General features: G+C 45.8%; 99 protein-coding genes (2 of these 99 only partly in view). 27 read left to right on the top strand and 72 right to left on the bottom strand.

Translation table 11 applies throughout. The features are described from left to right. On the top strand, positions 1-101 hold the 3' end of the coding sequence (locus tag MARGE09_RS02205; protein WP_236985732.1) for a hypothetical protein. The gene continues 235 nt to the left of window position 1, outside the view; 101 of the gene's 336 nt are visible here — the last part of the coding sequence; its start codon lies off the left edge, out of view; the stop codon is at positions 99-101. Positions 102-335: 234 nt separating this feature from the next. Here MARGE09_RS02205 and MARGE09_RS02200 read toward each other — a convergent pair whose 3' ends face one another. Further along, positions 336-1,745, bottom strand: coding sequence for a hypothetical protein (locus tag MARGE09_RS02200; RefSeq protein ID WP_236985731.1), 1,410 nt, complete (start codon positions 1,743-1,745; stop codon positions 336-338). Positions 1,746-1,930: 185 nt separating this feature from the next. On the opposite strand from MARGE09_RS02200, the gene MARGE09_RS02195 reads away from it, so the two are divergent. After that, a complete protein-coding gene (locus MARGE09_RS02195; RefSeq protein ID WP_236981837.1) occupies positions 1,931-3,163 on the top strand; it encodes an ISL3 family transposase in 1,233 nt (410 codons plus the stop codon). 375 nt (positions 3,164-3,538) lie between these two features. Here the strand turns inward: MARGE09_RS02195 and MARGE09_RS02190 are convergent, their stop codons facing one another. The 4 genes from MARGE09_RS02190 to MARGE09_RS02175 form a co-directional block, all read right to left on the bottom strand. Next, positions 3,539-5,188, bottom strand: coding sequence for a cation acetate symporter (locus MARGE09_RS02190; RefSeq protein ID WP_236985730.1), 1,650 nt, complete (start codon positions 5,186-5,188; stop codon positions 3,539-3,541). Further along, positions 5,185-5,532: a DUF485 domain-containing protein gene (locus MARGE09_RS02185; RefSeq protein WP_236985729.1), complete on the bottom strand. Its 348-nt coding sequence runs from the start codon at positions 5,530-5,532 to the stop codon at positions 5,185-5,187. Before MARGE09_RS02185 ends, MARGE09_RS02190 begins: the two co-directional genes overlap by 4 nt. A gap of 248 nt (positions 5,533-5,780) precedes the next feature. Beyond that, complete coding sequence (locus MARGE09_RS02180) at positions 5,781-7,070, bottom strand: S41 family peptidase (protein WP_236985728.1); 1,290 nt, start codon at positions 7,068-7,070, stop codon at positions 5,781-5,783. Then, on the bottom strand, positions 7,060-8,322 hold the full coding sequence (locus MARGE09_RS02175) for a succinylglutamate desuccinylase/aspartoacylase family protein (RefSeq protein WP_236985727.1): 1,263 nt from the start codon (positions 8,320-8,322) through the stop codon (positions 7,060-7,062). Before MARGE09_RS02175 ends, MARGE09_RS02180 begins: the two co-directional genes overlap by 11 nt. Before the next feature lie 185 nt (positions 8,323-8,507). Between MARGE09_RS02175 and MARGE09_RS02170 the strand changes: the two genes are divergently transcribed. Next, a complete protein-coding gene (locus MARGE09_RS02170; RefSeq protein WP_236985726.1) occupies positions 8,508-9,473 on the top strand; it encodes an endonuclease/exonuclease/phosphatase family protein in 966 nt (321 codons plus the stop codon). Between the two features lie 94 nt (positions 9,474-9,567). On the opposite strand, the gene MARGE09_RS02165 is transcribed toward MARGE09_RS02170, so the two are convergent. From MARGE09_RS02165 to MARGE09_RS02145, 5 genes are all read right to left on the bottom strand, one after another. Further along, the gene (locus tag MARGE09_RS02165) at positions 9,568-10,356 is read right to left on the bottom strand and encodes an LVIVD repeat-containing protein (protein ID WP_236985725.1); all 789 of its coding nucleotides are present in this window, start codon (positions 10,354-10,356) and stop codon (positions 9,568-9,570) included. Beyond that, positions 10,353-10,937, bottom strand: coding sequence for an LVIVD repeat-containing protein (locus MARGE09_RS02160; RefSeq protein WP_236985724.1), 585 nt, complete (start codon positions 10,935-10,937; stop codon positions 10,353-10,355). The genes MARGE09_RS02165 and MARGE09_RS02160 overlap by 4 nt, the downstream gene beginning before the upstream one ends. 392 nt (positions 10,938-11,329) lie before the next feature. Beyond that, positions 11,330-12,208 carry a class I SAM-dependent methyltransferase gene (locus MARGE09_RS02155; protein ID WP_236985723.1) on the bottom strand — a complete coding sequence of 293 codons (879 nt, stop codon included), beginning with the start codon at positions 12,206-12,208 and terminating at the stop codon, positions 11,330-11,332. Further along, positions 12,201-13,037: a patatin-like phospholipase family protein gene (locus tag MARGE09_RS02150; RefSeq protein WP_236985722.1), complete on the bottom strand. Its 837-nt coding sequence runs from the start codon at positions 13,035-13,037 to the stop codon at positions 12,201-12,203. The genes MARGE09_RS02155 and MARGE09_RS02150 overlap by 8 nt, the downstream gene beginning before the upstream one ends. A 229-nt stretch (positions 13,038-13,266) precedes the next feature. Next, positions 13,267-14,148, bottom strand: a complete 882-nt coding sequence (locus tag MARGE09_RS02145) for a class I SAM-dependent methyltransferase (RefSeq protein ID WP_236985721.1) — start codon at positions 14,146-14,148, stop codon at positions 13,267-13,269. Positions 14,149-14,501: 353 nt separating this feature from the next. Here MARGE09_RS02145 and MARGE09_RS02140 point away from each other — a divergent pair, with 353 nt between their 5' ends. Continuing rightward, the gene (locus MARGE09_RS02140) at positions 14,502-16,274 is read left to right on the top strand and encodes a GGDEF domain-containing protein (protein ID WP_236985720.1); all 1,773 of its coding nucleotides are present in this window, start codon (positions 14,502-14,504) and stop codon (positions 16,272-16,274) included. Between the two features lie 57 nt (positions 16,275-16,331). Here MARGE09_RS02140 and MARGE09_RS02135 read toward each other — a convergent pair whose 3' ends face one another. Further along, the gene (locus MARGE09_RS02135) at positions 16,332-18,698 is read right to left on the bottom strand and encodes a DUF1631 family protein (RefSeq protein ID WP_236985719.1); all 2,367 of its coding nucleotides are present in this window, start codon (positions 18,696-18,698) and stop codon (positions 16,332-16,334) included. Positions 18,699-19,441: 743 nt separating this feature from the next. Between MARGE09_RS02135 and MARGE09_RS02130 the strand changes: the two genes are divergently transcribed. Both MARGE09_RS02130 and glmS read left to right on the top strand, forming a co-directional pair. Next, positions 19,442-20,218, top strand: coding sequence for a DeoR/GlpR family DNA-binding transcription regulator (locus MARGE09_RS02130; RefSeq protein WP_236985718.1), 777 nt, complete (start codon positions 19,442-19,444; stop codon positions 20,216-20,218). A gap of 17 nt (positions 20,219-20,235) precedes the next feature. After that, positions 20,236-22,065, top strand: a complete 1,830-nt coding sequence (gene glmS / locus MARGE09_RS02125) for a glutamine--fructose-6-phosphate transaminase (isomerizing) (protein ID WP_236985717.1) — start codon at positions 20,236-20,238, stop codon at positions 22,063-22,065. 450 nt (positions 22,066-22,515) lie between these two features. Here the strand turns inward: glmS and MARGE09_RS02120 are convergent, their stop codons facing one another. Further along, positions 22,516-22,668: a hypothetical protein gene (locus MARGE09_RS02120; RefSeq protein WP_236985716.1), complete on the bottom strand. Its 153-nt coding sequence runs from the start codon at positions 22,666-22,668 to the stop codon at positions 22,516-22,518. A 255-nt stretch (positions 22,669-22,923) separates the two neighbouring features. Here MARGE09_RS02120 and MARGE09_RS02115 point away from each other — a divergent pair, with 255 nt between their 5' ends. Together MARGE09_RS02115 and MARGE09_RS02110 are read left to right on the top strand one after the other, a co-directional pair. Beyond that, the gene (locus MARGE09_RS02115) at positions 22,924-24,102 is read left to right on the top strand and encodes a helix-turn-helix domain-containing protein (protein ID WP_236985715.1); all 1,179 of its coding nucleotides are present in this window, start codon (positions 22,924-22,926) and stop codon (positions 24,100-24,102) included. Positions 24,103-24,369: 267 nt separating this feature from the next. After that, positions 24,370-25,407, top strand: a complete 1,038-nt coding sequence (locus tag MARGE09_RS02110) for a family 16 glycosylhydrolase (RefSeq protein WP_236985714.1) — start codon at positions 24,370-24,372, stop codon at positions 25,405-25,407. Positions 25,408-25,531: 124 nt separating this feature from the next. Here MARGE09_RS02110 and MARGE09_RS02105 read toward each other — a convergent pair whose 3' ends face one another. Beyond that, positions 25,532-26,302, bottom strand: a complete 771-nt coding sequence (locus MARGE09_RS02105; RefSeq protein ID WP_236985713.1) for an SDR family NAD(P)-dependent oxidoreductase — start codon at positions 26,300-26,302, stop codon at positions 25,532-25,534. A 136-nt stretch (positions 26,303-26,438) separates the two neighbouring features. Here MARGE09_RS02105 and MARGE09_RS02100 point away from each other — a divergent pair, with 136 nt between their 5' ends. Next, the gene (locus MARGE09_RS02100) at positions 26,439-27,140 is read left to right on the top strand and encodes a FadR/GntR family transcriptional regulator (RefSeq protein ID WP_236985712.1); all 702 of its coding nucleotides are present in this window, start codon (positions 26,439-26,441) and stop codon (positions 27,138-27,140) included. A 505-nt stretch (positions 27,141-27,645) separates the two neighbouring features. On the opposite strand, the gene MARGE09_RS02095 is transcribed toward MARGE09_RS02100, so the two are convergent. Then, positions 27,646-29,184: a malectin domain-containing carbohydrate-binding protein gene (locus MARGE09_RS02095; protein ID WP_236985711.1), complete on the bottom strand. Its 1,539-nt coding sequence runs from the start codon at positions 29,182-29,184 to the stop codon at positions 27,646-27,648. A 404-nt stretch (positions 29,185-29,588) separates the two neighbouring features. Between MARGE09_RS02095 and uxuA the strand changes: the two genes are divergently transcribed. After that, complete coding sequence (gene uxuA, locus MARGE09_RS02090; RefSeq protein WP_236985710.1) at positions 29,589-30,785, top strand: mannonate dehydratase; 1,197 nt, start codon at positions 29,589-29,591, stop codon at positions 30,783-30,785. 82 nt (positions 30,786-30,867) lie between these two features. Here the strand turns inward: uxuA and MARGE09_RS02085 are convergent, their stop codons facing one another. Then, positions 30,868-31,794: a type 2 periplasmic-binding domain-containing protein gene (locus MARGE09_RS02085; RefSeq protein WP_236985709.1), complete on the bottom strand. Its 927-nt coding sequence runs from the start codon at positions 31,792-31,794 to the stop codon at positions 30,868-30,870. Between the two features lie 1,036 nt (positions 31,795-32,830). Here MARGE09_RS02085 and MARGE09_RS02080 point away from each other — a divergent pair. After that, complete coding sequence (locus tag MARGE09_RS02080) at positions 32,831-33,241, top strand: DUF805 domain-containing protein (protein ID WP_236985708.1); 411 nt, start codon at positions 32,831-32,833, stop codon at positions 33,239-33,241. Between the two features lie 79 nt (positions 33,242-33,320). Here MARGE09_RS02080 and MARGE09_RS02075 read toward each other — a convergent pair whose 3' ends face one another. Next, positions 33,321-34,220 carry an NAD(P)-dependent oxidoreductase gene (locus MARGE09_RS02075; protein ID WP_236985707.1) on the bottom strand — a complete coding sequence of 300 codons (900 nt, stop codon included), beginning with the start codon at positions 34,218-34,220 and terminating at the stop codon, positions 33,321-33,323. A gap of 101 nt (positions 34,221-34,321) precedes the next feature. Here MARGE09_RS02075 and MARGE09_RS02070 point away from each other — a divergent pair, with 101 nt between their 5' ends. Beyond that, positions 34,322-35,272: a LysR family transcriptional regulator gene (locus MARGE09_RS02070; RefSeq protein WP_236985706.1), complete on the top strand. Its 951-nt coding sequence runs from the start codon at positions 34,322-34,324 to the stop codon at positions 35,270-35,272. Positions 35,273-35,308: 36 nt separating this feature from the next. On the opposite strand, the gene MARGE09_RS02065 is transcribed toward MARGE09_RS02070, so the two are convergent. Continuing rightward, positions 35,309-36,502 (bottom strand): transposase, encoded by a 1,194-nt coding sequence (locus MARGE09_RS02065; protein ID WP_236985705.1) that lies wholly within the window; start codon positions 36,500-36,502, stop codon positions 35,309-35,311. Positions 36,503-36,695: 193 nt separating this feature from the next. On the opposite strand from MARGE09_RS02065, the gene MARGE09_RS02060 reads away from it, so the two are divergent. From MARGE09_RS02060 to MARGE09_RS02050, 3 genes are all read left to right on the top strand, one after another. Continuing rightward, on the top strand, positions 36,696-37,445 hold the full coding sequence (locus MARGE09_RS02060) for a TSUP family transporter (RefSeq protein ID WP_236985704.1): 750 nt from the start codon (positions 36,696-36,698) through the stop codon (positions 37,443-37,445). 132 nt (positions 37,446-37,577) lie between these two features. Further along, positions 37,578-38,774 carry an AraC family transcriptional regulator gene (locus MARGE09_RS02055; protein WP_236985703.1) on the top strand — a complete coding sequence of 399 codons (1,197 nt, stop codon included), beginning with the start codon at positions 37,578-37,580 and terminating at the stop codon, positions 38,772-38,774. 332 nt (positions 38,775-39,106) lie between these two features. Next, positions 39,107-40,762 (top strand): glycoside hydrolase family 16 protein, encoded by a 1,656-nt coding sequence (locus MARGE09_RS02050; protein ID WP_236985702.1) that lies wholly within the window; start codon positions 39,107-39,109, stop codon positions 40,760-40,762. 62 nt (positions 40,763-40,824) lie between these two features. Here MARGE09_RS02050 and MARGE09_RS02045 read toward each other — a convergent pair whose 3' ends face one another. The 3 genes from MARGE09_RS02045 to MARGE09_RS02035 all read right to left on the bottom strand — a co-directional run bounded on the left by MARGE09_RS02045 (position 40,825) and on the right by MARGE09_RS02035 (position 45,005). Continuing rightward, entirely contained in the window at positions 40,825-41,943 is a 1,119-nt protein-coding gene (locus MARGE09_RS02045; RefSeq protein WP_236985701.1) for an HD domain-containing phosphohydrolase, read from the bottom strand. Between the two features lie 397 nt (positions 41,944-42,340). Continuing rightward, positions 42,341-44,074, bottom strand: a complete 1,734-nt coding sequence (locus MARGE09_RS02040) for a DUF5666 domain-containing protein (protein ID WP_236985700.1) — start codon at positions 44,072-44,074, stop codon at positions 42,341-42,343. After that, positions 44,064-45,005, bottom strand: coding sequence for a DUF6502 family protein (locus MARGE09_RS02035; protein ID WP_236985699.1), 942 nt, complete (start codon positions 45,003-45,005; stop codon positions 44,064-44,066). Before MARGE09_RS02035 ends, MARGE09_RS02040 begins: the two co-directional genes overlap by 11 nt. A 510-nt stretch (positions 45,006-45,515) precedes the next feature. Here MARGE09_RS02035 and MARGE09_RS02030 point away from each other — a divergent pair. Next, a complete protein-coding gene (locus MARGE09_RS02030; RefSeq protein ID WP_236985698.1) occupies positions 45,516-46,928 on the top strand; it encodes a conjugal transfer protein TraF in 1,413 nt (470 codons plus the stop codon). Positions 46,929-47,017: 89 nt separating this feature from the next. Then, on the top strand, positions 47,018-48,781 hold the full coding sequence (locus MARGE09_RS02025; RefSeq protein ID WP_236985697.1) for a hypothetical protein: 1,764 nt from the start codon (positions 47,018-47,020) through the stop codon (positions 48,779-48,781). 87 nt (positions 48,782-48,868) lie between these two features. Here the strand turns inward: MARGE09_RS02025 and MARGE09_RS02020 are convergent, their stop codons facing one another. Together MARGE09_RS02020 and MARGE09_RS02015 are read right to left on the bottom strand one after the other, a co-directional pair. Beyond that, on the bottom strand, positions 48,869-50,404 hold the full coding sequence (locus MARGE09_RS02020) for a DUF1631 domain-containing protein (RefSeq protein WP_236985696.1): 1,536 nt from the start codon (positions 50,402-50,404) through the stop codon (positions 48,869-48,871). A 759-nt stretch (positions 50,405-51,163) separates the two neighbouring features. After that, positions 51,164-52,336 carry a DUF418 domain-containing protein gene (locus MARGE09_RS02015; RefSeq protein WP_236985695.1) on the bottom strand — a complete coding sequence of 391 codons (1,173 nt, stop codon included), beginning with the start codon at positions 52,334-52,336 and terminating at the stop codon, positions 51,164-51,166. Between the two features lie 340 nt (positions 52,337-52,676). Between MARGE09_RS02015 and ilvD the strand changes: the two genes are divergently transcribed. The 6 genes from ilvD (at position 52,677) to MARGE09_RS01985 (ending at position 59,650) form a co-directional block, all read left to right on the top strand. Further along, positions 52,677-54,512 (top strand): dihydroxy-acid dehydratase, encoded by a 1,836-nt coding sequence (ilvD, locus tag MARGE09_RS02010; RefSeq protein ID WP_236985694.1) that lies wholly within the window; start codon positions 52,677-52,679, stop codon positions 54,510-54,512. Positions 54,513-54,687: 175 nt separating this feature from the next. Next, a complete protein-coding gene (locus MARGE09_RS02005) occupies positions 54,688-54,942 on the top strand; it encodes a hypothetical protein (protein WP_236985693.1) in 255 nt (84 codons plus the stop codon). A gap of 208 nt (positions 54,943-55,150) precedes the next feature. Further along, the gene (locus MARGE09_RS02000; protein ID WP_236985692.1) at positions 55,151-56,047 is read left to right on the top strand and encodes a DUF4238 domain-containing protein; all 897 of its coding nucleotides are present in this window, start codon (positions 55,151-55,153) and stop codon (positions 56,045-56,047) included. A gap of 103 nt (positions 56,048-56,150) precedes the next feature. Further along, positions 56,151-56,756 (top strand): protein adenylyltransferase Fic, encoded by a 606-nt coding sequence (gene fic, locus MARGE09_RS01995; protein WP_236985691.1) that lies wholly within the window; start codon positions 56,151-56,153, stop codon positions 56,754-56,756. 118 nt (positions 56,757-56,874) lie between these two features. Beyond that, positions 56,875-57,861 carry a hypothetical protein gene (locus MARGE09_RS01990; RefSeq protein ID WP_236985690.1) on the top strand — a complete coding sequence of 329 codons (987 nt, stop codon included), beginning with the start codon at positions 56,875-56,877 and terminating at the stop codon, positions 57,859-57,861. Positions 57,862-58,186: 325 nt separating this feature from the next. Further along, entirely contained in the window at positions 58,187-59,650 is a 1,464-nt protein-coding gene (locus MARGE09_RS01985; RefSeq protein WP_236985689.1) for a hypothetical protein, read from the top strand. Between the two features lie 455 nt (positions 59,651-60,105). Here the strand turns inward: MARGE09_RS01985 and MARGE09_RS01980 are convergent, their stop codons facing one another. After that, entirely contained in the window at positions 60,106-61,392 is a 1,287-nt protein-coding gene (locus MARGE09_RS01980; protein ID WP_236985688.1) for a vWA domain-containing protein, read from the bottom strand. 834 nt (positions 61,393-62,226) lie between these two features. On the opposite strand from MARGE09_RS01980, the gene MARGE09_RS01975 reads away from it, so the two are divergent. Both MARGE09_RS01975 and MARGE09_RS01970 read left to right on the top strand, forming a co-directional pair. Then, entirely contained in the window at positions 62,227-62,703 is a 477-nt protein-coding gene (locus MARGE09_RS01975; RefSeq protein WP_236985687.1) for a DUF4124 domain-containing protein, read from the top strand. Between the two features lie 137 nt (positions 62,704-62,840). After that, positions 62,841-63,797, top strand: coding sequence for a DUF4862 family protein (locus MARGE09_RS01970; protein ID WP_236985686.1), 957 nt, complete (start codon positions 62,841-62,843; stop codon positions 63,795-63,797). Positions 63,798-63,859: 62 nt separating this feature from the next. On the opposite strand, the gene MARGE09_RS01965 is transcribed toward MARGE09_RS01970, so the two are convergent. From MARGE09_RS01965 to MARGE09_RS01905, 13 genes are all read right to left on the bottom strand, one after another. Continuing rightward, positions 63,860-64,645: an LVIVD repeat-containing protein gene (locus tag MARGE09_RS01965; RefSeq protein ID WP_236985685.1), complete on the bottom strand. Its 786-nt coding sequence runs from the start codon at positions 64,643-64,645 to the stop codon at positions 63,860-63,862. Then, positions 64,638-65,165, bottom strand: a complete 528-nt coding sequence (locus MARGE09_RS01960; RefSeq protein ID WP_236985684.1) for a hypothetical protein — start codon at positions 65,163-65,165, stop codon at positions 64,638-64,640. The genes MARGE09_RS01965 and MARGE09_RS01960 overlap by 8 nt, the downstream gene beginning before the upstream one ends. A 175-nt stretch (positions 65,166-65,340) precedes the next feature. Then, positions 65,341-67,374, bottom strand: a complete 2,034-nt coding sequence (locus MARGE09_RS01955; RefSeq protein ID WP_236985683.1) for a di-heme-cytochrome C peroxidase — start codon at positions 67,372-67,374, stop codon at positions 65,341-65,343. Between the two features lie 214 nt (positions 67,375-67,588). Continuing rightward, complete coding sequence (locus tag MARGE09_RS01950; protein WP_236985682.1) at positions 67,589-69,634, bottom strand: catalase family protein; 2,046 nt, start codon at positions 69,632-69,634, stop codon at positions 67,589-67,591. Between the two features lie 98 nt (positions 69,635-69,732). Then, positions 69,733-71,676 (bottom strand): c-type cytochrome, encoded by a 1,944-nt coding sequence (locus MARGE09_RS01945; protein WP_236987457.1) that lies wholly within the window; start codon positions 71,674-71,676, stop codon positions 69,733-69,735. 105 nt (positions 71,677-71,781) lie between these two features. Next, the gene (locus MARGE09_RS01940) at positions 71,782-74,262 is read right to left on the bottom strand and encodes a patatin-like phospholipase domain-containing protein (RefSeq protein ID WP_236985681.1); all 2,481 of its coding nucleotides are present in this window, start codon (positions 74,260-74,262) and stop codon (positions 71,782-71,784) included. A 300-nt stretch (positions 74,263-74,562) separates the two neighbouring features. Further along, complete coding sequence (locus MARGE09_RS01935) at positions 74,563-76,701, bottom strand: cache domain-containing protein (RefSeq protein ID WP_236985680.1); 2,139 nt, start codon at positions 76,699-76,701, stop codon at positions 74,563-74,565. Continuing rightward, positions 76,694-77,911, bottom strand: coding sequence for an ABC transporter substrate-binding protein (locus MARGE09_RS01930; protein WP_255711811.1), 1,218 nt, complete (start codon positions 77,909-77,911; stop codon positions 76,694-76,696). Before MARGE09_RS01930 ends, MARGE09_RS01935 begins: the two co-directional genes overlap by 8 nt. Before the next feature lie 486 nt (positions 77,912-78,397). Next, entirely contained in the window at positions 78,398-79,789 is a 1,392-nt protein-coding gene (locus MARGE09_RS01925) for a type 1 periplasmic-binding domain-containing protein (protein WP_236985678.1), read from the bottom strand. Between the two features lie 63 nt (positions 79,790-79,852). Continuing rightward, entirely contained in the window at positions 79,853-81,682 is a 1,830-nt protein-coding gene (locus tag MARGE09_RS01920; protein WP_236985677.1) for an ABC transporter ATP-binding protein, read from the bottom strand. 58 nt (positions 81,683-81,740) lie between these two features. Further along, positions 81,741-82,178: a D-aminoacyl-tRNA deacylase gene (gene dtd / locus MARGE09_RS01915; protein ID WP_236985676.1), complete on the bottom strand. Its 438-nt coding sequence runs from the start codon at positions 82,176-82,178 to the stop codon at positions 81,741-81,743. 21 nt (positions 82,179-82,199) lie between these two features. Then, a complete protein-coding gene (locus MARGE09_RS01910) occupies positions 82,200-83,522 on the bottom strand; it encodes a transcriptional repressor TCF25 family protein (protein WP_236985675.1) in 1,323 nt (440 codons plus the stop codon). Between the two features lie 5 nt (positions 83,523-83,527). Beyond that, positions 83,528-85,093 (bottom strand): glycogen synthase, encoded by a 1,566-nt coding sequence (locus MARGE09_RS01905; RefSeq protein WP_236985674.1) that lies wholly within the window; start codon positions 85,091-85,093, stop codon positions 83,528-83,530. Between the two features lie 178 nt (positions 85,094-85,271). On the opposite strand from MARGE09_RS01905, the gene MARGE09_RS01900 reads away from it, so the two are divergent. Further along, complete coding sequence (locus MARGE09_RS01900) at positions 85,272-86,375, top strand: phosphoribosylaminoimidazolesuccinocarboxamide synthase (protein WP_236985673.1); 1,104 nt, start codon at positions 85,272-85,274, stop codon at positions 86,373-86,375. Between the two features lie 80 nt (positions 86,376-86,455). On the opposite strand, the gene glgC is transcribed toward MARGE09_RS01900, so the two are convergent. Then, positions 86,456-87,730 carry a glucose-1-phosphate adenylyltransferase gene (gene glgC / locus MARGE09_RS01895; RefSeq protein WP_236985672.1) on the bottom strand — a complete coding sequence of 425 codons (1,275 nt, stop codon included), beginning with the start codon at positions 87,728-87,730 and terminating at the stop codon, positions 86,456-86,458. Between the two features lie 49 nt (positions 87,731-87,779). Beyond that, positions 87,780-89,537: a glycogen/starch/alpha-glucan phosphorylase gene (locus MARGE09_RS01890; RefSeq protein WP_236985671.1), complete on the bottom strand. Its 1,758-nt coding sequence runs from the start codon at positions 89,535-89,537 to the stop codon at positions 87,780-87,782. 47 nt (positions 89,538-89,584) lie between these two features. On the opposite strand from MARGE09_RS01890, the gene MARGE09_RS01885 reads away from it, so the two are divergent. Beyond that, a complete protein-coding gene (locus tag MARGE09_RS01885; protein WP_236981837.1) occupies positions 89,585-90,817 on the top strand; it encodes an ISL3 family transposase in 1,233 nt (410 codons plus the stop codon). 9 nt (positions 90,818-90,826) lie between these two features. Here MARGE09_RS01885 and MARGE09_RS01880 read toward each other — a convergent pair whose 3' ends face one another. The 34 genes from MARGE09_RS01880 to fusA form a co-directional block, all read right to left on the bottom strand. Then, positions 90,827-91,591, bottom strand: coding sequence for a glycogen/starch/alpha-glucan phosphorylase (locus MARGE09_RS01880; protein WP_236985670.1), 765 nt, complete (start codon positions 91,589-91,591; stop codon positions 90,827-90,829). Between the two features lie 85 nt (positions 91,592-91,676). After that, entirely contained in the window at positions 91,677-93,776 is a 2,100-nt protein-coding gene (gene glgX / locus MARGE09_RS01875; RefSeq protein WP_236985669.1) for a glycogen debranching protein GlgX, read from the bottom strand. 14 nt (positions 93,777-93,790) lie between these two features. Next, on the bottom strand, positions 93,791-95,980 hold the full coding sequence (gene glgB, locus MARGE09_RS01870) for a 1,4-alpha-glucan branching protein GlgB (protein WP_236987435.1): 2,190 nt from the start codon (positions 95,978-95,980) through the stop codon (positions 93,791-93,793). A gap of 57 nt (positions 95,981-96,037) precedes the next feature. Then, positions 96,038-98,140: a 4-alpha-glucanotransferase gene (gene malQ / locus MARGE09_RS01865; RefSeq protein WP_236985668.1), complete on the bottom strand. Its 2,103-nt coding sequence runs from the start codon at positions 98,138-98,140 to the stop codon at positions 96,038-96,040. A gap of 225 nt (positions 98,141-98,365) precedes the next feature. Next, positions 98,366-98,761, bottom strand: coding sequence for a 50S ribosomal protein L17 (gene rplQ / locus MARGE09_RS01860; RefSeq protein ID WP_236985667.1), 396 nt, complete (start codon positions 98,759-98,761; stop codon positions 98,366-98,368). A 66-nt stretch (positions 98,762-98,827) separates the two neighbouring features. Then, positions 98,828-99,817 carry a DNA-directed RNA polymerase subunit alpha gene (locus MARGE09_RS01855; protein ID WP_236985666.1) on the bottom strand — a complete coding sequence of 330 codons (990 nt, stop codon included), beginning with the start codon at positions 99,815-99,817 and terminating at the stop codon, positions 98,828-98,830. 31 nt (positions 99,818-99,848) lie between these two features. Further along, positions 99,849-100,469 carry a 30S ribosomal protein S4 gene (rpsD, locus tag MARGE09_RS01850; RefSeq protein WP_236985665.1) on the bottom strand — a complete coding sequence of 207 codons (621 nt, stop codon included), beginning with the start codon at positions 100,467-100,469 and terminating at the stop codon, positions 99,849-99,851. 14 nt (positions 100,470-100,483) lie between these two features. After that, a complete protein-coding gene (rpsK, locus tag MARGE09_RS01845; RefSeq protein WP_236985664.1) occupies positions 100,484-100,879 on the bottom strand; it encodes a 30S ribosomal protein S11 in 396 nt (131 codons plus the stop codon). A gap of 28 nt (positions 100,880-100,907) precedes the next feature. Next, complete coding sequence (rpsM, locus tag MARGE09_RS01840) at positions 100,908-101,264, bottom strand: 30S ribosomal protein S13 (RefSeq protein WP_236985663.1); 357 nt, start codon at positions 101,262-101,264, stop codon at positions 100,908-100,910. A 214-nt stretch (positions 101,265-101,478) separates the two neighbouring features. Next, complete coding sequence (gene rpmJ, locus MARGE09_RS01835; RefSeq protein WP_236985662.1) at positions 101,479-101,595, bottom strand: 50S ribosomal protein L36; 117 nt, start codon at positions 101,593-101,595, stop codon at positions 101,479-101,481. Between the two features lie 31 nt (positions 101,596-101,626). After that, the gene (secY, locus tag MARGE09_RS01830) at positions 101,627-102,961 is read right to left on the bottom strand and encodes a preprotein translocase subunit SecY (protein ID WP_236985661.1); all 1,335 of its coding nucleotides are present in this window, start codon (positions 102,959-102,961) and stop codon (positions 101,627-101,629) included. An 11-nt stretch (positions 102,962-102,972) separates the two neighbouring features. Continuing rightward, positions 102,973-103,407 (bottom strand): 50S ribosomal protein L15, encoded by a 435-nt coding sequence (gene rplO / locus MARGE09_RS01825; protein WP_236985660.1) that lies wholly within the window; start codon positions 103,405-103,407, stop codon positions 102,973-102,975. Positions 103,408-103,411: 4 nt separating this feature from the next. Further along, positions 103,412-103,594, bottom strand: coding sequence for a 50S ribosomal protein L30 (gene rpmD, locus MARGE09_RS01820; protein ID WP_236985659.1), 183 nt, complete (start codon positions 103,592-103,594; stop codon positions 103,412-103,414). Positions 103,595-103,639: 45 nt separating this feature from the next. Further along, positions 103,640-104,149, bottom strand: coding sequence for a 30S ribosomal protein S5 (rpsE, locus tag MARGE09_RS01815; RefSeq protein ID WP_236985658.1), 510 nt, complete (start codon positions 104,147-104,149; stop codon positions 103,640-103,642). 4 nt (positions 104,150-104,153) lie between these two features. Continuing rightward, a complete protein-coding gene (rplR, locus tag MARGE09_RS01810) occupies positions 104,154-104,504 on the bottom strand; it encodes a 50S ribosomal protein L18 (RefSeq protein WP_236985657.1) in 351 nt (116 codons plus the stop codon). A 9-nt stretch (positions 104,505-104,513) separates the two neighbouring features. Next, positions 104,514-105,047 carry a 50S ribosomal protein L6 gene (gene rplF, locus MARGE09_RS01805; RefSeq protein ID WP_236985656.1) on the bottom strand — a complete coding sequence of 178 codons (534 nt, stop codon included), beginning with the start codon at positions 105,045-105,047 and terminating at the stop codon, positions 104,514-104,516. A gap of 27 nt (positions 105,048-105,074) precedes the next feature. After that, the gene (gene rpsH / locus MARGE09_RS01800; protein WP_236985655.1) at positions 105,075-105,467 is read right to left on the bottom strand and encodes a 30S ribosomal protein S8; all 393 of its coding nucleotides are present in this window, start codon (positions 105,465-105,467) and stop codon (positions 105,075-105,077) included. Between the two features lie 25 nt (positions 105,468-105,492). Beyond that, the gene (gene rpsN, locus MARGE09_RS01795; protein WP_236985654.1) at positions 105,493-105,798 is read right to left on the bottom strand and encodes a 30S ribosomal protein S14; all 306 of its coding nucleotides are present in this window, start codon (positions 105,796-105,798) and stop codon (positions 105,493-105,495) included. Positions 105,799-105,816: 18 nt separating this feature from the next. Beyond that, entirely contained in the window at positions 105,817-106,356 is a 540-nt protein-coding gene (rplE, locus tag MARGE09_RS01790; RefSeq protein WP_236987434.1) for a 50S ribosomal protein L5, read from the bottom strand. Positions 106,357-106,372: 16 nt separating this feature from the next. After that, positions 106,373-106,690, bottom strand: a complete 318-nt coding sequence (gene rplX, locus MARGE09_RS01785) for a 50S ribosomal protein L24 (RefSeq protein ID WP_236985653.1) — start codon at positions 106,688-106,690, stop codon at positions 106,373-106,375. Positions 106,691-106,717: 27 nt separating this feature from the next. Next, entirely contained in the window at positions 106,718-107,086 is a 369-nt protein-coding gene (rplN, locus tag MARGE09_RS01780; protein ID WP_236985652.1) for a 50S ribosomal protein L14, read from the bottom strand. Positions 107,087-107,113: 27 nt separating this feature from the next. Continuing rightward, on the bottom strand, positions 107,114-107,377 hold the full coding sequence (gene rpsQ, locus MARGE09_RS01775) for a 30S ribosomal protein S17 (RefSeq protein ID WP_236985651.1): 264 nt from the start codon (positions 107,375-107,377) through the stop codon (positions 107,114-107,116). A gap of 1 nt (position 107,378) precedes the next feature. Beyond that, positions 107,379-107,570: a 50S ribosomal protein L29 gene (gene rpmC / locus MARGE09_RS01770; RefSeq protein ID WP_236985650.1), complete on the bottom strand. Its 192-nt coding sequence runs from the start codon at positions 107,568-107,570 to the stop codon at positions 107,379-107,381. Beyond that, positions 107,570-107,983, bottom strand: a complete 414-nt coding sequence (gene rplP / locus MARGE09_RS01765) for a 50S ribosomal protein L16 (RefSeq protein ID WP_236985649.1) — start codon at positions 107,981-107,983, stop codon at positions 107,570-107,572. Before rplP ends, rpmC begins: the two co-directional genes overlap by 1 nt. A gap of 12 nt (positions 107,984-107,995) precedes the next feature. After that, a complete protein-coding gene (rpsC, locus tag MARGE09_RS01760) occupies positions 107,996-108,670 on the bottom strand; it encodes a 30S ribosomal protein S3 (protein ID WP_236985648.1) in 675 nt (224 codons plus the stop codon). Positions 108,671-108,682: 12 nt separating this feature from the next. Further along, positions 108,683-109,015: a 50S ribosomal protein L22 gene (gene rplV / locus MARGE09_RS01755; RefSeq protein WP_236985647.1), complete on the bottom strand. Its 333-nt coding sequence runs from the start codon at positions 109,013-109,015 to the stop codon at positions 108,683-108,685. A 29-nt stretch (positions 109,016-109,044) separates the two neighbouring features. Beyond that, complete coding sequence (rpsS, locus tag MARGE09_RS01750) at positions 109,045-109,320, bottom strand: 30S ribosomal protein S19 (protein ID WP_236985646.1); 276 nt, start codon at positions 109,318-109,320, stop codon at positions 109,045-109,047. 33 nt (positions 109,321-109,353) lie between these two features. Then, positions 109,354-110,181: a 50S ribosomal protein L2 gene (gene rplB, locus MARGE09_RS01745; RefSeq protein ID WP_236985645.1), complete on the bottom strand. Its 828-nt coding sequence runs from the start codon at positions 110,179-110,181 to the stop codon at positions 109,354-109,356. Between the two features lie 3 nt (positions 110,182-110,184). Beyond that, entirely contained in the window at positions 110,185-110,490 is a 306-nt protein-coding gene (rplW, locus tag MARGE09_RS01740; protein ID WP_236985644.1) for a 50S ribosomal protein L23, read from the bottom strand. Next, the gene (rplD, locus tag MARGE09_RS01735; protein ID WP_236985643.1) at positions 110,487-111,101 is read right to left on the bottom strand and encodes a 50S ribosomal protein L4; all 615 of its coding nucleotides are present in this window, start codon (positions 111,099-111,101) and stop codon (positions 110,487-110,489) included. The genes rplW and rplD overlap by 4 nt, the downstream gene beginning before the upstream one ends. Positions 111,102-111,119: 18 nt before the next feature. After that, positions 111,120-111,764, bottom strand: coding sequence for a 50S ribosomal protein L3 (gene rplC / locus MARGE09_RS01730; protein WP_236985642.1), 645 nt, complete (start codon positions 111,762-111,764; stop codon positions 111,120-111,122). Between the two features lie 108 nt (positions 111,765-111,872). Then, positions 111,873-112,184: a 30S ribosomal protein S10 gene (gene rpsJ / locus MARGE09_RS01725; protein WP_236985641.1), complete on the bottom strand. Its 312-nt coding sequence runs from the start codon at positions 112,182-112,184 to the stop codon at positions 111,873-111,875. Between the two features lie 219 nt (positions 112,185-112,403). Next, positions 112,404-113,627: an elongation factor Tu gene (gene tuf / locus MARGE09_RS01720; RefSeq protein WP_236985640.1), complete on the bottom strand. Its 1,224-nt coding sequence runs from the start codon at positions 113,625-113,627 to the stop codon at positions 112,404-112,406. 88 nt (positions 113,628-113,715) lie between these two features. Beyond that, on the bottom strand, positions 113,716-115,343 hold the 3' portion of the coding sequence (fusA, locus tag MARGE09_RS01715) for an elongation factor G (protein WP_236985639.1). It continues 475 nt past the right edge of the window; the window shows 1,628 of its 2,103 coding nt (coding positions 476-2,103); its start codon lies beyond the right edge, outside the window — the gene reads right to left on this strand; its stop codon occupies positions 113,716-113,718.

Genomic DNA, 115,343 nt, shown 5'->3' with positions numbered 1-115,343 from the left:
TAGTAGCGTGCGAAGGCGAGCACGGCTGGAACGATGCCCTATTACTAGCCCATTACGACAGTAGCGAAACGCTAGATTCACTCGATACCGCGCCCGAATAAATATCTAGGGGCGAGACAATAATCGTTTGTCCAATTAGTCGAAGGGGCCTGTTTTCTCAGCAAGGCGCTCGAAGAGGCGCATGCCGGGGCCTGTAACGCTTTGAGCAACGCAGCTGAGGATGCAGGAAACAAGTATTATTGGATAAAGTATTTTTTCCTCGGCCCTTACCCCATAAAAAAAGCCATGCGGTAAATAACCGGCATGGCTTTTTTAGTTACGCAAATACTTTGCCCCTACTCGTAAGCATCCTTAACCAAGGTTCCATTTAAGGTAATGGACGATGTAGCGTCAGAAATTGACAGCGGGCCCAATGTCGTATTATTGAAAACAACCGTAATAACATCACCTACCTGCTCAAATGTAATACCGGTACAATCTGGGCGACTAGAAGCAATTAAGTCATCATTACTATCGCAATTATAACTGTAGCGTTTGTCATCGGTTTCTAAAGCTAAAGAGATTTTAGGTTTGTCTACCGAGGTTTCGGACAGACCTTGACCGTTAAAGCTGAAATAGCTGTAACCTTCAATATCGTCGTAATCAAGATATCTAAAGCCCGAAAAGAAATCGTCGGGGTCGCTATCTACAAACGTTATCGCAATATTGGGTGCTCCTAGCGATAACGTATCGGGAAGTAAATTATTGGTAACATCAGTGCCGGCTAAGCTTATTACCATTGCGTCATTAACATCACAAATTGGGGTAAGGTCCGAAGCGGTTAGATCAGACTCGCCATAAGTGTATGCACCTTCCGGCGCCGTAAAAACGAGATCTTCGCCAACAAACGAAAAGGTGCCGACTCTGGTAGTTCCATTCAAGCGGAATTGCCCATCGCCAAGATCCTCGATTGTTCCCTCTTCAGAGGTATAGCAATTCATTCCAACGGTATTAAAGTCACCGCGAAAATCATATTCGCCATATACCCCGTCCGCCTGAAATACGATGTATTTTTCGTCTTCGCCAGAGCTTGCATCCCAGACGCCCACAATGTCTGCCAAGGTCACATTTGAGCTTCCGGTGCCAACGCCGGGGTCAACACTCACTACCGCCGGTGCTGCAGGGTCCTCATCCTTTGCGGCCCACACAATTGTGCCATCTAACGTTAAAAGACCTGTAGCTTCACCCTCCCCGTCTAATGCTGGCTCGAGCGAAACGTTATTCAAACTTAAAGAACGATTGGCAGTATCAAATATAATCCCCGAGCAAGATTCAGGGGCACACGAAAGGCTGTAAAGGTAAGACACTCCGGCAAAATTTATACGCGCAGACAATCCAAGATCAGTAGCAATAAAAACAAAAGCATCCTGCACCTCGCTGATGAAGATTGTTGAGTCTAAATCTTCATTCTCGAGCTCCCCCATGCCTAGGCGTACAAAATTAAGAGCTGTGCCAGTGCTAGTCGCGGCTAAATAATGCTGTGAGCCAGCAAAATCTTCACGATAAGCATAGAAATTCACATCTAAATTGCTAGAAAATATATTGGTATCGACACCACTCGCAGTAATATTTGCTTGTACACCTGTAGAAGCACCGTCGCTATCAATGCTGTTACTATTGTTAGCGTCGCCTGCGCCACTACCACAAGCTGTAAGAATCGTTACGATGGATGCAAGCAAGAATATATAAATTGATTGATATACCATATGACTCCCCAAAATAAATAAGATAGGTAATTGTTCAGCTTAATTATCTTTAGCTTCGGCCGCTAGAGCTGCCCCCTGCTTACTTTGCTGGGTCTTCTCCGCTTTAGTGAGGTAAAAAGAGATGCTAAGACCCGCCATATCCGTTGAAATGTAAGGTTCTCACGCCACTACACTTAAACGAATATATGAGCCTTAACATCTCCAGCAAAATTTTGAGCCTTCCTGGTCAGCGTGTCAAACAAGTTCAGCATGACTTGGCCCTGCAAAGATTGACTATACACTGCAAGCGAGACCGTCGTTATAGAGCGATTGACCCGTCAAGTAATGAGGCGGCCAACATCAACCGATACTTGCGCAGAACGATCCGTGATGTCCCTTTGTGTGGCTTCGAGTGCTATTTGGAAGTTGAGCTCGCTCAAGTTGTGACGACTTGCGGTAGGCGTCTAATGGAGGCTTGCGAATTTGTCGATACAGGCAATCGCTATACTCAAAGATTTTGCCAGTTGGTGAGCGGATTGTGTCGCCATATGAGTATCAGCACGGTCAGTCGGCACCTAAAGCTACGATGGGAAACGGTGAAAAATATGGATAAATTTCACCTAGAGAAAACGTTGCCTGCACTTAATCCTGAAAAATTAATTGACTTAAAATATCTTGGGGTCGATGAAGTCGCTAGAGCCAAAGGCCATGATTATATGACGGTGATTTATGACATGGAATCCGGTCATTTAATTGGCGTTGAGACAGGCCGTAAAGCCGAGGTGTTGACAGCGTTTCTAAAGCGCTTACCAGCACAAACCGCTGAAAACATAGAGGCGGTAGCCATGGATATGGGGCCAGCCTATCAAAAATCGGTACGCGAATGCTTGCCTAATGCTGACATTGTTTTCGATCGGTTTCATGTGATGCAAAACTACAGTAAAGCCATGAGCAATCAGCGTAGGATCGAGTTCAGAAAGGCGGATCGCGCAGGCAAAGAGCAGCTTAAAGGTACCCACTACCTGTTGTTAAAAAATGCCGACAAGTTAAATGATAAACAAGCCAATAAACTCCAGACATTGCTCGAAAATAATTCCAATATCAATACACTTTATATACTCAAAGAGCAGCTCCAAGCTTTGTGGAATGCAGGGAATTATGACGCCATGATGAATGCATTGGAGCAGTGGTGCGACATCGCGGAACAGACGAATATGCTCTATCTCAAGAAATTTGCAAAGTCACTAAGGAAGCATAGCGTAGGCATTTGTAACTACGGAAAACACGGGCTGACTAGCGCCAGAATTGAAGCCGGCAATGTCAGCATTGGCATGATTCGCAAGCGAGCAAGAGGCATCAAGGATACCGAGTACTTCAAGCTAAAAATAAGGCAATCATCGATGCCTGACGAGCAATCCATGTTCTATGGAAGCCACTAGATCACCTCACTAAAGCGGAGAAGAGCCACTTTGCTATGAATAACTAAAGCAAAATCAACGACTTCTGTTTAAGGGTAGATAAAATTGATTGCGCGCAGATAATTTAACCGTGTAATAGCATAATTTTGACTCGCCACTTTAACGCCACCCATAAAACCCACAAAGGGACACTAAACTACCTTGTAACAAGATTATCAATATTACGCTGAAGCATAATACCGCACTAGCCCAGCAATTCACCAGACGCTTGGCCACACAATTATCCAGGTTAGGTGCCAGTGTAAGGGTGGTATTCAATGCCGGCATCACAAGCAAATACAAAAAAGGCCATGCAAGCTATACCTGCATGGCCTTTTTATACCGACAAAATAAAAATCAATGCTCCGAAGCAGCATCCGCACCTATACCAGTTTGCGAACGTACCAGCTGCTCTTCAAATGCTTCTCGCTCGGCTTGTGCCGATGGCGATTTATCGGTAACAGATACAAGCCAAATGGTAATAAACGCAGCTAATACCGAAAATAGCGCGGGGTATTTATACGGGAAAATCGGGCTGGTAAAACCAAACACATCAACCCATACGGTTGGCCCAAGTACAACCAGAATTAATGCGGTTAACAACCCTGTTGCCCCCCCAATTACCGCACCACGCGTGGTTAGGTTCTTCCAGTACATCGATAAAATTAGCACAGGGAAGTTAGCACTAGCGGCAACACAAAATGCTAAGCCCACCATAAACGCGACATTCTGCTTTTCAAAGACAATGCCCAACATTACCGCAATAATACCCAAGCACACAGTAGCAATTTGAGAAACGCGCACTTCTTTTTTCTCGTTGCGCTTACCTTTAAGAACAAGCGTCGCGTAAAGATCGTGCGATATAGCACTGGAGCCAGCCAAGGTTAAGCCTGAAACCACCGCTAAAATCGTGGCAAAGGCAACGGCTGAAATAAAGCCCATTAACGGGTCACCACCTAAGGCATGGGACAAATGAATGGCTGGCATATTCTTACCACCATTAAGTACACCATCCACAAAGTAGGTGTCGTTACCGGTTAACAAAACAATAGCGCCAAAACCAATAATGAAGGTAAGAATATAAAAATAGCCAATAAAGCCCGTAGCATAAAACACTGAACGTCGCGCCTGCACGGCATCTTTAACGGTAAAAAATCGCATAAGCACATGGGGCAAGCCGGCAGTACCAAACATTAATGCAATCCCTAGCGATAATGCCGAAATAGGGTCTTTTAATAAAGTACCCGGCGCCATAATATCGGAGCCTTTTTCATGAACATCAACAGCGGTGGCAAACATTGTTTCAAAACTAAAGCCTACCTGCACCATAACAAGCACAGCCATTAAGGTCGCGCCGCCTAACAGTAATACAGCTTTAATCAATTGCACCCACGTTGTTGCCAACATGCCACCCGCAGTAACATAAAAGGTCATTAACACGCCAATCACCAATACTGCCGATTCGTAGGGCAAATCGAACAATAATTCGATAAGCTTACCAGCGCCAACCATCTGCGCAATTAAATATAAAACAACGGTCAATAGCGAACCGCTAGCCGCCAAAATACGTACCGGCTTTTGCTGTAAGCGAAACGATGCCACATCGGCAAATGTATATTTACCCAAGTTTCGCAAAGGCTCAGCAATAAGCAGTAGCACCACAGGCCACCCCACCAAAAAGCCCACCGCATAAATTAAACCATCAAAGCCCGATGCATAAACTAAGCCTGCAATACCTAAGAACGATGCCGCAGACATATAGTCCCCAGCAATTGCTAAGCCGTTTTGAAACCCCGATATGCCGCCACCTGCAGCATAAAAATCATTCGCCGATTTAGTGCGCCTTGCCGCCCATACCGTTATACCCACGGTAAGCAATACAAAAGCGAAAAACATTAACAGTGCTTGGTCAGTTAAAACATCCATAATCAACTCGCCAGTAGTGGGCTCGCCTTGCGCAAAAGCAGAAGACGATAAGAACAAAAGTGTGAGTAGCAGAAGCCTCATAGCTCGCCCTTCGCTTTTTGCGTAATGGCTTTAACTAATGGTTCAATCTTACGGTTTGCATAGCTAACGTATACTCCCGTCACAGCAAAGCACAACAAAATTAAGCCGAAGCCTGCTGCAATACCAAAAGAGGTAACGCCGCCAATAAAAGACACACCTAAAGCCTTAGGAAAAAAGCCAATGGTTAAAATTAAAAAGAAATACGCCGATATAACAATGCCGGCCAAAGGCAGGATTATTTTTCGCCTGGCGGCTCTTAGCGCCTTATATTCAGGCATCGCTTGAATTTGCTGGGATGTAAGCATAATCATCCTATTGGTGAGTGCGTAAACAGAGTGGGACATACAACTAACCCATAACAAGGCTTGAGCTATGACCTAATAAAATAAGGGGGGAAAATAGCAAATTCACCGTCAAATTGACAGCACAGGTACGGCAATTTGTAGCTACCGGCGCATCGCTGTAGCATATGGCGCTAAATCAATTACTTTGGCGCCACGACTAAGCGAATCGGTTCACACCTGCGACAAAATAAGCCATCAAAATAAGGCAAGCTGTTGCGCAAAAAAAGTATCAGCGGGAGCTTACTGAATTATCTTGTTACCGGCTTTTCTCGGCGTTTGATATCTGACCAAACCCAATTTAACGAACGATCTTGCCCTTTACGGTAATCGTCGATTGTTAGCGGGACGGGCACATCAGGGAATACTGCAAGCGCAGTCGTTCTTTGAAAATGGTACAAACGTTTAGAGTAGGTCACCACCAAGCCTGAATTCGGCAAGGTAAACTGCCCCATATCCTGATACCCAGATGGCTTAGCGCCAGTGGCTTGCCCAACCAGCTTTGCATTTAGCAACTGCTGGAATTGCGCCGCATTGCTCATTGCCGCCGAAAATGTTTCGTTATCAATTAACGTGTAAACGCCATGCTTCCAATCAATGGAGTCTGCCAGCACTAGGCGATGCGCGAGTTTTAAGCCCACAAAAAAGTCGCCGCCGTAATTACCACGTAAATCTATAACTAAGTTTTTAGTTTTTTGTTTATTAATGTATTCAAGTAACTCGTCGGCAAAATCTTCCATATCGCCATAGCTTGGGTAGCGGTGAAACTTTACATACGCTGTGCGGCCTTTATCTGGTGAGCCAAACCAAAGGTTATCATTTTCTTTTTCTATCACTTTTATCGGCTGAAGCATATTCATCGTTAAACGATGCGAAAACCGAGGAGACTTAACAGCCACACTTTGCACATAAACTTTTTTGTTTTCGGTTTGAAACCCAAGCGTTAACTCCGAGCCACCAGCAATAACCCCCAACCCCATTAATACTTGTGCGTTCAATAAGTATTGCCCTGTGCGTACAGCATTTGAATAAACGTTTTCACTAAAAGGCACCAACGCCGAAACCGCTTTTATTACGGCTGCAACGTCTTCACCATTAATAGACAATAACTCGCTACCGAGCAGGCTTTTGTGTTCAGCAGTGGTTGCCGTAATGTACGCGCGATTTTGTAAAATTTTAACTTCAAATGGGAAGTTCTGTGTTTCTTGCTGCCATAAAGGCACAGATGTATGACCATCGCCAACGCGTTGCGTCAGCCGCATTAACTCGACCCAAAGTTGCTCTTGCGTAAGTACCAGCAACGAAGAACTGAGTTTGCCTAAGTAGGCATCCATTTCAGCTTTGGGCAACTGATGAAACAAATCAATATGCTTTTGCGCTAAAACAGTACGATAAACTTGTAAATCTTCCTGCCACCGTTTCGCCTTTTGGGGGCTAAGCGCTAAAGCCGAAACAGCAGAAAAGCTCAATGCGAGTGCTACAGCCCAAGGTAAGAATGCTTTTATGAATGGAAGCGCTTGGTTTTTATTATTAATCTTCAAAACCATCTCCATCGATGGGCGGCTGCGTTGGACTTTGTGATCGAGTGAGCAAACCAATATGGTACGAAGCAAAACCCGGTAATACAAATTGGTCCAGCGCCATCCCAAGAATAATGCCCGAATACGGCGAACGAATAGTCGTGCGCTCGCTGGTGACAGGGTTGGTCACCGTACCCAGTATTTCGCCCTTGGTTACTTTAGCCCCTAACTTTACCTGGCTAAACAAAATACCCGATGTTTGCGTACGCACCCAAGATGACTGATAAAAAGCCGGCTCGGGCTCCCGCCAAAATACCGAATGATCAATCATGTCGCGTTTTTTGAGTAATGTGCGCAAGGCTTCCACCCCTTCGCGCACAACATGCTTTTGCAAACGCAAAGGCTCGCCGGCCTCCACAGTAACAGCCGGAATTCCAGCAGCAACTGTTGCCGCGCGAAGTGAATTGGGGTTGCCTTGCGTATTTAAGGCAACAATTTTGCCAAAGTCGTTGGTAAGGGCTGCAACCTTTGGGTGGCTTAAATCGGCCCGCAGCTGCGTGACATTAGTCCGGTGAAAAGACCCCGTGTGCAAATCGATTAGCGCATCACAATGCCTAACGATGTCATTAAAAAAGGCATAGGCAAAACGCGATGCCAAACTACCGTAGGGCGTACCCGGGAAATAACGGTTTAAATCACGGCGATCCGGCAAGTAACGTGAGCTGCGACCAAACGCCATTAAGTTAACAATAGGAACCCCAATAACAGTGCCCCGCAATGCCTCGGGGTTCAAACCATACATCACTTGGCGCACCATCTCGATACCGTTTAACTCATCGCCGTGTATAGCCGCTGTTAAACAAAGGGTGTCGCCGGCTTGCTCACCATTAACCACCAAAACAGGTGTATTCACATCTAAGCCGCTAAAAGATTGCGATGGCACCCATGTCATGCGCGTAGCGGTGCCTGGCGGAACGCTGTAGCCCAACAGTACTTTTACCCGCCCTTGCGACTTCAGCTTTGGCAAAAGAGGCGATGTATTTGCCTGCTCTGGCAACAAAGGGTTATTGACTGGCGAATATGGCAGCAACGTCACTAAATCGTTGAGTGTGGATGGCATAGGATGATTGTGCGGCGCAAGCGGCAAGGAGGCCGCCGGTAACCAGTTTTCTGGCTCTAACGGCGTGAACTCTTCTTCCGCATAAAGCGGCCGGCCAACGCTAAACAAGGCGACTAAAATAGCAGCAATAAAAAACAGCAAGGTGTTGCGCATATCAACCTATAGAGCAAGCAAAACAAAACATCAGTATAGAGCACTGCCAAGCAGCGGAATACAAAGCAAGCCGCTAGCCACCCAAAAATTACAATAACATGCGCCACTGAATGCCCTCATGCCACAAAAACGTAATACCCAAAGCGTACAACAACAACACAACTCTGCATAAAATCGAGGCACATATGGCGTATTACATGGCATGGTGGAACCTAGAAAATCTATTTGATACAGAGCACAGTCCCGAACGGCCAAGGTGGCTACAAGACAAGTTGGCCAGTGAGTTACAAGGTTGGAGCGAAGCCGTGCTAGCCAAAAAGATCCGGCAACTTGCCCACGTTATTAGCGCAATGAATGACCAACAGGGGCCTGATATTCTAGGAGTGTGCGAAGTTGAATCTAAGAGTGTGGTGAATAAGCTTATCAATCAACTTAACCTCCCGCAGCGCAACTATGCTGTAGTACACGCAAATACACAGGACCAACGCGGCATTGATGTCGCCATTATTTACGATAAAAAACGCATTACGGTAGAGCGCGATACGGTTTTTAATCACGTAGTACTCAAGCGCAATGCCACCCGCGATATTCTGCAAGCAACATTCAAAACCCTACGGGGCAATGAATTTGTCGTAATGGCCAACCACTGGCCTTCGCGACGTGGCGGCAAGGAAAGTAGCGCGCCCTACCGGATGATGGCCGGTGAGACATTAGCCTATTGGCATCAGCGTACATTAGCCGTAAAAGGTGAAATTCCCATTTTTGTCATGGGTGACTTTAACGACGAACCCTTTGATATCTCTCTTGAAAATTACGCCCTTAGCACACGCACACTTAAACAAGTCACATCCACACGCGTGACCAACCCTTATTTATTCAATTTAATGTGGCCACTCTTAGGCCATAGCACAGCAACCCACAGCTTCAATAAAAGCTGGGGAATGCTAGATCAAATCTTAGTTAATCGTGCAGCATTAAAGCGTGAAGGTATTTACTGCTTACCTCAAGATATCACTATCTTTCATACAGAAGGGATGATCAAAAATAACGCGCCGGTGCGTTTTTCTCGACCGGCATCTAGAGGAGGGGTGAATGAAGAAGGATTCTCTGATCACTTACCGATTGCCGTAACACTACAAGAAAGCCTCTAACTTTTTACAGGGCAACAAAACTGCACTGTATTCATTTAGATTTAGCCCATCGAGTAATATCGCTAATCGACATTACTCAATGGGCTTGCAGAGTTTAATTCATTTCCTCAATAGCAGGCTCGACCGCATCGCCTACCGGTATCGCGCTTAGCAACTCAAGAAATTGCGAGGTTGCACTAAATTGATAGATGCCATCACTTGCAGTGGCAATTAAAACGCCATCGTTATAAATCAAATCAAAGCAATTAATATCAGAGTAAGACACCGTTTCAGATACCGCTAGAGGATCATCCACATTTAAAAGGGTCAAACCAAAAGCTTCTTCACATACAGCAAGGTGAGTATCTGTTTTAGCCAAACCGTAAGGGTTAGTCATGGTAAAAGTATTGATTAATTCAGGCAATTCCGGGTCAGACATATCCACAATTTCTAAACGATTGGGGCCTGCTAAACGGCAGCGATCACTAAAGCCGCTACGCAACGTAACATAGCCAATATCATCATCCACAATAATCGGATCACACGCCCGCATATGCTCATAAGTAGACGCTTTAACGGGGTTGACTGGATCTTCAAGGTTAAATATATCAACACCATTTTCACCGCCAATATATAAATAATCGTTGCTAATATACAAAGTTTCTGGTGCATCCAACGATATTGCCTGCTCGAGTACTGGCGGAACTGCCTCCAAATCAATTATTTTTAGCAAGTTATTATCCAGAACATAAGCAACATTACCATAAGGTAACATTGTTGCCGTGGAACCAGCATTGGACTGCCCGGCAGAGCCGTTAGGCGATTCACTGGCACCAGTACAGGCACCTAAAAATAAGGCTGTACACAAAGGAATAAAAGGCCTCAACGCTTTTAACTTTTTCATTGCTCCATCTCCTCGTCACAGCCTTCTTTTGGTTCAGTATAAAACTCAACTCCAACCACAACCGACTCTCTCGAATCGATATGATACTTATGCCTAGGGTACCAACCATGATGAAATAAATTGGCCGAGAAAATATCCTTACTTCGACCAACTTCTCGCACATTATTTAAATCGCTAATATCGATTTGGACCAAATCGATATAGGAGGTTGCATGAATAATGTCATCACGTACAAAAAAATCGATATTGCCCGGAACCTTTAACAAACCTAACGGCTGTGGTAATTCTGGCTGAATATTATCGTAAATATGAATGCCGATATTGGGCTCGTTAACAAGTAGGTAATCGTTGTAAACAACAATCTTTCCATTTTCTTTAATGGTTTCACTTTGCGTAAAAGCCACTTGCGAACGCAGCTCTTCTTTAGATATTACAATTGGTTTTTCCATCGGCCTAGGGCAGTGCGCCCTAGGGTCAATATCCACCGGTGGTGAACAGCCAGCCGCCAAGGCAGCACACAAAACACTGCCGCCAATAAGCTTAAGCTGCTGAATGACTGTATTATTCAATATTATCGCCATACGCCCTATTCCCATACTGAGTTAAACATAGAGCATTATGCGCAAGTGACTATAGAGGGTATATACGTATTTTTACGTATTTCAGCAATGAGGTGCAGACTAAACCCTCTCGAATCAAAACCCGAAACGCATCATTCAACTTGCTAAAAGAAAGAATCAGCGAAAGAATGACGCTAAATTTACGAAGACAAAAACGCAGGCGATAAATCAACAATTGGCACCTGCGAAACAAGTGCCAGACCGGGTCGAGCATCAGAATCCTGCATCCACCCCAAAGTGAAACACACGCCCCCAATTAATTACACCTTTGTATTGGGTGACGATTCAATCGAAAAACTCGTAGGTATTAATCACACCTAGCCTTTACCCCAGAATGCTCGCCCTAACACAATCTATACAGGATTCAAACTTAAACGCGCCAAACTAATGTACCCAGATAAGAAATGCTCTATGCACAAGTCAAAATAACGCATAAACAACTCGTATTGGTGGTGCGGAACACCCTCTTTATGCTGCATTAAATTTTGCTGCCATTCCATTATCGTGTATGCATATTCGTCGCCGCGCAATTCCAACTGCTCAATATCATAATACCCATTTACGGCCTGCTCGATATACGCCACAGTTGGAGTCAGCGCGTTAGGGAATATATGCTTTGCGATAAAATATTGAAACCGCATAGCTCGCATACGCGCCTCGCCCTTCAAACGGTTGGCAGGTTGAGCCGCAACAATCGTTTGCAATGCAAACTTACCCGCCACACAACGTCTTGCACCATTGAAAAATTGGCCATAGCGCTCGATGTGATTATTTTGCTTATAATGTTTTGGCGATGCAAAATGTTCAAATGCCCCCACAGAAATTGCCGCGTCATAACGTGGTGTTGGTTGCGCCGCAATATGCTCAAAAACGTCCACTTCATCTAAAGTAATTCGCCGCCCTAAACTACCGCGCATAACATTTTCACGAATATACGAAGCTTGTTCATAGCTGATGGTAATGCCAGTAATCCGCTTTAATGCTGGAAAATCCTCCGCCAACCACTTAAGATTTGTCCCCCAGCCACAACCAAAATCCACCACGGATTCTGTATGGGCATCAATACCGGCAAACTTCACCATTTTTTGATACTTTTGGTACTGAGCTAAACTCAAAGACCCACATTGCCGCCAATCGGCACACGAATAAGTCATTGATTCACCAAGTATTTTTTCAAAAAAATCACGTTCATTCAGATCGTAATGTTTTTCAATATCCATTTGTTCAGCCATCTATCAAAATCTCCTTGATTAATCGACGATGTAAATTGTTTACATAACGGTTGGAAAACCCTAAGTTGAAAGTTAGAAAATCGCAGCTCATAGAAAACTCTGGAAAGCGACGCTCTTCTGTTTTAATAAAATAAACCTTACCAGACAAACCACTGCGTTTATGATTCACATACAATTTGTACCCAGGCAACGAGAACATGCGCTTGCGAAATGGCCTGATGAGCGGACAAAATATAGGGTCCGATAAAGACATGCCTTGATAAGAAAACTCGCCATGCATAAACGGTACAGAAGCCGTCGCCATTGCGACTTCAGCCAGCGTCATATCCGGAAACGTTTTTGCCGAGAGTTCTATGACTTCACCTTTGTTAGAACAATAGGCATGAAAACAGTAGGAATAAGACAAAGCCGACAAGGGTGTTTGAACAAAATCACGGCCAAACAACATTTCAACCGTATCTCTTATACGTTCATTATCAAATAGCGTACGCGGATTTTTTCGCTTGCGAACAAAATGCTTAACTACATTGGTCATGGACGCCTGATGAATATTGCGCACTTCTTGATCGTAGTTTTCAAAATTATCTCGGTTAAGTGCACCTTCGCGGTGCGCCAAACAAGACATCAAAGAAAATACACTACCAGAAATTACATGTACACTTTGTAACTGTTCAATATAATCTAATGATAGGGCTGATATTGTAGATATATGCGCAGCGCCATTTGGACCAGTCCCTCCTAGTACAAGGGACGATTGATGAGGCTCTGCTTGGGACTTGAAGCAGTGAACATGAGAATTTAACTCATGCATTGACTCATCCTTGATCATGCGAACCACCTTTAAAGAAACACTTTATCTTTTTATTAAATTATCACTATTTAAAATCATGCGCAATAGCAAAAGAGGAAACTCGGCAACAGTAAAAAGCTAAGAAAAAATTCGGTGCCTTACTTCTTGATATTGCACAGTTCGGGCGAAGACTGCCTGTATTTTGCGTACCCAAACTACAATGAAAAACATCGCACGTTTCGAACGACGATAGCACTACCACTAAAAATTAACGCTTCCTAAACAATAATGTCACACGATTAGATTCGCCAATCGCCGTATTGGCGGTTTTTTGCGAATCGTCAGTATTGAGCGATGGCGGCAAGCGCCAAACTACATCGCCATCTTTAGGCTTATCCTTCGGATTTTTATTGATGTCAGATTCTGCTACAAGCTCAAAACCCGCTTTATCCATAGCTTCAATCAGAAAAGAACGTTTTAGGTAACCGCGATCCCCCTTTACCCATTCATCGGGAACGCTTTCATCCATGGCGTGCTGAACAATACCAACAATACCGTGGGGCTTGAGTACCCGATGCGTTTCGGCTAGCGCTTGGGTTAAATAGCCGCCGTTATCTTCAAAACGCGCAAGGTTATGTAGCGCCCGAATAAATAACACTGCATCGGCTTTGCCCTCTAGCTCCGCCGGCATGGAATTGAGCGTGTAAGCACTGGGTATTGCACCAACACTGGACCAACGTTTAGCATCAGCTACCCACTCACTGGGCCAATTTTTTCGGTTGGCCATAAACTCAGGCGTAGCAAAGCCACCAAAGTTTGGCCACATATCCATACTGTAATCCACACCAATTAAGCGGCCCTTTTCACCAAGGTAAGGCAGCAAAATTTTGGAATACCAACCACCGCCAGGAAGTGCCTCAACTACAGTACTGCCAGGCTTAATGCCAAAAAAGCTTAAGGTTTCTACCGGGTGGCGGTACGGGTAACGGGCCTTATGCTCACTCGATACGCCTTGCGCAGCCGCGACTAAACGCGCTTCATCTTTAGCGCTTAACTCCGGCGCCTTGTTGCCCCCCGCCATAGAGCTACACCCTTGCAGCACCACGCTACCTGCCACCACTAAGCTACCCAATATCCAACTGCGTTTCATATCTACTTCCGTTATTAAGTTTCCGCCTAAACCGCGGGCAATCAAAAGCCTAAATTATCTATACCCCAGCCAGACTATACACCCTAACGTTGCATTAACTTTTGGCCCAGGATCGCTTCGCTGCTTCTATAGCAGCATTTCTAACGTCGTACTCAATTTTTCTGGATCTCACCTAGAGTGACTAGTATCAATCCAAAAAAATCTCCGTTCAACGCTATAAATACCACTCTAAAAGCTCCTGAACTCAAAATCTAATGCAACGTTAGGGTACATTTAACCAAATAGTTCCTCAGACTATTTTCCTATTTAGCCAAGGCCTTCCTATACTAAAGCTATACAATAGGAGATAACCTGTGAGTACAGACTGGCGCGCAAAATACCTCTCGGCTTTGGCCGAGCAAGAAAAGCTCGAAAAACAGGTTGCCGCGCATGCGGACATGCTACGGCGCACCGTTGTGCACCTAAGCTCGGCCAGCGATGGGCTGAACAAAACACTCGACGCAGAGCTTAGCTTATTAAAAGAAAAGATACGCGGCGCCTCTGGCGCATCGGTACACGAGCAATTAGGCCGGGTGGAAAAAGCCGTCAAAACGTGGCACCACGAGCGAGCCAATCACACTAGGGCCACCTGCGATATTATTGGCCGCTTCACCGACGATTTCGAAACACTGCGCTTAGATAGCGAAACCCAGCAAAGCATAAAAGCCTTTAAGCGCAGCATTAGCCCAGAAACCCTTCAGCTGTACCAACAATCTGAGTGGCTAAAAGCCCTGCGGGAGCTACAACGCAAAGCCATTAAAGTTGCAGCTGCACCGGATAAAAACATGTGGCAACGGTTAAGCGGCGGTACACGCTTGCTGTCGCCTAGCCCGCAAGCCGAGCAGCCCGCTAATAAATCGCCAAGCACAAACCCAACACCACAAGACAACGCGCCCGAAAGAAACACAGCACAAACCGAAAGCCCAAATTCTGCAACCCATAGCCTGCATTCGCTCAACGAGGATGCCTCGTCTATTCCACAAACCACCTTCGAAATTGCAGAGCAACAAGACGATGCACCGCCAGCCCATGACAATGCCATTACCATCGAAAATAGCGGTGAATTAGAGTCTTTATTGCACGAAATTTTCTCTGCGATTGTGCCGACAGAAGACCTTGCCGCTTCAATTATTGCAGAGCGCAAAAAAATTGACCACGGCGTAACTGGCGATAATATTGCCAGCTTCCTGCGCGCCATCCGCGATATTTTACAAACCAGCTACATGAATTACGGGGCAGAATTTAGCAATTACCTGGTTCACATTGATGCCGAGCTAGCGCGCATTTGCCAAGTGATGGACCACCACCTAGAAGATGCCGCGCGACAAATGACGCACCGCGCCCTACAAAACAAAGCACTAGAAGAAAGCCAAGACAAGCTCGCCACAACCAATAAAACAACCAGTAACTTAGACGAATTAAAGTTTGCAGTAATGGAGCACATTACTGTTATTGAAAAAAGCCTTATCGATCGAAAACAAGAAAACACCCAAGACACACTACAAAATAAAAGCCTAAGGGAAGTTGCCGATCAATTACAACAAGTAGAGCTAGAAGCCAAAACCACAAAAACGTTGGTTGAAAAGGAACAGCACCAAGCCAACCGCGATGCCCTTACTGGGCTACCCAACCGCGCAGGTTGTAGCCAGCGGCTAGAACACGAATGCGAGCGCTTCCAACGCTACGCCCACCCCATCACATTAGCAATGTGCAATATCGATGGCCTTGCAAACTTTAATGAGTATGGCTACATAATTGGCGATAGAGTTTTAAAGCTGGTCGCCACCACACTGCGCGACAGGCTGCGCACAGTGGATTTTATTGGCCGCTATAATGGCGATAAATTTTTAATCGCACTGCCCGAAAGCGCCCCCGAAACAGGGCAAGAAACACTCGACAAATTACGCAATTTTATTACCCGCACACCACTTAATATTAAGGGTAAGCCGGTTAAAATTACACTATCGATTGCTTTAACAACATTTGCTAAAAGTGAGGATGGTGGCGATTGCTGCTCACGCTTAATGCAGGGGTTAGAAGCGCTGCACGAACAAGGCGGCAATAGCTCGTTGATTACCTTAAAATAACCGCTACGGTTTTAGAATATGCCGATAATAAACAAGCCGCCGTTGCCATAACGTGGATTATTTAGCGGCTTCTTCGCTTTTCCTTAAGCTGACGATAACGCGCTCCAATGCCTTATCGAATAAAAAGCTGCTATCAACGGTTGTAAGTTCATTGTTTTTAAAAGCAAACGCCAAAGCCAACAAGCTTTTTTCCATGACTTTTTGGCCGCTGCGGTTTACAAAAATATAGGTCGATGTTGACTCTATTACCGCAGCTAAGCGGCAACGCAGTACTGGTGCGTTGCGCTTTTTGTAATCCAACCAAGTGCCACGAGCTAACGCCTTAGCTTGTGCAAAAAATTGCTCGTCAATGGTTGCAGCAGCAGAGTTTTCGGCCACTACGCGCTGCCTTTTAGCTTTTAAAAACGCGCTAGCGTCATTTTTATCCGCTTGCTGCACAGGCGCCAAAGGTGCTGCCGCTGCTGAGGGTTGTTCTTGTTTTCCAGCGTTTTCGGCTTCAACAACGGGTTTTAAGCTTCTGAATAAATCGTCTAACTTTTTAAGTAGCTGCTCGCCCTCAAACGGGTCGAACGCGATTAGCTCAAACCCTTGCTGAATTTTAGCCGCTAATGCTGGGTATTCTAAACGCGATTTTTCGCACGCCACATAACTGTGTAGGTTTTGCGTGGCATCTACAAGTTGTGCCGCGGTTGTTACGGTATCGGCCCATAACTCGGAATCGGCGCCGTGCTTCACACACACAACAAACATGACCTGATGCCAAGCTTTGTGAATAAAGGTATGAATGGCGCTGCGTAAATCGCGGTTTTCACAGATGTCCACAATTGCCTGCGCCACCATTACTCGCGCAGTCTCGGCTTTTGCTCGGCCTTCCTCCGCATCGAGAATGCGTTTTTCTAGCACCTCTAAACGCTTTTGGTCGCGACGGGTAAAGGTTTCGAAATCGTTTAATAAATCGGTAAATACCTGGCTATCGGTATCGTAGTCTTTAACCGCACTATCAACCACCTCGGCCATCTTTTTATACAAAGGGTCTGCTTGCAATGCTTCGCTATCATCGGCATTTAATGCCATGCCCGCTTGCGCTAAGGCATTAACTAATTTGCGGGCGCTGTGGTCTGGGTGAAACAGTAAATCATTGTCCACCACCGCTGCCCGGGCAATAGGAATTTGCAATCGACACAACAATTCTTTTAGCGGGTTTGCAAGGCTATCTTCGGTGAGCATGGAGCTAAATAAGCCATCGACCACCTGCAATGTTTTACGCTGCGGCGATAGGCTTAATGCGCCAGCTAAACCGCCACTGGCTTGGGCTATGGCATTCATTAAACTGCCAGGGCGAGCATGCGCAGCTGGCGTGGTTGCCGCTTGCACTTGGCTTAGAATATCCAACAATTGCGGCGTATTTAAAGCCCCTGCCGGTGCCTGCACATGGCTAGCTGTAGCGGCCGTAACATTGCGCAGGCCAGCCTGTAGTTTATTCAGCTGCGCGGCAATATCGTCGAGCGCCTGTTGCCCAGAAGCATCAGCAGCGGCCTTTCCGGTACCCGTATCCGCACCTACTGGCGCGGTTACGGCAGCAGTAGAAGCCGTACTTGGCGATAACCCTGCCGAGTTAAGCTCTTGAGTATCATCCAGCGATACCGGTGCGCCCATTAAACCTTCATCAGCTGGTTTTGTTAAACGGCTGCCAGATTTTTTCGATTTTGTTTGTGTTGAGGCATCGGCAATATCGGGCAAAATCCCTCGCTCCGCTAAAACTCCATTTAGTTGGCGGTAGAATTCTGGCAGACGGGCGATTAGGTCTTGCTCTATAACCTTAAACAACACTAAGCGCGCATTCACATGCAACCGTAAAGACTCTGTAGCCTGCTTAAAAGCCGTACATATTTTACGAGGAGATAACGGCATAGTGTCGATAGAACCATCACTCAAGCACACCGCATCTAAGCGCCGAACTAAATGCTCTAGCGCGGTTTTATTTTGCATACTGCCTTTTTTAACGACCGCTTCAATGGCCAGTATTTCGTCCATGTCATCGTTCGCAATAACACTTAGCGTATCGACCTGAATGCTATCGTCTTCGTCCGGCTCCTCCACACACGCGCAAAAGCCTTGCGCTAGGGTTTCTTTGAATTGGTTTTTTACCGCTGCGTGGTTAGAGCGAATTTCCCGCATAGCAAAAAAATAGCTATCTTGCTCGCTCTGCTGAAAAGCATGGCTCGCCAGCTCAAATAAGGAATCGTCAACATGAGAAATAGCAATATCCAAACGCTCTAATAGCCACTCAATCGCTTGGTCTTTCATTGTTTGCACTGGCTTTGGCAACTTAGAAAGAATATAAGCCGTGTGCTTTTCGGCACTGCGGTTAATAACCGTAAGGTTAACCGGTTTTTCTGATGTGAGCGTAGACTTGCTAGACACTAAGTATTGCCTCCAGCTACACAATACGTAGCTTTGTATGGGGGCGACATTCCTAATCGCAGGTTCTTTATCCGAAGAAGTTTAATAAGTAGCAGCACCGCAAAATTGAGTGCTTAGTAAACAGTCTTATCGCTAACTTAGCTGCCGTCAAACTGCCGCCTTATGAAAAAGACGACTAAGTCACAAGCCAAAAAAGTCTAAAAAAATTTTATCTATAATTAAAAAAACTTATAGTCATTTCCACTTAGTCACAACAACTTTCTGCCCATACTTAAAATCGACCAGTTATCGCGCAAAGAATCGCTAATCTATTGATACATAAGTAAATACCGAACGAGCGCATCAATAACAAAACAACTAATAATTCGGAAAATTAATGCCTAACACGCATGTTTAATTCCCCCCCAAATAGATCGTTTTAATTTAAAAAATAGCCATTATTGAATTTTTTATTTTAAAAATAATGTCTTCTTTTTCATTATTTTGGCGGCGCTGCAAGAGCCAAATTCCCAAACCTTAAATTACCCTGCCAACAATGCCCAAGCTAACCGCCATCACTCAATGCATACACCCAGCCGCTGTATTCCATTTTTATTCAGTTAGGGCAACCCTGTAATTTTGCCAGCCACTGGGCCGGCAGCTTTGGCAAAACCACCAAACACTCGCAGACAGCGGCGAATTGCTTGTTTTTTGGTGAAATAACACTACAATTCTTTCGGTTCGAAACTTAATAAGCCAAACAGATGACAAAACGAAACACTCAACAGCGCCGGCGAGCGATTGTGGAGCGCCTAGAACACACTGGTGAAGTGAGTGTCGACGCCCTTGCTGCGAGCTTTTTGACCAGCGAAGTCACTATACGTAAAGACCTTAGCGCCTTAGAAGCCAGCGGTTTACTGATGCGCCGCTACGGTGGTGCGGTGGCGATTCCACAAGAGTTTATTAGCGACCCAACCGAACAGGAAGTTTCGGTTCAAAAGCAAGCCATTGCACATGCTGCGGCATCGCTTATTCGCGACCATAACCGCGTAATTATCGATAGCGGTACCACCACCACCGCACTATTGCCCAAACTGCTCAGCAAACAAGGCTTAGTGGTAATGACCAACTCCCTTAGCGTAGCCAACGCCCTGCGCGAGCTAGAAAACGAGCCCACGCTGTTAATGACGGGCGGCACTTGGGATGCACGCTCTGAGTCGTTTCAAGGGCAGTTGGCCGAACAAATGCTGCGCGCTTTCGATTTTGATCAACTATTTATTGGTGCCGATGGCCTAGACCCAGCCCGCGGGACCACCACGTTTAACGAGCTTTTCCACTTAAGCCGCGTAATGGCCGAAGTGGCCCGCGAAGTGATTGTAATGGCCGAATCCAGCAAAGTCGGGCGCAAAATCCATAATCTAGAACTGCCTTGGTCACAAATTACTACACTGGTTACAGATGTAGGTATAAAGCCAGAGCACCAGCAACTTATTGAATCCCATGGCGTTAAGGTAATACCGGCGCCGCTACCCAATACTTAACCTTAAGGACTTACCCCATGTGTGGCATTGTTGGCGCTGTAGCCCAGCGCGATGTAGCAGAAATACTTGTAGAAGGCCTTCGCCGTTTGGAATACCGCGGTTACGATTCCGCCGGTGTCGCAATTATTGAAGACCAACAGCTCGAGCGCGTGCGCCGCTTAGGTAAAGTGGCCGAGCTTGCCGATGCTATCGCCTTAAGCCCCGTACCCGGCGGTACCGGCATTGCCCACACGCGCTGGGCCACCCATGGCGAACCTAGTGAGCGCAATGCACACCCACACATTTCCGCCGAGCGCATTGCCGTGGTGCACAATGGCATCATTGAAAACCACATCGCTTTAAAAGCCGAGCTAACCGCTAAGGGTCACGTTTTTGCCTCCGATACAGACACCGAAGTGATCGCTCACTTAGTATTTGAGGAGCTAAAAACCGCCGCAACACTGTTAGAGGCCGTACAAAAAACCGTAGTTCAGCTCACCGGCGCCTACGGCACAGTGGTTATCGACCAACAAGACCCAGAGCGCATGGTAGTTGCCCGCAGCGGCAGCCCCTTAGTGGTGGGCTTAGGCATCGGCGAAAACTTTGTTGCCAGCGACCAGCTTGCACTATTACCCGTAACCCGCCGCTTTATGTATTTGGAAGAAGGCGACGTCGCTGAAATTACCCGCCGCAGTGTGGATATTTACACTAATACCGGCGAGAAAGTCGCCCGCGAGATTCACGAATCTAACGTAAGTTACGATGCCGCCGATAAAGGCCCATACCGCCATTTCATGCTGAAGGAAACCTACGAGCAACCGCAGGCCATCACCAACACATTAGAAGGCCGCCTTGGTAACGACAGCGTACTGGACGAAACCTTTGGCAATGGTGCATCCGATTTATTCAAAAAAGTACAACACGTACAAATTGTGGCTTGTGGTACCAGTTACCACGCCGGCATGGTGGCGCGTTACTGGCTAGAAACCTACGCCGGCATTTCGTGTAACGTCGAAATTGCTAGCGAATTTCGCTACCGCAAATCTTTTGTGCAACCCAACAGTTTATTAGTCAGCATTAGCCAATCAGGTGAAACCGCCGACACCCTTGCCGCATTGCGCTTAGCAAAAGAACTCGGTTATTTAGGCAGCCTTACCGTATGTAATGTGGCTGGCTCTTCCTTAGTACGCGAATCAGACCTAGCGTTTATGACCCGCGCTGGTGCCGAAATTGGCGTAGCCTCCACCAAAGCGTTCACCACCCAGCTAGTGGGCTTTGCCATGCTAACCCTAGCCATAGGCAAGCACCACGGCCTATCTACCGAGCAACAAAAAGAATTAGTCGATGCCCTTAAAACTCTGCCGCGCAAACTCGAAGAAACATTAGAGTTAGCCAAAAGCATCGAAGCGCTAGCCGAAGATTTTGCCGATAAAAACCACGCTCTCTTTTTAGGCCGCGGCGACCAATACCCCATAGCAATGGAAGGCGCACTTAAATTAAAAGAAATTTCCTACATTCACGCAGAAGCCTACGCCGCCGGCGAATTAAAACATGGCCCACTGGCGCTAATTGATGCCGAAATGCCCATTATTGTAGTCGCACCCAATAACGATTTATTGGAAAAATTAAAATCCAACGTAGAAGAAGTACGCGCACGCGGCGGCCAGCTTTATGTATTTGCCGATGCCGCCTCGCATTTTAAAAGCGACAACGGCATGCACGTAATCCAAGTACCCGCCGTACACCCGTGGCTGGCCCCCGTGGTATACACCCTGCCACTGCAATTGCTAAGTTATTACGTGGCAATTATTAAAGGTACCGATGTGGATCAGCCTAGGAACTTGGCGAAGTCGGTTACTGTGGAATAAAACTACCGCTGGACGGACGCTTTCGAGGCCCGAGCACCCCTTCAGTGCTTGAGCGCCTCGAAATACCTAATCAAGCCCTTTGAGCGCATTGAATAGAGATTCAGCCGCAATCGTCACCGAATAGGGCCACAGGTAATATTCAGTAGCAAATAAATATGACCAACGAAAACCAATAATTTGCTCCTCCAGCCAACTTGGCACCCTGTAATAAAGGCTGGCATTCAAAAAAACGACTTTAAGCGAGTTCCTTAAATGATTGCTCCAGAAGAGGGGAACGAAACCCTAAGTAAAGCTCTCTCAAATAGAAAATATTGGGATGAAACAGAGTTTAAATCGGGTATCCCCAGTAGCTTTCCAACTCTCGCACCCCACTATATCCAAGGTGCGGATCTGCACCCTAAAAGGGATATTCAAAGTTGATCTTTGCAGAAGGCGGCTCCCCACTGATAATTAATTTCTACCCACTCGGCCAGGTAATGAAATTAATCCCATATCGGTAAAGAAGTTATTGATCACTCCTGCGATATCAGAATAGCCACCATCCATAGCTGCTTTAATGGCCGCCGAGCTGTTAGACCTAGAAACCGCAGTTAAACCATGCACATAGAACACCTTTGCCAGCACACCCTTTTTATAACCAACTCAAGTCAAAAACTAAAATGTGACAAGCCTCAACGTAATTTCACGGCAAACATGACTTTGACGATTTTTAAAGCCTGCACCTGTAAAAACTGTGACTCGCTCTGAATTTTTTCCACCCACGGCAGCACGCTTAGATGGCTTAGTCGAATACACTAAGTTGTTAGCAGTTGCATTTTTAGCCCATTAAAGTTTATTGTTATGCAGGTGGTACGCCCCATGAAAATGATTATGTTCAACATTCATGACCTTATCCTTTTTGCTGTGCTGGCCACATGTGCGCTGCTTGCGGCGCTAACACTTAATAAAACTACCCCCTGCCATCGCTCCCGACATATGTTGGTGGCCTTTTTCGCCATGAATAGCCTTATTGCCATTGATACTTTATTTTTCTGGGGTGAAGGCGTGAAGCCCGTTGTGTTTAGTGTTTCCCCCTGGTTGACGACTATTTTCAGTGTTGCCGTATTTGCCTTTGGCCCAATACTGTTTGGTTTAATCCGCTACGAGCTATATGGGCGCCACACTGTTAACTGGTCCTTTGCACTGCATTTTATGCCCGCATTACTAACCCCACTCTATTTGTATTGGGTATGCCACCGCTTCCCTTTGGACATACAGCGGGAACTCATTTTGAACTTGAACATTTACAGCACGCCAGACTCGTACTTTGCGGTATTCACATCGCTAAAGAAGCTAGTGCCAGCCATTTACGGCTTTATGTGCCTGCACCTTGCATTCAAGGCTTATAGCGCATTCACCCCAACTACTGCAGCAAGCGCGGCTAATACTTCCCCACTTAAAACAGCAATAACAACACGCTCTGAGGTTATATTTTTACTGTATTTAACGGCAGGCTTTACCGCGATACGCTTATTTGTGTTGCTCACCCACTGGAGCGGCTTACATTTTTCTAGCGCGATTAGTGATGCGATGGGAATCGCTGGTAACTATTTAACGCTCGCGTTATTACTGGGCCTTGTGTGGCTAAGCTTAAAATTCAATGTAACAAACGACAAACCAGCCATAAGTACTGAGAAAAGTGACGCCGACGAAGCCCAAAAGCTAAGGGAATTGAAGCATGTAATAGAACAGTTTATTGAAAGTGAAAAACCATTCTTAAATAGCCAGCTAAGCTTGCATCGCTTTGCCCAGCATTTAGGCCTGCCAGAGCGTCAAGTTTCGCTGGCTATAAATAAAGGCTTTCAAAAAAACTTTCAGGAATATATTAATGACCTTCGTGTTCAGGAAGCCATGCGTCTACTGCGCAGCCCAGCAGACCACGATAAAACGGTTACTGAAGTGGCTACCCTGTCGGGCTTTAACAGTAAAGCCAGCTTTAATCGCTTATTTAAAAAATATACAGAACAAACCCCCACAGCCTTTAGGGCGCAAATATAGTGTTTGAATAAGTCTAAGGCTCTAACACAACCCAATTCCTGGCCCCTCCCCTGTGCGGTTCATACTTATGTGAACTTACGTACACCCATCACACACTTCGCCAACACGCTGCTTTACGTAAACAACCATTTATCAGCCCCAAGCCCCATGATTAGGGAGTCTCAATGTCGTCAAAACGGAATGTGAAGCTTTACGCCCGAGCAGAAACTCTCAAAAATAACGGTGCATTAACACTGTGATTAACATTATTAAAACGAGGGTTTACAAATGAGGCGAGGTGTTTTCAGCTTAAAATTATTCACACTACTAGCATCAATTATTGGGGCGGGCTGGCTCACGCCGGCGCAGGCAAAGCCTTATAAAGGGGCAGAGATATTTGTCGCCGATCCACAGCTCTACGGTAAATTCGTGATACGCATGCAAGCGGCGAAAGGTAGCGGTGTAATTTCCAATTTCTTTTTATGGAAAGACGGGTCCGAAATGGAGTCTATTTTTTGGGAGGAAGTAGATGTTGAAGTTTTTGGCAAAAACAATGCGACCAGCTGGCAAAGTAATATTATTACCGGGCTTGGCTCAAAAGACTATTCCGAAGACGTTCATGGCGATGGTAACTTCGCTGATCAATACCACACATTTACCATCGAGTGGACACCCAACCAAGTGCGCTGGTTAGTCGATGGCAAGGTTGCACGCACCACCGCCGGCGGCCAAGCGGGTGACTTGGTAAGCCCCGCGCAAGTAAGGCTTAACTTTTGGCCACCAGACAACACGGCCTGGGTAGGCCCGTGGAACGACAACATTTTACCCCTGCATATGTTTGTAAACTGGGTCGAGCTTTACAGTTATTCCAACGGGCAATTTGAATTGGAATGGCGCGACGATTTTGATTACTTTGACAATGGCCGTTGGGGCAAAGCGGATTGGACCTTTGCTGAAAACCGAGCCGATTTTTCCCCCAATAATGCTATCGTAAAAAACGGCTATCTTATTCTGGCCATGACACGGGAAGGGCAAGAGGGTTACAACGGTACACCGCCAACCGATAACGGCCCTATCGCCAGCTCTTCCACTGCGCGCTCTTCGTCTAGCTCTGCGGCTTCTAGTAACCAAACGCAATCATCAATTGCCGTAAGTTCTAGCAGCCAAGCGCAATCATCAAGCGTAACGGTGGCAAGTTCTTTACCTGCAAGTAGCAGCTCATCAGCAGATAGCGGGGTTAGCCTTGGTGCATTTAACCTATGGGGATTAACTTGGCTATTAATGCTTTGGGCGGTAGCAAAAGTAAGCAAAAGCCGTAAGCCATAGCAGCACTGACTACCTCGCTACACCCAACATGCTCCACTTACAGGTTGGGTGTAGCGAGGAACATTTGCCTGCGGATAATAAATTCACCCTACCGCGCGACCTAAGGCTTTTGAATAAACACCGGTTAGATCCAACCGCCATCCACAATAAAATTTTGCGCAGTGCACATACGGCTGTCATCGCTGGCTAAAAAAAGCGCCATTGCGCTAATATTTTCAGGCGTTAATGGGGAAGCCAAACACTGATTTCGCTTTATTGTGGTTAATGCTTCGTCATCTAGCCATTCTTTTTTTTGTCGTTCGGTCATAACCCAGCCCGGCGTAATGGTATTAATTCTAATATCATCTTTTGCAAGGTCGCGCGCCAAGCCGCGAGTTACGCCCTCAATACCTGCTTTGGATGTTGTATAGCCTGTCATACCGCCCTGACACGCATGCCAGCTCATAGAGCCCATATTGATAATAGATCCGCCCCCCCTAAGCTTCATACTTTCGTAAACCGCTTGAATAGCAAAAAAATAATGCCGAAGGTTTAAGTTAATTCGCTCGTCCCAGTATTGTTCATCAATATTTCGAAAATCATGCCGGGTATCGTTTGCGGCATTATTAATAAGAACATCAATGCCGCCAAAAGCATTTATCGCTCGCGCGACAGATTGCTTTAAATCATCAATATTAAGTAAATTGCACGAGTAATAACAAGGCAGTACCGCACCATCAATAGCTGACATGCGGCTAATCAACTCGGCGGCGGCCTTGTCCTGGATATCGATAAAGCACACTTTCGCCTGCTGCCGGCAAAAAGACTCAACGATGTTCGCACCTATTCCTGTTGCCCCACCAGTAATAAAAACGACTTTGCCAGAAAGGCTTGGATAACAGTTTGTTAAATTCATAAGGGTGTAACTGCGAGATATTCTTGGTCTTCCACATTTATAGTACGTGCGCTATTTACACAAAAAGAGCTGCTACCACATTTTTACGCTATCATATGACTATTTGCCAACAGCATCTTGACGAAGTAAGCATAGCATGAACTTAAAACCCAAAAACTTGAATGCACAAACTATTGACGCGCTTGGACAACGGATTATTGAAGGCCACTATAAAGAAGGGGAAAAGCTCCCCATCGAGCCTGAGCTATGCGATGAGTATGGCGTAAGCCGGCCAATCGTCAGGGAGGCTACCAAGGCATTAGTTGCAAAAGGGCTGCTGGTATCAAAGCCGAAAGTCGGCACCATTGTACAAGGCAAGAAGCGTTGGAATTTACTGGATAGCGACGTATTAAGCTGGGTGACCCAAGCATTACCAGAAGGTGAATTTCTCGACATGCTATTTGAGGCACGGTTAGCGATAGAACCAAGCGCAGCAGCGCTAGCTGTGGACAAAGCCTCGCAAGAGGATATAGAGAAAATTGGCAGCGCGTTTTTCGATATGAAATCTGCCGCTACAATAGCCGACTCCATTGAACCAGACATCCGATTCCATCAAGCCATTCTGGATGCTACTCATAACGATGTCATTCGTTACATCGGGCATACGCTGCACAATGCTCTGGCGGTATCTATCAGTTTAACCTCGTGGCACGAAGACATTCATAAAGCCGCGCTAAAAAGGCACGAAGAGGTATACAAAGCTATTGCCGCCAGAAAAAGAAGCGCTGCCGAAAAAGCCGTGCGGAATTTACTGCTCGATTCAAGGCAAGACTTCGACAAAAAATTTAATGACAATTAAATTGTAACTATTCAGGTGCGTGCGAAATAATGGCCATCCCAAAGGCGAATTGATTGTTTTCTGGGCATTCAAACGCCTGGAACACTTGCATAGCGATAAAGTATGGCTTGAGCGGCCCAGAAAATGGTCAGTTTGCCGATCTATTTGAGCATGACTGAATAATTACATTAAATTTTTATTGATACCCCTTTATTGAAAACTTGCCCTGCCGTTGCTTTGAAACAATATCAGCGAAGTAAAATCAAGATGCATCACAAGGCCATCGCAAAAAATATTGTAAAAGCAGAGGAATGGTAAGGCAGCTAATTATGGCGAGCGCGCTTTTACGGCTATATTAAAAAAGCCCGCCTCAAAAGAAGCGGGAAAATGACCCCAATTATCAGGGTCGATGGGACTGTAACTTAAGGGGAGCTACCATCCTAAAAATTGGCAAGCCAATCCATTGCAGGGCGATACATTAATTAACCGATCGCCTTGAGATCTAAAGCCAGAAAATTTTAACCTTCTAATCAAAGCCTTTATGCTTAGCATTCCATGGCCCGCGGCATAAGCGGCAATTGTCGCCGATAAACATACCTTTGCCAGAACTGGAGAGATCATCTTTTAGCATCCAGTTAAGCCAACCCACTGCAATAATGCCAAACTCACCACCGTTATCCTGAAAATACGCATCACCATGCCCAATGGGATAATTCGCGTGGTAAATGGGAACATTATCGACTTCGTCAAACTGTTGAAGACCGGGGTTGTAGGCAACATCGCTTTGATCGCCATTAAATATGGCTAGCGGCGAATGAAACCGAGGGTAGTAATCAAATCTATCACCAAAAATAGCGATGCCGCTATTTAAAGCAACTGCCGTATCAACACGAGGATCTACCGCTGCATAGTGAGCCATGCCACCACCACAAGACCACCCCATGGTTGCGATTTTCTCAACATCTAACTTTTGATAAAACTGACTACATTGGCGGTTGTTTTCTGCAATAGCCCAGTCGATGGCTTTAACAAGCTCGGTTTCATGCTGATCATTACTACCAGAACCAAAAGGCCCGCCGTTAGCAATAACAAGGTAGCCATGCGATGCTACTTCTAATAAAAAGTCAGCTTGCTCCGTACCTACGTTTGAACAAGCACCATTCCCCCAAGCAACAATTGGAATTTTTGTATTACCATCCAGTGCCGGCCTAAAAATTGTATGGTTAGGTAAAGTTTGCGTTGCATGCTCAATAGCGTAACCAAAGGCTCCGGAAGGTGGGTTCTTCTGAGCTTGATTTGTAATAGCTTGATCATAATTAACCACTGCAGGCTGCATTCTTTGCGCCTGTGTGCACTGTGGTTCTGGCGGCTCTTCATAAGCGCCACCATTACTAGAATAAATAGCAAACCCGCTCAGCGTGGCATTATCAATTCGTGAAATTAATTCAATGGTGAGGTTTCCATCTTCAACAACGATTCCCTCAACGCGGTGGTTATATGCGCCGTCATGCCCAGCCAGACTGAACAAATCAATTTCTAATAATTCTTGTCGACCTTCAACATTAACGTCAAACGAGCGTTCGCCGCTTGAGGTGTGGTAAAGCTCTGCAAAATGTAAAACGATAGTGTAATTCGCATTTGACACAGGAATATTGTAAGTATATTCGCCGTAACGCTCTGACTGGAAAAGAGTACTATCAGCGGCGCCCATTATTGAGTCCGTTACAGCTAACGTGGTACCACCAGATGCAAACCGATCAGGCTGATAGTCAATGCCACCCAAGCGAGCAGGTTGTTGACTCCCTGCATTTATCGCATAAACAAAAGATTCCTCTACCGTCGCCGATGAGGACTGCTCACTGCTAATTTCAGAGCTATGCTCTGCAGAGTGGCTAGATTCCTCACTGCTTTGTGCGCTGCTTAACGAACTAACAGGCATATTTACCGTAGAGCTTTGGCTATGCTCGGAAGAAGACTCTACACCTCCATCGCAACCGGCAACAATAATTGCGGCCATAAAAAATACTAGCCTAGGGTTAAAAAAGTGTTGCCCGTGTTGTTTCATGGCGCTATCTCACGACGATGTCAATATTTACCATATCATATGATGAATATGAAAATGGGAGTGTGACATATTTCATAGATTACGCCTTGCTCGTATTTAATATAGGGCAGCTCTAAAAATAGTAATTTTTTGTGAGAGCAAGGACAGAGGTAGGAAGCCTTTTATTGGAGCAAGTGCGGAATGTCGAGAAGCAGTTACCGAGGAACACGATGTCTCGCGGCTTTATGTCGGAAAAACGGATACCCCACAGCCTGTGCAAGCTTTGGAATAGCCCGTTATTGAGCAACTCGACACCCTAAAGGACTAATACCGCCAGTTTTATTGTTCGGTATTATTTCTGCCGCACATAGGTCATTCAGCTAAGGTAGAATAGCCCCACTTTCGACTTTACGAGGAACACCACCATGCAAGAAACTTGGCGCTGGTTCGGCCCTAGTGATTCCATCAGTTTACAAAAAATCGCACAAGCAGGCGCCACGGGTATTGTTAGCGCATTGCACCAAGTGCCCACAGGGGCGCTATGGCAAGCAGAAGATATTGCACAACAAAAAAAGCAAATTGAAGACGCTGGGCTTGAGTGGTCGGTTATAGAAAGCATTCCGGTGCACAACGATATAAAAACGCGAACCGGTAATTTCGAGGCTTATATCGAAAACTACAAACAGTCCGTTATTAATGCGGGTAACGCAGGTATTAAAACCATCTGCTATAACTTTATGCCGGTAGTGGACTGGACGCGCACTAACCTAAACTACACGCTAAAAAACGCCAGCCAAGCCTTGCGCTTTGAAATGACCGACTTCGCCGCCTACGATGTGTATTTACTGGAACGACCAAAAGCTGAGCAAGATTATTCTAGCGATGTATTGGCCCGCGCCAAATCTCGCTTTAGTGCTATGAGTAACGACGAAAAGATTTTATTAGAAAAAAATATTATTGCCGGTTTACCTGGCGGCGAAGGCTCTTACACCCGCGATACCATTCGCGCAGCCATTCAACAATTTATAGCATTAGGCACCGAACAATTCCGCAAGCACTTATTTTTATTTTTACAAGAGATTATTCCCGCCGCTGAAAGCGTTGGCGTAAAAATGTGCATTCACCCAGACGATCCACCGTTTTCGTTATTTGGCTTGCCGCGCATTGTATCTACCGCCGAAGATGCGAGAAAACTGCTTAATGCCGTGCCAAGCCCCTCCAACGGTTTAACCTTATGCGCAGGCTCTTACGGTGCCCGTGGTGATAATAATTTAACCGCCATGGCCAACGAATTTGGCAACCGCATTTATTTTGTTCACTTGCGAAATGTAAAACGCGAACAAGATGGCTCCTTTTACGAAGCTGATCATTTAGATGGCGACAACGATATGGTCGGGCTTATTAACGCCTTACTGTGCGAAGAGCGACGAAGGTCAAGTGCAGGCGAAAGCGATTGCTCTATTCCTATGCGTCCAGACCACGGCCACTTAATGGCGGACGAGCTCAATACCGAAGGCGTAAAACCCGGCTATTCCTATACTGGCCGCATGAAAGGTTTAGCCGAGCTGCGTGGCGTTATTCATACACTCGAGGTATTACACAAACATCAGCACGCGCTTTAGACGTTTGCAAGTAGCACGCACCGCTGCCATACAAAGCATTACGTCAATTTAAATATAATGGTGAGTAACCGCTACTTACCATTTATGGTTTTACGGTGCTTTTCTCTGGAATAAACCATAGATGTTTTTTATCCAAGGGCGTTAATGCTGGCAAGTTTGGGTTTTTAATTGAGATTAAAGTACGCTCTGTGAGCTTTGCTTTTTTAATAACTGCAGAAAAGTGTTTTTGAAAATGCTGCTCAAAGTCTCCGCTTTCGATTGCCCGCGTTAAGCCCTGCGCTAATAGGTCGCGTAGTTTTTTGTTGCCTTTAGCTACAAAAAAGTAATACGCCGTTGGGTAATGTAGGGTAACGTATGGATCAACCATTAAATCCAAGCCCGATTGATCATCAAGTTCCCCCCAAATTTCCACGATCGAACGCGGAAACATATCTGCTCGACCGTAGCGCAACATACGAAATAGGCTTCTAAAATCTACTGACGATTCAACTTCAAAACCACTGGCTTTCAAAATAGGCGTATCCGGCCAATCAAAACTTTGTAGTACTGGGAACTGCCTTAAGGCATCCACCGAAGCAATACCTTTAAGCAAATCGCGATCCTCTTGGCGAATAAGCATTAAGCGCCAGCCAATTAGGCCTTTATATAAAGGGATGCGAATAGGCAGAAGTTCCGACTCTAGATGTGCATTAGTATGTAACCAATGCACATCTAGCTCACCCTTTTCTACACTTAGCACAACGCGACTTTCGACTTGATTGGTCATCCTCGCAGGCACTAAAGAGATTTTGACGTCTGAATATTTAGCCGCCAAATTGAGTAAATCTATAAAATATTGATCTCTAACTTTAAAATAATCATCTTCTTGGTTATTAGCATACTTTACAAAAATAGCGCGCTTTTCTTGCCCTTGAGACGCAATAACAGGCTCTAGCCCCCATACCACATACACAGGCAGCAATAATGGCCAAAAAGCTTTGCAGTAAAAGCGATATAGAGGCTGTAACATTAAGGGAGGCGTCAGCGAAAACATTCCTTAATAATAGCCGAAAAGTAACTAGGAAAATACTCGTTGGGCTATCGAGACTAAACAGCATTATTAGGCGTGATCTAACTACATACATATTTCCGAAAGAAATAACAAAGCCATTCTTTAATACATTAGTTATGACAAGCCATAAGACCGATTACGGGCCTAAGAGCACCAAACGGCACAGGCGCCAAAATCAACATAGTTCAGCACCCCAAGGTATTAGTGCATACACTCTTGTGGCGTTAAAGCATATTTTTAGAGCCGCCCTTAATTTTAACTTAGCAGTACACCAAGCTACTGCAGTATTTGGCGACTAATTTCAGTAAAGGAATGTGAACGATGTTTAACTTTTGGATTCTCGAACAAGGCTATGTTATTTCAGAGCTGCCCAGTTGGTATGCCGCACCTTACCCTAACGCTGCATTTACCTTTGGCCCAGGATCACTTCACCGCTTCTATAGCACCATTTCTAGCGTTGCACTAAAATTTTCTGGATACCGGCCGCTTAACGTATACCTTATGTGCACTCTTTTTATTTCCACACTCACTCTACTGGTGGGGAAAATTCTGAGCTGTAATCCACTATACCTGCAATTAATCTACACATCTTGTGTACAGAATTAACAGAGCCAACCATAATGTAACCTTGAATAAACCATCTCGTGGTATACGCGAGGCTTATTCAAAAGAAAGCAGTGCATCACGCCTTTGTGCTTAAACCATACAGCAACAAGTTGATGCTCTGTGACACACAAATAAGGGATATCTAAAAATAGTAATTTTTTGTGAGGGCAAGGGCAGAAGTCGCTACTGGCAACTTTCTGCACTTCCTCCATCCGTGGCAATGTAATTAACTTAGCGGCAGCCGACAATTTTTCTGGACTCGCTCTAGCCAATCCATGGGCGTTCCCGGCGCGGGAACTCGCCGTCGAGGAGCAAAAAACTGTAAGCTGCTCTCGCGGGAAAAGTACATTTTTAGAGACACCCAATAACCAAAAGGAGTTAATAGGTAGTGACACAAAATATATACGAGACACCAAATTCAGATGTTAGCAGCGATTCAGGTGAGGCCGTATCACTAACGCCCAAGGAAATTTTACTTTCTTTTAAGGGCCGCATTAGACGCGCAACTTACTGGAAATACCTGCTGAGCATGTTTGTAGCCATATTCGTGCTCATGTTTCTCTTGGCCACACTAGGTATTAACGAAGATGCTATCGCAGGAGTATTTGTTATTTTATACATCCCGCTAATATGGGCATCACTGGCTATTCAGGCAAAACGCTGGCACGACCGCGACAAGTCGGCTTGGTTTATTCTAATTTCACTTATTCCTGTGATTGGCCCTATCTGGGCATTCGTTGAAAACGGCTGCCTAGCCGGAACCGATGGCGCTAACCGTTTTGGGCCGCCAGAAGCTTAGAATGCTGTAATCATAGCGGCACAGGCTTCTTTTTAGGGGTCGCCGCTATGATTAATAGCGCTGTATCGCTATTGCCTTTTTACATATAGCACTTATAAACACCTGTAATATTATCCCCGCCACCTTTTTCGCAGCACGCCGTAAATACCGCACCGGTACTTTTAGTCACCGGTAGCTTAATGGCTTGCCCTGCATCGGCTAATAATAATTTAAAATCTTTTGCCACTAAATCGATTGGAAAATTGGGCGCAAAGTTTTTTGCCAGCATGCCTTGCGCCGCCGATGCAAGCGCAGGGCTTACTACCGGTAATTGAGCGAGAATGTCCATGGCTTTTCTCGGGTTAACATCGAATTTTTCGCAAAAGCCTAACAACTCTGCTAATAACGAAACCTGCACACCCAACAAAGAATTTACCATTAGCTTTAGCACTACACCGCTGCTGCCCTCGCCAACATGATGAACAACTGCCCCCATAACATTAAGTAACGGCTGAATACGCATCAATTGCGCTTGGCTAGCACCAACCAAAAAGATGAGCTTTTTCTGCTCGGCTTGCGGCAGTGACCCAGCTACCGGCGCGCATATAATGTCTCGCCCGTACGCCTCAAACCTGTTAACCAATTTATCAAAGTGGCCTACAGAAACTGTAGAGCACTCCACGGCCAATGCTTCAGCTTTTAAAGCCATTAAAGCCCCTTGCTGCTTGTGTAACCACACCTCGCTAGAGGCCGCGTCATCGCGCAGCATTGAAAATACAACGTCGGCATTTGCCACTGCCAATTTTGGCGTTAGCGCCATGGTTGCCCCCAACGAAAGCAACGGTTTGGCTCTAGCCGCCGTGCGGTTCCAAACCACTACTTGATGCCCTGCATCTAGCAGGTGTTGGCACATTCTTACCCCCATATTTCCAAGGCCTAAAAAAGCAATATTACTCACGGTATTCTCCAACGAGTGAATGATCGATAGCGCCAGCGGCATAACAGCGCACCAACACAATGAGGGCGCACTATGATTCATTTGCCTACGGGCGATAAGTTGGTTACATTGCATAGCATTTATTCAATTTTCGAATATATTGAATGTCCGATTTAATATCCCAAATCAAAACCTTTGCGCGCGTTGTAGAAGCGGGCTCTTTCTCCAGCGTGGCGGCTGAGCAAAATAGTTCGCAGCCTACTATTTCTCGCCAAGTTGCAGCTCTGGAGGAACACCTCGGCTGTCGGCTTTTTCACCGCACCACCCGCTCGCTCTCGCTTACCGATGATGGCCATATTTTTTATCAGCACGCGCTACAAAGCCTAGAAAGCTTAAAGCTTGCCGAAGATGCTGTTGGCAAGCGCAAAGGTAAACCTAGCGGTACGCTGCGCATGTCTTGTGCGGTGGTTTTTGGCCGCTTACATATCATTCCTCGATTAGCGCAATTTATGGCCAACAACCCAAATGTTGCCGTTGATTTACGCATGAATGACCAATTCAGTGATTTAATCGAAGAGGGAATAGACTTGTCTATTCGAGTCGGGGAAGTTACCGACCCCAATATGGTCTCTCGCCAAATAGGCACCACACGCCGAATTGTTGTCGCTAGCAAAGCTTACCTAGCCAAGGCTGGCACACCTCAAACGCCCAACGACCTTCGCCGCCACCAATGCATTGTCTATAGCCGGTTAAATGCTGGCGCCAATTGGCGCTTCAATGCACCGCAAGGGCCCATTAACATTCCTATACAAGGCCGCTACACCGCAAACAATACAGAGGGTGTACGCACTGCAATTATTCAAGGGCTAGGTATTGGCTATGTTCCCACTTGGCACTTTGTGGATAGCGAATTAGAAAATGGTGATTTGGTCGCACTACTGCAAGACTGGCAACCACACCCCCAACCTATTAGCGCGGTTTATCCTTGCCGGCATTACTTAGCCCCTAAAGTACGCGAGATGATTGACTTCTTAGCCGCAGAGTTTGCAGCAGATCCTATGCTGCAACCAGCTAAATACACCACCACACCAAACCATAATGCGGGCGTTCGTTAACGCACAATACTTTAATTTTCAACACTGTAGACAGTTTTATGAAGCAATAAGCCCGTAATCACTCAGCTCCTCGTACACATTACAGACTTTAATCGATTTCAGGTTTACACCTAACCTCTCAAAAACTCTTGAGAGCAGATGCTGGTTGGACTTTCGTCGCTTCCAGCTCGCTATCGATATGACCGTTTTCTCAGCCGTTTGTTTTTTATCTCTATCCTCAATTTTTAATAGATTGAGAGCCGTTAATGACGCATTGACCTGATTATTGATGGCCTCCGAACGGCGTGATTGGCAATGTGTCAAGCCGGTGTATTGTTTAGCATCTCTGAATAAAAATTCTATTTGAAATCGAGCCCTGTAATACGACAATAATGTCAGTGCGTCTAAATTTTTATCTGTCGAGAACAATATCGCTCTTGTCGATACAGCTGAATCCGACGATCGAAGAAGCACTACACGTACCTCACGCTTCAATGAAACGCTATACGCGATGGCGCTGTATATTTCAGTGTTACTTTCATAGGATCCAATGTACTGAAAGCGCGATAGATCATTTTCAAAATTGATTTTCCCTTCGTATTGTTTGGGCCGCCCGCAGCCCGAGTATTCTCCCCGATAAAGCCATTTTAAATTTGCATCGACTCGTAGCTTGCCGACCATGTGCAGCCCTGCATTCACAACGCTGTTCACAAATTTATACTTGCTATAAAATGAATCAGCGGCTAGATACTGAATCTCTAAACGCTTCAATTCATCTGCCATATCGGCAGCATGATCAGCATAAAGATCAGTGCGTGTTTTACCTTCTGTATCGATGGTTTGCCGCGCATCAATCGAGTAAGCCGTATGGCTTTTAATATTCACTGCGCTAATGAGTGACGTTTCTAGTCCTCGTTCACTAGCCCCTTGAGCACCGTTATAAAACCAGCCTAGCCCCTCTGTCTTTTTACCTGACTTTTTCATGAAGCTAGCGTCAATGGCTGCAATATTTTCCTGCGACCGCCCCAATGAATGCAAGAGAAGCTCCGTGTTGAATTGCGCAAACGGAAATTCTCGTCGATACCAACGCGCGAATCGCTTCTCACTCATATCGCTATAGCGACTCATATTTCTGAAAGTCGCTCGACCGTGAAATACAACCAATGTGGCAAGCAGGCCAGTCATAAATACACGTTGAGGCTTATTGATGCTAGGCATTAAACTGAAAATAGTGTTTACTAGGTCTGTCATGGGTAAATCTTGTGGGTTGTTTGATGTCAGAAACCAAATTATCTCAAAATTTATCCATGACTCCTAATAACATAGCGAAACTCTATTCCCTTCCTGCCGACACGACATGACTACTTTGGGCCTATTGGGGTGCTTAAAACTGTCCGAAGTGTTGTAATTTTATAACCCACACTTAAATCACTAGTGAGTATTAATGGACGTTTTACAAAGCTTTAGCTTTTACCAATTAATGTGCATTGCCTTATTGTTTATATGGACCGGTTTTGTTCGCAGCGGGTTAGGCTTTGGTGGGGCAGCGTTGGGGCTGCCGCTATTATTATTTGTTTATGACCAAGCTATTTTTTGGATGCCGATTATTGGTTTGCACTTATTATTTTTTTCCGCTCTAACCTTGCGTACACGTATTAATAAGGTAGACACCGCATACCTTAAAAAATCGATGGTTATCATTTTACCTTTCACCCTAATTGGCATAGCCGGTTTAATTACACTACCAACACACTGGCTACTCAGTTTTATTTACGGCGTTGCATTGCTTTATTCACTGTTGTGGCTGTTTGATATTGCGGTGCAAAGCCATAGCCAATTTATTGATCATTGTTTATTGGCAGTAGGTGGTTATGTTGCAGGCACCTCATTAACCGGCGCACCGCTTATTGCCGCCGTATTTATACGCAATGTAAGTGCGCCGTTATTGCGTAATACCTTATTTGTCACATGGTTTGTGATTGTGAGCTTGAAGCTTTCGGTGTTTTGGGCTATTGGCGTTGCGTTACAATGGCAAACCGCCATTTTGCTATTACCCGTAGCCGCAGCTGGGCACTATTTAGGGCTAAAAGCACACGAATACATTTTGCGTAATACCATTTTATTTAAGCGTGTAATTGGTTTTATTCTTGCGTTTATCAGCCTGTTAGGTTTAATCAAAGTGTGGTGGCTTTAGCGCCACATCCGAAAAAACTGATCGCTGTAGCATTAAGCGCCATGCGACCCAGAACAATGTTTTGCCATAGACATTCCAGCTCAAACCGGTACCATTAACAGCCGCCCCTTCAGCCAAATATTCAATACGCGTATGACCACCCATCTCGTTTTATTTAATTTTAACGATATCGCCTTACTGCTCGTTATTTTTAACTGCTTGATATTCAGTTGTATTTTATTGGCCGTTAAACGCGGCAAAAGAAGCAGCAATAGCCTGCTGGCGTTATTCATATTGGTATTTGGCCTGGCCGCATTGGATACTTTAATTTACTGGTCTGCACCGTTAAAACAGGCCTTATTCAGCGATGCCAGCACGCTATTTTTTGTTTTTAAATTTGGCTTGTTGGCTCAGGGACCGCTGCTTTACCTTTATACGCGGTCAGTGATTTATACCGACTTTACCGTCAACACCAAAACCGCATGGCACTTCGCACCGCTAGCCATATTCCCCCTTTACCTGTGGGCCATACTTAGCACCCTTGGCGAAAGCGCTTTGCACGCTGGCATCAACAACTACAACATCTATTACGAAAATACGCTTTATCGGGGCCTGTTAATAGCCCAGCACTTATCCATACTAAGCTACGGGCTACTCAGCTACCGACTATTAACACGCTATAAAGTCGAAATTGTTCACAGCCACTCCAACCTCGATAAGGTTAGCCGGTCGTGGCTGCAAATATTGATTGGCGGCTTTTTGTTCTTATTTTTTTGGGAGCTAGGAGCACAACTGGCTCACCACCTAGCACTGGGAAATATCCCTAGTACGATGGGCCTTATGGGCAATTATTTTAAGTTTATTTTCGCCACGGTATTGGTGATATTCAGCCTAATACATTCCAACATTGTGCAAGGGATAAGCTCATCACAAGCCCCCAACCTACCCGAAAATAGCACCGCCGCGCCAGAAGCCGAACCTTTACCTAAGCGCACCGCTACCGAAGAACTCCAGCAGCATCATATTGACGCCGTCAGCCGCGCCATAGAGCAAGACGAAGTTTATCTAGACCCAGAAATCACACTCGACCAGCTAGCTAATAAACTGGCCTGTACACCAAGGCAGGTTTCACGCGTTATTAACCAACACTACCAACAAAACTTCTTTGAATTTATCAACTTCTACCGAGTAGAGCGCGCTAAAAAACTGCTGCTCGAGCAAACCACCCTACCGATGCTAGAAGTGATGGACCAAGCAGGCTTTAGTAGTAAGTCGGCGTTTAATCGGTTTTTCAAAAAATACACCCAAATGACCCCCACGCAATTTCGCAATCAAAACATTCACCAGTAACGCCAAGCTGCGTACTACTTTACGCAACGCGTAGTCATTTTCGCCGCGGCTAACACTCCGTTCACCAAAATGCGAGCTGCTTCACCCTTTAAAATATTGTCTAGCGGCCACCACAAAAGCCACGCCAACTTGATCACAATTTAAGCCCGCTGCCGCTCTTTTTACGTGCCACTAAGCGTCTACTGCGGATGTCGGCACGTGTCAGTACATGAAAACCTGTATTCTGGGGCGAAAGGGTTAATTACCCGCGGCACACTTAGCGGCGTCGACGCAAGGTGCGCCCAGTACTTAGCGTGACACTCATCCACTTCATTGCTATCGAGTCCAGAAGAATGCATAAAAAATTACTTGATGTATCAACCAGCACCCGTTTGTTATCCACCTCCGTATTAGCGCTAGCCGTTGGCGCAGGTTGCAGTGGTGGCAACAATGACCACTCCAGTACAGCAAATATCAGCTCTGCCACAGGCAATAGCTCGAGCCTTGCGCTAAGTAGCGCCAGCAGTGAAGCCGAGTCGAGTGCTAACAGTATCAGTAGCGCCAGCAATATCAGTAGCGCCAACAACAGCAGTGCCGCGGCCAGTGCCTGCATTGCCGAGCCACTGGCCACGGGGTATTGCATGGTATGGAACGATGAGTTTTCGACCAATGAAGTGGACCTCACCAAATGGAGCTACGAAAAGAACTGTTACGGCGGCGGCAATGCGGAAGCACAATGCTATGTAGAAGACCCAGATAATGTTTGGGTTGATGGCGATATTCTGCACCTAAAAGCCATTCGCGAAAATGCCACAGGCCCAGCCACCCACGACGATGCTGACAATTACGATCCTAACGACACCTCCGGCAGCGGCACTTACACTTCTGGCCGCTTGCGCTCGGCATTAAAAGGCGACTGGAAGTACGGCCGTTTTGAAGTGCGCGCCAAGCTTCCTTATGGCCAGGGCACTTGGCCTGCCATTTGGATGCTGCCTACCGACTGGGTATTTGGCGGCTGGGCAAGCTCTGGCGAAATCGACATTATGGAAGCGGTTAACCTTAAAGTCGGTGGCGAGAACCGCATTCATGGCACCCTGCATTTTGGCGATAACTGGCCCAACAACACATACTCAGGCACCGAGTATGTACTGCCTGGCGAAGGCGACCCAGCTGACGATTTCCATGAGTACGCCGTAGAATGGGAAGAAGGCGAAATACGCTGGTATGTTGACGGCGATCACTTTGCCACCCAGACAAGCGCAGGCTGGTATTCTGCCGCCGCACTAACAGAGCCCGACGCGCCCTTTAACCAACGCTTCCACCTTTTGCTAAACCTTGCCGTTGGCGGCAATTGGGCAGGCCAAGTTAACGACACCGGCATTGATGAATCGGCATTCCCTCAAGAAATGCAAATTGATTACGTGCGCGTTTACCAGTGCACTAAAGATATAGAAACCGGTAAAGGCTGCGCCAGCCGCGACGACGACTTTGATGCAAACCCTGGGGTAACGCCACCGCAACCGATTGATACCAGCGGCGATAACATTGCCCTATTTAACGGTGCAACAACGCCCCCCTATGTATGGGGTGTATACAGTGCAGAAGGTAACCTAGGCTATAGCGTTGTGGATGCTGGCGGCGCCAATGGCACCGTTGGAGAAGTAACGTTTAACACGGATACCGGCATTGGCTTTTACCAATCAAGCGCAACAGCGGACTTAAGCGGGTTTAACTTTGTCGAGTTTGATTTACGCATTACCGCCGACCCTCGCGCTGTTAAAGATAACCTTATCTTCCGCGCCGATTGCGTATGGCCTTGCACCTCGGGAGATTACGATATTGGCTACCCCGCACTAAACACTTGGACGCACTACAAAATAGCACTGAGCGAATTAGCCACTGCAGGCTTAGATGTCAGTAAAGTGAACGCGCCTTTTGTTATTTCACCGCTTTCCGGTAATCAAGCGGGTGTCGTTTTACAAGTCGACAATGTCACGGTAACCAAATAGCGTACGATTAGCAGCAGCCCTAGGCTAACTGAAAGCTACGGGGCTGCTAGCGCAATGTAGACCTATATATTACCTAGCCGCAATTCTTTTCGAATCATGTGGTTGAAACACTGTACCCACAAGCCTTCAAACTCGGTATCAATTCGTGCATTAATGGCCGATACCGCACGCACAGTAGAGCTGCGGCGCCCTACATCAACGCAGCCATTAGTTAATGCAAAAAAACTATCGAGTATTTTTAATATTTTGGCGCCAGGGTGTATATCTCCGCCCTTAAGCCCACTGGGGTAACCGGTACCGTCAACGCACTCGTGATGCTCGCGAATAATTGTGGCGGCCTCTTCCCAGCCGGGCATGCGCACCAAGTACTGATAACCCCAATCGGGGTGATTTCTTACCGCATCGTGACTTTGGGGGTTGGCATACAAGCGGTTGCCAGCAATTTCGGCCGGTACAAAGCTCATGCCTAAATCGTGCAAATAAATAGCCGCAGCAAACTGCGTCTCGTCGACTTGCCTGCCCGAAATTTCATTCATTTTCATGGCCCAATCATATAACTGAATACTGCGGCCAAACCACGAGGGCTCTAGGTTATCTAGCGCTAAAGCGGTGTGCTGAAAAAACGCGAGGTCGCGCGCTTGCAGGTCAGAATCAGCACAGGGCCCTAACTGCAATATATGCTGGTCATTACTGACAATCGGGCTTGCCGATAACGACGCATGCTCGTCTGCTACCCCTGCGCCCAAAAACTGCAACGTTTGCTGCGCCACAGCGCAAGCCGCATCTTTATCGGCTACAGCCAAGGCGTGGTACAACGCTTTAAGCTCGTCGATACAAAGGTTATCAAAGCGCTTATCGAGTAGTTCTTGCTCGTGAATATCGCGCAGCCGATCCATTGCTATAAGCAGTGCCTCTGCGACTTTTTCACTCAAATCGAATTTATTCGAGCGAAGGGACTCTGCCACCTCTTCGATAACATGTGCAAAATCCACAACTGGCTGCACCCCCATCAAGCCGGCATTACCTTTGACATTATGTATCGCCCGGAACAACCGGTTAAGCAACGCACCCTGCCCGCTCGCCTCAACACCATTCAGTGCATCTACAAGGCAGGCCTCCACTTCAATATGCAAGTCTTCAAAGGCTTCTAATAGATCTTTTTTACTTTCGTCATCTAACATCGGCAGTCGGTTACCAGCTAATTGCATCTTTATGAGTGGATCTCAATCAGTATAGACACACAACCGGCAGCACAAGCGAGAGTTACCGCCGTAACTTTGCATACGTAAGGGCATACGTAAGGGCATACCCAATGCCATTAACTTAAGGCTAGTTAAGCGGTAGGCGGTGATTTTTCAGGACCCTCACGCGCCGGGAGCGCGTGCGGAGCGCCCATGGATTGGCTTGAGCGAGTCCAGAAAAATTGTCGGCTGCCGCTATGTTAATGACATTGAGGGCATACCTAAGGGCATAGGTAAGAACACAGGTAACGGCACAACAGCACAAGGACAGCATATACAAAAAAGCCCCTCGCTCTCGCGAAGGGCTTTTTAATTTACGGCGCCGCAAACTAAGGTGCTATTGTGCGGCGTCTTCAGCGGGGATAGCGTCACCGTCAATAAACGGCCCCTCACGATCCACCATAAAATGCAGTTTATCGGCAAATACAATACCAGCAGTGGCTCGGCGGTCGTCGCCTTGTAGGTTGATCCAGACGGTACGGCCTTGCGCCAAGAATTCGTAAAGCTTATCGAGCAGATCTAACGTGGCTTGGTACTCAGCTCGTACATTGGCCTCCTCAAATACCCTAGAGTAGTTTTCTTCCGCTATTTTTATGCGTACAACGATTTTCTCGTCGCTGGGGTCTAAGCTTCCGATTTCCAGCGTAGACATCGCAGGATGCGCGGCGTGCAAACGGCCGGAAAACAGTAAGTTTTCCCCCTCGATATTACTCGGGTTACCTAGCGGGAACCCCCATTCGTACATTACAACATCGGTGCCATCAAATTTGCGGTCGTTTACGCCCAGTGTAGTGCGCTTAATACTAAGAGCCTCGTGCCCTTGCTCGTGCGCTACGGCGCTTACAACGACATAATCGCCAAGGCGCAAGTCAGCAAGCGTTAAGCGCGAATGAACCTGCTGTAAATCCGCAAGGCTAGTCGCCGCAACAACATCAAAAGCCTGGCCTGCAACCGTAATCGTTTGGCTATCGGCATCAATCATTTCGATAGCGCCGGTAAAGCTCAACTTGCTGGCAAAATCGATAATCTTTATGTTTCGCGCGTCCATTTTATCGGCCGCAGTTGGCGCACCGTGCACAATCACCAGCTGGCCGCTTGCTAAGTCGCCGACGCCACCGCGCTCGACTTGTGAGTTTTCGGTTAGTGCTATTTCAACACCATTAACCCAAAAGCGCTGATAAGAGGCAATGTTGCGCACAATACCAGCCACTACTGCAGATTCTAACGGCACTTCATTCGCGCTTAGTGTCACCGAGATATTCACAGCCATAGTCGCGCGTAAATAACGAGTTCCGTTTTCGGGCTTTATTAGCTCGCCTTCAAACAACACAATATCGCCTTGCTGCATAGATGGCACGTTGGCGACATTCGAGTAGTCCACCCACACCTCGCCAATAAATGCTTCCATAGAATTTGCATCGTTACTTTTCACATGGCCGCGTATTGTCGTAACCTCTGGCCGATCGTTTAACGCAATGCGCGTTGCCACAATTTGGCTATCGCCCTGCCAACCGCTCACGGTTACATTGCGCCCCCACAAGGCCTCGTCATTCAATTCGCCGCCCACAACGGTATCCGCATCAAGGCTTACCGTTTGCCCTAACATAGTGAAAGTGCCGGCGACTTCGTCATACTGTTCAATGCGGCCGCTTAGTACGGGGTCAAAAAATACATCTTTGGCGTAAAGCACTCCGTCTAATGTGTAGCCGGTTACAGCGACCATATCCCCAACTTCAAACGCACTTTCGGGTACGGGCAGCCCGTGGCGGTAAAATTTTGCATGCGTTGTATCATAACGGTCGCCATGCACAATAATGCTGCCAAAACCATTAATAGTACCTTGTGCAGCTACGGTAATATCAGTTTCGGGCTCAGGTGGTAAAGGCGGAATGGGTGGTAATTCAGGCGGCTCAGGGCTTGGCGCAACAGGATCTACAGGCGCACCACTGCCATCAATTCCCGCTACCTCATCGTCACCACCGCTACCACACGCCGTTAGCGCAAAGCATAAGGCCGCTAAGGCCAATAAGCGCCACATGATCGATAAACTTAATCGATACCTACTCGTCATTTTCTTCCACCTGTAAACCTTGCTCTTCGGCATCGTTTTGCACTACTGGCTGCTTCGATTTCTTTGTGCCGCTATTCTTTTTATTTTTTTGTTGGGTGTATTGGATCATGTAAGCCCCGACGCCCATTCGCACCAAGTCGTCGCGGGGCTCGTCACCCTCTTCTATGATGCATTCATGCTCTGTAAGCCAAGCGTCCACACGCTCAAGTAACGCTTGCCCTTCCTGCTCCACAAAACGCTCAAAAGCAGCGGCTTGCTTGGCCGGAATGGCATTGTTGCTAGCCCGGCGCTCGAAGCGGGGACGGGCACGCTTTTCTTTACCAACAACGTAAAGGTTATGGAACATGGTATTAAGGATTTCGCTCGATACAGAACTAGCGCGCAGCAAAGACTCAGGATTGTTATTAGCAGGCACATAAAATCGCTTAAGCACACGCAAATCGCCATTGCTGGTTTTTTCTATGCAGCCGCTGCCGACCAATTCTTTCAATATGGTGCTTACAGGAATATCGCCACCATAAAGCTTTACTAAGCCTGGGAAACTCAAGCGTTCTGATTCAATATCAGCAGCCAAAATGACAGGCTCGCCATTATCGTTTAAGTAATTAGGGTCTTGGTGCCACGCACTCAGGATTCGCGTTAGGCGGTCTTGGGCGTGCTGTGTTTCGGCAACCGGGTCTCTCTGTTCTAACGCATCCTTAACGCGCTTAACCTCTTTCCTGTCGATACCCGTCATTGTGGCAATACGCGACATATTGGTTGGGCGCCCCTGCAAACCAAAGTCGTTAGCGCACACCTCAACAAACTGTGCCTTAGCCAGTTTGCAGAACTCGCTATAGGTCACGCCGTTGTGAATCAGTACTCGAACTACCGGCCGAATCATCGTTCGGGCGGCAGACAAAATGAGCTGTTTAATGTTGTTGGAATTCATGTGGGAAATATTACCCCAGATAATAACTGGCCAGTAGTTATATTGTTCAAATTATGATCAAAATCACACGCAAAAGCGTTTATTGTGCGTGCAACACCCACTTTTGTTAAGTCTTTATATTGTTTTGCAACAACTATCTCGCAGTTTTAATACCCGTAACGCAAAAAGTGGCACATTGTTACAAATAAGGATACTTTTTTTGCATGCCCTGACCGGCGACCATTTTCTGCCAGTTCCCCCTCGACGAAAATACGTCATGACGCTGAAATCAACATCAACGTCACATTTTCAGACATTTTAATGACGCCTAAAAAAACATCAAAATATCCTTTTTAGGTCACTTAATTCTTAACAGCTCCCTTCAGGACTAAACAATTCCCACTCCAGATTTTGTTGATATATACAGCCATTCTGCTCGTTCTTAGGCCTGTTCTTTGTCTAGTGTTTTTATTAAAGGCCCCTTGGGGTATTCGCGGCCAGCGCTGTTGTGCAATAAACAAGGAGTCATTCGTGAAAACACCACCGAAGCTTAAGCCGGTCAATAATTATTCAATATTATCCTCAGATATTTCCACGGCACGAATTCACAATATTGCGCGCTATGGCGCTTGCACATTATTAACCGCAGGGTTGTTAGCGGCTATTGCTGCGCCAAACGCAAATGCAGGCGGCAACCTGCTAAACCATTCGCAGGCTTTTACCACTGGGCAAAGCGCCAACCACCTTGCGCTTTATAGCGGTATGCACAACCCAGCAATGGGCGAATTAATGATTGATTCAGACGAACGCTTTCGTATGAGTTATTTTTTTAGCCTATCGAGCAGTACCGAGCTAGGCCAAGTCGACAACTTCGTAGACGACATTGACGAGCTTATCGACATTTTGGACGACCCCAACAACGCCGAAGAAGATAGCGTCAACGAAACCCTCGACCGCTTTAACGCAGTTATTGAGCAAGCCGGGGACGACGGCTATTTAAAAACCACCGCAGGCACGTATGTTCCACCGCTCCCGCTGTACTGGCGGCCTGGCTTTTTACCGGGCACGATTATGTTTGAGCTCAACATCGAAAGCCAGATTAACCTAAGCGTTTTAGCCGACGAACTCATTTACGACGACAGCAAAACCACCTTTGCTACCAATACTTCAGCTTATATAAAAAGCGGCTTACAAAAGAAACTTGCCGTTGGCTACAGCCAAATATACGGCGAGAACCTTTGGGGCACTGAAGGCACCCAGCTGATCTGGGGCGCCAAATTTAATATTTATGATCTCGAACTAAGCAAGCAAGTATTTTACTTGGACTCGCTAGGCAACCAAGACATCGAAGATGTTGTAAAGGACGAATACAAAAACAACCGCATTCGCTCGACCAGCATAGGGTTAGACTTTGGCGCAGTATGGACTGCCCCTAACTACCGGCTAGGCGCCTCGCTAACCAACCTAAACGCACCCTCGTTCGATTACGGAGCAGTTGGAGTTAACTGTGAGGAATACCCTAGTGGGCCACAGCAAAACAGCTGCTTTGCCGCCCGCTATTTTGCCGACAAAGGCGATATTAAAGCCTATGAAACCCACAAAAAGAACCCTGTTATTACCGTCGATGGCAGCTATTTTATTGCCAGTAATTGGCTGGTTTCAGCCTCTGCTGAGCTAGCCAGTTACGACGATACCGTAGGCCAAGAGAACCAATGGTTTGCCGCCTCGACCAGCTACCACCCAAGTAACTACTGGATTCCAGGTTTGCGCGGCAGCTATAGCAAAAATTTAGCCGGCTCTAAGCTTAGCTACTTAGGCCTGGGCATTACCTTTGGCGGCATCGTCAATTTAGATTTCAACATGGCACTCGACGACATCATCGTAGACGACGAAAAAGCGCCTCGAGGCGTAGGCTTTGCCCTGAGCTTTGAGGAGCGGTTTTAGCCAGCAAGTTTTAAGTAGCAAGGGCAATAACGATTTAAAGCACCGGCTAAGGCCCGTGTCTATTCACCAAGCACAACGTGGTACGAAACATGACGACACAACACAACGCACAACAACGCACAGCACAGGGCTTGCCCTATTCACTACCACGTAAGCCGTTGGCCACTGCCGTATTATTGGGTGCAACTTTGGTATTGGGCGCATGTGGTGGTAGCGGCGAGCAAGACCGCGGTCACGCCTCAACACTAAATAATAGTTTTAGCGGTGTCGCCATCGATGGTCATATCGCACGCTCTAAGGTGTTTATCGACACCAATAACAATGCCACCCGAGACCCATGGGAGCCTTATGCATTTACCGATGACGAGGGCTACTACGGCTACAACCCGAATACCGATACCAACTACTGCGCAGCCGATGCCGAGCCCGAGCAACAGCAATACTGCCTAAATACGGTGTCGTCATTCTCTGATGTTGTTATTCGCATAGATGGCGGCTACGACATACTCACTGGCGAGCCCTTTATTGGCCAGCTGAGCCGCCGTATAGATGCCCGCATCGACAGCGACACTAAAAATACCGTTATTTCACCCATTACGACACTACTCACCTCAATTGAGGACAACACTGACACAAGCAATGTATTAAATGCGCTCGGTATCGAGCCTAGCGACCTTGATGTGGATTACCTCAATAGCGCTGGCAATGGCGAGGTGCACTCGTACCTGCTGAATACAGCAATAAAACTGCATAAAACAGTCACCGTACTGAGCGACCGCATTGACGATAACTATGAAGCCATGCACGACAATACCGGCATGCCCAACGACGCCAGCCAATCGATTTACGAAAGCCTAGCGGCAAGCTTAGCCCGCCCAGAGCAAAACCTCGATACAACACTCACAGACAACACCCAGCTGATCAGTATTTTGGATAATGCCGAAGATCGCATTCGCGCCATTTACACGCAGCGAGATATTGCACTGCCATCGGATATGGGTTCGACCGATGCGCCGAATAAACACGCGCGCGCGGCAACACTGGCCGCGCAAATTCCGCCGGTGGTTAACCGGCTTTTAAATGTACTTGATGTTTCGATGGACCAAGGCCAAGTATTGGGTAATGCGCGTGCGCTCGAAGCCGTTGTTATTAAAGCGGTGAATGAACGAGCAGAAAACGACACCGATATTAATAATGCATTTAGTTTCTTTTTAGACCCAGGAAATGATTCCAAATTAGAAACCTTGCGCGTCGCCCTAAGTGATGATCAAGCAGACATTAACGCCCTAGCCAATAACGACTTTACCGGCAGCGACTTCGAAACTGCACAAGACATTACCAATGCCGCACGGGTTCGCGACGACGCCAGCGCCTTTACCAATTTAGGTGGTAAACAACTTAAAATTTCTGATTTAGATTTAGGTTTCGCACCCAACAATTTAAATGACATAGAGCTAGAGCTTTATTTTACTGCTGGCGGTTCTGGTTTATCGGGCAGTATTATTGCCTGCGCCAAATACATAGATGGCGCCAGTCAAACGCGCTTAGGTGAAGGGAATTTCCGCGGCGAAGTATTAAATGGCTTTTGGAGCTTACTAGGCGCCACCGCCGAAAACCCAAGCTCTTACAGTTTACTCTTAACCTTTGACTTTTTAGGTGCTAACTACCAAGCCATTATGAAACCCGCCGGCGAAACCGCCATTAGCGGCGTAAACTACCAACAAATTCGTTTTGATTACGACGGTGAAATTAGGGTATGGCACAGTGAAGCCGGCTTTGCCGAACAAACACAATCTATTCCAACGAATGCAAAAGATTGCGAACAACGCCTACCTTCACGGGTTGGATTATAAGCCACTAATCGAAAGGGGGCATTTAACTTTTAAATGCTCCTTTGCGGCAACGTTAGTAGCGTTTTTTATTAAATATTAGCGAAAAAATTAATGCCGAGATGTCACACCGAGAGAGCTTTGGGACCCAATCACATCAACGCCTTGTAAATATTCTTCACGCTCTAAAAAGTCGTTGTAACTTAGGTAGTGCTTATCAATTTCGCGCATGCGTTCCATAATTATACTTTGCATATCTTCATCTACAGCGGCCATTACTTGTACCAAGCAAAGCTCGTCGAGTAATGCTATAGCATCGCACCACGCTAAACTATCCACCCCCTCGCGCAGCCCCGTTACCGATAGAGCATGGCGCCAATAACGATCTATAAAATGAGAGACCTCGCCAGCAGAGCAGTTCATCAAGGCTTGGTTAATTAATCGCTCTACATGCTGAAAAACATTTGTGATGCACGCCTGCTGATGGGTGCTCTGTGCGCCAGAAAAAGCATCTTGCTCGAGTACAGATTTAACCATTTGTAAATTTAATAAATCACTGGGCCTATTTTGAAGGTCCAATTCAAGCTCCGCGAATTCGTTATCATCTTCAACAAAATGCTCAAATGGTTGCTCGTCAAGGGATAACCTAGCAACACCATACCGCGCACTATGCAAACGGTTAAAAGCCGAAAGCTCTTCACTTACATAGTTTAAGGTTCGACACAAATACGGTTCTGGCTCGTTGAGCCGCTCGGTTATTCGGTCAAAGATTTTATTGGGTTGTAAAAATAGGTTATTTTCTAACTCGGTAAGGCTGTATAACTCTTGCAAAACCTGACGCAGTATCGTGGATTTTTTTTCCACTTCATCACAGCTATCGCGAATATAACAAAGCAGCGCCGCATAAATATGCTGAAACAATGCTGCCAAATAAGGCGGGTTGGATTGAGTGTATAAATTGGAGGTATAAAAGCGCTGTATATATCCTGTTAGGCCATTAATCTCACTTCGCCCTGCTGGCTCCCCGGCATTTCTAGCCGACAAAGGGGGCGCGTGCATATTATTGCTAGTGCTAGAGCCAAGTGCATGCTCACTTGCTGTTTGGTTTTGATCGTCAGGGATGTAGCCCTTTAGTACATCAACCAATGTTTTATAGAAAACTCCAATACTTAACCCTAAGCGATTAATAAAGGCATAGCACAATGCGCTTCCCACTTTAGGTTCGAGCTTACTTTTTAATACCGCAGCCACCACAAACGCCATAATCGTGCGTGGGTCGAAGGCTAATGTATTGTAGGATGAGGTTGCGGTTAAGTGCTGCTGAATTTCCAACAAAGAAACAGCACAAGATTCTGTACACTGGCGCACTAATGCCGCCTCTAATGCATCTAGAAATTCCACGCCATCTTGGCGGCTTCCCCAATGCGGCGCATCGCACACCTCGTCAATCGCACTAATACAACCTAAAAAATCATGCGTTAATGCCGCTAAAAAGTAATCTTTTAAATTTAACAATACTTGCCGACTACCACGCTGCTGAACAGGAAGATCCTGCCAGCACAACGTTAATGTACGCCCAAAAAAAGCGCAGCAATAGTCAATAATTGCCCCATCAAGTGGCCGAATGCTCTCTTGCGAAACAGGCATATGCACCTCAAACCTATTTTATGCGATAAATGACCCAGAACTTAAGCGCTATAGAACACTGCCACACGTAGCCCTTAGCACCTTTGGTAGCCCTTTTTGCAAGGGCAGTAAACTGCCCTGCATTAAAACGCCCGTTTTAATCTACACCATTGCGATATTTGTGCCACGCATTAACATCCCCACAAACCACAAAGTTTGACGCACTTCATAAAAGAACCTCCCCGAGATAGATTACCTGGCCCCAAATTATTTAATGCACACGCAAACGTACTCACCCGCCACAACTGAGAGTTAAAAAAGTACAAGCCTAAATCAATAAAAGCAAAGCATCGAAATTACAGCACACTCATTGGCCGCTATAACAGCCTAAATAATTTGGAAATAAAAACGCCTCTGCGTTATAAGTGTTTCTGCAAGTGATGTGAAATTTTTTGTATTCTACGGTCTAACTTTTTAGAAACCCAAGTTTAGATCATTTATTAACTTACGAATGGGCCTAGAGCGAACAGCTTCAAGCGATTCTCTATTCAAAAAAACGTAGAGCTAACGCCGTTTTTTGCACCATCGCTATGCTTACAGAACGCAACAACTTGGTGCTTATGGAGTGGAGATTAAAGAATTATGCTACCCAAGCAAGGGGCAGCACGTTAGCGTTTAGGCGTGTATATAAAGCTGCAAGTAATGCAGCTCTGCCTTGGATTAAGGGCTTGGTAATGCAACGCTTTAAATAGCAGACATAGCTATTGTTTTCATTTTGTATTACAACCGCCTAAAAGGAACATCACTGCGCAACAAGGTAAGCGCCCGCCACCCCCATTCGAGCGGGCCATAAACATAACGGCCAAACCACCAATGGGCAAAAAGCATCTGCAGGCCCCACAATACAAAGCCAAGAATTAACGCACTCAATTGACTAGCTTCAGCATACCAACCTAAGCCAAAACCATAAAAAATGGGCACGCAGACAATACTTTGGCTAACGTACAGCGTTAAGCTCATTCGGCCACAAGGCACTAACAACTGCTGTAATCGGCGTATAAACTCATAACGGTACACAAACGCGAAAAGGCAAATGCCCGTTGCCACCATTAAAGTATTAAAGCAATTACCCAACATTTCATTAAAATACCAACGGCTCATGCCCTCAGCAATCATCGGGGCGCACAATGTCTTTAGGCCGTAAATAATAATCGAAGCCGCCAGCCCAACGATTAAGCCTGTCTTTAAAAACCTCCCGTCATTTTTTTGCTGATTAAAAAAATGGATTCGGCCCAATACCAAACCACTTATGGCATAACCGGCCATCGTCCAAAATTTGCCGGTCTCAAAGTTAAAAACCCACTTATTTTCATAAGCCATCGTGGCGTTATAGCGAAAAAGTTCCGCCAGCGGGGCCGAAGCAAAAACCTCAAAATTGCGCCACGATAATGCCCAAAACTTCGGCTGCTGAGTCGTACTATTCGCATCAGAAAAAGTCGCTGCAAAATCGAATAAGGTGGGCACTTGTAAAAAACAAAAAGCGACTAAAAGCATTAAGCCTGCGGTAGGCAAGCGGCAAATGGCAACCAACAACAACCCCAATAGCCCCAAGTGCAAGAGAATATCGCCAGCGTAAAGCAAGCCATGCGCATATCCCATCACAATCAGTAACACAAACCGCCACACTAAGCGGCCACGAAAATCGATACCACGCTGCTCATAGCGAAACAACATGGTATAAACCGCAACGCCAAACAGTACCGCAAACGTTGCCGCCATTTTGCCACCGAATAAAAAGAATACCGTATCGTGGATAAAACCCGGCTGGGGTTTATACCAATACAATTCAAAGTATTCGACCGCATGCACAATAAATAGCCCCATTAGGGCAAAGCCGCGCAATGCATCGATAACAAGCAAGCGCTCGCTAGTTAAAGGGGTTAACTGTGTCATGGCGCCACTCCATATGGTTAACAGGGTAGCTGTATAGTAGCCCCAAATATTCTAAGGCCCAGCAACGCCGTTACTGTAAGGAGCACAATCACAATACCGTTCCCCCCAACCTCTTGCCGTGCATGCAACGGCTAGCGCCAGCGCAAAGCACGATAATCACTGAACTTTTTATGGTTTTTTAGAAGAAACCGAGATCGGCAGGCGTCTTCTAAATTTGCTATTATTAGCCCCTTTATTCAATGACTATCGCCCAAGGGCAAACTGACTTACGCGGCCCAAAGCGCCCACCAGTCCGTGATGTACGCCCTTGCAATGGCAAACCCATACCAAAGAGGTTCTCATGCCCCAGTATCGCTCTAAAACATCCACTTCCGGCCGCAATATGGCTGGCGCTCGCGCCTTGTGGCGTGCCACCGGCATGAAAGACGATGACTTTCAAAAACCCATCATCGCCGTGGTTAACTCCTTTACCCAATTTGTACCAGGCCACGTTCACTTAAAAGATATGGGTCAGTTAGTAGCCCGCGAAATTGAAGCGGCCGGCGGCGTTGCCAAAGAATTCAACACCATTGCCGTAGACGACGGCATTGCCATGGGCCACGATGGCATGTTGTACAGCTTGCCAAGCCGCGACATCATTGCGGACAGTGTTGAGTACATGGTTAATGCCCACTGCGCCGATGCCATGGTGTGTATTTCTAACTGCGACAAAATTACCCCTGGCATGCTAATGGCTGCCATGCGTTTGAACATCCCCGTAGTGTTTGTTTCTGGCGGGCCGATGGAAGCCGGTAAAACCAAGCTTAGCGATAAAAAACTAGACCTTGTAGATGCCATGGTTATTGCCGTAGACGACAGCGCCAGCGATGAAAAAGTGGCCGAATACGAGCGCAGCGCTTGCCCTACATGCGGCAGCTGCTCTGGCATGTTCACAGCAAACTCGATGAACTGCCTTACCGAAGCCATGGGCTTAAGCTTGCCCGGCAACGGCAGCATGCTAGCCACCCACGCCGACCGCGAGCAGCTCTTCAAACGCGCCGGCCACTTAATTGTGGATATCACCAAGCGCTATTACGAAAACGACGAAGAAAGCCTGCTGCCACGCAATGTGGGTAGTTTTGAAGCCTACGAAAACGCCATCGCACTCGATATTGCGATGGGCGGTTCCACCAACACCATTTTGCATTTGTTGGCGGTCGCGCAAGAGGCCGAAATCGACTTCACTCTTAAAGACATCGACCGCATGAGCCACAAGGTGCCACAGCTATGTAAAGTGGCCCCCAACTCGCCAGACTACCACATGGAAGACGTACACCGTGCCGGTGGCGTAATGGGTATTTTGGGCGAGCTAGACCGCGCGGGTTTATTGCACAATCACGTGCCCACCGTACACAGCGCTACCATGAAGGACGCACTGGATACTTGGGATGTAATGCGCCAAGCCTCTCCCGAGGTAATGGAATTTTTCAAAGCGGGCCCAGCGGGTATTCCCACGCAAACCGCCTTTAGCCAAAGCACCCGCTGGCCCTCGGTAGATGCCGACCGCGACAACGGTTGTATTCGCAGCCTAGAAAGCGCCTACTCATTAGAAGGCGGCCTAGCCGTACTTTACGGCAACATTGCCCTAGATGGCTGCGTAGTAAAAACCGCCGGCGTAGACGAAAGCATTTTAGTCTTCGAAGGCACCGCACACGTTACCGAAAGCCAAGACGAAGCCGTAGCCAATGTTTTAGATGGCAAAGTTAAAGCGGGCGATGTAGTTATTGTGCGCTACGAAGGCCCCAAAGGCGGCCCCGGCATGCAAGAGATGCTCTACCCTACCTCTTACATTAAATCCAAAGGCCTTGGCAAAGCGTGTGCACTATTAACGGATGGTCGTTTTAGTGGCGGCACCAGTGGTTTGAGTATTGGCCACGCCTCGCCAGAGGCTGCAGCCGGTGGCGCGATTGGTTTGGTACGCGATGGCGATAAAATCAAAATCGACATCCCCAACCGCACGATTGATGTATTACTCAGCAACGAAGAACTCGCCCACCGCCGCGCCGAGCAAGACAAACTAGGCTGGAAACCCGCCAAAGACCGCCCCCGTAAAGTGAGTGCCGCGCTTAAGGCATATGCGCATTTTGCGACCAGTGCGGATAAAGGGGCGGTTAGGGATTTGAGTAAGTTGGATTAGGTTTTAAATAAACAATTTCCGTGTTGCCGCACAGGGGATTGATTTTTCAGACACGCTCAAGCCGTCCTTGGGCGCTCTACACGCGCTCCCGGCGCGTGAAGGTCTGATAAATCAATCCCCTGCGCTTTTTGTGCTACTTAATAACTTTATGCGGCCTAGAAGTTTGTGGATATATATGAAAAGTGTTTCGAAGCAAGACAATCTTAGATTGGCGCAAAGGCATGAAGAGATACCCGAAGCGGCAAGACGTGCTTTTAGGGCTGCTTATTTACGGGCTCTAGATAGTAAAACTGGTGTTGTAGTTGCGAGTAATGGACGACTAGAGCATCGCTGGATGATTGACGGGGTAATAATCGCAAAAGTAATTGGTGATGTTCCCCTGCCATTATTTGTTGGGATTGGGGCGCGTAAGCGACGCGCGAGAATGTAAATATTTTTTGTCAGAAGGGGCTGGGCTATCTTCTCGTTCCCGCGCTCCGCGTGGTAATGCATACTCGCCACAAAAAGAAAGTGAAGTTAACTGGGCAGCATTAATGTTCAAGCCATGAACTATGGCAGACTTTTAACATCACGATTAACAATATTCGTTCCCACACAGGAGCGTGGGAACGAGGAAACGTCGTTGCTAGGATTACCGTATGGACTTCGCTAATTATTCAAACACTACAACTGCCCAGCACTTCTATAGCCGTTGGGAGCTTCGCTGTAATAGCAACACAGCCAAAGAAAAGAAAATTCTTCGAATAGGGAAAACACCTAAGGGGCCAGAATTGGAGGGCCCAGTAAATATTGGCTCTATTCTTTGTGAAAATGACCTATATACCTTTCACAAAGAGAACAAGCTCAGATCAAATTTAGAAAATATTTTTAACGGCAGCGAAACAACCGCCTCAAAATTTATTAATCGCGACGCCATCAATATTTTTAATGAAAATGATTTATTAAATGTAGTCGGGCTTAAGCTACTCAATATTTTTAGAAGTCCTCTCAATCACAGTTTCACAGGAAAAATATTTGAAAACTTCGCCGACCACCCGATAAGACACAATCCGGAAAACATTATTTTCAGAAACTTATTAAAAAATGGAAATCATAAACGGCTAAGCCAGCTCCAACAGGAGTTTGGCCTAAAAGAAAATGACAGGGAGATGTGGCTAGAGTTAATTTACACTCTAGCCGAAGAAAGCACCAATGAAAAAGTGCATCGCCCAGAAAGTCTTGCCAGATTTATTTGCAAAGAACTTTTTAGCTATATTGAAATACATAAATACACACAAGAAATAGTAGCGGTATGTGACAGAGGATATGTAGAGCTTTCTGATCCAAATGGCTTAACTTCGCTATATTTCAACTTAAATAAAAATACACTACTGATGATTAGCTCCCCTCCTATACCAAGCCAGCCCGAAGAAATAATGAGAATCGATATTGTTGATGACCTTGAGCGCCTAATGTTTTACAACCAAGAAGCATTCAATCAATGTCACTTAAAGATCTATACTGCATCAAAAAATATTCTTGGGGTAACAAAGTGAGTTATCAGGCTAATTCTCACGCAAGACCACAGAAATCACCTCGCTCCCACGCAGGAGCGTGGGAGCTAGATGTAAATGCAAAAGCAATCAAAAGGCCAATAAAATGATTTTGGACAACAAACTCAACATCACAGACCAAATTGAACTCGCCAAAGCTGAAGAAAGAATCAGTAAACTCAAAGCCAAGCAGCTATTTGATTCTGGCGATATAAACAAAGTTGAAGTTGGTACCTTTGCAGGGCTAAGTTTTATTCACGCGTACCTATTCGAAGAAATCTATGACTTCGCGGGCAAAGTACGCGATGTAAACATCGCCAAAGGTGACTTCCGCTTTGCTCCAGTGATGTATCTAGAGCCTTCGCTCAAACACATCAGCGCCATGCCGCAGAGTAGTTTTGATGAAATCATCGAGAAGTATGTTGAGATGAATATTGCCCACCCTTTTCGCGAGGGCAATGGACGCGCAACACGCATTTGGTTAGACCTTATTCTGAAGCAAGAAGTCCAGCAAGTCGTTGACTGGAACCTTGTTGATAAAGATGATTACCTTTCAGCCATGCAGCGCAGCGTGGTTAAAGATGTTGAAATTAAGGTACTACTCAAACAAGCACTGACCAACCAAATTGATGATCGCACCCTGTTTATGAAAGGTATCGACGTGAGTTATTTTTACGAAGGTTATAGTGAATTTAAGACGGACGATTTATAGGGGTAAACAATTTAATTTTTGCGGGCTATTACGATGCCGCTGAAAATAAGATTGGCATAACTATCCCGAAACCAATAACTTCTACGCTAGCTTTAAAAAATAAATTAGAGAACAAATAATGCTAAAAACTCTGACAGCTATAGTTATATCGAGCACTTTCGCGATTTTACTCGCCGGTTGCGGTAGCGACAACTCAAACCAAATACAAACACAACCTTCTAGCTCAGAAAATCTCACCGGTAGCTCTGGCGGCTCCCAGTCCTCCACTGGAGAGTCTTTGCTTAGCAGAGATATGACTGGAACTTGGCAAGTCATCACAAACGCCAAAACATATAACCCTAACACGCAAGAATATTTGCAAGAAAATACACATTCGACTCTAGTAATCATCAACGATCATCCAGAAGGCATTCGGCAGCAGCGGTGTTTTGAAACGACCGAAACTTTAGCCCACTATGGCAATGGCTATAAAACTGAAAAGCATTATTACCCAAGGTTCGATGAGCATTATGCTCTTCAGGACAACGGCGTGCTCTTCAGGGAGTACACCCGCCAGCTGTTCTATCAAGATGATGAATGGCAAGAAAACATTAAAAGCTACATGGTTAAGATTAGTAATGATGCGCTAACCCAAAACGGCACTTTTATCCTATCGAGCCCTATAGCGCTGAACAAAGTAATGCACACCTGTTCAGAGGCGCGGTATAGCCAAACTGGAACATTACGGGGCGCCACAATACTTTTCCCTTACAGGGAGGGAACTGCGGGCATCAACATAAACATCTACGGCCCGTTACAATTAGGCGCGTACGAGTATGATTCTGATTACGACATTGGCTCAAGCCCAATTACGCTAGACTTTAACTATAACGAAGCTTTTGATAAAGATACTGGCGTTCGGACGGAAACCTATCACCCAGACAATAGAATTAATGTGAAAATAATAATTTCAGTACTAGACGACCACAGGATCACTGGTAGCTTCTCATTTAATCAAGCGCTGTGCTGCGAATCAGAAGACTCAAGCGAACAACTTCCTGCACCTGTATATTTTGAAGGTGAATTTGATATATTTCTTGACAATAATCAATTCCAAGAATTTTAAAGTAGAGCACTAACTCTTTCTTAGCTAACTTCCAAAGATACAGCGGGTTTAGATTGCAATTATGGTTAGACTTTCCATTTTATTATCACTACTGCTACTAGCAGCTTTTTTATTTATCGAGAAAGTAAAAATTACCCCTCTACTGTCACCTTTTGAAGTAATGGCTTTAAGCCTTAGTGAGCGCAGTGTAGAAATTCACAAGAACGGTACAATAGCCCCACGCAGCCGCTTACCCAACTTAAAAGTCAACAGTGTAAGAGTGACGAAGGAACTTGCTGACCTTGTCCATATCTCCCTAGATTACGAATTCTCGCCGGTGCCAGGCATGGATGATTTGGGTGTCGGTGGTAGCGTATCCGGCAATCGAATTACTTTGAACCATTTCGGCTTCCGACCCGCACGCATCGCTCCAGGCAAAAACACTGCAACCTTTGCCATTGTAATGAATGATTCCAGCGAACAAGATCACCTAGCGAGCGAAGAAATTAATCTAAATTTTTACCCCGCAAGGGGCAGCACACTACACTCTTTAGCCTTTAAATTCGAAAAACACTGGTGCAAAAATAAGGTAGATATTATTACTGCCTGGCGCTATTGTCGTTTACCTTCCCGCGCCCCAAAAACGTCACTTCATATACAACCCGAACTACTGAACACGCCAGAAAAGGCCTCTACAATAATCACCTCTACACCAAAAGCTGAACCAGTTATTCGTGCGGGCACACAAACATTTAACGGTAATTTCAATACAGGCCTGCAAGGGTGGAAGTTAGACCACGGAGTGAGCTACTCACCTGCAGGGGGTATCGAAAACTCAGGGGGATTGCGAATGGGGTCCCAAGCTTATATACCAAGCAGCCCTCAATCTTGGAAAGAAGCCCACGCCAGCCTCTGTTTACCAGCAACGGATGTTGAGTCTCTCAGTGTGTTCGCACACGTAAAACTGGAGGAAGTACCGGAATACACACGGGCTCATAAATTAGGGCTCACCTGGCACACAACACCTGACTGTAGTCTAGGCGGCCAACATGGTGGCTATGCCAATATAGAAAAACAACTGGGCTGGCAAACCCTTAGCTTAAAAAATAAACAAGCAGGCCTTGGCTCACAATCATTCGAAATTACATTGATACAAAATCAGACTTATGGCCAAAAATTAGGTGTCACCAATCAAGAATTTCGAACTCAATATTCTGGCAAAAACTCACAGCCACCAGCTCCAGTTGCCGCAATCTGGGACGACATTCAATTAGAAGTTGAAGAAAAAAAATATCGTAAGACTGAAAGTTATACCCCCGCTCAAGAAACCTATGTAAACCTACTCAATAACCCGAGTTTTGATGCTACTACTGCTGGCTGGCGAGGCGCAAACAAAGAACATTGGCAGCTATCAGCGGGGGGGCGTAGTGGCGTATTGGAGACTCGGCTTGTTTCAGATCGAGGATCCATCGGGACCGGAGCTTTTAGTCAATGCATTAATTTAAATACTGCCAGCGGCAGAGTATTTGATGCCGGAATTAAATATCAAAATGTAACTAACTACACACCGGGCGGCGGACGCCTACGCATTACTTGGTATGAGGATGCCAATTGCAGAGGAAAATACCAAGCGGACCATGGACATGATGATATATCTTCCAGTTTAACCGGCTGGATTCCCTTAGAAATATATGAACGAAAGCGTCCTCCAAACGCGAACAGCGTTTCCATGCAACTAATTCACTCAATTGCCAAAAATGGCGAGAGAAGAATTTGGTGGGATGATGCGTATTTTTATGCTGTGCAATAATCAATGATCTTTCTGACCCCAAATATCATACACAATATTCGATAAATATTAAGGTCAATGCCAAGCTGCAATATACTCAGGTACAGAAAATCCCCCCGACAGGCGGGAAAATAAATTAATCGAAAAAATTAGGGCTATCAACCCAATAGAGACTTGCAGCTTTGCCGACCAGGAGTGCGCTTATACCCCATAGGCAGCACTGCGTTATCAATACTGTTCATGGCCGATAAAGGTTTTTTTGGGGGGGGCTCAAAGCCCTTCGCCAACCCCAACCAGTTTTGGGCCCGATGCGAGTGTGAACGGAAAATCTTCGGGAATCCTTTTTCGCAGATGAGCAGACTGCACTAATGCCTCGGCCGCGGAAGCCGAAGAACGGCCAACCCAGTCGGCCAATTCAAACGGCAACCTCTGTCAACAAATTGAATGCGTACCCAAAAAAACTGATTAGATAAGAGCTATTGCGCAGTGACTTCTTCAGATTCACAAATGCCATCCACGTAATTCCCTTCTTTACGAATAACATCTTGCTGCTCTGGGAAAATTAGCTCTCCAGAAAGGAGAGAATCTATCGCACGAATAATTGCGCCATCCAAACGCGTAACCACATAACAGTCCACTGTAGGCTCATCATGCGTATCACCCACACCAGAGTCATCCGTTAAAAACAAATAACGACTTTGTGTAGCTACAGCCATGGCACGCATTAAAAACTCGGTGACGGGGCCAGAGCTGCTCGCAGCTAAAGGCAAAATATGAATTTGCTGTTCGCGAGCATCTAACACATAATTCCACGCATCGGCTATATCCTTGTCTTTTGGCGGTGCATCAGCAGCCAGCAGCATCACTTTGGTACTATTTTCACGCCAGCTCGCAGTAACGCCTTCTCGCAAGCCAACCTGCATAGCTTCTGGGTAATCCCCGCCCCCATTAGCACTTTGCGCCTTTAAGTTGTCCTGAAGAGCGGCGATATCATTTGTTAAATCAAAAGTACGTGAAACGTAACTGTCGCCAACATCTCGGTAAACCACCAAGCCAACTTGCACATCGAGGCCGGAATGTTTTGCCGCCACCTCGTCAATAATGGCACGCAACTCCGTTTTCAAAAAGTTCAACTCGTCGCTCATTGAGCCCGTGGTATCAACAACCAACATTAAATCCAATTGATCCGCTGCCGCAATTTCACTATCTAGCGTAATATCAATTCCGCTATTGGCCTTTAAGTCTGCCAAGGTCACGCTGGTTAGGCGCTGAAGCTCACTACCATCGCGACTCAATACAATGTCAAAAGTATCTGGCAGGCCATCCAATGCTTCGTATAAATAAGCTTCACCGTTAGCCGCAGTAGCCATCGAAATCACTTCCATTTGCTCGACCTCAATCGTAATACGCACGCCAGGAGCAGGAAGGCTGCTTGGCCCTACAACTTTCAAAATTAGCTTTGAAGTAATATCAATATAAGGGAGATCTTGACCACCCTGCAGCACATCAGTTAAGTACCGCTGGTAATTTTCAGCGTTGAGGTGATCATCATACTCACCCGCAGTTAAAGTGCCCGCTTGAATACTGCCTGGGCTTGAGCCAACTCCCGAATCCGTGGAGCCGGCACTATCTACAACCCCGCTCACTACCCCACCGCTACTACTTTCCGACCCACTGTCATAAGAAGCGCCGGTACAGCCAGCCAGCGTGGCCACAACTGCAATTGCTACAAGATCACGTAGTTTTATGAGTGGCATCCCCATAGTTTCCCCCTAGTATGCTAAACAAGATTACTTGAGCCTCTGATTGCGAGCCCATCCAATTTGTATGTATAGCGCTATTGAAACGCCAACCGTGACGAATAGCTATGGGTAAAACTACGTAGCTAGGTACCAACTTTAGTGACTTAGATCAAAGGCTAGCTATTCACTCTCAAAAAAAACGAACAATATTAAATGTGTATCCGCGGTAAAAATAGGATGTAATGCAGAAGGAATTGCATGTCAGAACAGCACATCAGGGAAGGCCATCCAAAACAAGCGCATGAAATTTCACATACTAAACAGCAAGTTCTCTAAGTAGGTTGCATCCTAGCCGACTGGTTTTTGTATTGGGTCGTTTTGGACGAGGTTGAGTAAGCCTGTAATTCACAAAGTAAAATACATGAAACCACAAAAACTAACCATCTACGCCCTCGCCATTAAATATCTTCTGATTAAACAATGGCAGGGAAAATGTTACCCGCCGAATCTGCGGCGAGAACGTTCCCACACAGAAGGTGAGAACGCTCAACATCAAAAAGAGGATTTCAAACACTTAAGATTAACTGGGTTTTACACACTCAGCACTAACCCGATGTACTGGCACTGACTTGATCGCCCCTCGCAATGTTTGAAAAACAATTCGCTCACAAGTAGAGCTGATGACATAACCGCGTTCCACTTTCTTTTTCCCGCTCTCCAAGTACTGAATGAAGCATCACCCGCCCCCACAAACGACTAGCTTACAACTGGCATTTAGCCCCCCAAAATACTAGAAATAGCCAATCGCCGGTGCGACAATACTCCCCTCATAATTACAGGCATTAGAGGCTTAAAATGCTAACCAAAATAGCCATGGCCACCCTTTTATTTTCGACCTGTTGCCAGCAAGGCTTTGCCGGTGAAGTTTATCGCTGGGTCGATGAAAACGGTAAAGTTCACTTTTCTGACAGCGCCAATAAAAGCTTAATTGAACAAAAGAAAAAACAAGCCATTAAGGCCGAAGCCGTAGAGTTGAAGCCAGTGAATAGCGCCGATCCATCCGACTCTTTTGCGGACTATTACAGCAACGAGAAAGAAGCAAAGCACGCCAAGCAATTAGCAGCCGAGCAAGCCCGGCGCCAAGCGCAAGCCGAACAGCACTATCAGCAAAAAGACTGCGCTCGCTGGCTAGCCGACTACAACTCTTACGGCAACAGAAACAACACCATTACCTATATGGTCGACGATAACGGTAAAGCCCTTACCGAAAAACAACAGCAAAAAGAGCTTGAACGAATGCGCCAACAACTCGTTGCGCTAGGCTGTCTGTAATTAAAGCCAGATAGAACCTAAACGCACTCCACCTCCATTTCGAACTTATGCTGGCCGATTAAAGCCAACATAGTCAAAGTTTGGCTAGCCCGTTACACTGCGGCACCTTACGCATTAAGAATACCACCGGAGCTATAATGAAATACTATGTAGGCGCTTATGCCTCGTCACCGTGTAACAACGGCTGGAATGCGCAGCTAGAAAGCGAGCTGTATTCTGCCCTAAAGCAAGACAACCGCATTGCCGGGTTAGAGCACCCATTTACAGGCCTGCTACACAGCGAAGATGATGAATGGTTTTTAAATAATATTGCGCCCCACTGGAACTATGTATTTACCTGCGTGCCCGGCATTATGGCAGCCCTTAAAAATAACCCAGCATTTGGCATCGCATCCGATGACGAAGAAGGCCGCTTACAAGCCGTCGCCTTTTTACAAAAAGCGCGCGATGCCATCGCCAAATTAAACGCGCATTGCGGCAAGCCCGCCGTCACCGCAATTCAAATACAAACAGCCCCCAACCAAACCCAAGCCCGCGCATCTACCGACGCATTAAAAAAGTCGCTAACCGAAATACAAAGCTGGGACTGGCAAGGCGCGCGCATTATTATTGAGCATTGCGATACATTAATAGACGGCCAAACACCAGCCAAAGGCTTTTTAACCTTAAGCCAAGAAATAAATGCATTAAAAGAAATTAATGCCCAGCACAATAGCAATATGGGGCTGACCATTAACTGGGGACGGTCTGTTATTGAAGCGCGAAGCGCAGAAGGTGCAATAGAACACATACAACAAGCGCATGATGCTGGCCTGCTTTGTGGCCTAATGTTTTCTGGCGCATCAGGGGAAGGTACCGCCTATGGCGCTTGGCGAGATAGCCACATGCCCCACGCCAAAGAAACGCCAGAAATACCAGGAGCAGAAGGCTCGTTAATGTCCACAGCAGAAATTCATAAATGCCAGCAAATAGCCAATTACAAGAATTTACCTGTTGTAGGAATTAAATTAGGTATTCGCCCTGCAGATGCATCCCTTGAGGAGCGCTTGGGCTATATCGATGCGGCTTTAACAATTTTGGATTCAGCGCAATAAAAAACACAGGCGGCTTAATATACATTGAGCCGCCTGTGAGCTTAAAACAATAACAAAAAACGCTACAAGGCTTCGCCAACGGGAATCCGACTTAACTCCACAAGAAACTCATCAGTGGCATCCAACTGGTAAATACCGTCCGCAGCAGTAACAACCAAAACATCATCCCTATACAATAAGTCGAAGCAGTCAAATTGAGGGTAACGCGTTATTTCCTGGATATTACCTAAATTGCCAACATCCAATAGCGTTAGCCCATATAACGGCTGACATACCGCCAAATAATCTGGCGCTTTGGCTAAACCATAAGGCGCATCCATCGCAAACTCTGTAATTTTTTCGGGGCATGCTGGGTCAGTAAAATCAACCACTTCTAACCGGTTAATATCACCAGGGCAACCCCCTCGATTTCTTAAAGTAATATAACCCACGCCATCATTAACAATTACAGGATCACAAGCACGCGCATGTAAGTAATTAGACACCAATACAGGAAATATTGGGTTACTAATATCGTAAATAGTCACGCCATTGCGACCAGCCAAATAAAGGTAGTGCTGGTAGATATACACGGTTTCTGCATCGTAGTTAACGATACTTTTAGGCTCCACCTCGCCACCCAAATCAACAATAATGACTTTATTATTAATCAAGGTATAAAGCACATTTTTATAGGTAGACATCGTAGCGGTGGAACCCGCCGTTGAGGTCCCACCCGATACCCCCGGACTAGCATCCGATGAGCCACCTTCGCTACCACAACCGGCAGTACCCAGTAGGGTACAGCCTATTGCTAACAGGCCAAAACACCGCAGCAGCGGTAACAAGAATACTGTTTTGTTATTCATGACAAACATACTCCCGTCCGGTGATAATACCTTCTTCGTCATGCCGATAAGCATCACCGAATGCAAGGTGAATACGGCCAATTTCCATTACTTGATTGTCAATAACACCAATCTTTACCAAATCAACATAGCTATCGAGGTAAAGCACATCATCCTTTACTACAATATCACTATTGCCCGGCACCAATAAAAAGCCTAACGCTATTGGGTTTTGGTTATTGCTATTATCAAAAACATGCACGCCCTCAAAAGGCTTTAATACAAATAATAGGTTTTGATAAACCACTACCTTACCGTTAACATTAATAGGCTTGGGCTCTTGCCAAACAATGCCTTCGCGCAAATCTTCAAACAATATACCGGTGTTTTGCCACTCCCCTCGTTGCCCTTCTGGGCACCTATCCACCGCAGGAGGAACGCCAACGCCCCCACTTCCGTGATATGCTCCTCCGCAAGCCAGTGAAAGCCCCGTAACCAAGGCTAGGCCAACCCACCTCACTTTTCTTATTAAATACATCATGCTCACAGTGCTTCCTCTTAGCCCTTTAATAGTAAGACGAGGCTAACGCAGCAATCCGCACCTAAATAAGCAATAACCCAGCACGGGCATTATCGGGCACGCACAAAAAAAGGGCTGACACATAGGCCAGCCCTTCTCGGTACCGTCTTTAAAATAAAAGAGGATTAGATTGATACTACTGAGTTTTCAAAAACTCAATAAGCGCAAATTTTTGATCTTCCGTTAGCTTTGGTCCAATCTTACCAACAGCGGCTTTATCGTCGGTAAACAAGTGGCCCGAATTGTGGTTACCGAGTTCACGGGTATCAAGAATAAAGCGTCCATTATCGTAATCAGCGGTAAACGCCTCACTGCGATGGCTTTTATCTTTATTAAAGCGCTTAATTTTATCGCCTTGCTCGATTCCCACATGGTTGGCGTCAAAGCTTTGATTACCAAGCTCAACAAAGGTAGGGCGCGACTCCAGCGGCGATAGCAAATCATACAATGTAGCCACAGAACCATTATGTAAAAATGGCGCCGTTGCCCAAACCCCGTTTAATGGCCGCGCTTTATAGCCTGCACCAACCTGCAAGCAGTTTGGCCTTAAGCCTTCAAGTACTGGGCGATCACTTTGGGCAATAAAGTTTTGATTAAACCACTGATTATTTGTGCGCTCTACAAATGCGCCCAACGCTAAACCAAAATTGGCAGTAGCGCTATCTTGGTAATTTACATATTTTAAGACATTACCACTCCCATCTTTAACTGGCGTACAAACTTTAGTATTCAAATTAAGGCCGGTTGCATCGACAGTCCTCGTTACCAGTACATTGGCCTGCGCAGGATCAGTGCCTATTTCCTCAAGCGGTATAATATTCAGCTTTAAGTATTTTTCGTCGGTTTTAAAAATCTCTTCCGAGCCTGGAATTTCGTTATCGGCAGCATCTTTAAGTGAATCTTTAAAGGCAATAGGCTGCCAATGTTTATCGCTCCAAAACTCATCAGAACCTACCGGTGGCAAGTGACAACCCGCGCATAACTCGCCATATAAAGCCTCACCTTCGCGCGCGAGGTCTTTATTAATATCTGGAAAGCTTGACGGCCACTTAGGTGCCAATAAACCATTAAATTGCTTATTGTTTTTAAAGGGATCTGTACCGGCCAACCACTCTTCAATTTTAACTAAATTATGGATATTCGCCGAAGAAGCAAAACGCTGATTGTCCGGTGCAGTCACATCAACATAAGCAGAAACACCTAATGCTTCACCTGTGTTGCGGATTAACGGTTGCATAATGGAACCATCATATTGCACCCAATCGAACCAAGATGTGGTCCAAAGATGCGGATAATTAACTGGCGCATTAATGGGTGAATAATTAGAGTTTCGACCCATGTCTTGGCTAAAAACTTGGTTGCCAATGCGGTTAAGCGCATCTAAACGGGTAAAGCCCTCGGTAACATTAATCGTGTCGGTTTTGGTGATGAGAATGCTCATCGTATTAGCAAGGTCTTTTTTCAATGCTGTACGCGTTACGATATTATCGTTACTTCCTAGCACTCGCTGCGCAAAACGCTCAAAACGGCCATTAAAAAACACTAAATTACTGGCTAGCGCCGTTTGCCCCAATGCCGCACCAAGTGACTGGGTTAATAACCCAAGGTCTGTCATGGCGGGGCCGCCATCGATAATATAGCGTTTATTACCCAGTACCATTTGCCCTGTGTGGCAAGCCGCACAAGTAAAACCCGCAGCAGAGGCTTTGCGATCAACACCAGGGAAATAAATACTATCTGTTTTAGCAATACCAATGGGTAGGCCGTCGGGATTGGTGGCAGAGGCTTTACTTTCGATAAAACCTAAACGCAAAATATACTCGCCCATAAATGGACCGGCATCCGTCCAAGAAAAAATTCCCCACCAAGGGCTACTTTTTGGCGCTTCTAATGCCAGCAACCACTCATAGGGGATAGGTAAAGTTGCAGTACCTTGAGTCGCATGATGGAACCACTGCGAATCACCCTCCCACCCCTCTGGGTTTACATGCTGTTGCTCTAAGGATTTGTACTCAGGTAACGACGGCGGCGTTAGGCCATAGCCAATACTGCCAATGGCAACACTTAGCCGCGAAATGATAATAATGCTAACTATTAGCACGACTAATGCCGTACCCCAAGACCACTTAAACTTTTTTACATGCGTGGCGCAAGTATGGTAACTAATCATCGATTGTTTCCTTCTTGGGCATCTCTAAAAATGCACTTTTTCCGCGATAGCGGCATCAGCTCCGTCCTCGAGTCCTCATTTACACCACGTAAACTGCGGCTCTCCGGGCGGTGCTTCTTTGCTCTCACAAAAAAATTACTATTTTTAGAGGTGCCCTCTTGTCTATAAAACCGAAAAGGGAGCCGTGTTTGCTCCCTAGCCGAAATATTATTAATTAATTTTCCTGTGGCGCAGGAGCCTGTCGACGTATCGCTCTAGCTGCTGGGTAAACGATAGCGCGCGCATGCCCTAAAGATGCATAGTGATCAGGGCTTGTTGCTAGCGGTATTTTTATACACTGCGGGCTACGGTTAGGATCCATAGTCAGCGAGCTAACCTCGTCGTTATCATCCACGATGCTATCGGCGCTAATCTCACACAAATCCATCCACGGGTAAAATGTTTCGTCCCAAGCAACAGCAGGGTTCAGCACTTCGCTATTTTCAACAGCTGGGCATTCAGGTTCATGAAGCTGTGCCTGCAAAATATATTTTACTTCGCTATTATTTACGCGGTAAATAAAATCTTGCCGCAAAAAGTCTTCTGCTCGCGAATCGGAATCTAACGGTGGCTTAGTTAATTGACCTTCACACTTAAACGAGGGCTTAGGCAAGCCTCTTTCGGGGCCGCGGTCGCCAGCAATAACACGAAAACGGATATAGCTCATTTTGCCTTCTGCATCGAAAAACTCAAAACAAGACCACGTGTGATAGCGATAATCAGCAAAGGAGCCACGAATGCGATACGCCTCGGTCAGCTCTTTATCCATAATAACGTCTTGCTTACAAAGCTCTGTTCGCTGCTCAAGCGAAGAATGAACCATTGTGGAGAAATCTCGAATACTGCGCACAAATAACTGCCGGCCTGCATTCATCAAAATATCTAGCTCGCCATCCCCAGCATACTCCGTAGTACCAGCAGGGAAAAACTTTAATGAAATAGCACAGCCGTCGCGTGTGCGATCGTCTTTTTCACCGCCAGGTGAAGAATGACGTAACACAACGGGAAATTCATCGCCAAATTTAAAAAAGTCATTTTTAGGAAAACTGGGTGAAACAATACAGCGTGCCCGCGCCTTAGCGGCAACACCATAAGTATGGGTAGCCCGGCCCTTTTTCAGCTTTGCACCGTAACTAAAAGTGGCTACTAGTTTATCAACGACCTCTTTAAAATCATCATCGATATTTGCTGTTAGCTCTTCTTGTGATAAACGCATAGCGCTCTTCCCCTTTGTTGATTGCGGTTCTTTTTCAGGCACTTTATTCGATTTATGGCGAAGCCGACTACTCGATAAATAGACTTGCTTTCTAATCTCGTTTACCTCGCCTAAAGGGCTATGCTCAGGTAACGCATGCCATGGCGTGTAAGATAAATTTTCACCAAATTTTTGTTGCTCTTGGGTATCAAAATCTTGCGCGGCAATTGTAATAGTTGCTACTTTATATGTTGGCGCATCCCAGTGTACCGTTGGGTTATTAACAACCTCGTAGCTCACATCTTCATAAGGTTGGACATGGAAATCAAACGTCATCTTCGCATCAGTTGGCTCCAATGCGCTCTTTAAAGCTAATCGTAAGTAATCTTCGCCCCGATCCGCTGCAGCTTGTCTATTTTGCGTATTTTCTTCACTAGGAGTAATACTGTAACGACATATGCGCTTGCCATCAGTACCCCAAGCATAAGGCACTTGGCTCCAAAAACTGCTGGTAAACGGGCTATCCATTATCTGCTGACTAAAGCCCAAAAATACAGGAAGGTCTTCTGGGCGGTTTTCTTGCAACCAAGCAATAAAGCGCTCAGGCGGTTTGCCTTCAGCCGAGGATTTAGCAAAATCTTCTATAAACGGAACATACTCAGCAGCCGTGCGTATAAAAAAGAGCGGGTTATCAGCTAAAATAAAATCGTGCGTTGTCTCGTCTTCGTGCCCTTCTAAAACTTTCTTGCCTGGTACATCAAGCAACTTAATTGCCATGCCGTGTATGTCTGGCTGGCGATCATCCATTTTTCCACCGTTGGAAAAACGCACAAATGCATTGTAACTGCCAGGCCGAGAAAATATTCCAACCCGTAAATGCTCGGGAAGATTACTCTCAATAGCAAAAGTAGCATTTAAACAGCCGTGCTGTTTAAAGTGCTGCCCTCTTCGCTTTACACCGGTGACCTTCATCATCGCTAACTGGATCTGCTCAACAAGGTCCATATTCTGTTGTTTTGTATTCACAATACTCTCCAAACCCGCTAACAAAAAGCTAGCGGGGATAATTCCTATTTAGCACATAAAAATATTCATGCGATTCAACAAACCACTAAAGGGCATCCCTAAAGGGTTTTCATGTATTCTAATAAACTCAGTAAATCATCTTCGCTGTCTTTTCCACTCCAATCCAACCGATAAGACTTACCGTTAATACGAATATCTTTATCATGTCCCATATTTGATAGACCATCACTGGCGGTGTTGTAGGTCATTAATGTTGGCGTATCAGATTTGGCGATTTTCTTTTTATCTTTAACATTCCATAACCAGCCAACGGCGTCTTGATCATAGCCATCAGTACCGCGAAGGAATGTAGCTGGCCTTTCATGGGGCACCAACAAATGCCTAAGCGTTGGAACTGAGCCGTTATGCAGATATGGCGCCCTAGCCCATATTCCGTCGAGGACGCTCGCCATATAACCTTGCTTTTCCGCAACGGTGGTATCACGAATAATCTTTTCGCCATCCATAGTGCACGGTTTTATAGTTTGGCCTTGCGCATCTGTGTAGCTAAATTCTTTATCGTGACAAGAGGCCGTAAAGGCTGCAAGAAACAGGTTTCTCGCATCTTCATTCAACACTTTTGCACGGTTAAAATCTGTGTACATTTCCCAGTAAGGGCGGCTATTTTTGGGGCTATGGCAGTCAGCACAATTTTCTTTAAATAGCGCCTCACCTTTTACAGCCTTTTTTAAATCCACATTAAAAGGGTATGGTGCAGCCGGTAAGTGCGTTAAAAACTTATCTACAATATGCGTATTATTTAAATCCACCTTACTGGGAATACCAACGATCGGTAATTGCGCGGCAATATTGCGCCAAAAACCCATAGAAACACTGCCGTCCCATTGTGCTGCCGCACGAGCTTGCTGGTTCCATACACTCGGAGCATCAGTAACCGTTGCAAAAGGAGGAATAGCAGGTTGAGGGCTTGCTAGAAATGCTTCCTCTGTAAGATCAGGGTTTTGGCTTGCTGTGGATGCTATAAGCTGAGCTAATAAATCGCCACTACCATCAGATTGCCCACTGCTGTTGCCCGCTAATGCTGGCGAGTGGCCCGCGTAACCATAGTTACCACCTTCGCGTAGCTGTAATTTCACCATCCAATCACTGCCTTTTACGCCTGCAGCTACGGTATTTAAAATGGTAATAATTCCTGCTTTAACGTAAGCGCGCTGCTGAGCATCAATAGCCGCTTCGTCTTTTTCAGGCAACAATGGCAAACCTTTAGCAAAATACCCTGGTGGCTGGGCGTCAATAAACGCAAGTATTGCCTTAGTAGTAGAACCCGGCGCCTCCTGTGTTCCAATTTTATCGGGTGTTAAATAGGATTTTCGCGTATCAATAAATGCTTGGCGCCAACTGCGCACATCAAATTTTGTATTGGGAGCGCCCTCTATAATATGATAATCGCCATTTACATTAACGCGTGCGCTATGGCAGGCCCCACAAGAAAAGGTCGTGATATATAAACTGGGCTTGGCGTAATCAATTTCACCTGTCGGTTTTTTATTATCATCTAACGGGCGCCCTTCCGTAGAGGCAATACCCAAACCACGAGGTAATACACGATTTGGGTTCGCAGGGTCGGCAAACAAGCCAAATTTAGAAAAGTTGTCTTCAGGCTTGCCCCAAATTTCAGGCGCTATGGCCGGCAAGGATTTAAGAATAACCAGTGGCGTACCAGAAAAACCATTCGCGGCATTACTAAACCATGAGTAGCCTACTGGATCGCTCTGCTGATAGGCTTTAATTTCAGCCTCACAAGCTGCATACAACTGACTCCATTTAAGCTCAGGATTGCCCTCTATGCTTTTGGACAAGTTATCTTTAGTCGCACACGCTACCGAGGCTAGCGCTTCCGTTTTCACGTCCTGTTCGGCGCCACTTTCACAACCATAAAATACCGATGACGCCAGTACGATTAAAGGTAGCCACTTTTTAGTAGCGTAATGACCAGCCATAGTTCCAGAGTTTGACTCCATCAACTTTTCTCTTATTTTCACTTTGGTTCTCCACGTCGTTAACAGGATTATTATTGTGCAAGGCAAGTACTAATAAATTCGCCCAATTTTATGTCGCTAAGATATTTTTATATTGAGCAATTATATTTACAAGACATGCTGAAAATGTCCTTCAGCACTTTGCGCAACAAAGCATCCTAAGGCCCTATAAACTTCAAACTGAGTTTCATCAAATGACTGATCACCTGTGCTTTCGTGGGGAAATGCAATATTGCGTTGGCGATAGCTATGCAAATATTCAGCCTCTGCGCCAGTAAAAGATAGCTTCAAATAGATGAACGTACCCACTGTGCCATCGGGGTAGCAAATGCGACCGAGCACATGATTAACTCTGGATATATTTTCAACAGGTTTAATCGCGTTAACGTCAATATCTAACACAATACCAAGGTCAATCTCTGCATAGCGCTGCAATGTTGTTAAACCATCAAAATTAAAGAAAGGGTCCGCCTCGGCATCAATGCAAATAATGGTTTTACAGCGACGGCGAAGCAACTCGTATACGCCCAAGTTTTCAATATGGCCGCCATCCGAGCAGTTCACATAAGGCGTACTTTCATTCACTGTTGATAACGCCTCACTCATCAAGTAAGACAAACCTAAAGATTTTAAGTGAAGCGCTTTTTTCGACACCTTACGCAACAACAAGGTGGGATTTGGCAACCAATAATTTAGACGAATATTGAGTAGCGTCATGATAAACGACAACGATTTATTGCCAACTGTCCCCATATTAGGGGATGCAGCAGCGGCCGAAATAGCCATAGCCGCCCCCAAATCGAAGTGAGAGTCTTGCGCCTCTACATCTTTAGTTTTGCAATAGCCTGTCATATCGCTACCACAAAATAATTTGGTCAATATAAATGATACTGTCTTACGAGATCGTAGCTGCGGGTTTGAACTCCCCTGTAAGTTTAGAGCGGTATTAATAATGTGGTAAGGGGCTGTGCTTTTTGATGTTTTAAGATCACTTAACTTCACCTTATCGACATTTGTAATTTCATGCTGATCTCCAGAAATCAAAAATGTACGACTAAGACGGTCGCGATAAAAAGAGTGAAGGGAAAAGCGATTAACATTAATAAATATCCAGTTATAGCACTGCATTAAAATCCCAAGCAAATACAGCCACCACTCTGCATGACCATGTAAAATCCTTAGCTCTTCAAAAACCAGCATTTTAGCTTCAACAAAGACGCCTTCTGTGAGCGAAAGCGTTACGAATGGCGGCGTTTGAGTGGTTAAATAACGCTGAAAATAGGCTCCAACTTTTGATACCCCGTCCTCAGAGCTTAGGCGGCAGAATTGTAAGCTTTCGACCGAAATTCCCGACAAACAATAAGCACTAAAATCTAATTGTTTTTGCTTAAAAACAGAATCTAGCGATACTGTCATCGCAGAATATTCAGCCAGCGAAATTTGTGCAGTAGCACAAGAACAGCTTCCAGCAGCAGGCCTTTCACTCTTGTCATCTGTATCAATGACTGCAGGCAACTGCCCATTACTCGCAATAGCCGCTTTTCGGTTAAAGGATAAGATACTGGTTGCCAACGTAGAAGACTTCACCTCCTCCCCAGCTATTATGGCCTCACGCTGCGCATCCATTAGGCCAGCATGCTCTACATAAGGAGAGTTAATTGCTGCGATACATAAATAGATATAGACACAAAATAAAGACGAGGGGGCCAAAACACTGACAATTAGAACAATTGCACGCCCCTTAAATTTGTATATCGCAAATAATAAAAAGCCCAATAAAGCCAACGAAGCCGTAATAGATACATACAAATTTTCGGTCAGCACATTGATTATTGTTGCTGCAAAAGCATAGGAATCCAGATCGACTGCGTTGCGCAATAGAACCAAAAAAGGGATTGCTATAATTGATAAGAGTGCAATCAGGGTGCAACTCGTTAAGGTTCTATCACTCTGATCCCGCCCACGCCAATCGAGCCGGTTAAAAAACATTGGCCTAACAGCAAGCACGGCCAACATTGGCGCCACCCCTAAAGCAGGAATAGCCCACTGGATTAAGCTATTGAATCGACCAGTAATCTCGAAAAAAACTTCGGTTAAAAATACAGCGAGAATAATAATAGGCAAAAAAGTAAAAAAGCTTCTTACCGCCCCCTCTACAATAAGCACTGGAATACGTATTGCACTTAAAGGCCCTGTTGAATCTAAGTATCGGCTGTAATTGCGAATATGGTTTAATGCGGCAGGTTCTTCGCCAGCCGCGCGATCGGTTAATAGTTTTTCTTTACCCGGCTCCCCCTTAGTTAACGCACTAATGCACGAGCCCGTATAGCCACCACCAGAAACTGTTGATAGATAGTCAATTTTATGGAAGCGATTGTCTTTAATTAAGCGCTGAATAACGCCTAAGCAAAATGATGCTGAGCGTATACCGCCGCCCGAACACGCTAGACCTACAAGGTCGTCCCCCTGTGTATTCTCATTTACACTCAAACCTTGGCCCGCGAGGTTTCGCCTTCTTTGCCTAATCTCTTCTAACTCTGCGGTTAAAACATCGGTACGAAATTGCTGATGGCCATCAAGTTGAGTCATATTCTTATTACACATAAACTACTGCAATACGGCTGCTACCCCAGCTTTACGTATTGCCAGCGAAACAAACAAATAGATCCTGCTATTTGCCCTGAATAGAGTGCCCGCCTGTTTTGGAGTACATAGCTTAAAAACTATAGAGCTGCTCAAAAAAAGGTGTAAAAATAGTCGTCACTCTTATTATATTTATTCTTTTATTAACAGATAAACAAAATACAGTATTAGTCTATACACACAACATCCCTTAACGCCATGTTAAAAAATTTAGCGTCACCACTAACGTCAGCCTTGCCATAAAGATTAACGAAAACACCACAGCGTGCATAAAAACAACCCCGATGTTAGCGCAGGCCAATATATGAGCTTAGGTAATAGGTTATCGTGATATTGCACAAACCATAACTTAGCGTTCAACGACAGCAATACTGCATTTGCCGTAATCATCAATATAAACACATAGGTAATGAGGTAAAAATACTCAAGGTAAACAACCGAATTAGCTGCTAACTCATTACGCATTTGAACATGCGCAATCAGTGCAACAAAGAACAAAGCCGAGCAAGATGCCACAACACCAGAAGCGTTAAAGCCTAAGAAATCTTTGCGCTCTTGATCTGTCGACATTGTAATAACAATGGCGTAAAGCATTAAAACAACAACCAATAGCGGAAATAAGTGAGCCAAAAAGGGGTTTATAAAGTTTCGGGTCACCTCAATATTAAAATAGAGCTCTGGAATTGCTCCGCCGGCAGAACCTTTCAAACCCGCAAAACGGGTGTTGTATACATTATTACGCATTTCAAAATAAGAGCGATACAAAGTCCACCCCGACAAAACAAAATCTTTTTCAATGCCCGGTAATGATCGGGTATTGAGGCTATCGTAGGATTTTATATCGGGAACCAATACTGTATTGCCCCCAAAATTCTCATGCCAGAGGCGAATCCAAACAGACTGCCGGTCTAACGGAAACCTATCGGGCGAAAAGTTTTCACGCAAAGTAGTTTCAAAATACCAGCCTTTAATGATTTCGCCACCCATCTCTTCTTCATAGGCTAAGTTCATATTGGTCGATATGGCTTCAGGGAAAATAGTTCCCTTTTTATAATCGGAGACTTGACCATCTTTATAGCGGTGCCATATATAACCCGTCACGCTGACATTACTGGCGCTCAAAAACTCAATGGATTGAATAAATAAACCAACAGGAATGTAAATTGGCGCCTGCTCGAATGATTTCAAAGAGGTTAGCGCATGGTCTTTTTTATATTTTTCAATAATTGCTTTATTCGCAACAACAACCCCACTGGCCTGCTTGTCAGAAACTGAGCCATACTCAAAAAACCAAACTGCAACCACCCCTAACGAAAAAAATAGTGTATAGACAGCTGAGTCCCACCACAATAATTTTAAGGTTGTTCGCTTTCGCCGCAAACGTAAGCATGAATAACCTAACGTAGATATCAGCACCAACAAGCTAACCCAAGCAACTGGGTTAGCTTGCGATATAACGACAGGAATTGCAGAATGCCATAGAGTATTATTTTTACTAAAGCCCGGTAAAACGCTATGTGCGGCAATAGACGTTTGCAACCACCAGCCAGTCCCTTCTACCTGCATGCGATTAGCCCAAGCAGGCTTGCCCGTTAGCGTATTGTGGGTTTCGTTTTGCAGTACTCCCCCGACCTGCTCCCCACCCAGAGCGGTAACAATTTGCGTGGGGCCTTTTAAGCTATGGTAAAGCTCATCCCCTTCTTTTGACATAAGGCTTAAGTAATTATTATCACGTAAGTCATAGCGCTCAACGGTTTCCCCCAACCATTCGAGGCTGACATCGACAAACGCCAATCCAATTTTCTGTTTATTTTCATCAAAAATGGGGGCCGCATAACGAATAACATAAGCATCAAGCGATACCTCATAAAACGGCGGCAACCATTCACCTGATCGCTCCATTGCATAGCTAAACCAAAATTCTGGGTTTCTGTACAAGAGGTAATCTTCACCAGAAAATGTTGCAGAGTAATCGTAGTAGCGATCTAAGCGATCCACAACCATCGCCGCATTACTCTTAATAAAAGGAGCATACAATCGAAATTTTGTACCTGACTTCAGCGGCTTAAATGCAACGCCAAGGTTAATAAATTCGTCATTTCTTAAATAGTGTTGCTTTAATATTTTTTCGATATCACAAGAATTACAGTGCTGCGAACTTAGGTTTTGCGCTAATGCATTGGCGACACTAGCTACATACTGAATTCTTTTGGACAAATCCTCAGCGATTTCGGCCGTTTTGTCTTTAGCCCAAAGTTTTGAATACTCAAGCTCTTGCTGATGCAACGAGTACATCTTCACGGCCTGTAAAACAGCAAAAAAACTCAACAATACTGTACACAGGAATAAAGTAATAAATAGTTTACGTTTAACGCGCTTAGTCATTATGCTGATCGGCTTTACATTGTGATTGAGAATTTCCGACTTCAGTTAGGCAAACTACGTCCAGCATTTGCTGATCCAATGATTCACCAGCTGTATTTATGCGCCGTTCCATTTGCAACAAGCTATCTTTTAAACTTTCGCTATTAATAGCCTTAGGGATTGTTCGCATTGCAGCCATTAACAAACCTGTTGCCATATAACCTTCTTTGGCCACCTCGTTAAACGAAGATACCTCCTCGCTCCCACTCAACAACTCACTAGGAAGGGATATAGATTCAAGCCAGCGCTCCCATTCCTTATCTGTAGGAATAACCTGGCTCATGTAAACTTTTGCAGAATTTGTCTTAAGCCTAAGGTTTAATGTTGAAGCGCCAGTAAAAGATAGGCAATAAAACTGTGCTTTAGGCGATAAGAGGTGGGAAAATTCAATAAAGTCTGCACTGGCCTCACTTGCCCCAATCAAGATCACAGCCATGGGCTTTTCTTTTTTATTCACAAAAGCACTGAGCGCTTCATGAATATTTAGGGTATTGCGCTTATAGCGCATTTGAAAGATATCTTGACCACAATCCCCGCAAATTTCATTTAGTACTTTTTGAACAGCTAATACACCAGCCTGACCAAAAGCATCATCCTGCAAAAAAAGACCTATCTGCTTTACCGGTGTACCTTGCTCAAGTATTGCTCGAACAATGGCTTTTATCTCTTGTTCATAGCTGGCCCTAAAATTAAACACATAAGGCGCTGGGGGATCTAAACGTAAAATATTAGCGCCCGTATAAGGCGCATAAAAAACAACCTTCGATTCATTGGCTATTGGCCATGTACGCTTGGCGGTAGGCGTGCCCACATTGCCAACAATAGCAACAACCTTATCTTTATCGATAAGCTGCCTGACATTAGCTTCCGCCACAAGCGGGTCGTAACTATCGTCTTTAACGAGTAACTTGAAATAAATGCCCTTGTCCTGCCAAAAAGGGAGGCAGTTTTCCTCGTCTATTCGTTTTTGAACACCATCTAGCATCGCTAGCCCTAAATGCTGGCTAGGGCCACTTAACGCGGTACTCATTCCTAGGCGAACCTCAGTAGAAGATTCACGAGGAGAGCAACTTTCGGCGAAAGCACTCGAAACAATAAGGCAGTAGAGGCTTACGACAACAAATACAGCTTCACAGCAATGGCATTTTATTTTATTTATACAGCCCTGCATTTTTATCCCCTGCCGGCTGGACTTGCCAACAACGATTACTATTTAGACAGCCTAATAAATAAGATATAGGTCAATCTTATGATAAAAAAGGACAGGAAAACTATCGTGTTATCCATTTTTTCGCAAGCGAACAATGAAAACAGTTGTTTAAATGACACCAATGTATTCATTAATACCATTTTTTAGCGGTATATGATGCCTTTGGCGATATATTGCTATTTTTGATGCCTTAACTTAATTCACATAACCCAGTCGGGACAGAACAGATATTGGGCTGGATGCTTTTCTGAACTGATATTTTCGTAGAATTTAACGCTGAAGGGGACGTTAAGCTTAAAAGCTATGACGCATCAAATGCAGAAAATGAACCTCACAGGAGGGAACCTGTTATGACTCTTAACCGCCTTCCAGCGAAGGGGGGCGCTCGATTACCACAGCTTAATGGCGAGAGAAAAAATTTTAATTCAGAGTTTCTGATGAAACTTATCAGGGCTGCGGTTTTACGTTAGCGGGCTCCATAGGTTGTGAATACAGCGACTGATCAAAGGGAGCTGCCCGCATCATAACCCGATAATCTTGGCCATCACGCTCAAAGGTTAAATAACCAGGACCACCGTATTTCCACCAAGCGTCATCAAATGTTAGCTCGGTATCTTGCTCCAGCGCCTGATCAACCTCCATTAGCTTTTTTAGCGTTAAAAAGGTAAATAATCCACCTGTATTTTGTAGCTCTGGCGATCTCAGCTTATACAATGGCAGCGATACAATCACACGACTCATATCTCCCCCTTCGCTTTCAAGCTTTAGAACTAACGAATGGGGGTAATTAACACCTAACAATAAATTTGATTTTTGGCTCAAATTAGCAAGCGCTTGCGTAACCGGCTGATATAGCGATGTAAAAATTGCATCAGGCATTTGCTCAGTCGAGAAGTGCTCGCTAATTTTTCGGCTTGCGACATCTTCTGATAATACCGAATCCAAGTAGATTCCCTCCATAACGACGCCCCCTAACGACTGCCACACTTCGTTGAATTCTTTGGCCGCATTGCGCCCAAAACTATCATCCGTAGCAATAAATGATGCCGTCTTCATATTCTCCCTTGTTGCATAACCCGCCAAAACAGAAGCATCTTCGCGATTCCTAGGGTGAAAGCGGTAAACTGAATTCTTCCCTAGTGACAAATCCATAGCCGATGCCAACGTCAAAATAACGATTGGCCTTTTTGGTAACCGCTCTTCTTCCACTTCATCGAGCTTTTTAACCAACTGATTACATACTTCACTATAGGCGCACACGACATAAGGTGCCCCTTCATTGGTTGAAGTGATTACACGCTCCAGTAAATTGTCACTGTAATTGTTTTGGTGATCTATGACATTAAAGTGGTACTTAGAAGCTAGCTCTGGATGATGCACGTATAAAGCGCCAAAAGCGTGGCCAACTTGGGTTCTATCCTCTGCCGGCTGCCCTAAAACGTTTTTAAGGGGTAATACGACAGTAATCTTTTGCGGTGCGGTTTCTTGATATTCCGATAATATCCGCACGTATTTAACATATAGATAGTACCCGCACACGCCCATGCTTGAAAAAACAATAGGCAAATACATGAGCATGAATTGATGCCGAATAATATACGGCAAGCCGGCCTCACGCTCATACGTGATGATTGAACGATGCTGTAAGAATTTCCACCACATAAGGCAAGCAAGCACAAATGATAAGCCCGCCCCTAAAAAAGCAACGCTAAACACATAGGGAATATAAGCTTTGCTCAAAAAGCTAATTACAATAGAAACTAGGGCAATAGGTGCGTAAATAACGAATAGCACATGGTATGACTTATGTAAAAAACCTTCTTTATGTTCTGCAGACACGAGCAACGTTCCTAATGTTATAAATTAAAGCCACAATACATGAGTTAATAATATTACAGCGAATTAATCTTCGCCCAAAAATCCGCCACTCTGGCGCGCCCACAATTTCGCATAAAGTCCATTCATGGCCAATAGTTGTTGATGTGAGCCATGCTCGACAATATTCCCTTGATCCAGTACTACCAAACGATCTAGCGCCGCTATTGTCGATAAGCGATGCGCAATAGCAATAACCGTTTTCCCCTGCATGAGTTCATTTAAGTTTTCTTGAATTGCAGCTTCGACCTCGCTATCTAGTGCAGAGGTCGCCTCGTCTAGGACTAAGATAGGTGCATTTTTCAATAATACCCGTGCTATAGCTATTCGCTGGCGCTGCCCGCCACTTAACTTAACGCCCCGCTCACCGACGTGCGCATCAAAACCGGTTCGCCCCCTAGCATCGCTTAAGTCTTGAATAAAATCATAGGCTTGCGCTTTTTTAGCCGCGGCAATAACTTGCTCCATGGTTGCGCTGGGTTGGCCATAGGCTATGTTTTCATATACCGAGCGATGCATTAAAGCAGTATCTTGCGTTACCATGCCTATATGTTCGCGCAAGCTATCTTGTGTAACCGTCGATACATCTTGGCCGTCAATACATATACTACCGCTTTCTATATCATAAAAACGCAGCAACAAATTAACCAAAGTGGATTTGCCTGCACCAGAGCGCCCAACCAAGCCAATTTTTTCTCCAGCCTTAATTTCTAAATTAAAATTTTCGATAATGCCGCTGCGCTTACCATAATGAAAATTCATATCACTGTAACGAATGGCACCTGCGGTACACACAAGAGGCTTAGCTGTAGGCTTATCTTTAATCGCCAAGGGCTGGCTTAAAGTATTAATTCCATCTTGCACTGTGCCTATATTTTCAAATAAACCGCTTACCTCCCACATAATCCACTGGCTCATGCCGTACAAGCGAAGAATAACCCCGACTGCAGCCGCAACAACACCAGCAGTAATTAAGCTCAATGACCACAAATGTATGCACAAAGCGGATACTGAAAAGATTAAAATTGCATTAATGCTCCATACACTTGTTTTAAGCTGCACCGCCAAACGCATTTGCGGGTACACCGTTTGCAAAAAACCATCCATGCTTTCACGTGCATAACCTGCTTCTCGCTGAGCGTGGCTAAATAGTTTGACCGTATTAATATTGGTATAGGTATCAACAATACGGCCCGTCATCTCGCTGCGCGCATTGGCTTGGTTCATCGATATGGCTTTTAATCGCGGTAAGAAATGCCGTAACACTAGGACATAAGCCACTAACCAAACCAAGAATGGTATCGCTAGGCGCCAATCTAGGCTAGCAACCATTAACACCACACCGCTAAAGAAAATGATGATATATAAAAAGACGTCCAATAGCTTCACAACTGTTTCACGAACAGCTAGCGATGTTTGCATGACTTTAGTGGCTATTCGACCGGCAAATTCATCCTGATAAAAAGCCATACTTTGGCGCAACAAATAATTATGTGCCTGCCAACGAATAGACATGGGGTAGTTCCCCATTAAACCTTGATGCAAAATAACGCCATGCAAAAAAATACACAGCGGCAATGCAAAAACAACAACACCAGCCATAATTAATAAATGTGTACCATGCTGCTGCCAAAGCTCTGTTGGTGTTAACGCGCTTAACCAGTCTACAAGTAAGCCAAGCATGCGAAACAAAGACACTTCCATAAGTGCCGTTAGCACACTGAAAACGCCCATAACAATTAATAACTTGCCATAGCCGCGGGTAAAATAGCGGCAAAACTCCCATAATTCACTTGGGGGTTGCGAAGTCTGCACTTCTTTAAAAGGCTGAGTGAGTTTTTCTATATAGGTGAACATCAAATACCTGTAGGTAAAAAATAAAGCAGCTTAAAACGATTACGGTAACAGCCTGATTTTAAAGTTCTAACATAAATGTAACTGGGCCATCATTTACCAAGCTTACTTGCATATCAGCACCAAATTCTCCGGTTTGAACATTGCTAGCATCTTGCCTTAACAGCGCGACAAATTCTTGATATTGATTCTTAGCAATATGCGGCAACGCGGCAGAAGAAAAACCAGGCCGTAAACCTTTATGGGTTTGCGCAGCTAAAGTAAATTGCGATACCGCCAACACACCACCATTGATATCTTTTACGCTGAGATTCATCTTGCCTTCATCGTCGGCAAAAATGCGGTAATTTAAAACTTTATGGCACATGCGTTCCAGCGTTTGCTGGTTGTCGTGCTTTTCTAGCCCAACAAGCAGCAACAAACCAGAATCGATTTTCCCGACACAAGCCCCTGCAATATCAACCTGTGCTTGTGTTACACGCTGTATCAATACTTTCATGCTGCATCCTCGCTATGGGTTTTACGTTTTAAATGGATACCCAGACAACCACTCCATTGCACCTACGGAGTTGCGCCATAACAATCTATTTTCCGCAACATACAATGCAGCTTCACTTTTATCGCCAGGGCTGTAATAGCTTGGTAGCTCGCTAGGCATAGGCGCTTTATCGAGTAACAAAGGCACGATATAGCTATTGCTCTTAATAGCGCTTTTAAGCCCCTCGCGCGCTTTAGGGGAGTCGTTATACTTCATGAATAATGCTAGCGCTTTGGTAAATAGCATCATGGCGCCTTGATCTGAATCGAAGCGATCAATTAATTTAAGCGCATCGTCAACGCGTCGCAATTCCATATAAAGGTCGGCCAATAAATAGCGCGCGCCAAGGTTGTCATCCTCACATAACAAAAGGCTTTTTTCGTAACAGGCCACAGCCTTTTCGCGTTGCATAGAAGTCCTGTAAGCTTCGGCTAAGGCTGTAAGTACACGCATGTAAGTACGCGTTTCAATTAACCCCCAGAACATACCGGTGTTTTCTTCAAAGCATTCTTCACCTAAGGCTTTTTCTGCATATTGGTGCAATATTTCAACATGTTTAACACGGTTTGACTTGGGGCCTTCCATCACAACAGGTAACAAGCGATCGATGCGATCATTCATTGCAAAAGGATCTGTTAGCCCGGCAAAGTAACTATGAACATTGCCAATAGGCCCCTGAAACTCCTCTTCCTGCGCCTCATAACCTTCCGATGGAGGCATATGGTTAACCATTTGAGAGGACAAAGTAATATCGCGAATGAGCTTAGGTAAATCGCTGCGCAAGCGGCCAAGCAATTCTGCGCATTCGCTTGGCGGAATTCGGCGTTCGTTTAGCTCACTAAAAAAGTCTTTGGCGAATTTTTTTTCTAAAAAAGGATATGCTGTTTCAGCAATACGCTCCATTAAATAAGCTGTGGTTTCGTCAGCCTCGACATCGCCGTCTTCAATCATAACTTCTAGAATACGACAGGCCATATGCACACCGTTGGCCCACTGGTGAAGCTTGCTGTTTTTAGTATAGTTTGCCGAAAAGTCGCTAACATCCACCTTACAACCCGCAGAGAAACGAAAGCGCTCCAGTTCGATTTCATCGCTAATTTTTGAAGCGTATTGCTCCAGTAGCAAGTTTTCCTCTTTGGTCAAGGTACCCTCTTTTACATCTAGAAACGCTTCGTAACGACTATTTTCACGATATAAATCCAACCATACTAAACCAAGGATAAAGCCCTTAAAATACTCAAGGTCCCACCCGTGAGCATTAAGTAAAGCTGCGACCTTGCGCGTTAACGCTGGCATAGAAGCCATAAATACTACCTATATAACTGAGTTAAATATTCTTGTGCTGCCGCCGACCACAAAAAACGCTGCGCACTGGCTTTTTTGGCAAGCGCAGCATGTTTTGTCGGGTGCTTTTTGTAGTTTTGCAAGGCACGCTTAAAAGTTGCTATTAAGTTTTCTGACTGCTCCATAATGGTGGCGCCATTAAAACAATAACCGGTTACGCCATCTTCGACCGTATCGTTTAACCCTCCTACACTGTGCACCAAGCAAGGTTGCCCCGCACGCATGGCTAACATTTGGCTAATACCGCAAGGCTCAAACGAGCTTGGCATTAAAAATAAATCGCCAGAGTTATAAAGCAAATCGGATACCCCAGTGGAATACCCCTGCAAATAAATAAAATTAGCGTTAGCACCAGCCAAAGCCAATAATTGCCGTTGGTATTGCTCATTACCCGACCCAAGGAAAATAAACATTCCTTTATCGCCTAGCTCATCAAGAATATGCTGCAATACCGTTTGGCCGTCTGCTAGGGTAGAAAAAAGCAAGCGCACCTTTTGCCCGGTGATACGCCCTACCGATGTTATTAGCATGCCCCGATCTTTTTTCGTCGCCCAGCGTTGCAGGCGCTTTTCGGCCAACCAGTGGCAACTTAACAACTGCGTACTTTTTGAAGCCCAACCTAACAAGGCGTTTTCGAGTGCTGGCGCTAGTCGTGTTTTTGCTACTTTGGTATAGCTGGCATTTTCTGGGTATTCACAACCATTTAAAATCCCCACTAAACGACCCTGCTCACGCGCCATGATTAAATCGTTTTCTAAGCCTTCTCCGCCATACACGCCTTGCCCGACATCACTTTTACGGGTAATTTCTGTGGCGTAAGTAGGTGAAACCGCATGCACTTTATTCGCCAAATTAATACCTGCACGCATAGGGTTTAGGCAATGTACGGCCCTTGTGTCACAAATTAAATGCGGGCTGTAATCCAGCTCGGGGAACCAAGCTTCAAAAGACGAATCATCGCCTTTAAATGGGCGCACACCCTGAAGCGATAAATTGTGAATTGTATAAGTTGTGTGAATATTTTTAAGCGATGCGAGTGTTGGGTCGTATTCACGCAGCACTAATAACAAAGCCGCATGCCAGTCGTGCAAGTGAACAACATCCAGCTCGCCAAAGCCATTATTGACAATAACCTGCCCTACTGCGGCGCAAAAAAAGGCGTACTTAGATGCATCGGTTGCAAAAGGGCGGTTATCTTCATCGTTGCAATACACACTGCCGTCACCACAAGGCGAAAAACGCCTATGCCCAAGCCCCCAGTAGGTAACATTTTGGTGCTGATGGCTAGTAGATTGTAAACGGTAAAGCTCTACTCGCTCGGTAGTGCCAGCAAAGCGTAGTTGATACTGGCCACACAACTCAGCCCCGGGCATCACAGCAAAGTGACCGTAATCCGGCAGTACCACCTGCACGTGGCAATCTTGCTCGGCTAGGGCTAATGGGATATCCCGCACAACATCACCAATACCACCCACTTTAGCGTTAGGCAGTGCATCATTTTCAGCCGCTACCATCAATATGCGTTTAGTCACAGATCCATACTCTCCCAAAGAGTCATTCATGCTTTAAAAACAGGCCAGAACCATAGCATAAATTGCTACCGCGCTTGAACCACAAAGGCTTCAGGCAAATTGTTGATTGCCGAGGCAACTGGTATCATCGCGCCTAAATTCCACCCGATTGATTCCTACCTTTGTAGCTGGGTTTACTATGTCTGTTGCCTCTCAAGTATTAGCCGTTAATAACGATCTCCCCATTAAAACCTCTCGCCCGGTGCATAGCGGCAAAGTACGCTCGGTATATTGGCTCAACAGTAGCGATAGCCGGCGCTTAATCGAGCAGCAAGGTTACGCAATACCCGCTGAGACGCCGCTGGCGATAATGGTCATTAGCGATCGTATTTCCGCATTCGACTGCATTTGGCAAGGAGAAGGTGGCCTAGCGGGAGTACCAGGCAAGGGCGCGGCGTTAAACAGCATCGCCAACTACTGGTTTAGTGAATTCAAACAACAAGGCTTGGCCAATAGCCACATTGTAGATATCCCTCACCCGTTTGTTTGGATTGTGCAGCAGGCAAAACCGGTGATGATTGAAGCCATTTGCCGGCAATACATCACCGGCAGCATGTGGCGAGCCTACGCAAAAGGCGAGCGCAACTTTTGCGGCATAACCCTACCCGAAGGTTTAAGTAAAGATCAAAAACTACCCGAGCTACTCATAACGCCATCAACTAAAGGCATTCTTAAAGGTATTGCTGGGGTTCCTGAAGCGGATGATGTCAATATCACTCGGCAGAACATTGTCGATAACTATGCCGCCTTTAACTTTAAAACACTGGCCGACATTCCCCGTTACGAAACTCTACTTAAAGAAGGCTTTAACGTCATTAGCCAAAAAATGGCGGCTCTTGATCAAATATTTGTGGATACAAAATTTGAGTTTGGCTACGTGAAAAACGCACAAGGCGAAGACGAATTGATTTATATGGATGAAGTCGGCACGCCCGATTCTTCACGTATATGGACGGGCAGCAGTTACCGAGAAGGTAAAATTGAAGAGCAAAGTAAAGAAGCATTTAGGCAGTTTTTGCTAAACAAGTTTGATGACCCCGATATTTTATTAAATAAAGATCGCATGCCAGAACGGCAGCTATTGGCCCAAAATAATCTATTGCCACAGCAAGCGATAATGGATGTTTCCAATACTTACTTAGATATTGCTCAAAAAATTACAGGCCGAAAAACTAATTTACCAGAAAACCCTAAAGCCGAAATTATTGAACAGCTCAGCAGCCGCTATCAATTAATAAAATAATTAGCTGAGCACTTTAAGCTTGAATTCAAAGCATAAAAAAGCCCGCACTTGCGGGCTTTTTTATGCTTTATCCAACAGCTTTAAACTTGCGGTTTAGCACCACCGCGTTGCCCAAGCATTTCGGGCGTCACCAACACAACGCCTTTAGAGGTAACTCTAAAACCGTTTGCGCGGTCCTTTTCGTGATCGTAGCCAATTTCCATGCCCTCTGGAATCACACATTGGCGATCAATAATAGCCTTTTTGATTTTAGCGCTGCGATGAATTTCTACCTCAGGAAGAATCACAGACTCCTCGATTTCGGCATATGAGTGCACGCGCACATCAGAAAACAATAAAGACTTTCTTAATTTACCACCAGAAATAATACAACCACCACTGACCATGGAATCGACAGCGTAACCACGGCGATCTTCATCATCAAAAACAAATTTAGCCGGTGGCAATTGCGTTTGATAGGTCCATATTGGCCACTGATGATCGTAAAGGTTTAGTGAAGGGGTTGGTGATATTAACTCCATATTGGCCGCCCAAAACGCATCTAGCGTACCTACGTCGCGCCAATAGGCGCGGTTGCCATCCTCGTCCCTAAAGCGGTAAGCAAATACGTCGGCGCTATCGATAATAGAAGGAATAATATCCTTGCCAAAATCGTGCTCTGAGTTTTCTTGGGTGGAATCTTTTTCTAGGATGTCCAGCAAAAATTCTGTGTCAAAGATGTAGTTGCCCATTGAGGCCAAGCATTGGGTTTCGTCACCGGGGATAGGCGTCGGTTTTTCAGGCTTTTCTTCAAAACCTAAAACTCGGTCGCTCTTATCAACAGACATGACCCCAAATGCACCAGCGGCTTCTTCGATGGGGAATTCAATACAAGAAACTGTTAATTTTGCTTCGTTTTCAACGTGGTAAGCCAGCATGTTGCCATAATCCATTTGGTAAACATGGTCACCAGATAATACCATCACATACTTACAACCCGACGCGCGGATAATATCGGTATTTTGATAAAGTGCATCAGCAGTACCTTGGTACCAGTTGGGCGAGTTGCGCTGGGAAGCCGGTAAAACATCCACATACTCACCAAGCTCACGCTTAAAGTGGCTCCACCCAACCTGAATATGACGGATGAGCGAGTGCGCTTTATATTGCGTTAATACACCGATTTTCCGAATGCCGGAATTTACACAGTTAGACAAGGGAAAATCGATGATACGGAACTTGCCACCAAAATACAGGGCAGGTTTGGCACGCCAATCGGTTAATTCATACAAACGGCTACCACGGCCGCCGGCCAACACAAGCGCGAGCGTGTCTTTCGTTAAACGACTCACATAGCGCGGGTTAGGATGTTCCATACTCACTCCAAATTAAAACGTTTCAAAAAATCTTATATCATCCGCTGCGTTACAACGTCCAAATATCTTTCGCGTATTCGGCAATGGTGCGGTCACTCGAGAACCGGCCACTTGCCGCAGTATTTAAAATACTTTTTCGAACCCAACTGGCTTTATCTTGATAACAACTAATAGCCCGCTGTTGTTCATCAACGTAACTACGGAAGTCAGCAGCTACCATCCAAGGGTCATTGGGATTCCGGATGGTTTGCACTATAGGGTCAAATAAACTGGGCTCAAACAAACTAAAGTGCCCGCACTCGAGCAACTGCATAACGCGTGATAAATCGGCATCGGCTTCAATAATATTATTTGGGCTATACCGAAAACGGTGCGCAGGAATATCCTCGACCTTTAAGCCAAATAGGAAGAAGTTATCGGCGCCTACGGCTTCTAATATTTCAATATTAGCGCCATCATAAGTGCCGATAGTCAAAGCGCCATTCATCATGAACTTCATATTACCGGTACCCGAGGCCTCTTTGCCAGCGGTAGATATTTGCTCAGATAAATCGGTTCCTGGGGTAATAATTTCCATTGCAGAAACGCAATAGTTCGGTAAAAACACCACTTGTAGCAAATGCGATACCGCTGGATCTGAATTCACTACAGCCGCCACATTATTAATCAATTTAATAATGCGCTTAGCCAAAAAATAACCCGGCGCGGCCTTGCCGCCAATAAGTACGCGGCGCGGTTCCAAGCCATCAACATCACCTCGAGATATACGGTCGTATAAATGAATCACATGCATGATATTGAGCAGTTGCCGCTTGTATTCGTGTATACGTTTTACTTGCACATCAAAAAGGCTGTCGGGATTGAAGATAGTTTGGGTTGAATCTTCCACCAACTGAGCTAAACGGACTTTGTTGTCGTATTTAATTTGGTGCCACTCATCGGCAAAGGCCTTATCACCCGCATACTCTTTAAGTCGTGCTAGCTCACCAAGGTCTTTTTTCCATCCAGATCCAATAGCCTGCGTAATATGCTGCGCCAAGGTTGGATTGCAATGGGACAGCCAACGCCTAGGCGTTACACCGTTGGTTTTGTTATTGAACTTTTCTGGCCACAGCTCGTAAAAGTCTTTGAATAAATCCTCAACCAGTAAGCGCGAATGCAATGCCGCAACGCCATTCACACTAAAGCTCCCCACAATACCGAGGTACGCCATACGTACCATCGGCTCCGGCCCTTCTTCAATTAATGACATCCGTCGCTGGCGCTCGGTATCGCCAGGCCAACGCTGAGAAATTAATGCTAAAAAGCGCGCGTTAATTTCATAAATAATATCAAGCAAGCGAGGAAGTAACTCGCCAAACAAACGCAACGGCCAGCGCTCAAGCGCCTCTGGTAAAAGGGTATGGTTAGTATACGCCATGGTTTTTTGGGTAATCCGCCAAGCATCATCCCAAGGCAATTTATGTTCATCAAGCAATAACCGCATTAACTCGGCAATGGCCAATGTCGGGTGGGTGTCGTTTAACTGGAAGCAGTTTTTTTCCGCAAAAGACGAAAAGTCAGTATCAATATGCTCGAGATATTGCTCAATAACATCCTGCAAGCTGGCCGAGGCTAAAAAGTACTGCTGGCGCAACCGAAGCTCCTTACCGTTCTCACTTGCGTCGTTGGGGTACAGCACCATGGTAATTTGTTCCGCTAAATTTTTAGCGGCAACAGCTTCTGCGTAATCTCCAGCGTTAAATTCGTTGAGATTAAGGCTCTTCTCCGCTTTAGTGCGATGAAAAGAGATGCTAAGACCCGCCATATCCGTTGAAATGTAAGGTTCTCACGCCACTACACTTAAACGAATATATGAGCCTTAACATCTCCAGCAAAATTTTGAGCCTTCCTGGTCAGCGTGTCAAACAAGTTCAGCATGACTTGGCCCTGCAAAGATTGACTATACACTGCAAGCGAGACCGTCGTTATAGAGCGATTGACCCGTCAAGTAATGAGGCGGCCAACATCAACCGATACTTGCGCAGAACGATCCGTGATGTCCCTTTGTGTGGCTTCGAGTGCTATTTGGAAGTTGAGCTCGCTCAAGTTGTGACGACTTGCGGTAGGCGTCTAATGGAGGCTTGCGAATTTGTCGATACAGGCAATCGCTATACTCAAAGATTTTGCCAGTTGGTGAGCGGATTGTGTCGCCATATGAGTATCAGCACGGTCAGTCGGCACCTAAAGCTACGATGGGAAACGGTGAAAAATATGGATAAATTTCACCTAGAGAAAACGTTGCCTGCACTTAATCCTGAAAAATTAATTGACTTAAAATATCTTGGGGTCGATGAAGTCGCTAGAGCCAAAGGCCATGATTATATGACGGTGATTTATGACATGGAATCCGGTCATTTAATTGGCGTTGAGACAGGCCGTAAAGCCGAGGTGTTGACAGCGTTTCTAAAGCGCTTACCAGCACAAACCGCTGAAAACATAGAGGCGGTAGCCATGGATATGGGGCCAGCCTATCAAAAATCGGTACGCGAATGCTTGCCTAATGCTGACATTGTTTTCGATCGGTTTCATGTGATGCAAAACTACAGTAAAGCCATGAGCAATCAGCGTAGGATCGAGTTCAGAAAGGCGGATCGCGCAGGCAAAGAGCAGCTTAAAGGTACCCACTACCTGTTGTTAAAAAATGCCGACAAGTTAAATGATAAACAAGCCAATAAACTCCAGACATTGCTCGAAAATAATTCCAATATCAATACACTTTATATACTCAAAGAGCAGCTCCAAGCTTTGTGGAATGCAGGGAATTATGACGCCATGATGAATGCATTGGAGCAGTGGTGCGACATCGCGGAACAGACGAATATGCTCTATCTCAAGAAATTTGCAAAGTCACTAAGGAAGCATAGCGTAGGCATTTGTAACTACGGAAAACACGGGCTGACTAGCGCCAGAATTGAAGCCGGCAATGTCAGCATTGGCATGATTCGCAAGCGAGCAAGAGGCATCAAGGATACCGAGTACTTCAAGCTAAAAATAAGGCAATCATCGATGCCTGACGAGCAATCCATGTTCTATGGAAGCCACTAGATCACCTCACTAAAGCGGAGAAGAGCCGAGATTAAACTCGTCCGTCGCGGTAGCTTTCCACAGGCGCAGGGTATTCACGGTTTGAGTATCATAACCAGGAATTGGCATATCGTACGCCAAAGCATAAACATCGCTGGTATCAACCCAACGAGCACATTGTTTACCAACATCATTAGTGTAGTGATCGGTGCGGCCATAAAACTTAATACGTCGGCGATGATCTGGGCGTTCAAGCTCCCAAGGGTTGCCGTCACGCAGCCAGTGGTCGGGGCACTCAACCTGGCGACCTTGCTCTATGCGCTGTTGAAACATGCCATATTCATAACGAATGCCATAGCCCATCACCGGATAATCTAAAGTCGCACAGCTATCTAAAAAGCATGCAGCCAAACGACCCAAGCCACCATTGCCCAAGCCGGCGTCAATTTCAGAGGTTTCCAGTTCTTCTAACGTGCATCCATAGTTATGCAAGGCTTTTTCTGTACTGTCTTCGAGCCCTAAATTTTTAACCGCGTTAGATAAACTTCTACCCAATAGGAATTCGAGAGACAAATAATAAACCCGTTTGGTTTTTTTATTTGTTTCAGCCTCGCGTGATAGACGCCAACGCTCCATTAGGCGATCTCTTACGGCAAAAGATAAGGCCTTGAGGAGATATTGCGGCTGCACATGGCTATCAACCCGCCCCAGTGTAAAGTTGTAATGCCGCTGTAAATCATCCGCCAAGTGCATACCGCTGTTACCGAGAGTTGGATTGTCGTCATCCTTTTTCATTTTTTGCCCTTAACAATTAAAGAGGAAAAAACATGCCGAACCACTGCATGCTACTTATTAGTTACATCAGTTATTTACTTATTAATTACACAAGAGAATTATCAACACCAATAAAAACCATTAAGCTTTTATCTTCTAACGTGACACTATCAACACTCGCCATTAAGGTGTGTGGCTGGCCATTTGGCTTTGAGGTATCAAGCTTTAATTCCCATTCCCAACCTTTGGGCAAACCAAATGACTGCTTGCGGCTATCGGCGTTAAATAGCGTAAGTACACACTCGTGCACAGGCTCGGTTGATTCCAGCATCCAACCCAAGCTGTGATTATCTTGCTCGTGCCAATCACACTCTTGCATTGGCTCACCATCACGGTTTAACCAAACAATATTAAGGTTTTGCGCTTCATCTTCACCAGGGTTATGAATATAACGAGGGTTACGTAATAGCGATACGCTCTGCCTCAGCTTAATAACCTGTCTCACAAAGTTTTTTAATGTCCAATCATCAAGCGTTAGCTCCGCCCAATTAAACCAACTTATTTCGCTATCTTGGCAATATGCATTGTTGTTACCTTTTTGGCTGCGGCCTAATTCATCACCACCAAGCAACATAGGCGTACCTTGGCTAAGCAGTGATGTCGCCAATAAATTGCGCTTTTGTCGGTTTCGAATTTCAACAATCGCAGCATCGGCCGTAGGCCCTTCTACACCGTGGTTGTGGCTAAAGTTGCCTTTATGGCCGTCATTATTATCTTCTTTGTTGGCAAGATTATGACGCTGGTTATAACTCACAAGGTCAGCCGTGGTAAAACCATCGTGACTAGCCACAAAGTTCACACTGGCAGATGGCCTGCGCCCGCCGGCCTCAAATAGGTCGCTAGAGCCGTGAATGCGCTTAGCGAAATCGGGGAGCATGCCGCTATCACCACGCCAAAAGCGGCGGACAACATCGCGGTATTTATCATTCCACTCGCCCCAGCCTGCAGGGTAATTACCCAACTGATAACCTCCAGGGCCAATATCCCAAGGTTCGGCAATCAGTTTTACACCAGCTAAGGTCGGGTCTTGTCGAACTGCATCAAAAAAACCTGAATGAGGATCAAAACCATGGGGTTCGCGACCCAACACGCTGGCTAAGTCAAAGCGAAAACCATCCACGCCCATTTCGGTAACCCAATAGCGCAAGCTATCCATTACCAGCTGCAACACGCGAGGGTTGTTAATATTAACCGTATTGCCGCAGCCGGTATCATTAATATAAAAACGTCGATCTGCTTCTAAACCATAATAACTCGCGTTATCTACCCCCCTGAAAGAGTAGGTTGGCCCTAGCTGGTTACCTTCACCGGTATGGTTGTAGACTACATCCAGTAATACTTCTATCCCTGCTTCGTGCAAGGCCGAAACCATTTGTTTAAATTCGGCCACGGCGTCGTCATTGGCATACTCGCCATGAGGAAGAAAAAAATTCAGGCTGTTGTAGCCCCAGTAATTTTTAAGCCCTTTATCTTCTACAAACTGGTCGTGAATAAAACCATGGACGGGTAAAAACTCGACGCTAGTAATGCCAAGGTCTTTTAAATAACTAATAACATCTGGGTGACCAAAGCCTAAATATTTACCACGCAGCGCAGGCGGTAAGCGGCGCTGCAAGTGGGTAAACCCTTTTACATGGGTCTCATAAATAATGGTGTCTTCCCAAGCAATGGGCTCAGCTAAAGGTGTCGGCGGCGCAGAGGGCGCTACCACTACCGCTTTGGGCATAAAAGCGGCGTTGTCTAATTTAGAAAAGCTAAGATCTGCGTCAGCATCACCGGGGATGTAGGAATAATGAGCGTCAGACCAAACAAATTCTCCTACTAGAGATTTTGCATAAGGATCTACCAGTAATTTATTGGCATTAAAACGTAAACCTTCTTTGGGTTTGTAATCGCCATCAATACGGTAGGCATACACAAGGCCCGCCCGCGCACCTCGCAAAAATGTATGCCAAACATGATCTGTGCAATCTAGCAGCTCAATGCGTTGAAGCTCTTCTTTACCATCAACCGAGAACAAACAAAGCTCAACTTTTTTTGCTTGCGCAGAAAAAATCGCAAAATTCACTCCGTCACTCGCAGCTGTAGCGCCCAACGGGTAAGGCTTACCGAGTTCTAGCTCGTAACGATCAGCAGTTTTGCTCATTATAATGCAACCCCTTACTCTGGCTTCCACTCAAAAACGACCGTCGCGAGTGGCGGCAACGTTATTGTGATTGAATTTTCTCGACCGTGAGACGAAACAGCTTCAGCGTTAACACCACCGGCATTACCTTTTTCACTGCCACCATAAATACCAGCATCAGTATTTAGTCGTTCTTTGTAGAAGCCCAACTTAGGAACACCCAAACGGTAGCCTTCGCGAAGCACGGGTGTCATATTGCTAACAACCACCACAAAATCATTATGCGCCTTACGCGCAAAAGCAAATACGGATGCGCCGTTATCGTCGGCATCTAACCACTCAAAACCACGCGCTTCGCAGTCATCGTAGTAAAGCGCAGGTGTACTGCTATACAGATGATTTAAATCCTCCACCAGCTTTTGCACACCGCCGTGCCAATGGGTCTCATCCAATAAATGCCAATCGAGCGAACTGTTGTGGTCCCACTCGCGTCCTTGCGCAAATTCACAGCCCATAAACAGTAGCTTTTTGCCTGGGTGCGCCCACATAAAGCCATAATAAGCGCGCAGGTTAGCAAATTTCTGCCATGCATCCCCAGGCATTTTATCGAGTAACGAGCCCTTGCCATGAACAACCTCATCATGACTTAACGGCAGCATGAAATTCTCATTAAAGGCATATAACAAGCTAAATGTCATGTCGTGATGATGGTAACGCCGGTGTATGGGGTCGTTGCTCATATAACGAAGGCTGTCATTCATCCAACCCATATTCCATTTATAGCCAAAGCCTAAACCGCCGGCATAAACAGGGTGCGATACACCCGGCCAAGCCGTTGACTCCTCAGCGACCATCATGGCATTTGGGTAATGCTCGTACACTTTTTGGTTAACCCGTTTCAATAAAGCAATGGCCTCTAGATTCTCACGACCACCATGAACATTAGGCACCCAGTCATCCGCTTCGCGGCTGTAGTCCAAATACAACATCGAGGCCACGGCATCAACGCGTAGGCCATCAATATGAAATTCATCGAACCAGTACAAGGCATTACTAAAAAGGAAGTTGGCAACCTCACAACGTCCATAGTTGTAAATATAGGTATTCCAATCAGGGTGAAAGCCTTGGCGTGGATCTGCATGCTCGTATAGCGGTGAGCCATCAAAAAAGGCTAGCCCATGACCATCAGATGGAAAGTGCCCAGGCACCCAGTCGATTAACACTCCGATGCCCGCCAAGTGGCAGCGATTAATAAATTCACGGAACTGATCCGGCGAGCCAAAACGACTCGTTGGCGCATACAGGCCCACTGGCTGGTAGCCCCAAGAACCATCAAAAGGGAATTCACTAATTGGCATTAATTGAATATGGGTAAAGCCTAAAGTCTGCACATAAGGAATTAACTCATCAGCCAGCTCTAAATAGGTTAAGTAGTCTTCACCTTGCTGGCCTCTGCGCTTCCAAGAGCCCAGATGTACCTCATAAATAGACACCGCTTGGTCACGGTGCCCTTGCTCTACTTTGCGCGCTAGCCACTGCTCGTCGGACCAAGAAAAATCGCTAGGAGCCATAACTTTTGAGGCTGTTTCTGGCGGGTGCTGAGCGGCAAAGCCCATAGGGTCGGCTTTGAGCGGTAGCACTCCGTGGCTCTGACTCAGAATTTCGTATTTATAGAGAGTGTCCGCCTCTACACCAGGAATAAATAATTCCCATAAACCACTGGCGGCATGATGGCGCATAACATGATGGCGACCATCCCAAAAATTAAATTCACCCACTACAGATACACGCTTGGCATTAGGCGCCCAAACGGTAAATAACGTACCCTTTACGCCGTCAATTTCTCGCAGATGCGCGCCCAGCCAACGGTAGAGTTTTTCATGAGTGCCTTCACCAAAAAGGTAAACATCGGTGGGGCTTAAGTCACTGGGAAAGCGATAAGTATCTTCGACGATAGTTTTGTTGTCGCCATAATGGACTTCAAGCTTGTACTGGCTTCGCGAGCGCAAGCTCGCCTCACCTTCAAAAACACCTGCAGGATGAATTTTGTTTAAGACTTGGATATGACTATGATTTTCGCGATCTACAACGATGACTTTACTGGCTTCGGGCAAAAACGTGCGTACTGCATAATTACCATTGTGCATTTGGTGCGGCCCTAACACCGCAAATATATTGCCGTGATAGGCGTGAACAACTGAATCCAATTCAGCTGCCGATATCATCGCTATTGTTACTTCCACGTTTCCCCCAAGTTATTATCATGTGCCTAGCAGGCTTTATTATTGATTTCGCTCTTTAGTAATACTCGCCATTACCGCCTGAATATCTGGGTCGGCAAATACATCGTCGAGATTATCTGCAAGCTTGCGCTGCCAGTTGGCATATTGCGTACTGGTGCCCGGTACATTAACCGGCGCATCCATTAACTCTAAATCTTCTAATTGAATCACAAATATTTGCGAGGCAACTTTAGCACCGCACGTTAAAATTTGGGCTGCCAACTGGCGCGATAATGGTTTTTCGATAAGCTCCTCTCGGGAAGCAATTAAGTTAAAACCGCTACCTTCCAGCCAATCAAGCAAACGGTGCTTATCGCGAATGCGCTCGGCATAAACCTCGCCAACCGGCACCGCATCATCAAGTAAATCTAATTCGCTGCGTAATGCGATATCAGTACTGGACCACCAGCTTGTTAGCGTTGGCACATCGTGATTGGTTAGCATGGCCAGCGCACGAGGCATGTAGTTTTCAGGCGCCTTAAATCGGCCGTCATGCTCTCGCTCGAAGTAAAATAATTTATTGGTAAATACCGCGCCGCCAATTATCGCTTCGCGAAACTCGTCTGGTACCACGCCCATATCTTCGCCAATCACCATACAGCGATTTCTGATACTTTCTAATTTCAAAAGCCCAAGCATTTCAGGAAACGGGTAATAAATATAAGCACCGTAATCAGCCGTGTGACCCGGAGGGCACCACCAAAGGCGCATTAAAGCCATAGCATGATCAATACGCAAAGCGCCGCAGTTAGCCATGTTGGTGCGCAGCAATGTAATAAAATGTTCAAACTTAGATGCCCGCATTAATGCAGGGTCCATCGGCGGCAGGCCCCAATTTTGACCTTTTTCCGCTAGCGGATCTGGTGGTGCACCTACTGACGCCTGCTTACAAAATAAATCTCCAGTTGAACTGACTTCAGCACCACCGCCATCGGCCCCAACAGCCAAATCTCTCATCAAGCCGACTGTCATACCCGCATCTTCTGCTGCATCTTGGCATTCGGCCATTTGAACTTGAGCAGACCATTGTAAGTAAGCGTAAAAATCTATTTTTTCTTGTTGCTCTGCGCTTAATTCCAATGCGTTTTCATCAAACTCGTGCACACCCGCATCACGCATTACTTGGTAAACACAGTAACCGTGTAATGCCTCAGCACCTTTGGTTACATAGCGTGAAAACGCCTTTGCCCTTGGGGTATTCAAAGCGAGGTGCTGCTGTTGAAAGCGCTTGAAAAGCTCAGTGAATACGCTGAATTTCACCTCATATACACGCTTGTAATTTACCTGCGTCCCGCCTCGTAATTCACTAAAGGCTTCTAACGACGGCAGTAAATCTGGAGAAAACTCTTCCAGTTGTTCGGGATCAATGTACAAGGGTTCAATAAAGCGCCTATCTGATGGGCTATAGGGGCTGCAGTGATGTTCATTTGGCGTGCACAAAGCGTGTAAAGGATTTAGGCCAACAATACTTGCACCAACCTTGGCTGTGTGTTCAACCAAAGCCTTTAGATCTGTGAGATCACCAATCCCCCAATTACGAGAAGACCTTAGCGTATAGAGCTGAACAATGACGCCCCATACCTTCTTGCCGGCATCTAGCTCGCCGGGTACGTAGGCTTTTTCAGGCACAACTGCAATTTGCCCAGCACTCTTACGGTTGGTACCTGTAACCTCCAAGGCATGATAGCCCAAGGGCAGTGCACCACACATGATCACGCGGCGCGAAAAACGAACGCCTTCGTAAACGTAATCACCCACTTCGGGCTGTGTGCTTGGTGTGAATTCGCCTTGCTGAATGGAGCCATCTTCCAGGGTAATGACATAAGTTAAACACTGATCGAGATCTTCAGGTGCCGCGTTTACAAAGAAGCAACATTCTTTGTGCTTTTCGACAATTTGAAACGCCTGAACCCATTCTGTCCAAGGCGCTACGTCTAGCTGATATGCGGCTTCAGCGACCTTTTCAGCATCATCAGGGTCTACCGCCATTGCTCGCAGTAAGGCTTTTCGATTCTCAAGAGAGACTTGGACCTTCTCCCCCTTATAGTTAAAGTAATCCGAAGCAATTCCGCGCCAATACAATAACTGATCGAGGGTTTCCATAGCGTATTATCAGCCCGTTTAAAAGGATAGAGGTTCGTGAATGTTAAGTTGTTTGCACTGTATATGCCACTCACAAACAAAACAATGGCAGATAAATTTGCGTTACGGCAATCACCGTACAATTATCAACCAAAGCGCGCCAGAAACAGGCTAAACCGGCACCCATTATGTATTCTTCAGACGAAAAAAAACCGGGCAATGCCCGGTTTTTCACAACGCTTTAGCTTATTCAGCTTCAGCGCTTTCAACAACTTCGCCCACTACTGGGCGATCTACTAACTCAACAAACGCCATTGGCGCTTTATCACCGGTGCGGTATCCACATTTTAAGATGCGGATATAACCACCAGGACGAGCCTCGTAGCGAGGACCTAGCTCATTAAACAGTTTACCTACTGCTGACTTACTACGTAGACGATCAAACGCCAAACGACGGTTAGCAACAGAGTCTACTTTACTCAAAGTAATTAAAGGCTCGGCAAAACGACGAAGCTCTTTAGCTTTAGGTAAGGTAGTTTTGATAGCTTCATGCTCTACTAGAGAAGCTATCATGTTTTTGAACATCGCTTTACGATGCGAGCTGTTCCGATTTAATTTTCGGCCACTTAAACGATGACGCATAACTTAAACCCTTCTTTTTGCTTCTCAGCAAACGTTACTGGGGCTCGTTAGAGCCCGCTCAATTAATTAGTCGCCGGTACGCAAGCTGGCTGGTGGCCAGTTTTCTAAGCGCATACCTAATGACAAGCCACGAGATGCGAGCACATCTTTAATCTCAGTAAGAGATTTTTTACCCAAGTTTGGCGTTTTCAACAACTCAACTTCTGTACGTTGAATCAAATCACCAATGTAGTAAATGTTCTCAGCTTTCAAGCAGTTCGCAGAACGAACAGTAAGCTCAAGATCATCTACTGGGCGAAGAAGAACAGGATCAATTTGATCTTCCTTCTTCTCTGGCTCAGCTTCTTTTTCACCTTCAAGGTCAACGAATACCGCTAACTGTTGCTGAAGGATAGTGGCAGCACGACGAATAGCTTCTTCTGGATCTAAGGTACCATTAGTCTCCAGATCCAATACCAACTTATCTAGGTCTGTACGCTGCTCAACACGAGCACTCTCAACCGAGTAAGCCAAACGGCGAACGGGGCTGTAAGATGCATCCAATTGAAGACGACCAATAGTACGGTTTTCTTCTTCGTCAACAACGCGGGCATCAGCAGGCTGATAACCACGACCACGAGCAACGATCAACTGCATATTCAAGCTAACATCTCCAGTAATATTGGCAATGACTAGATCAGGGTTTTTAATCTCAACACTCTGATCAACTTGAATATCACCAGCGGTTACAACGCCAGGACCTTTTTTAGATAAGCTTAAAGTAACGCTATCTTTACCTTCCAGTGTCAATGCGACGTTCTTGAGGTTAAGCAAGATTTCAATCACATCTTCTTGCACTCCCTCAACTGCACTGTATTCGTGCTGAACGCCTTCAATTTCCACTTCAGTAATTGCGCAACCCGGCATTGAAGACAGCAAGATACGACGCAATGCGTTACCTAAAGTATGACCAAAACCTCGCTCAAGCGGCTCCAAAACTACCTTAGCTCGATTAGGAGATACTTCGGTGACGTCAATGTGACGCGGGGTCAAAAATTCATTCACAGCTGTCTGCATAGTTTCACCTGTTAGCGGTTAGTTGGAGGCCTTACTTAGAGTAAAGCTCTACAATGAGGTTCTCGTTGATGTCAGCGGGTAGATCAGCACGATCTGGTACACGCTTGAAAACACCTTCTTTCTTGTCAGTGTTAACATCAACCCACTCAACATCAGCACGCTGTGCAGCAATGCCCATTGAGTTTTGGATTCGCAATTGGTTTTTAGACTTTTCACGAACAGCAACAACATCACCTACATTCACTTGGAACGAAGCAATATTGACAACAGTGCCATTAACAAGAATAGCTTTGTGAGAAACCAACTGGCGAGATTCAGCACGCGTAGAGCCAAAGCCCATACGGTACACAACGTTATCCAAGCGACACTCAAGAATTTGCAAAAGGTTCTCACCTGTAGCGCCTTTACGACGTGCAGCTTCTTTATAGTAGCCTCGGAATTGTTTCTCAAGTACACCGTAAGTACGACGAACTTTTTGTTTTTCACGTAACTGTACACCGTAGTCAGACAAACGACCACGACGTTGGCCGTGCTGGCCAGGTGCAGTTTCATGTTTACATTTTGATTCTAATGGGCGCGCTCCGCTTTTTAGGAACAAATCAGTTCCTTCGCGACGCGCCAGTTTACAGGTAGGTCCTACATAACGAGCCATAACTGATTAAACTCCTATACGCGACGTTTCTTGGGCGGGCGACAACCATTGTGTGGAATGGGTGTCACATCGGTAATGTTGGTAATTTTGTAACCAACATTGTTAAGTGCACGAACGGCCGATTCACGACCAGGACCTGGGCCCTTAACTTCAACATCTAAATTTTTCAAACCATAATCCAACGCCGCTTGACCCGCGCGCTCTGCAGCAACCTGCGCAGCGAACGGAGTACTTTTACGTGAACCACGGAAACCAGAACCACCGGCAGTTGCCCACGAAAGAGCATTACCTTGACGGTCTGTGATTGTTACGATCGTGTTATTAAACGATGCGTGAATATGCGCAATGCCATCGACTACTGTCTTTTTGACCTTTTTGCGCTGAGTGCTTTTATTACCTGGCTTGGCCATAGCAATGGATCCTCAACTTAACTGGCTATTACTTCTTAATGGGCTTACGTGGACCTTTACGGGTACGCGCATTTGTTTTAGTGCGCTGACCACGCAATGGCAGATTACGACGGTGGCGCAAACCACGGTAACAACCTAAATCCATTAAACGTTTGATGTTCATTGACACTTCACGACGAAGGTCACCTTCAACCGTTAATTTAGCCACTTCAGTACGCAACAACTCAAGTTGCTCTTCAGTTAAGTCGCCAATTTTTGCACTCTCTTCAATACCAGCATCAGCACAAACCTTCTTGGCTGAAGTAGTACCTACGCCGTAGACGTAAGTTAAAGAGATTACGGCATGTTTGTGATCTGGTATGTTGACACCAGCAATACGAGCCATCTAGATACTCCAATATTTCATTATGTTGCGGTACTAACAGCAACCCTTACACGTTACAAACGCAAGGCCCCGAGGATAACCTCGGGGCCAAAGGCGCGGAAGAATAACGGCATTGTTGCTGGAATTCAATAGCTAACCGAATGATTAACGACAGTTAGTACCCCCAGTTGTGTTGCTCATTGCTGAGCAACGAAAGCGGCAAGCCGCTTAATACTTAACCCTGACGTTGCTTATGACGGGGTTCCGCACTACAGATTACGCGTACAACACCACTACGACGAACAATCTTACAGTTACGGCAGATTTTTTTAACAGATGCACGAACTTTCATCGAATTAACCTCACCGAAATTAGCCGCTAACTTAGCGGCCGTAGTTTTTCAAATTTGCTTTTTTCAGCACAGACTCATACTGGTGACTCATGAGGTGAGATTGCACTTGAGACATAAAGTCCATAACAACCACGACCACAATCAACAGTGATGTACCACCGAGATAAAATGGGATATCTGCAGACACGACTAAGAACTGTGGAAGAAGAGCTACACCAGCGATGTAGACAGCCCCAACCATGGTCAAGCGAGTTAATACTGAATCAATATACTTTGCTGATTGCTCACCAGGACGGATCCCCGGAATATAAGCCCCACCTTTTTTAAGGTTATCAGCAACTTCCTTCGGATTATACATCATCGCTGTATAAACAAAACAGAAGAGTATGATCAATGCACCAAAAATAACGAAGTTTAGTGGTTGACCAGGCCCAATAGCCAAAGCAATTTCTTGCAGTATTTCACCAGAGCGACCTTCTTGCGACTGCCCAAACCACTGCGCAATAGACGCAGGGAATAACAATAAGCTACTCGCAAAGATCACTGGAATCACACCAGCCATGTTGATTTTCAATGGCAAGTGACTTGTTTGCTGATTGTAGCCGCCGTGACGACCTGTTTGGCGCTTAGCGTAGTTAATTGTGATGCGACGCTGTGCTCGCTCCATAAAGACCACAAACCAAACAATCGCAATAGCAAAGCAACCGATTAATAGCAGCAATAGGAAGTGCAAATCGCCTTGGCGTGCACTTTCAATCGCCTGCCCAATAGCACTAGGCAAACCTGCAACAATACCAGCAAAAATGAGCATTGAAATACCGTTACCGATACCTCGTTCAGTCACTTGCTCACCCAACCACATCATAAACATGGCACCGGTGACCAGAGAACTTACAGCCACTAAATAGAAGCTAAAAGGACTTAGGCCTACGTAAGCCATTCCAGAACCAGCCATCCCAGCGACCATAATGAAGCCTTGGATAAGTGCTAGTCCGAGCGTCAAGTAACGCGTGTATTGGCTAATCTTACGACGCCCTGCATCACCCTCTTTTTTAAGCGTCTCCAACGAAGGCGTCACAGCCGTCATCATCTGCATGATAATAGAAGCAGAGATATAAGGCATGATACCCAGCGCTAGAATGCTCATACGCTCTAAAGCACCACCAGAGAACATGTTAAACATCCCCAAGATGGTGCCTTGATTTTGATTGAATAGTTCAGCTACACGCTGTGGATCAATTCCCGGAACAGGAATATGAGTACCGATTCGGTATACCACAATGGCTAAAAACAAAAACCACAGACGAGCTTTAAGCTCGCCTGTGCCTTTAGAACCACCTAGCGCTAAATTTCCCGGCGTTGCCATAGGAACCTCGCTTAGTCTTCTACTTTGCCACCAGCAGCTTCAATTGCAGCTTTGGCACCCTTAGTAACCGCTAAACCTTTCAAGGTTACAGCTTTAGTCAGCTCGCCCGACAAGAATACTTTTGCACGCTTGGCGCTAAGCTTAACTAGATCGGCACGCTTCAACGCATCAAGATCGATAACATCACCATCAACTTTATTTAACTCACCAAGACGAATCTCAGCAGAAATTAAGCTAACGCGACTAGAAAAACCGAACTTAGGTAAACGTTTCTGCAAAGGCATCTGGCCACCCTCGAAACCTGGACGCACACGACCGCCAGAACGAGACTTTTGACCTTTGTGGCCACGACCACAGGTTTTACCCAGGCCAGAACCAATACCACGACCAACACGCTTAGCGCTCTGTGAGCGGCCTGGGCCTGGTGATAATTCATTCAAACGCATCGGATTAACCCTCAACCTTAAGTAGGTAGTTAACTTTGTTGATCATACCGCGCACAGAAGGAGTGTCTTCTACTTGAACAGTGTGACCTATGCGACGAAGCCCTAAACCTGCAACACAGGCTTTATGAGCTTTCAATCGACCGGCAATACTCTTAACCTGAGTAACCGTGATCGTATTCTTAGACATGGCTAGATACTCGTAATTAGTACTAGAACGCCCTAAGGCGCTCTATTAATTCAAAATCTCTTCTACAGTCTTGCCGCGCTTAGCTGCAACAGACTCTGGAGAAGACATTGCCCCCAACGCTTCAAAAGTAGCGCGAACAACGTTTACAGGGTTAGTAGAACCGTAGCATTTAGCAAGAACGTTCTGTACACCCGCGATTTCTAATACAGCACGCATTGCGCCACCAGCAATAACACCGGTACCCGCAGAAGCAGGCTGCATGTAAACGTTAGAAGAGCTGTGAACACCTTTGGTAGGGTATTGAATAGTGTCGCCATTAAGCTCAACACTAATCATATTGCGGCGCGCAGATTCCATTGCTTTTTGAATAGCAATAGGCACTTCACGTGCTTTACCACGGCCGTAACCTACACGACCATTACCGTCACCAACAACAGTCAATGCGGTAAACTGGAAGATACGTCCACCTTTAACAGTTTTCGAAACGCGGTTCACCTGAACCAATTTTTCTTGCATGCCTTCGGCGCTGCTATCTTTCTTATCGGTAGTCGACATAGTATTAGAACTCCAATCCAGCTTCGCGTGCAGCATCGGCTAACGCCTTAACACGACCATGGTAACGGAAACCGCTACGATCAAAAGCTACACTGGTGATACCAGCCGCTTTTGCTCGCTCAGCAACAAGTTGACCAACAACTTTTGCAGCATCAGCGTTACCGGTTTTATCAAGAGAAAAATCTTTCTCTACAGTCGATGCACTTGCCAAAATACGATCGCCTTCAGGGGCAATGATTTGAGCATAAATGTGACGCGGAGTACGATGAATACTCAAGCGCGTCGCACCTAGCTGACTGATTTTGCTACGAGCACGGCGAGCGCGACGTAGACGTGCTTCTTTTTTATCGCTCATAACCTATGCCTACTTCTTCTTAGCTTCTTTACGACGAATATGCTCGTCGGCGTAGCGAACACCCTTGCCTTTATAAGGCTCTGGCGGACGGAAAGCACGAATCTCAGCTGCGACCTGACCTAACAATTGCTTGTCAGTACTTTTCAGTACGATATCAGTTTGCGATGGAGTTTCGGCCTTTACACCTTCTGGCAATTCATAATCAACAGGGTGAGAAAAACCCAAAGTTAGGTTTAAGGTGCTACCCGTTGCTTTCGCACGATAACCAACACCGACTAACTGAAGTTTTTTCTCAAAACCAGCGCTAACGCCGGTAACCATATTATTTACTAAAGCGCGAGTAGTACCGGCTAATGCGTCAGACGCTTTACCACCATCGCGGGCGGCAAAAGTCAAAACGTTATCTTCCTGCTTTACTTCAACGCTATTGTGAACTTCTAGTTCAAGCGTGCCTTGGCTGCCTTTAACGCTGATGTTCTGACCGCTAAGGGTCACATTAACACCGCTAGGCAAGCTCACTGGGCTTTTTGCAACACGTGACATAACTGTATTCCCGTTAAATCTCGGCGTTTAGAAAACGGTGCAGAGAACTTCACCGCCGATACCTGCAGCACGGGCTGCGCGATCTGTCATTACACCTTTACTGGTAGTAACAATCGCTACGCCTAAGCCACCACGAACCGAAGGCAATGCGCCTTTACCGGCATAAGAGCGCAAACCTGGACGGCTTACGCGATCGATTTCAGCGATTACTGGCTTACCTTCGAAGTACTTAAGTTCGATAGTTAGCTCGGCTTTCACCTCGTCGTTTACACCAAAATCAGTAATGTAGCCTTCGCTTTTAAGAACTTGTGCTACGTTTTTTTTCAGCTTAGATGAAGGCATAGAAACGCTAGTCTTACCGACCATTTGTGCGTTTCGGATGCGAGTCAGCATATCAGCTAATGGATCTTGCATGCTCATTGTTAATTGCTCCTCAGAACCAACCTTACCAACTAGCTTTAACTAAGCCAGGGACATCACCGCGCATTGCTGCTTCGCGGAGCTTATTTCGACACAAGCCGAACTTGCGGTAAACCGCATGTGGACGACCAGTGATACGACAACGACGTTGAATGCGTGCAGCGCTACCATCACGTGGCAATTTCTGCAGTTTAATCATCGCTTCCCACACTTCTTCTTCAGAAGAGTCGACGCTTGAGATGATTGCTTTCAACGCATCGCGTTTTGCTGAATCTTTTTTAACAAGGTTGGCGCGCTTAGCTTCGCGCGCGATCATAGATTTCTTTGCCATTTACTACACCAATTCCTATTAACCTTTGAACGGGAAGTTGAACGCTTTAAGTAGCGCACGACCTTCGTCATCAGTGCGGGCTGTGGTGGAAATACAGATATCCAAACCGCGCATTTTGTCGATCTTGTCGTAGTCAATCTCAGGGAAAATGATTTGCTCAGAAACACCCATAGAGAAGTTTCCACGCCCATCAAATTGCTTAGGACTGATACCACGGAAGTCACGAATACGTGGAATCGCAATTGACACTAAACGATCCAAAAATTCGTACATTTTTTCAGCACGTAAAGTTACTTTACAACCGACCGGCCAGCCTTCGCGAACCTTAAAACCAGCGATTGATCTACGCGCCAATGTAACAACAGGCTTTTGACCAGCAATTTTTTGCATATCGCTAACTGCGTGATCTAAAACCTTTTTATCGCCAACTGCTTCACCAACACCCATGTTAATGGTGATTTTGGTGATCTTTGGCGTTTCCATTACATTTTTCAAACCCAGCTCTTTGAAGAGCTGAGGTGCAATTTCGTTTTTATAACGTTCTTGTAGCCTGGCCATCATTCTCTCAGTGCGCTTACGCGTCTACCGCCTCGCCATTGGACTTGAACACACGAATCTTGCGCTTATCGTCCAAAACTTTAAAACCAACACGGTCAGCCTTACCTGTAGCGGCATTAAAAATCGCTACATTAGATTCCTGAATTGGCGCCTCTTTTTCGATAATGCCACCGGCAATACCTGCTTGAGGGTTTGGCTTTTGGTGCTTTTTAATCATTTGCACACCGGTAACTAGTAAGCGACCATCAGAAAATACTCGAGACACTTTGCCTCGTTTTCCTTTGTCGCGACCGGTGATTACAATCACTTCGTCATCACGTTTAATTTTACGCATTAACCCGTCCTCTAAATACCGGCGTGCTTAAAGCACTTCGGGCGCCAAAGAAATAATCTTCATGAATTTTTCGCTGCGCAACTCGCGAGTTACTGGTCCAAAAATACGCGTACCTACGGGCGCATCTTGAGCATTCAGTAATACTGCTGCATTGTCATCGAAGCGAATGATAGAGCCATCGTTGCGACGAACACCTTTTTTGGTGCGCACAACCACAGCATTCATTACTTGGCCTTTTTTCACTTTACCGCGGGGAATTGCTTCCTTAACGGTTACTTTAATAATGTCACCTACTGCAGCATAACGACGGTGAGAGCCGCCTAGCACCTTGATACACATCACACGACGTGCACCACTGTTATCCGCCACATCAAGGTATGTTTGCGTTTGAATCATCTTTTATCTCCAAAGCTCCAATGGCGGTTAGATCGCCGCAGCGCGCTCTTCCACTTTAACCAAAGACCAGTTTTTAGTCTTAGATAGTGGACGCGATTCTGCAATCGTTACCAAATCACCAGTGTTGCACTCATTATTTTCATCATGAGCCTTGACTTTTGATGATTTACTGACGTATTTGCCGTAAATAGGATGCTTAACACGACGCTCAATAAGTACCGTTATAGACTTATCCATTTTGTCGCTGACAACTTTTCCGGTTAGGGTACGAACAAGTTTTTTCTCAGACATCTTATTTACCTGCCTTTTCTGCGAGCAAAGTTTTAATACGGGCAATATTGCGACGCACTTGTTTAACCAAGTGAGTTTGCGTCAACTGACCCGTAGACGCTTGCATGCGAAGCTTGAACTGTTCTTGTAATTGAGCGAGCAATTCGTTGTTCAACTCTTCGACTGATTTTTCGCGGAGTTCTTGCGCTTTCATTACATCACCGATCGCTTAACAAACGTTGTTTCCACAGGAAGCTTGGCTGCCGCTAAGGCAAAAGCTTCTCGTGCCAGCTCTTCAGAAACACCTTCCATTTCATAAAGAACTTTACCTGGTTGAATCTGGCAAACCCAGTATTCAACGTTACCCTTACCTTTACCTTGACGAACTTCTAAAGGCTTTTGAGTAATTGGCTTATCAGGAAACACTCGTATCCAAATTTTACCGCCACGCTTAATGTGACGAGTCATAGCACGACGAGCTGCTTCGATTTGACGGGCTGTAATGCGACCGCGACCGGTAGCTTTCAAGCCGTACTCACCAAAACTCACTTTAGAGCCGCGCTGGGCTAAGCCGCGGTTACGGCCTTTTTGCTGCTTACGAAATTTCGTACGCTTAGGTTGTAACATTTTGCGTACCCCTTATCTTGAGCTCTTTTTCTTTTGATTGGTCTCGACTTCCTCGACACCACCAATGACTTCGCCTTTGAAGATCCACACTTTGACACCAATGATGCCGTAAGTAGTGGCTGCTTCTGCAGTTGCGTAGTCGATATCTGCGCGCAAAGTATGAAGAGGTACACGACCTTCACGGTACCATTCGGTACGTGCGATCTCTGCACCGCCTAAGCGGCCGCCAACTTGAATTTTTACACCCTCGGCACCTTGACGCATTGCGTTCTGTACAGCGCGCTTCATAGCGCGACGGAACATGACACGGCGTTCAAGTTGTTGCGCAACACTCTGCGCAGCCAAAGTTGCATCCAAGTCAGGCTTGCGAATTTCTTCGATATTGATGTGAACAGGCACACCCATTTTCTTAGTTATCGCAGCGCGTAACTTCTCTACATCTTCGCCCTTTTTACCGATAACGATACCGGGGCGAGCAGTGTGAATAGTGATGCGAGCAGTGTTTGCTGGACGCTCAATTTCCACACGGCTTACAGATGCGTGAGCCAATGTCGATTGAATGAATGCACGCACAGTAAGATCAGTGTAAAGCTTTTCAGCATACTGCTCCTTACCGGCATACCAAGTCGACGTATGCTTTTTAACGATTCCGAGACGAATGCCTGTCGGATGTACTTTTTGACCCATAACGTCGCTCTCTTATTGATCAGCTACTTTAACGGTAATGTGACAGCTGCGCTTAAGGATGCGATCTGCACGTCCTTTAGCACGCGGCATTATCCGCTTCATGGTTATACCTTCATCTACAAAAATCGTAGACACTTTAAGCTCATCGACATCAGCGCCTTCGTTATGCTCGGCATTAGCGATTGCGGATTCAAGAACTTTCTTAATTAAGGCTGCACCTTTCTTCGTGCTGAACGTTAGAAGTTCTAGTGCTTCTTCAACACCTAAACCTCTAATCTGATCAGCCACCAATCGCGCTTTCTGCGCAGAGATGCGAGCACCTTTATGTTTTGCTGCTACTTCCATCGTGAAACACCTCGTAGGTTCTCGCGCGATTAGCGCTTAGCTTTCTTATCTGCAACGTGACCTTTATAAGTACGTGTCGCAGAAAATTCACCCAGTTTGTGTCCAACCATTTCTTCGTTAATCGAAACAGGGACGTGTTGACGACCGTTATGTACCGCGATAGTCAAGCCAACCATTTCAGGCAAAATCATTGAACGTCGCGACCAAGTTTTAATAGGACGGCGATCGTTTTTCTCGGCTGCCACTTCTACCTTCTTCAAAAGATGGTGGTCAATGAACGGGCCTTTTTTTAGTGAACGTGGCACTGCAAGTTCCTCTCTATGTCCGGTCAGTCGTCGTTATTTTTTGTTACGACGACGAACAATCATGTTGTCGGTGCGCTTGTTACTGCGCGTTTTATAACCCTTAGTTGGAGTACCCCAAGGTGATACAGGATGACGGCCACCAGAGGTACGACCTTCACCACCACCATGCGGGTGATCAACTGGGTTCATTGCAACACCGCGGACAGTAGGACGAACACCACGCCAGCGCGTAGCACCTGCCTTACCTAGTGAACGCAGGTTATGCTCACTATTTGAAACTTCGCCCAATGTTGCACGACAATCCGCAGGTACTTTACGCATTTCGCCAGAGCGCAAACGAACAGTAGCGTAAGCACCTTCGCGAGCAACCAACTGAACGCTGGTACCAGCTGAACGCGCGATTTGAGCACCCTTACCAGGCTTCAATTCAACACAGTGAACAACACTACCTAAAGGCACGTTACGCAAAGGTAATGTGTTACCTACCTTGATAGGTGCCGCATCGCCAGACTGAATAACGTCGCCAGCTTTAAGCGATTTAGGAGCAATAATGTAGCGGCGTTCACCGTCGGCATAACATACCAATGCGATGTTAGCTGTGCGGTTCGGATCATATTCCAAACGCTCAACTTTCGCGGGGATACCATCTTTATTACGACGGAAGTCGATAAGACGGTAACGCTGCTTGTGACCACCACCAACGTGACGAACAGTAATTCGACCGTTGTTGTTGCGACCACCGCTTTTAGATTTCTTTTCAATCAAAGGAGCATAAGGTGCGCCTTTGTGCAAATCAGGGGTCACAACACTTACTACAAAGCGGCGCCCTGGTGACGTAGGTTTACGTTTTACAATAGCCATCTCTTATGCTCCTGCCTCTGCAGAAAGAAGATCGAGATCTTGACCTTCTTCCAAGCGAACGTAAGCTTTTTTCCAGTCGCTGCGCTTGCCAATGCCGTGCTTAGTACGCTTGGTTTTACCTTTAACAAGCGCTGTACGAACATCAACAACCTTCACTTCAAACAACTGCTCTACCGCTGCTTTGATTTCTGGCTTGGCCGCATCACGTGCAACTTTAAATACAACTTGATTTGACGCTTCAGTTAGGATTGCAGCTTTCTCAGAAACTACAGGCCCTAATAGCACCTTGTATAAACGCTCTTGGTTCATGCCAAAGCCTCCTCAAGTTGCTTAAGTGCAGCAACAGTAACCACAACTTTCTCTGCGCGGATTAAGCTAACAGGATCAACAGCCTGCGCATCACACACTTCGATTTTGTGCAAATTACGTGAAGCAAGATATAAGTTTTCACTAACCTCTTGGCTCACAATCAAAGCATTCGATAAGCTGAATTCATTCAACTTGGCGACTAGAGCTTTGGTTTTTGGTGCATCAACATCAAAGCTCTCAACAACGATTAAACGCTCTTGACGTGCAAGCTCAGACAAAATGCAACGCAATGCTGCGCGGTACATTTTCTTATTTAATTTTTGCTCAAAATTACGTGGTTTCGCAGCAAAGTTAACACCACCCGTACGCCAAATTGGGCTACGGATAGTACCAGCACGTGCGCGACCAGTACCTTTTTGACGGAATGGCTTTTTGCCACCGCCAGATACTTCTGAACGAGTTTTCTGAGCTTTGGTACCTTGACGAGCACCAGCCATGTACGCAACAACAGCTTGGTGTACAAGGTCTTGATTAAACTCTTTACCAAACGCAACCTCTGAAACTGCAACAGTTCCGTTAGTGCCGCTTGGCGTAGCAATATTTAATTCCATGGTCGACCCCCTAGGAAATTAACCGTTATTACGCAATTTAACGGCAGGACGAACAATCACGCTGCCACCTGGCGCACCAGGAACTGCACCTTTGATAAGAAGCAAGTTGCGCTCAACATCGACCTTAACAACTTCCAAGTTCTGTGTAGTCACACGAGCTGCGCCCATATGACCGGCCATTTTTTTGCCTTTGAAAACACGACCTGGAGTTTGACACTGACCAATTGAACCTGGCGCACGGTGAGACAAAGAGTTACCGTGAGTAGCATCTTGCATTGCAAAATTCCAACGCTTAACACCACCGGCAAAACCTTTACCTTTTGATTGACCTGTTACGTCAACAACTTGACCAGCTTCGAAAGCTTCTACTGTAATTTGACCACCCACTTCGAAAGCTTCTTGCGCGTCGTTGCGTAGCTCTACCAAAATAGAACCGGCTTCTGATTGCGCTTTTTCGTAATGGCCTTTTTGTGGCTTAGTTACACGGGAGGCTCGACGAGACCCTACAGCTACTTGAATCGCATTGTAGCCATCGGTTTCTGCATTCTTAACCTGGGTGATGCGGTTAGGCTCTACCTCAACCACAGTGACAGGAATGGAAGAACCATCTTCTGTAAATATACGTGTCATACCGCTTTTGCGGCCGACAATACCAATCGTCATTGTTTTAACCTCAAGTGTACGGGGCTCTTACCCGCTATGGCCGCCCATCTCAGAGCGTTACACACCCCAAATGGACTTGCCGGTAAGGGGCTGGTTTTGGAGCTTTAATTAACCGAGACTAATTTGAACTTCAACACCAGCCGCCAAATCTAGCTTCATTAGGGCGTCTACAGTTTTCTCGGTTGGTTCTACTATGTCGAGTAAACGCTTGTGAGTGCGAATCTCGTATTGGTCACGCGCATCTTTGTTTACGTGCGGTGATACCAAAATGGTATAGCGTTCTTTGCGTGTAGGTAGCGGGATAGGACCGCGAACCTGCGCACCAGTACGCTTTGCTGTTTCAACAATTTCTTGCGTCGAAGCATCGATCAACTTGTGATCAAACGCTTTTAAGCGAATTCGTATGCGTTGATTCTGCATTTGAACCAAAACTCCAGTAATTTTTAAAGAACTTTTGGGCAGGCGCCTTATGGGCCCACTCAAAATGGAGGCGGCATTCTATGTTGGGGGCAACACCATGTCAACAGCAGAACAAAAATAATCGCATATTTTTTGGGCAACCCAGCACTTTTGTGAACAACCACAAAAAAGGGGAGCCATTAGCTCCCCTTTTCAAGCCCTAAGGCTAAATCGCAAATATTACTCTACGATTTTTGCTACAACACCAGCACCAACGGTACGACCACCTTCACGGATAGCGAAGCGCAAGCCTTCGTCCATCGCAACAGGGTTGATCAAAGTAACGTTCATTTTGATGTTATCGCCAGGCATTACCATTTCAACGCCATCTGGAAGCTCACAAGCACCAGTGATGTCAGTGGTACGGAAGTAGAACTGTGGACGATAGCCTTTAAAGAATGGAGTGTGACGACCACCTTCATCTTTAGACAATACGTAAACTTCTGCTTCGAACTTGGTGTGTGGATTAATTGAACCAGGCTTAGCCAAAACTTGACCGCGCTCAACATCTTCACGCTTAGTACCACGCAAAAGAACACCAACGTTCTCACCAGCGCGACCTTCGTCAAGAAGCTTGCGGAACATCTCTACACCAGTACAGGTTGTTTTAGTCGTTTCGCGGATACCGATAATTTCGATTTCCTCACCAACTTTAACAATACCACGCTCTACACGACCAGTTACAACAGTACCACGACCAGAAATAGAGAATACATCTTCGATAGGCATAATGAATGGCTTGTCGATGTCACGCTCAGGCTCAGGAATGTAAGAATCCAAAGCTTCAACCAATTTCTTAACAGCGGTTGTGCCAAGCTCGTTCTCGTCTTTACCTTCCAATGCCATCAATGCAGAACCTGCAATGATTGGAGTGTCGTCGCCAGGGAATTCGTAAGCTGACAACAAGTCACGAATTTCCATTTCAACAAGCTCAAGCATTTCTGCATATTCTTCTGAATCAACGCCGCCACAATCTTCAGCAAGAAGGTCAGCTTTGTTCAAGAACACAACGATGAAAGGAACACCAACCTGGCGAGACAACAAGATGTGCTCACGCGTTTGTGGCATTGGGCCATCGGTAGTACCACAAACCAAGATAGCGCCATCCATTTGAGCAGCACCAGTAATCATGTTTTTAACATAATCGGCGTGACCTGGGCAATCTACGTGCGCGTAGTGGCGAGTTGGTGAATCATACTCAACGTGAGAAGTCGCAATGGTTATACCACGCGCTTTTTCTTCTGGAGCGTTATCAATACCGTCGAAAGCAACAGCAGTACCGCCAAAAACTTCAGCACATACGCGAGTCAATGCTGCAGTCAAAGTTGTTTTACCGTGGTCAACGTGGCCGATAGTACCGACGTTAACGTGGGGTTTATTACGTTCAAATTTTTCTTTTGCCACTTTTAAAGTCCTCTTAAGAAATTACTTTAGTGAAGTCAGATAAAAACCAATTATTCGCCGGTACCATCTTACAGTTAAATTTTTACAGTCAGATTCTAGCGATGATGTCCTGCGCAACATTACCTGGCACCTCTGCATATTTGCAGAACTCCATGGCATAAGTCGCGCGACCTTGTGTGGCAGAACGGACGGCCGTTGCATAGCCAAACATTTCTGCCAAAGGTACTTCAGCCGTGACAACCTTACCGGAAACACTTTCATCCATACCCAAGATCAACCCTCGACGTCGATTTAAATCGCCAACTACATCTCCCATATTTTCTTCGGGAGTGACGACCTCAACCTTCATCACGGGCTCCAACAGCACCGCACCACCAAACTCAACCAGCTTTTTAGTTGCCATCGAGGCAGCAATCTTAAAGGCCATTTCAGAAGAGTCAACATCATGATACGAACCGTCGTAAATTGTCGCCTTTAATCCAAGCAAAGGATACCCGGCTACTACACCGTTTTTCATTTGCTCTTCAATGCCCTTTTGGATTGCTGGAATAAAATCTTTAGGCACAACACCACCTACGACCTCATTCACAAACTCAAGCCCTTCTGAAGATTCATCCTCACCTGGCTCAAACTTAATCCAAACATGCCCGTACTGGCCGCGACCGCCAGACTGACGAACAAACTTACCCTCGATCTCACACGAATTACGAATCGCTTCGCGATAGGCAACTTGAGGCTTACCAATATTGGCTTGAACCCCAAACTCTCGACTCATGCGGTCAACAAGAATATCTAAGTGAAGCTCACCCATTCCAGAAATAATAGTTTGGCCCGTCTCCTCGTCAGTTTTCACCTGAAAGGAAGGATCCTCTTGCGCCAACTTGCCTAACGCTATCCCCATTTTTTCTTGATCAGCCTGTGTTCGCGGCTCTACTGCCACCGAAATTACAGGCTCAGGAAACTCCATGCGCTCCAAGGTAATTACACCATCCTGCGAACACAATGTATCCCCAGTGGTGACATCCTTAAAGCCTATCCCAGCGGCAATATCACCCGCCAAGACTTCTTTAATTTCTTCGCGCTGATTCGCATGCATTTGCACCATGCGACCTACACGCTCTTTCTTACCCTTCACCGGATTAAAAACTGAATCTCCCTGCTTTAGGGTGCCAGAGTAAACTCGGAAAAAAGTTAACGTACCCACAAAAGGATCCGTCGCGATCTTAAAGGCCAGCGCTGCGAAAGGTGCGCTATCGTCTGCTTCACGCGTCGCAACCGAAGAGTCCTTATCATCAAGAATCCCCTCAATAGCCTTAACCTGATCGGGAGCGGGCAAATACTCAATTACCGCATCCAGAACAGCCTGCACACCTTTATTTTTAAAGGCCGAGCCACCCAACACAGGGACAAGCTTATTCTCTAGCGTGAGCTTACGGATACCGAACTTAATCTCTTCTTCGGTTAACTCCCCGCCCTCGAGGTACTTTTCCATTAACTCATCGGTAGCTTCAGCGGCTGATTCAACCACAAATTCGCGCATTTCAGCACACTCTTCGGCCAAATCTGCGGGAATATCAGCATACTCAAAAGAAACACCCTGATCCTGCTCACTCCAGAGTATTGCTTTATTTTTAACTAAATCGACAACGCCTTTAAAATCTTCTTCAGCGCCTATTGTCATATGCAGCGGCACTGCATTAGCGCCGAGACGCGTTT

It is taken from the genome of Marinagarivorans cellulosilyticus (assembly GCF_021655555.1).
Classification (GTDB): Bacteria; Pseudomonadota; Gammaproteobacteria; order Pseudomonadales; family Cellvibrionaceae; genus Marinagarivorans; species Marinagarivorans cellulosilyticus.
Note: the sequence above shows the minus strand (reverse complement) of the source record. Positions and strands in the feature narration are given on the sequence as shown.

Excerpts from the sequence above, each read along its gene's own strand:
- MARGE09_RS02200 (WP_236985731.1), bottom strand. The coding sequence starts at position 1,745 with ATGGTATATCAATCAATTTATATATTCTTGCTTGCATCCATCGTAACG.
- MARGE09_RS02195 (WP_236981837.1), top strand. The coding sequence starts at position 1,931 with ATGAGCCTTAACATCTCCAGCAAAATTTTGAGCCTTCCTGGTCAGCGT.
- MARGE09_RS02190 (WP_236985730.1), bottom strand. The coding sequence starts at position 5,188 with ATGAGGCTTCTGCTACTCACACTTTTGTTCTTATCGTCTTCTGCTTTT.
- MARGE09_RS02185 (WP_236985729.1), bottom strand. The coding sequence starts at position 5,532 with ATGTCCCACTCTGTTTACGCACTCACCAATAGGATGATTATGCTTACA.
- MARGE09_RS02175 (WP_236985727.1), bottom strand. The coding sequence starts at position 8,322 with ATGCGCAACACCTTGCTGTTTTTTATTGCTGCTATTTTAGTCGCCTTG.
- MARGE09_RS02170 (WP_236985726.1), top strand. The coding sequence starts at position 8,508 with ATGGCGTATTACATGGCATGGTGGAACCTAGAAAATCTATTTGATACA.
- MARGE09_RS02165 (WP_236985725.1), bottom strand. The coding sequence starts at position 10,356 with ATGAAAAAGTTAAAAGCGTTGAGGCCTTTTATTCCTTTGTGTACAGCC.
- MARGE09_RS02160 (WP_236985724.1), bottom strand. The coding sequence starts at position 10,937 with ATGGCGATAATATTGAATAATACAGTCATTCAGCAGCTTAAGCTTATT.
- MARGE09_RS02155 (WP_236985723.1), bottom strand. The coding sequence starts at position 12,208 with ATGGCTGAACAAATGGATATTGAAAAACATTACGATCTGAATGAACGT.
- MARGE09_RS02150 (WP_236985722.1), bottom strand. The coding sequence starts at position 13,037 with ATGATCAAGGATGAGTCAATGCATGAGTTAAATTCTCATGTTCACTGC.
- MARGE09_RS02145 (WP_236985721.1), bottom strand. The coding sequence starts at position 14,148 with ATGAAACGCAGTTGGATATTGGGTAGCTTAGTGGTGGCAGGTAGCGTG.
- MARGE09_RS02130 (WP_236985718.1), top strand. The coding sequence starts at position 19,442 with ATGACAAAACGAAACACTCAACAGCGCCGGCGAGCGATTGTGGAGCGC.
- glmS (WP_236985717.1), top strand. The coding sequence starts at position 20,236 with ATGTGTGGCATTGTTGGCGCTGTAGCCCAGCGCGATGTAGCAGAAATA.
- MARGE09_RS02115 (WP_236985715.1), top strand. The coding sequence starts at position 22,924 with ATGAAAATGATTATGTTCAACATTCATGACCTTATCCTTTTTGCTGTG.
- MARGE09_RS02110 (WP_236985714.1), top strand. The coding sequence starts at position 24,370 with ATGAGGCGAGGTGTTTTCAGCTTAAAATTATTCACACTACTAGCATCA.
- MARGE09_RS02105 (WP_236985713.1), bottom strand. The coding sequence starts at position 26,302 with ATGAATTTAACAAACTGTTATCCAAGCCTTTCTGGCAAAGTCGTTTTT.
- MARGE09_RS02100 (WP_236985712.1), top strand. The coding sequence starts at position 26,439 with ATGAACTTAAAACCCAAAAACTTGAATGCACAAACTATTGACGCGCTT.
- MARGE09_RS02095 (WP_236985711.1), bottom strand. The coding sequence starts at position 29,184 with ATGAAACAACACGGGCAACACTTTTTTAACCCTAGGCTAGTATTTTTT.
- uxuA (WP_236985710.1), top strand. The coding sequence starts at position 29,589 with ATGCAAGAAACTTGGCGCTGGTTCGGCCCTAGTGATTCCATCAGTTTA.
- MARGE09_RS02085 (WP_236985709.1), bottom strand. The coding sequence starts at position 31,794 with ATGTTACAGCCTCTATATCGCTTTTACTGCAAAGCTTTTTGGCCATTA.
- MARGE09_RS02075 (WP_236985707.1), bottom strand. The coding sequence starts at position 34,220 with ATGCCGCTGGCGCTATCGATCATTCACTCGTTGGAGAATACCGTGAGT.
- MARGE09_RS02070 (WP_236985706.1), top strand. The coding sequence starts at position 34,322 with ATGTCCGATTTAATATCCCAAATCAAAACCTTTGCGCGCGTTGTAGAA.
- MARGE09_RS02065 (WP_236985705.1), bottom strand. The coding sequence starts at position 36,502 with ATGACAGACCTAGTAAACACTATTTTCAGTTTAATGCCTAGCATCAAT.
- MARGE09_RS02060 (WP_236985704.1), top strand. The coding sequence starts at position 36,696 with ATGGACGTTTTACAAAGCTTTAGCTTTTACCAATTAATGTGCATTGCC.
- MARGE09_RS02055 (WP_236985703.1), top strand. The coding sequence starts at position 37,578 with ATGACCACCCATCTCGTTTTATTTAATTTTAACGATATCGCCTTACTG.
- MARGE09_RS02050 (WP_236985702.1), top strand. The coding sequence starts at position 39,107 with ATGCATAAAAAATTACTTGATGTATCAACCAGCACCCGTTTGTTATCC.
- MARGE09_RS02045 (WP_236985701.1), bottom strand. The coding sequence starts at position 41,943 with ATGTTAGATGACGAAAGTAAAAAAGATCTATTAGAAGCCTTTGAAGAC.
- MARGE09_RS02040 (WP_236985700.1), bottom strand. The coding sequence starts at position 44,074 with ATGACGAGTAGGTATCGATTAAGTTTATCGATCATGTGGCGCTTATTG.
- MARGE09_RS02035 (WP_236985699.1), bottom strand. The coding sequence starts at position 45,005 with ATGAATTCCAACAACATTAAACAGCTCATTTTGTCTGCCGCCCGAACG.
- MARGE09_RS02025 (WP_236985697.1), top strand. The coding sequence starts at position 47,018 with ATGACGACACAACACAACGCACAACAACGCACAGCACAGGGCTTGCCC.
- MARGE09_RS02020 (WP_236985696.1), bottom strand. The coding sequence starts at position 50,404 with ATGCCTGTTTCGCAAGAGAGCATTCGGCCACTTGATGGGGCAATTATT.
- MARGE09_RS02015 (WP_236985695.1), bottom strand. The coding sequence starts at position 52,336 with ATGACACAGTTAACCCCTTTAACTAGCGAGCGCTTGCTTGTTATCGAT.
- ilvD (WP_236985694.1), top strand. The coding sequence starts at position 52,677 with ATGCCCCAGTATCGCTCTAAAACATCCACTTCCGGCCGCAATATGGCT.
- MARGE09_RS02005 (WP_236985693.1), top strand. The coding sequence starts at position 54,688 with ATGAAAAGTGTTTCGAAGCAAGACAATCTTAGATTGGCGCAAAGGCAT.
- MARGE09_RS02000 (WP_236985692.1), top strand. The coding sequence starts at position 55,151 with ATGGACTTCGCTAATTATTCAAACACTACAACTGCCCAGCACTTCTAT.
- fic (WP_236985691.1), top strand. The coding sequence starts at position 56,151 with ATGATTTTGGACAACAAACTCAACATCACAGACCAAATTGAACTCGCC.
- MARGE09_RS01990 (WP_236985690.1), top strand. The coding sequence starts at position 56,875 with ATGCTAAAAACTCTGACAGCTATAGTTATATCGAGCACTTTCGCGATT.
- MARGE09_RS01985 (WP_236985689.1), top strand. The coding sequence starts at position 58,187 with ATGGATGATTTGGGTGTCGGTGGTAGCGTATCCGGCAATCGAATTACT.
- MARGE09_RS01980 (WP_236985688.1), bottom strand. The coding sequence starts at position 61,392 with ATGGGGATGCCACTCATAAAACTACGTGATCTTGTAGCAATTGCAGTT.
- MARGE09_RS01975 (WP_236985687.1), top strand. The coding sequence starts at position 62,227 with ATGCTAACCAAAATAGCCATGGCCACCCTTTTATTTTCGACCTGTTGC.
- MARGE09_RS01970 (WP_236985686.1), top strand. The coding sequence starts at position 62,841 with ATGAAATACTATGTAGGCGCTTATGCCTCGTCACCGTGTAACAACGGC.
- MARGE09_RS01965 (WP_236985685.1), bottom strand. The coding sequence starts at position 64,645 with ATGAATAACAAAACAGTATTCTTGTTACCGCTGCTGCGGTGTTTTGGC.
- MARGE09_RS01960 (WP_236985684.1), bottom strand. The coding sequence starts at position 65,165 with ATGATGTATTTAATAAGAAAAGTGAGGTGGGTTGGCCTAGCCTTGGTT.
- MARGE09_RS01955 (WP_236985683.1), bottom strand. The coding sequence starts at position 67,374 with ATGATTAGTTACCATACTTGCGCCACGCATGTAAAAAAGTTTAAGTGG.
- MARGE09_RS01940 (WP_236985681.1), bottom strand. The coding sequence starts at position 74,262 with ATGACTCAACTTGATGGCCATCAGCAATTTCGTACCGATGTTTTAACC.
- MARGE09_RS01935 (WP_236985680.1), bottom strand. The coding sequence starts at position 76,701 with ATGACTAAGCGCGTTAAACGTAAACTATTTATTACTTTATTCCTGTGT.
- MARGE09_RS01930 (WP_255711811.1), bottom strand. The coding sequence starts at position 77,911 with ATGCAGGGCTGTATAAATAAAATAAAATGCCATTGCTGTGAAGCTGTA.
- MARGE09_RS01920 (WP_236985677.1), bottom strand. The coding sequence starts at position 81,682 with ATGTTCACCTATATAGAAAAACTCACTCAGCCTTTTAAAGAAGTGCAG.
- dtd (WP_236985676.1), bottom strand. The coding sequence starts at position 82,178 with ATGAAAGTATTGATACAGCGTGTAACACAAGCACAGGTTGATATTGCA.
- MARGE09_RS01910 (WP_236985675.1), bottom strand. The coding sequence starts at position 83,522 with ATGGCTTCTATGCCAGCGTTAACGCGCAAGGTCGCAGCTTTACTTAAT.
- MARGE09_RS01900 (WP_236985673.1), top strand. The coding sequence starts at position 85,272 with ATGTCTGTTGCCTCTCAAGTATTAGCCGTTAATAACGATCTCCCCATT.
- glgC (WP_236985672.1), bottom strand. The coding sequence starts at position 87,730 with ATGGAACATCCTAACCCGCGCTATGTGAGTCGTTTAACGAAAGACACG.
- MARGE09_RS01890 (WP_236985671.1), bottom strand. The coding sequence starts at position 89,537 with ATGGCGGGTCTTAGCATCTCTTTTCATCGCACTAAAGCGGAGAAGAGC.
- MARGE09_RS01885 (WP_236981837.1), top strand. The coding sequence starts at position 89,585 with ATGAGCCTTAACATCTCCAGCAAAATTTTGAGCCTTCCTGGTCAGCGT.
- MARGE09_RS01880 (WP_236985670.1), bottom strand. The coding sequence starts at position 91,591 with ATGAAAAAGGATGACGACAATCCAACTCTCGGTAACAGCGGTATGCAC.
- glgX (WP_236985669.1), bottom strand. The coding sequence starts at position 93,776 with ATGAGCAAAACTGCTGATCGTTACGAGCTAGAACTCGGTAAGCCTTAC.
- glgB (WP_236987435.1), bottom strand. The coding sequence starts at position 95,980 with ATGATATCGGCAGCTGAATTGGATTCAGTTGTTCACGCCTATCACGGC.
- malQ (WP_236985668.1), bottom strand. The coding sequence starts at position 98,140 with ATGGAAACCCTCGATCAGTTATTGTATTGGCGCGGAATTGCTTCGGAT.
- rplQ (WP_236985667.1), bottom strand. The coding sequence starts at position 98,761 with ATGCGTCATCGTTTAAGTGGCCGAAAATTAAATCGGAACAGCTCGCAT.
- MARGE09_RS01855 (WP_236985666.1), bottom strand. The coding sequence starts at position 99,817 with ATGCAGACAGCTGTGAATGAATTTTTGACCCCGCGTCACATTGACGTC.
- rpsD (WP_236985665.1), bottom strand. The coding sequence starts at position 100,469 with ATGGCTCGTTATGTAGGACCTACCTGTAAACTGGCGCGTCGCGAAGGA.
- rpsK (WP_236985664.1), bottom strand. The coding sequence starts at position 100,879 with ATGGCCAAGCCAGGTAATAAAAGCACTCAGCGCAAAAAGGTCAAAAAG.
- rpsM (WP_236985663.1), bottom strand. The coding sequence starts at position 101,264 with ATGGCTCGTATTGCTGGTGTCAACATACCAGATCACAAACATGCCGTA.
- rpmJ (WP_236985662.1), bottom strand. The coding sequence starts at position 101,595 with ATGAAAGTTCGTGCATCTGTTAAAAAAATCTGCCGTAACTGTAAGATT.
- secY (WP_236985661.1), bottom strand. The coding sequence starts at position 102,961 with ATGGCAACGCCGGGAAATTTAGCGCTAGGTGGTTCTAAAGGCACAGGC.
- rplO (WP_236985660.1), bottom strand. The coding sequence starts at position 103,407 with ATGCGTTTGAATGAATTATCACCAGGCCCAGGCCGCTCACAGAGCGCT.
- rpmD (WP_236985659.1), bottom strand. The coding sequence starts at position 103,594 with ATGTCTAAGAATACGATCACGGTTACTCAGGTTAAGAGTATTGCCGGT.
- rpsE (WP_236985658.1), bottom strand. The coding sequence starts at position 104,149 with ATGTCGACTACCGATAAGAAAGATAGCAGCGCCGAAGGCATGCAAGAA.
- rplR (WP_236985657.1), bottom strand. The coding sequence starts at position 104,504 with ATGAGCGATAAAAAAGAAGCACGTCTACGTCGCGCTCGCCGTGCTCGT.
- rplF (WP_236985656.1), bottom strand. The coding sequence starts at position 105,047 with ATGTCACGTGTTGCAAAAAGCCCAGTGAGCTTGCCTAGCGGTGTTAAT.
- rpsH (WP_236985655.1), bottom strand. The coding sequence starts at position 105,467 with ATGAGCATGCAAGATCCATTAGCTGATATGCTGACTCGCATCCGAAAC.
- rpsN (WP_236985654.1), bottom strand. The coding sequence starts at position 105,798 with ATGGCAAAGAAATCTATGATCGCGCGCGAAGCTAAGCGCGCCAACCTT.
- rplE (WP_236987434.1), bottom strand. The coding sequence starts at position 106,356 with ATGGCCAGGCTACAAGAACGTTATAAAAACGAAATTGCACCTCAGCTC.
- rplX (WP_236985653.1), bottom strand. The coding sequence starts at position 106,690 with ATGCGTAAAATTAAACGTGATGACGAAGTGATTGTAATCACCGGTCGC.
- rplN (WP_236985652.1), bottom strand. The coding sequence starts at position 107,086 with ATGATTCAAACGCAAACATACCTTGATGTGGCGGATAACAGTGGTGCA.
- rpsQ (WP_236985651.1), bottom strand. The coding sequence starts at position 107,377 with ATGTCTGAGAAAAAACTTGTTCGTACCCTAACCGGAAAAGTTGTCAGC.
- rpmC (WP_236985650.1), bottom strand. The coding sequence starts at position 107,570 with ATGAAAGCGCAAGAACTCCGCGAAAAATCAGTCGAAGAGTTGAACAAC.
- rplP (WP_236985649.1), bottom strand. The coding sequence starts at position 107,983 with ATGTTACAACCTAAGCGTACGAAATTTCGTAAGCAGCAAAAAGGCCGT.
- rpsC (WP_236985648.1), bottom strand. The coding sequence starts at position 108,670 with ATGGGTCAAAAAGTACATCCGACAGGCATTCGTCTCGGAATCGTTAAA.
- rplV (WP_236985647.1), bottom strand. The coding sequence starts at position 109,015 with ATGGAAGTAGCAGCAAAACATAAAGGTGCTCGCATCTCTGCGCAGAAA.
- rplB (WP_236985645.1), bottom strand. The coding sequence starts at position 110,181 with ATGGCTATTGTAAAACGTAAACCTACGTCACCAGGGCGCCGCTTTGTA.
- rplW (WP_236985644.1), bottom strand. The coding sequence starts at position 110,490 with ATGAACCAAGAGCGTTTATACAAGGTGCTATTAGGGCCTGTAGTTTCT.
- rplD (WP_236985643.1), bottom strand. The coding sequence starts at position 111,101 with ATGGAATTAAATATTGCTACGCCAAGCGGCACTAACGGAACTGTTGCA.
- rplC (WP_236985642.1), bottom strand. The coding sequence starts at position 111,764 with ATGACGATTGGTATTGTCGGCCGCAAAAGCGGTATGACACGTATATTT.
- rpsJ (WP_236985641.1), bottom strand. The coding sequence starts at position 112,184 with ATGCAGAATCAACGCATACGAATTCGCTTAAAAGCGTTTGATCACAAG.